General features: G+C 42.9%; 105 protein-coding genes (1 of these 105 running past the window's edge). 68 read left to right on the top strand and 37 right to left on the bottom strand.

Annotation, left to right across the window (positions count from 1 at the left end):
- On the top strand, window positions 1-851 hold the 3' portion of the coding sequence (locus AB9H30_RS13035; protein WP_371195128.1) for an FAD-dependent monooxygenase. Its footprint begins 382 nt before the window's first position; the window shows 851 of its 1,233 coding nt (coding positions 383-1,233); the start codon falls outside the window, past its left edge; it ends in the stop codon at window positions 849-851.
- A 22-nt stretch (window positions 852-873) separates the two neighbouring features.
- Here the strand turns inward: AB9H30_RS13035 and AB9H30_RS13030 are convergent, their stop codons facing one another.
- On the bottom strand, window positions 874-1,287 hold the full coding sequence (locus tag AB9H30_RS13030) for a disulfide bond formation protein B (RefSeq protein WP_371195127.1): 414 nt from the start codon (window positions 1,285-1,287) through the stop codon (window positions 874-876).
- Window positions 1,288-1,455: 168 nt separating this feature from the next.
- On the opposite strand from AB9H30_RS13030, the gene AB9H30_RS13025 reads away from it, so the two are divergent.
- Complete coding sequence (locus tag AB9H30_RS13025; RefSeq protein ID WP_371195126.1) at window positions 1,456-2,265, top strand: hypothetical protein; 810 nt, start codon at window positions 1,456-1,458, stop codon at window positions 2,263-2,265.
- Here AB9H30_RS13025 and AB9H30_RS13020 read toward each other — a convergent pair.
- Together AB9H30_RS13020 and AB9H30_RS13015 are read right to left on the bottom strand one after the other, a co-directional pair.
- A complete protein-coding gene (locus AB9H30_RS13020; protein ID WP_371195125.1) occupies window positions 2,240-3,766 on the bottom strand; it encodes an amidohydrolase family protein in 1,527 nt (508 codons plus the stop codon). The genes AB9H30_RS13025 and AB9H30_RS13020 overlap by 26 nt on opposite strands.
- Window positions 3,767-4,004: 238 nt before the next feature.
- Window positions 4,005-4,859 (bottom strand): LysR family transcriptional regulator, encoded by an 855-nt coding sequence (locus AB9H30_RS13015; protein ID WP_371195124.1) that lies wholly within the window; start codon window positions 4,857-4,859, stop codon window positions 4,005-4,007.
- A 172-nt stretch (window positions 4,860-5,031) separates the two neighbouring features.
- Here AB9H30_RS13015 and gcvT point away from each other — a divergent pair, with 172 nt between their 5' ends.
- From gcvT to AB9H30_RS12990, 5 genes are all read left to right on the top strand, one after another.
- Window positions 5,032-6,123 (top strand): glycine cleavage system aminomethyltransferase GcvT, encoded by a 1,092-nt coding sequence (gcvT, locus tag AB9H30_RS13010; protein WP_371195159.1) that lies wholly within the window; start codon window positions 5,032-5,034, stop codon window positions 6,121-6,123.
- A 77-nt stretch (window positions 6,124-6,200) separates the two neighbouring features.
- The gene (gcvH, locus tag AB9H30_RS13005; protein WP_371195123.1) at window positions 6,201-6,590 is read left to right on the top strand and encodes a glycine cleavage system protein GcvH; all 390 of its coding nucleotides are present in this window, start codon (window positions 6,201-6,203) and stop codon (window positions 6,588-6,590) included.
- A 144-nt stretch (window positions 6,591-6,734) separates the two neighbouring features.
- Window positions 6,735-9,677 (top strand): aminomethyl-transferring glycine dehydrogenase, encoded by a 2,943-nt coding sequence (gene gcvP / locus AB9H30_RS13000; RefSeq protein WP_371195122.1) that lies wholly within the window; start codon window positions 6,735-6,737, stop codon window positions 9,675-9,677.
- A 30-nt stretch (window positions 9,678-9,707) separates the two neighbouring features.
- On the top strand, window positions 9,708-10,121 hold the full coding sequence (locus AB9H30_RS12995) for a CBS domain-containing protein (protein WP_371195121.1): 414 nt from the start codon (window positions 9,708-9,710) through the stop codon (window positions 10,119-10,121).
- A gap of 21 nt (window positions 10,122-10,142) precedes the next feature.
- Window positions 10,143-11,705 carry a phage tail sheath family protein gene (locus tag AB9H30_RS12990; RefSeq protein ID WP_371195120.1) on the top strand — a complete coding sequence of 521 codons (1,563 nt, stop codon included), beginning with the start codon at window positions 10,143-10,145 and terminating at the stop codon, window positions 11,703-11,705.
- Between the two features lie 78 nt (window positions 11,706-11,783).
- Here the strand turns inward: AB9H30_RS12990 and AB9H30_RS12985 are convergent, their stop codons facing one another.
- Window positions 11,784-13,607, bottom strand: coding sequence for a choice-of-anchor I family protein (locus tag AB9H30_RS12985; RefSeq protein ID WP_371195119.1), 1,824 nt, complete (start codon window positions 13,605-13,607; stop codon window positions 11,784-11,786).
- A 103-nt stretch (window positions 13,608-13,710) separates the two neighbouring features.
- On the opposite strand from AB9H30_RS12985, the gene AB9H30_RS12980 reads away from it, so the two are divergent.
- The 3 genes from AB9H30_RS12980 (at window position 13,711) to AB9H30_RS12970 (ending at window position 15,426) form a co-directional block, all read left to right on the top strand.
- Window positions 13,711-14,928, top strand: a complete 1,218-nt coding sequence (locus AB9H30_RS12980; RefSeq protein WP_371195118.1) for a benzoate/H(+) symporter BenE family transporter — start codon at window positions 13,711-13,713, stop codon at window positions 14,926-14,928.
- A gap of 3 nt (window positions 14,929-14,931) precedes the next feature.
- The gene (locus tag AB9H30_RS12975) at window positions 14,932-15,111 is read left to right on the top strand and encodes a GntR family transcriptional regulator (protein ID WP_371195117.1); all 180 of its coding nucleotides are present in this window, start codon (window positions 14,932-14,934) and stop codon (window positions 15,109-15,111) included.
- Window positions 15,112-15,273: 162 nt separating this feature from the next.
- On the top strand, window positions 15,274-15,426 hold the full coding sequence (locus tag AB9H30_RS12970; RefSeq protein ID WP_371195116.1) for a hypothetical protein: 153 nt from the start codon (window positions 15,274-15,276) through the stop codon (window positions 15,424-15,426).
- Window positions 15,427-15,577: 151 nt separating this feature from the next.
- Here the strand turns inward: AB9H30_RS12970 and AB9H30_RS12965 are convergent, their stop codons facing one another.
- Entirely contained in the window at window positions 15,578-16,906 is a 1,329-nt protein-coding gene (locus AB9H30_RS12965) for a CsgG/HfaB family protein (RefSeq protein WP_371195115.1), read from the bottom strand.
- Between the two features lie 268 nt (window positions 16,907-17,174).
- Between AB9H30_RS12965 and AB9H30_RS12960 the strand changes: the two genes are divergently transcribed.
- Window positions 17,175-19,289: a tetratricopeptide repeat protein gene (locus tag AB9H30_RS12960; RefSeq protein WP_371195114.1), complete on the top strand. Its 2,115-nt coding sequence runs from the start codon at window positions 17,175-17,177 to the stop codon at window positions 19,287-19,289.
- A 94-nt stretch (window positions 19,290-19,383) separates the two neighbouring features.
- On the opposite strand, the gene AB9H30_RS12955 is transcribed toward AB9H30_RS12960, so the two are convergent.
- Together AB9H30_RS12955 and AB9H30_RS12950 are read right to left on the bottom strand one after the other, a co-directional pair.
- A complete protein-coding gene (locus AB9H30_RS12955) occupies window positions 19,384-20,118 on the bottom strand; it encodes a carbon-nitrogen hydrolase family protein (RefSeq protein ID WP_371195113.1) in 735 nt (244 codons plus the stop codon).
- Between the two features lie 92 nt (window positions 20,119-20,210).
- Window positions 20,211-22,268, bottom strand: coding sequence for an EAL domain-containing protein (locus AB9H30_RS12950; protein WP_371195112.1), 2,058 nt, complete (start codon window positions 22,266-22,268; stop codon window positions 20,211-20,213).
- 178 nt (window positions 22,269-22,446) lie between these two features.
- Here AB9H30_RS12950 and AB9H30_RS12945 point away from each other — a divergent pair, with 178 nt between their 5' ends.
- Window positions 22,447-23,328: a hypothetical protein gene (locus AB9H30_RS12945; RefSeq protein WP_371195111.1), complete on the top strand. Its 882-nt coding sequence runs from the start codon at window positions 22,447-22,449 to the stop codon at window positions 23,326-23,328.
- Window positions 23,329-23,438: 110 nt separating this feature from the next.
- Here the strand turns inward: AB9H30_RS12945 and pckA are convergent, their stop codons facing one another.
- The 3 genes from pckA to AB9H30_RS12930 all read right to left on the bottom strand — a co-directional run bounded on the left by pckA (window position 23,439) and on the right by AB9H30_RS12930 (window position 27,342).
- Window positions 23,439-25,049: a phosphoenolpyruvate carboxykinase (ATP) gene (gene pckA / locus AB9H30_RS12940; protein ID WP_371195110.1), complete on the bottom strand. Its 1,611-nt coding sequence runs from the start codon at window positions 25,047-25,049 to the stop codon at window positions 23,439-23,441.
- Window positions 25,050-25,255: 206 nt separating this feature from the next.
- Window positions 25,256-25,633 carry a diacylglycerol kinase gene (locus AB9H30_RS12935; protein ID WP_371195109.1) on the bottom strand — a complete coding sequence of 126 codons (378 nt, stop codon included), beginning with the start codon at window positions 25,631-25,633 and terminating at the stop codon, window positions 25,256-25,258.
- A complete protein-coding gene (locus AB9H30_RS12930; protein WP_371195108.1) occupies window positions 25,633-27,342 on the bottom strand; it encodes a phosphoethanolamine transferase in 1,710 nt (569 codons plus the stop codon). The genes AB9H30_RS12935 and AB9H30_RS12930 overlap by 1 nt, the downstream gene beginning before the upstream one ends.
- A 179-nt stretch (window positions 27,343-27,521) precedes the next feature.
- On the opposite strand from AB9H30_RS12930, the gene AB9H30_RS12925 reads away from it, so the two are divergent.
- From AB9H30_RS12925 to AB9H30_RS12915, 3 genes are read left to right on the top strand one after another with little or no spacing between them, the layout of a single operon-like run.
- A complete protein-coding gene (locus tag AB9H30_RS12925; protein ID WP_371195107.1) occupies window positions 27,522-28,268 on the top strand; it encodes a glycosyltransferase family 2 protein in 747 nt (248 codons plus the stop codon).
- On the top strand, window positions 28,258-28,977 hold the full coding sequence (locus tag AB9H30_RS12920; RefSeq protein ID WP_371195106.1) for a TVP38/TMEM64 family protein: 720 nt from the start codon (window positions 28,258-28,260) through the stop codon (window positions 28,975-28,977). The genes AB9H30_RS12925 and AB9H30_RS12920 overlap by 11 nt, the downstream gene beginning before the upstream one ends.
- A complete protein-coding gene (locus AB9H30_RS12915; protein WP_371195105.1) occupies window positions 28,974-30,707 on the top strand; it encodes an ArnT family glycosyltransferase in 1,734 nt (577 codons plus the stop codon). Before AB9H30_RS12920 ends, AB9H30_RS12915 begins: the two co-directional genes overlap by 4 nt.
- A gap of 75 nt (window positions 30,708-30,782) precedes the next feature.
- On the opposite strand, the gene AB9H30_RS12910 is transcribed toward AB9H30_RS12915, so the two are convergent.
- Window positions 30,783-31,595 (bottom strand): peptidylprolyl isomerase, encoded by an 813-nt coding sequence (locus AB9H30_RS12910; RefSeq protein WP_371195104.1) that lies wholly within the window; start codon window positions 31,593-31,595, stop codon window positions 30,783-30,785.
- A gap of 253 nt (window positions 31,596-31,848) precedes the next feature.
- On the opposite strand from AB9H30_RS12910, the gene AB9H30_RS12905 reads away from it, so the two are divergent.
- The 3 genes from AB9H30_RS12905 to AB9H30_RS12895 all read left to right on the top strand — a co-directional run bounded on the left by AB9H30_RS12905 (window position 31,849) and on the right by AB9H30_RS12895 (window position 36,879).
- A complete protein-coding gene (locus AB9H30_RS12905; protein WP_371195103.1) occupies window positions 31,849-32,679 on the top strand; it encodes a substrate-binding periplasmic protein in 831 nt (276 codons plus the stop codon).
- Between the two features lie 339 nt (window positions 32,680-33,018).
- A complete protein-coding gene (locus AB9H30_RS12900) occupies window positions 33,019-34,566 on the top strand; it encodes a methyl-accepting chemotaxis protein (RefSeq protein WP_371195102.1) in 1,548 nt (515 codons plus the stop codon).
- A gap of 225 nt (window positions 34,567-34,791) precedes the next feature.
- Window positions 34,792-36,879, top strand: coding sequence for a prolyl oligopeptidase family serine peptidase (locus AB9H30_RS12895; RefSeq protein ID WP_371195101.1), 2,088 nt, complete (start codon window positions 34,792-34,794; stop codon window positions 36,877-36,879).
- A gap of 133 nt (window positions 36,880-37,012) precedes the next feature.
- Here the strand turns inward: AB9H30_RS12895 and AB9H30_RS12890 are convergent, their stop codons facing one another.
- Both AB9H30_RS12890 and AB9H30_RS12885 read right to left on the bottom strand, forming a co-directional pair.
- A complete protein-coding gene (locus tag AB9H30_RS12890; RefSeq protein WP_371195100.1) occupies window positions 37,013-38,113 on the bottom strand; it encodes a bile acid:sodium symporter family protein in 1,101 nt (366 codons plus the stop codon).
- Between the two features lie 88 nt (window positions 38,114-38,201).
- On the bottom strand, window positions 38,202-38,387 hold the full coding sequence (locus tag AB9H30_RS12885; RefSeq protein ID WP_371195099.1) for a hypothetical protein: 186 nt from the start codon (window positions 38,385-38,387) through the stop codon (window positions 38,202-38,204).
- Window positions 38,388-38,807: 420 nt separating this feature from the next.
- Here AB9H30_RS12885 and AB9H30_RS12880 point away from each other — a divergent pair, with 420 nt between their 5' ends.
- Window positions 38,808-39,287 (top strand): hypothetical protein, encoded by a 480-nt coding sequence (locus AB9H30_RS12880; protein ID WP_371195098.1) that lies wholly within the window; start codon window positions 38,808-38,810, stop codon window positions 39,285-39,287.
- Window positions 39,288-39,419: 132 nt separating this feature from the next.
- Here AB9H30_RS12880 and cysD read toward each other — a convergent pair whose 3' ends face one another.
- The 4 genes from cysD to AB9H30_RS12860 form a co-directional block, all read right to left on the bottom strand.
- Entirely contained in the window at window positions 39,420-40,379 is a 960-nt protein-coding gene (gene cysD / locus AB9H30_RS12875; protein ID WP_371195158.1) for a sulfate adenylyltransferase subunit CysD, read from the bottom strand.
- Between the two features lie 80 nt (window positions 40,380-40,459).
- The gene (locus tag AB9H30_RS12870; RefSeq protein ID WP_371195097.1) at window positions 40,460-41,146 is read right to left on the bottom strand and encodes a hypothetical protein; all 687 of its coding nucleotides are present in this window, start codon (window positions 41,144-41,146) and stop codon (window positions 40,460-40,462) included.
- 81 nt (window positions 41,147-41,227) lie between these two features.
- The gene (locus AB9H30_RS12865; protein ID WP_371195096.1) at window positions 41,228-41,812 is read right to left on the bottom strand and encodes a hypothetical protein; all 585 of its coding nucleotides are present in this window, start codon (window positions 41,810-41,812) and stop codon (window positions 41,228-41,230) included.
- The gene (locus AB9H30_RS12860; RefSeq protein WP_371195095.1) at window positions 41,802-42,317 is read right to left on the bottom strand and encodes an RNA polymerase sigma factor; all 516 of its coding nucleotides are present in this window, start codon (window positions 42,315-42,317) and stop codon (window positions 41,802-41,804) included. Before AB9H30_RS12860 ends, AB9H30_RS12865 begins: the two co-directional genes overlap by 11 nt.
- A 386-nt stretch (window positions 42,318-42,703) precedes the next feature.
- Here AB9H30_RS12860 and AB9H30_RS12855 point away from each other — a divergent pair, with 386 nt between their 5' ends.
- The 4 genes from AB9H30_RS12855 to AB9H30_RS12840 all read left to right on the top strand — a co-directional run bounded on the left by AB9H30_RS12855 (window position 42,704) and on the right by AB9H30_RS12840 (window position 45,876).
- Window positions 42,704-42,979: a hypothetical protein gene (locus AB9H30_RS12855; RefSeq protein WP_371195094.1), complete on the top strand. Its 276-nt coding sequence runs from the start codon at window positions 42,704-42,706 to the stop codon at window positions 42,977-42,979.
- Between the two features lie 132 nt (window positions 42,980-43,111).
- Entirely contained in the window at window positions 43,112-43,654 is a 543-nt protein-coding gene (locus tag AB9H30_RS12850; RefSeq protein ID WP_371195093.1) for a hypothetical protein, read from the top strand.
- A gap of 476 nt (window positions 43,655-44,130) precedes the next feature.
- Window positions 44,131-44,610 carry a hypothetical protein gene (locus AB9H30_RS12845; RefSeq protein ID WP_371195092.1) on the top strand — a complete coding sequence of 160 codons (480 nt, stop codon included), beginning with the start codon at window positions 44,131-44,133 and terminating at the stop codon, window positions 44,608-44,610.
- A 237-nt stretch (window positions 44,611-44,847) separates the two neighbouring features.
- The gene (locus AB9H30_RS12840; protein WP_371195091.1) at window positions 44,848-45,876 is read left to right on the top strand and encodes a hypothetical protein; all 1,029 of its coding nucleotides are present in this window, start codon (window positions 44,848-44,850) and stop codon (window positions 45,874-45,876) included.
- A 68-nt stretch (window positions 45,877-45,944) separates the two neighbouring features.
- On the opposite strand, the gene AB9H30_RS12835 is transcribed toward AB9H30_RS12840, so the two are convergent.
- Window positions 45,945-46,394, bottom strand: a complete 450-nt coding sequence (locus AB9H30_RS12835) for a DUF3010 family protein (RefSeq protein ID WP_371195090.1) — start codon at window positions 46,392-46,394, stop codon at window positions 45,945-45,947.
- A 238-nt stretch (window positions 46,395-46,632) separates the two neighbouring features.
- Between AB9H30_RS12835 and ilvD the strand changes: the two genes are divergently transcribed.
- The 5 genes from ilvD (at window position 46,633) to AB9H30_RS12810 (ending at window position 52,660) form a co-directional block, all read left to right on the top strand.
- Entirely contained in the window at window positions 46,633-48,309 is a 1,677-nt protein-coding gene (ilvD, locus tag AB9H30_RS12830) for a dihydroxy-acid dehydratase (RefSeq protein WP_371195089.1), read from the top strand.
- Between the two features lie 95 nt (window positions 48,310-48,404).
- A complete protein-coding gene (locus tag AB9H30_RS12825; RefSeq protein ID WP_371195088.1) occupies window positions 48,405-49,427 on the top strand; it encodes a catalase family peroxidase in 1,023 nt (340 codons plus the stop codon).
- Window positions 49,428-49,466: 39 nt separating this feature from the next.
- Complete coding sequence (locus AB9H30_RS12820) at window positions 49,467-49,934, top strand: YchJ family protein (protein ID WP_371195087.1); 468 nt, start codon at window positions 49,467-49,469, stop codon at window positions 49,932-49,934.
- Between the two features lie 97 nt (window positions 49,935-50,031).
- Entirely contained in the window at window positions 50,032-51,213 is a 1,182-nt protein-coding gene (gene purT, locus AB9H30_RS12815) for a formate-dependent phosphoribosylglycinamide formyltransferase (RefSeq protein ID WP_371195086.1), read from the top strand.
- A gap of 76 nt (window positions 51,214-51,289) precedes the next feature.
- Window positions 51,290-52,660 (top strand): amidohydrolase family protein, encoded by a 1,371-nt coding sequence (locus AB9H30_RS12810; protein WP_371195085.1) that lies wholly within the window; start codon window positions 51,290-51,292, stop codon window positions 52,658-52,660.
- A 137-nt stretch (window positions 52,661-52,797) separates the two neighbouring features.
- Here the strand turns inward: AB9H30_RS12810 and AB9H30_RS12805 are convergent, their stop codons facing one another.
- Window positions 52,798-53,496, bottom strand: coding sequence for a hypothetical protein (locus AB9H30_RS12805; protein WP_371195084.1), 699 nt, complete (start codon window positions 53,494-53,496; stop codon window positions 52,798-52,800).
- Between the two features lie 519 nt (window positions 53,497-54,015).
- Here AB9H30_RS12805 and AB9H30_RS12800 point away from each other — a divergent pair.
- From AB9H30_RS12800 to AB9H30_RS12730, 15 genes are all read left to right on the top strand, one after another.
- Complete coding sequence (locus AB9H30_RS12800; RefSeq protein WP_371195083.1) at window positions 54,016-54,732, top strand: thermostable hemolysin; 717 nt, start codon at window positions 54,016-54,018, stop codon at window positions 54,730-54,732.
- Window positions 54,729-56,300: an AMP-binding protein gene (locus AB9H30_RS12795; protein ID WP_371195082.1), complete on the top strand. Its 1,572-nt coding sequence runs from the start codon at window positions 54,729-54,731 to the stop codon at window positions 56,298-56,300. The genes AB9H30_RS12800 and AB9H30_RS12795 overlap by 4 nt, the downstream gene beginning before the upstream one ends.
- Window positions 56,287-56,958 carry a TenA family transcriptional regulator gene (locus AB9H30_RS12790; RefSeq protein ID WP_371195081.1) on the top strand — a complete coding sequence of 224 codons (672 nt, stop codon included), beginning with the start codon at window positions 56,287-56,289 and terminating at the stop codon, window positions 56,956-56,958. The genes AB9H30_RS12795 and AB9H30_RS12790 overlap by 14 nt, the downstream gene beginning before the upstream one ends.
- A gap of 8 nt (window positions 56,959-56,966) precedes the next feature.
- The gene (locus tag AB9H30_RS12785; protein ID WP_371195080.1) at window positions 56,967-57,791 is read left to right on the top strand and encodes an SDR family oxidoreductase; all 825 of its coding nucleotides are present in this window, start codon (window positions 56,967-56,969) and stop codon (window positions 57,789-57,791) included.
- Window positions 57,788-58,447, top strand: a complete 660-nt coding sequence (locus AB9H30_RS12780; RefSeq protein WP_371195079.1) for a tetratricopeptide repeat protein — start codon at window positions 57,788-57,790, stop codon at window positions 58,445-58,447. Before AB9H30_RS12785 ends, AB9H30_RS12780 begins: the two co-directional genes overlap by 4 nt.
- Window positions 58,448-58,483: 36 nt before the next feature.
- A complete protein-coding gene (locus AB9H30_RS12775) occupies window positions 58,484-59,146 on the top strand; it encodes a response regulator transcription factor (protein ID WP_371195078.1) in 663 nt (220 codons plus the stop codon).
- 6 nt (window positions 59,147-59,152) lie between these two features.
- A complete protein-coding gene (locus AB9H30_RS12770) occupies window positions 59,153-60,544 on the top strand; it encodes an ATP-binding protein (protein WP_371195077.1) in 1,392 nt (463 codons plus the stop codon).
- Complete coding sequence (locus tag AB9H30_RS12765; RefSeq protein ID WP_371195076.1) at window positions 60,537-60,965, top strand: cupredoxin domain-containing protein; 429 nt, start codon at window positions 60,537-60,539, stop codon at window positions 60,963-60,965. The genes AB9H30_RS12770 and AB9H30_RS12765 overlap by 8 nt, the downstream gene beginning before the upstream one ends.
- Window positions 60,955-61,755 carry a hypothetical protein gene (locus AB9H30_RS12760; RefSeq protein WP_371195075.1) on the top strand — a complete coding sequence of 267 codons (801 nt, stop codon included), beginning with the start codon at window positions 60,955-60,957 and terminating at the stop codon, window positions 61,753-61,755. The genes AB9H30_RS12765 and AB9H30_RS12760 overlap by 11 nt, the downstream gene beginning before the upstream one ends.
- Window positions 61,752-62,468, top strand: coding sequence for a hypothetical protein (locus AB9H30_RS12755; protein WP_371195074.1), 717 nt, complete (start codon window positions 61,752-61,754; stop codon window positions 62,466-62,468). The genes AB9H30_RS12760 and AB9H30_RS12755 overlap by 4 nt, the downstream gene beginning before the upstream one ends.
- Window positions 62,469-62,730: 262 nt before the next feature.
- Window positions 62,731-63,261, top strand: a complete 531-nt coding sequence (locus tag AB9H30_RS12750) for a DUF2780 domain-containing protein (RefSeq protein ID WP_371195073.1) — start codon at window positions 62,731-62,733, stop codon at window positions 63,259-63,261.
- 55 nt (window positions 63,262-63,316) lie between these two features.
- Window positions 63,317-64,594 carry an MFS transporter gene (locus AB9H30_RS12745; RefSeq protein ID WP_371195072.1) on the top strand — a complete coding sequence of 426 codons (1,278 nt, stop codon included), beginning with the start codon at window positions 63,317-63,319 and terminating at the stop codon, window positions 64,592-64,594.
- Between the two features lie 63 nt (window positions 64,595-64,657).
- Window positions 64,658-65,554 (top strand): alpha/beta hydrolase, encoded by an 897-nt coding sequence (locus AB9H30_RS12740; protein ID WP_371195071.1) that lies wholly within the window; start codon window positions 64,658-64,660, stop codon window positions 65,552-65,554.
- An 18-nt stretch (window positions 65,555-65,572) separates the two neighbouring features.
- Window positions 65,573-66,841, top strand: a complete 1,269-nt coding sequence (gene kynU, locus AB9H30_RS12735; RefSeq protein ID WP_371195070.1) for a kynureninase — start codon at window positions 65,573-65,575, stop codon at window positions 66,839-66,841.
- Window positions 66,842-66,847: 6 nt separating this feature from the next.
- Window positions 66,848-67,189, top strand: a complete 342-nt coding sequence (locus AB9H30_RS12730) for an MGMT family protein (protein WP_371195069.1) — start codon at window positions 66,848-66,850, stop codon at window positions 67,187-67,189.
- Between the two features lie 126 nt (window positions 67,190-67,315).
- Here AB9H30_RS12730 and AB9H30_RS12725 read toward each other — a convergent pair whose 3' ends face one another.
- Entirely contained in the window at window positions 67,316-68,251 is a 936-nt protein-coding gene (locus AB9H30_RS12725; protein ID WP_371195068.1) for a hypothetical protein, read from the bottom strand.
- Window positions 68,252-68,412: 161 nt separating this feature from the next.
- Here AB9H30_RS12725 and AB9H30_RS12720 point away from each other — a divergent pair, with 161 nt between their 5' ends.
- The 5 genes from AB9H30_RS12720 (at window position 68,413) to AB9H30_RS12700 (ending at window position 71,553) form a co-directional block, all read left to right on the top strand.
- Window positions 68,413-68,898, top strand: a complete 486-nt coding sequence (locus AB9H30_RS12720) for a YHS domain-containing (seleno)protein (RefSeq protein WP_371195067.1) — start codon at window positions 68,413-68,415, stop codon at window positions 68,896-68,898.
- Between the two features lie 120 nt (window positions 68,899-69,018).
- Complete coding sequence (locus AB9H30_RS12715) at window positions 69,019-69,315, top strand: DUF2282 domain-containing protein (RefSeq protein ID WP_371195066.1); 297 nt, start codon at window positions 69,019-69,021, stop codon at window positions 69,313-69,315.
- A gap of 12 nt (window positions 69,316-69,327) precedes the next feature.
- Entirely contained in the window at window positions 69,328-70,221 is an 894-nt protein-coding gene (locus AB9H30_RS12710) for a DUF692 family multinuclear iron-containing protein (RefSeq protein WP_371195065.1), read from the top strand.
- 86 nt (window positions 70,222-70,307) lie between these two features.
- Window positions 70,308-71,081 carry a putative DNA-binding domain-containing protein gene (locus tag AB9H30_RS12705; RefSeq protein WP_371195064.1) on the top strand — a complete coding sequence of 258 codons (774 nt, stop codon included), beginning with the start codon at window positions 70,308-70,310 and terminating at the stop codon, window positions 71,079-71,081.
- A 40-nt stretch (window positions 71,082-71,121) separates the two neighbouring features.
- The gene (locus AB9H30_RS12700) at window positions 71,122-71,553 is read left to right on the top strand and encodes a DoxX family protein (RefSeq protein ID WP_371195063.1); all 432 of its coding nucleotides are present in this window, start codon (window positions 71,122-71,124) and stop codon (window positions 71,551-71,553) included.
- 70 nt (window positions 71,554-71,623) lie between these two features.
- On the opposite strand, the gene AB9H30_RS12695 is transcribed toward AB9H30_RS12700, so the two are convergent.
- From AB9H30_RS12695 to AB9H30_RS12665, 7 genes are all read right to left on the bottom strand, one after another.
- Window positions 71,624-72,901, bottom strand: coding sequence for a hypothetical protein (locus AB9H30_RS12695; protein ID WP_371195062.1), 1,278 nt, complete (start codon window positions 72,899-72,901; stop codon window positions 71,624-71,626).
- Between the two features lie 2 nt (window positions 72,902-72,903).
- Window positions 72,904-75,405 (bottom strand): PHP domain-containing protein, encoded by a 2,502-nt coding sequence (locus AB9H30_RS12690; protein WP_371195061.1) that lies wholly within the window; start codon window positions 75,403-75,405, stop codon window positions 72,904-72,906.
- The gene (locus AB9H30_RS12685; protein WP_371195060.1) at window positions 75,402-76,949 is read right to left on the bottom strand and encodes a serine hydrolase; all 1,548 of its coding nucleotides are present in this window, start codon (window positions 76,947-76,949) and stop codon (window positions 75,402-75,404) included. Before AB9H30_RS12685 ends, AB9H30_RS12690 begins: the two co-directional genes overlap by 4 nt.
- Window positions 76,950-77,061: 112 nt before the next feature.
- Window positions 77,062-77,931: a bile acid:sodium symporter family protein gene (locus AB9H30_RS12680; RefSeq protein WP_371195059.1), complete on the bottom strand. Its 870-nt coding sequence runs from the start codon at window positions 77,929-77,931 to the stop codon at window positions 77,062-77,064.
- Window positions 77,932-77,933: 2 nt separating this feature from the next.
- Complete coding sequence (locus tag AB9H30_RS12675) at window positions 77,934-78,680, bottom strand: SDR family oxidoreductase (protein WP_371195058.1); 747 nt, start codon at window positions 78,678-78,680, stop codon at window positions 77,934-77,936.
- A gap of 3 nt (window positions 78,681-78,683) precedes the next feature.
- Window positions 78,684-79,748: a phosphotransferase family protein gene (locus tag AB9H30_RS12670; protein WP_371195057.1), complete on the bottom strand. Its 1,065-nt coding sequence runs from the start codon at window positions 79,746-79,748 to the stop codon at window positions 78,684-78,686.
- 4 nt (window positions 79,749-79,752) lie between these two features.
- Window positions 79,753-80,973 (bottom strand): acyl-CoA dehydrogenase family protein, encoded by a 1,221-nt coding sequence (locus tag AB9H30_RS12665; RefSeq protein ID WP_371195056.1) that lies wholly within the window; start codon window positions 80,971-80,973, stop codon window positions 79,753-79,755.
- Between the two features lie 255 nt (window positions 80,974-81,228).
- Here AB9H30_RS12665 and AB9H30_RS12660 point away from each other — a divergent pair, with 255 nt between their 5' ends.
- Together AB9H30_RS12660 and AB9H30_RS12655 are read left to right on the top strand one after the other, a co-directional pair.
- Window positions 81,229-81,495, top strand: coding sequence for a hypothetical protein (locus tag AB9H30_RS12660; protein ID WP_371195055.1), 267 nt, complete (start codon window positions 81,229-81,231; stop codon window positions 81,493-81,495).
- A gap of 2 nt (window positions 81,496-81,497) precedes the next feature.
- Complete coding sequence (locus tag AB9H30_RS12655; RefSeq protein WP_371195054.1) at window positions 81,498-81,836, top strand: type II toxin-antitoxin system PemK/MazF family toxin; 339 nt, start codon at window positions 81,498-81,500, stop codon at window positions 81,834-81,836.
- A gap of 93 nt (window positions 81,837-81,929) precedes the next feature.
- Here the strand turns inward: AB9H30_RS12655 and AB9H30_RS12650 are convergent, their stop codons facing one another.
- A complete protein-coding gene (locus AB9H30_RS12650; RefSeq protein ID WP_371195053.1) occupies window positions 81,930-82,517 on the bottom strand; it encodes a thymidine kinase in 588 nt (195 codons plus the stop codon).
- A gap of 221 nt (window positions 82,518-82,738) precedes the next feature.
- On the bottom strand, window positions 82,739-84,982 hold the full coding sequence (locus tag AB9H30_RS12645; protein ID WP_371195052.1) for an acyl-CoA dehydrogenase: 2,244 nt from the start codon (window positions 84,980-84,982) through the stop codon (window positions 82,739-82,741).
- A 238-nt stretch (window positions 84,983-85,220) separates the two neighbouring features.
- Here AB9H30_RS12645 and AB9H30_RS12640 point away from each other — a divergent pair, with 238 nt between their 5' ends.
- The 6 genes from AB9H30_RS12640 to AB9H30_RS12615 all read left to right on the top strand — a co-directional run bounded on the left by AB9H30_RS12640 (window position 85,221) and on the right by AB9H30_RS12615 (window position 89,901).
- Complete coding sequence (locus AB9H30_RS12640; RefSeq protein WP_371195051.1) at window positions 85,221-86,009, top strand: outer membrane lipoprotein-sorting protein; 789 nt, start codon at window positions 85,221-85,223, stop codon at window positions 86,007-86,009.
- An 80-nt stretch (window positions 86,010-86,089) separates the two neighbouring features.
- A complete protein-coding gene (locus AB9H30_RS12635; protein WP_371195050.1) occupies window positions 86,090-87,274 on the top strand; it encodes a hypothetical protein in 1,185 nt (394 codons plus the stop codon).
- Between the two features lie 113 nt (window positions 87,275-87,387).
- Entirely contained in the window at window positions 87,388-87,960 is a 573-nt protein-coding gene (locus tag AB9H30_RS12630; protein WP_371195049.1) for an outer membrane beta-barrel protein, read from the top strand.
- A 70-nt stretch (window positions 87,961-88,030) separates the two neighbouring features.
- Window positions 88,031-88,288, top strand: coding sequence for a DUF3081 family protein (locus tag AB9H30_RS12625; protein WP_371195048.1), 258 nt, complete (start codon window positions 88,031-88,033; stop codon window positions 88,286-88,288).
- Window positions 88,289-88,363: 75 nt separating this feature from the next.
- Complete coding sequence (gene lpxL / locus AB9H30_RS12620; protein ID WP_371195047.1) at window positions 88,364-89,296, top strand: LpxL/LpxP family Kdo(2)-lipid IV(A) lauroyl/palmitoleoyl acyltransferase; 933 nt, start codon at window positions 88,364-88,366, stop codon at window positions 89,294-89,296.
- A 2-nt stretch (window positions 89,297-89,298) separates the two neighbouring features.
- Window positions 89,299-89,901: a TcpQ domain-containing protein gene (locus tag AB9H30_RS12615; RefSeq protein ID WP_371195046.1), complete on the top strand. Its 603-nt coding sequence runs from the start codon at window positions 89,299-89,301 to the stop codon at window positions 89,899-89,901.
- On the opposite strand, the gene glnE is transcribed toward AB9H30_RS12615, so the two are convergent.
- The gene (gene glnE, locus AB9H30_RS12610) at window positions 89,898-92,840 is read right to left on the bottom strand and encodes a bifunctional [glutamate--ammonia ligase]-adenylyl-L-tyrosine phosphorylase/[glutamate--ammonia-ligase] adenylyltransferase (RefSeq protein ID WP_371195045.1); all 2,943 of its coding nucleotides are present in this window, start codon (window positions 92,838-92,840) and stop codon (window positions 89,898-89,900) included. The genes AB9H30_RS12615 and glnE overlap by 4 nt on opposite strands.
- Before the next feature lie 101 nt (window positions 92,841-92,941).
- Between glnE and AB9H30_RS12605 the strand changes: the two genes are divergently transcribed.
- Window positions 92,942-93,850 carry a DUF350 domain-containing protein gene (locus AB9H30_RS12605; protein WP_371195044.1) on the top strand — a complete coding sequence of 303 codons (909 nt, stop codon included), beginning with the start codon at window positions 92,942-92,944 and terminating at the stop codon, window positions 93,848-93,850.
- On the opposite strand, the gene AB9H30_RS12600 is transcribed toward AB9H30_RS12605, so the two are convergent.
- Window positions 93,821-94,159, bottom strand: a complete 339-nt coding sequence (locus tag AB9H30_RS12600; RefSeq protein ID WP_371195043.1) for a GIY-YIG nuclease family protein — start codon at window positions 94,157-94,159, stop codon at window positions 93,821-93,823. The genes AB9H30_RS12605 and AB9H30_RS12600 overlap by 30 nt on opposite strands.
- 154 nt (window positions 94,160-94,313) lie before the next feature.
- Between AB9H30_RS12600 and AB9H30_RS12595 the strand changes: the two genes are divergently transcribed.
- Entirely contained in the window at window positions 94,314-95,405 is a 1,092-nt protein-coding gene (locus AB9H30_RS12595; protein ID WP_371195041.1) for an XrtA/PEP-CTERM system-associated ATPase, read from the top strand.
- 82 nt (window positions 95,406-95,487) lie between these two features.
- Here the strand turns inward: AB9H30_RS12595 and AB9H30_RS12590 are convergent, their stop codons facing one another.
- Genes AB9H30_RS12590 through AB9H30_RS12575 form a run of 4 tightly spaced genes read right to left on the bottom strand, consistent with a single transcriptional unit; the run spans window position 95,488 to window position 100,445 of the window.
- Window positions 95,488-97,164 (bottom strand): hypothetical protein, encoded by a 1,677-nt coding sequence (locus AB9H30_RS12590; protein WP_371195039.1) that lies wholly within the window; start codon window positions 97,162-97,164, stop codon window positions 95,488-95,490.
- Between the two features lie 26 nt (window positions 97,165-97,190).
- Window positions 97,191-98,222 carry an XrtA-associated tyrosine autokinase gene (locus AB9H30_RS12585; protein WP_371195037.1) on the bottom strand — a complete coding sequence of 344 codons (1,032 nt, stop codon included), beginning with the start codon at window positions 98,220-98,222 and terminating at the stop codon, window positions 97,191-97,193.
- Entirely contained in the window at window positions 98,219-99,793 is a 1,575-nt protein-coding gene (locus AB9H30_RS12580) for an XrtA system polysaccharide chain length determinant (RefSeq protein ID WP_371195036.1), read from the bottom strand. Before AB9H30_RS12580 ends, AB9H30_RS12585 begins: the two co-directional genes overlap by 4 nt.
- A gap of 16 nt (window positions 99,794-99,809) precedes the next feature.
- Window positions 99,810-100,445, bottom strand: coding sequence for an XrtA/PEP-CTERM system exopolysaccharide export protein (locus AB9H30_RS12575; RefSeq protein ID WP_371195035.1), 636 nt, complete (start codon window positions 100,443-100,445; stop codon window positions 99,810-99,812).
- Window positions 100,446-100,689: 244 nt separating this feature from the next.
- Between AB9H30_RS12575 and AB9H30_RS12570 the strand changes: the two genes are divergently transcribed.
- Genes AB9H30_RS12570 through AB9H30_RS12555 form a run of 4 tightly spaced genes read left to right on the top strand, consistent with a single transcriptional unit; the run spans window position 100,690 to window position 105,674 of the window.
- Complete coding sequence (locus AB9H30_RS12570; RefSeq protein WP_371195034.1) at window positions 100,690-102,099, top strand: TIGR03013 family XrtA/PEP-CTERM system glycosyltransferase; 1,410 nt, start codon at window positions 100,690-100,692, stop codon at window positions 102,097-102,099.
- Window positions 102,100-102,119: 20 nt separating this feature from the next.
- Window positions 102,120-102,959, top strand: coding sequence for an XrtA system polysaccharide deacetylase (locus tag AB9H30_RS12565; RefSeq protein WP_371195157.1), 840 nt, complete (start codon window positions 102,120-102,122; stop codon window positions 102,957-102,959).
- Window positions 102,956-104,497, top strand: coding sequence for an exosortase A (xrtA, locus tag AB9H30_RS12560; RefSeq protein ID WP_371195033.1), 1,542 nt, complete (start codon window positions 102,956-102,958; stop codon window positions 104,495-104,497). The genes AB9H30_RS12565 and xrtA overlap by 4 nt, the downstream gene beginning before the upstream one ends.
- A 4-nt stretch (window positions 104,498-104,501) precedes the next feature.
- Window positions 104,502-105,674 (top strand): glycosyltransferase family 4 protein, encoded by a 1,173-nt coding sequence (locus AB9H30_RS12555; RefSeq protein WP_371195032.1) that lies wholly within the window; start codon window positions 104,502-104,504, stop codon window positions 105,672-105,674.
- Between the two features lie 5 nt (window positions 105,675-105,679).
- On the opposite strand, the gene AB9H30_RS12550 is transcribed toward AB9H30_RS12555, so the two are convergent.
- Complete coding sequence (locus AB9H30_RS12550) at window positions 105,680-106,258, bottom strand: DapH/DapD/GlmU-related protein (protein ID WP_371195030.1); 579 nt, start codon at window positions 106,256-106,258, stop codon at window positions 105,680-105,682.
- Window positions 106,242-107,450, bottom strand: coding sequence for a TIGR03087 family PEP-CTERM/XrtA system glycosyltransferase (locus AB9H30_RS12545; RefSeq protein WP_371195029.1), 1,209 nt, complete (start codon window positions 107,448-107,450; stop codon window positions 106,242-106,244). The genes AB9H30_RS12550 and AB9H30_RS12545 overlap by 17 nt, the downstream gene beginning before the upstream one ends.
- 172 nt (window positions 107,451-107,622) lie before the next feature.
- Between AB9H30_RS12545 and AB9H30_RS12540 the strand changes: the two genes are divergently transcribed.
- The 6 genes from AB9H30_RS12540 to AB9H30_RS12515 all read left to right on the top strand — a co-directional run.
- The gene (locus AB9H30_RS12540; RefSeq protein WP_371195028.1) at window positions 107,623-108,441 is read left to right on the top strand and encodes a hypothetical protein; all 819 of its coding nucleotides are present in this window, start codon (window positions 107,623-107,625) and stop codon (window positions 108,439-108,441) included.
- Between the two features lie 102 nt (window positions 108,442-108,543).
- The gene (locus AB9H30_RS12535) at window positions 108,544-109,755 is read left to right on the top strand and encodes a right-handed parallel beta-helix repeat-containing protein (RefSeq protein WP_371195026.1); all 1,212 of its coding nucleotides are present in this window, start codon (window positions 108,544-108,546) and stop codon (window positions 109,753-109,755) included.
- Window positions 109,748-110,842 (top strand): glycosyltransferase, encoded by a 1,095-nt coding sequence (locus tag AB9H30_RS12530; RefSeq protein ID WP_371195025.1) that lies wholly within the window; start codon window positions 109,748-109,750, stop codon window positions 110,840-110,842. The genes AB9H30_RS12535 and AB9H30_RS12530 overlap by 8 nt, the downstream gene beginning before the upstream one ends.
- Window positions 110,839-111,909, top strand: coding sequence for a glycosyltransferase (locus AB9H30_RS12525; RefSeq protein ID WP_371195024.1), 1,071 nt, complete (start codon window positions 110,839-110,841; stop codon window positions 111,907-111,909). Before AB9H30_RS12530 ends, AB9H30_RS12525 begins: the two co-directional genes overlap by 4 nt.
- Entirely contained in the window at window positions 111,906-114,128 is a 2,223-nt protein-coding gene (locus AB9H30_RS12520; RefSeq protein ID WP_371195023.1) for an NAD-dependent epimerase/dehydratase family protein, read from the top strand. The genes AB9H30_RS12525 and AB9H30_RS12520 overlap by 4 nt, the downstream gene beginning before the upstream one ends.
- 71 nt (window positions 114,129-114,199) lie before the next feature.
- Window positions 114,200-115,343 (top strand): acyltransferase family protein (locus AB9H30_RS12515; protein ID WP_371195022.1); only part of this gene is annotated, 1,144 nt, incomplete at its 3' end.

Genomic DNA, 115,343 nt, shown 5'->3' with positions numbered 1-115,343 from the left:
ATGAACAGATTACGCAAGGTCTTTTTTACCAAGGAAAAACCCATAAGAATATTACTTACCTGCTTGGCAGCGCAATTGAGCAGATGGTTCATATTAATGGTGAATATCAACTCAAGCTTGAAGATTCTTCTGTAGTATCTACTAAGCTCTTAGTCGGGGCAGACGGTGCGAATTCGTTTGTCCGCCGGCAATTAGGCTTTAATCAAACCTTTTGGGATTATGACCATATTGCGATTGTCGCTAATGTGGCAACTGAGTGCCCGCACGAACTAAGCGCAAGACAAGCTTTCACGCCAACAGGACCCTTAGCGTTTTTGCCATTGGCTGACCCTTATCAATGCTCTATTGTGTGGTCTCAGGATACTCAAGCTGCCAAAGCGCTACTAGCCTTGCCAGAAGATGAGTTTTGCAAAGCCATGATGGTTGCCATTGATGTAAAGCTTGGTGCATGTAAGCTGAGTACTCAGCGTTTTAGTTATCCTTTACGAATGCGCTACGCCAAGCAATGGGTCGATGAATCGATAGCATTGATAGGCGATGCAGCACACACCATACATCCACTTGCTGGGCAGGGTGCTAATTTAGGGATTGCCGATGCAGTTGCTTTGGCAGACAATATTGCCCAAAGCATTGCGACAAACAAGCCTTTTAATAGCAAACAGCAGCTTCGCAAATACGAACGGTTTCGCAAAGCTGAAGCACAAAAAGTGATTGCCACCATGGAGGGCTTTAAACAACTGTTTAGCGGCTCCAACCCGGTTAAAAAATTGGTCCGCAATATCGGGTTAAGCGCTGCAAACAAGCTCAAGCCAGTAAAGCAGTTTTTTATTCAGCAGGCTGAGGGCAAGTGAATACAGCAAACATTAACCGACCCTAATTTACCTGTCGTTTTTCGGAATGAGAAGAGCTCCAAATAAGCATCAGTAAGCCGGATATCAGTAAAAGTGCACACCCTGACAGCAACCAAGGGTTAATATACCAGTGCTCACCCCATTCGAATTTACCAAACATGATGCGCTTCCAACCCTCGAAATGCTGATAGGCGCCTACAAAGAAGCCAAAGGCCGCAATAGTGCTGGCAAAGTATAGGCTTATCCAGTGGCGAGGATTAGGTAATAACAAAAATATACCAAGGATCCCAATGACGGTTCGCTGCATGCGGCAGTAAGGGCACACATACACCAAATCGGTGAGCTCTAACGCCCATGCGGCGACACAAATAATGATGGCAACGACGCCGAGCATTTTTTTATGACTGAGTAAGAAATGTAATAATGTTTTATCCATAAACGTTCACTTTTTGTTTTTAAGTCTTAGGGTGTTTAATCTGCTTTAGAATGCTATTGATTAGGTTTTTGTGCAACAATAAAAATTCACTGAAATAAAGCGTATTGAAGCGCTTAGGGATGCTCTTACTTATATTGAGCTCGGCATTTTCCTGTTTAGGCAAACTAGATGATAGACCATCATATACATTTTTGGAATGGCAATAAGACGTCCGTTAGGCGTGAATATGAGAAACAGCTTTTAAGCATTTGTTTGCAAGAAGCTGGCATGCTGGACGCTAATATCATAGTGGATGAAACCGACTATCCGAGAGCCGAAGACGAAGGTAATATTTTTTCAGGGCCTTGCGATGTGCTAGTCAGTGTTGCCGGTAATCAAAAGTTTGAAGGAAAGCCAGTCAGGGTGATAGAGCTTCCGCTGTGTCATGGCATACTTGGGCATCGTTTATTGATCATTTCTCAACAACAATCGCAACACTTTGCGACAATCAATACTGTTGATCAGCTACAAAGCTTAACAATTGGCATCCCCGCAACGTGGGCAGACGCAGATTTATTTAGGCACAATGGTTTTAAGGTTTTTGAAAAGGGAAGTTTAGAGGATATTTTCGAACGGCTGCTGAAGCAGGAGTGCGACTATGTTGCGTTAGGGGCGAACGAAATTGAGGCTATTTTCAATCAATACAAACTCGCTGACTTAGGACTAATGATTGAACCCCATATTTTAGTTTATTACCCCTTGCCCTTGGTATTTTACGTTCACCCTGAGCAAATACAGCTCGCTGCGGCGATTGAGAGTGGATTGAAAAAAATGATTTCAAGCGGCATGCTGAGATTGTTGTTTGAACGCTATCACCCTAATTTGGTGAATCGTTTAGCGCTAGGCAAACGTAACAAATTCACATTGCACAATCCCCACTTGCCGGCATCGCTCAAAGAATTTTGTCCTGAGCTTAATTTGCCGATTTTGCAGCGTTAACCATCATTTTTACATCTTCTAACAGGGCTTTTGCATCGTAGACGATACCGTCTTTGATTGTATATTTAACGCCGCCCACTCTTGTTGGCTGGTTGTTATCGTCAAGCCGATAATGTCCGGTGCCGTAGAGTACTTTAAAGTTTTGCAGGGGGTTTTCTTCAACAATTACCATGTCGGCTAGTTTGCCGATGGTAATTGAGCCAATGTCATCGTCCATGCCTAAGGCTTGTGCGCCATTTAAGGTTGCCGCTTGCACCACTTCATACGGGTTAAAGCCTGCCTCCTGCAATAACTCTAATTCGCTGATGTAACCAAAGCCATATATTTTGTATATGTAGCCAGAGTCAGAGCCCGTTGTGACACGACCGCCATGGTTTTTATAATCATTTAAAAACTGCATCCACAGCCTAAAATTCTCTTTCCATGAGATTTCTTCTGAGGTTGTCCAATCAAACCAGTATGAGCCATGAGCATAGCGACTGGGTTTGAAGAACTCCCAAAGCGTAGGTAAGGTGTAGTCGCTATGCCAGTCGGCGTTGCGTTCGCGCATTAAATCGCGGCTGGCTTGATAGATAGTCATTGTAGGGTTGAGAGTGAAGTCCAACTCAATAAGCTCGTCGCGCACACTGTTCCATTTTTCACTGCCCATGGGCGCGGCTTGTGCCCACAATTTACCTGCTTCACTGAAGCGGTCTTGCTCGTTGTTGTAATTGTAGCTAGCAGGATAGTCTTGAATGATTCGGTCGGTAAACATCGCTTCGGGAAGTCCGTACCAATGCTCCATCGTAGTGAGTCCGAGGCGAGCAGAATCTAAAACGTTCATACTCATTACGTTAAGCTGTGCATGATGCATCATGGTACCAAGGCCTTGTTGCTTTGCTTCATCTAAGGCGGCTTCCATGATTTTTGGGGTGGCGCCAAAAAACTTAATGCCCTTCGCGCCATCTTTGGCGGTTTGTTTTACCCATTTGCGAGCTTGTTCAGGCGTGAAGATGGGCGACTTTGCGCCCATCCCAAAACCTAGGTAGGGGATGATACGTGGCGCAACAATGGTGTTTTTTTCGCTGCGCTCGACATGGTCCATTACCCAATCCAAACCATTAAAACTGCCAGGCTCTCGAACGGTTGTAATACCATGGGCTAGCCACAGCTTGAAAACATATTCAGCAGGAATGTCGTCGGCCGAACCGCCAATGTGGCCATGCATATCAACAAAACCCGGCAGAACGTAGTGACCGCTTAAATCCATTTCTTTGTCGTTAACATTTGCGACCGGCCTACCAGCAGGCTTAATTGGCACACCAGGATGACCTACGCTAACGATATTAGTGATGCGGTTTTTCTCGATAACGATGTCGACCGGCCCGCGAATAGGGGCGCCATCACCGCTAATTAAATTAACCCCGCGTAAAATCAAGCGCTCGTAGGGGCCTTGGCCTTCGTCAGCAGCGCGACTAGGAGAGGGATCACCGGGCGCCGCGATGGCAAAAATGCCAAGCATAACGACGATCATGATAAATAGTGCGCAATAGCGCATTAAGCGAGATATGAGAATATAGTTTTGCTTATACATGGTTTTTATATTTTTATTTTTTTATTGGACACAGATATTACTATCTGCGGAGCAATTTGTTAACAAGTCTTTAGTAATTTGTTGTGATTGGTAACAAGATCTCTTTACAGGCACCCTCAGCGCTATCTTTTGGCCGGTTTGTGGTGATAAAAATAAACCGAAAAATTCATTTTATGCGCGCTCGAATATATTCAGATAAGGTCTTACTCACCTGCGGGTGCTGGGTGTCTTTGTTAAATAGGCAGATTTTAATTTTGCCTAAGGAAGGCAGGCGTGAGTCTTTCACAATATCAAGTTCAGCCGGCAAGCTGCTTTTTGCCAGTGCAGTAATCCCCAGGCCTTGCTTTATTGCTGCCATCAAACCGTATAAGTCGGCATTGGTGTAAGTGATTTTCCAGGCATGGGTTTGCTGTTTTAGCTGCTTGATCACGCGGCTACGATATACACAACCCTCCGGTGCCAATACCAATGGCAAGGTATTTTTATTTAGCTTGCGCGAATTATCACCTACCCAAACTAAGTCATCTTCGAGCAGAACTTCGGCATCTTTTTCGAAAGCTTCATCTGACAGTGCCAAGATTAAATCAAAGTCTTTGCGAAGAGACTTATCCAGCAGTTGCCTTGAAAGAGACGAAGTTACATCCAATGAAACATCGGGATAGCGCTGGGAAAATTCACCAATGATACTTGGCAGTAGTGTAGATGCGAATTCGCTTGGAATTCCGAGCCGAAGCCTGCCGCGCAGGGTTTGCTGAGTGCTCAGCGTAGTGAATATATCATCATTAATCGCGAGCATTTGTTTGGCTTGCTGATATAAATAGTCACCGTCTTTATTGCTTTGGTAACTTTGTCCGACTTTGCTGAAGAGTTTGCGGCCTAGCTGACCTTCCAGTTTTTTCATTTGTAAGCTAATGGCAGGCTGCGAACGGCCAAGGGCATCACCCGCCTTAACAAAGCTGCCTAATTCTATGATGTTTACAAAAGTACGCAGGTTGTCTAACGACAGTTGCTTAACGCTCATAATTAGCCCTCAGACCAAGTATTTCATTGCGTTGCATAATAAATGCTAATCAAAAGCTTGTAAAACATTAATAAACCTTATGTATAGATAAAAACTTTTAATTTGTTTGCTTTGCCAGCGCTTTCTATACTCAACTTAATAATTGCATCATCAAATAACCATTACAGAGAGCATCATGAATAAAACTCCTTTGCACGCTGCACACCTAGAATCGGGCGCAAAAATGGTCGACTTTTTTGGTTGGGATATGCCAATTAACTACGGGTCGCAAATTGAAGAGCACCATGCAGTAAGGCAAGATGCAGGAATGTTTGATGTGTCGCATATGACCATTGTGGACGTCACTGGGGCAGATGCAAAAGCCTACTTGCGCTATTTATTGGCTAACGATGTTGCAAAGCTAGAGCAAAAAGGCAAAGCGCTCTACAGCGGTATGATCAACGAAGCCGGTGGGGTAGTCGACGACCTTATTGTGTATCACTTTGACGAAACTAACTATCGTTTAGTGGTTAACTCTGCAACCAAAGAAAAAGACCTAAACTGGCTCAATAAAATCGCCGCTCCCTTTACCGTAAATGTCGTTGAACGCAAAGAGTTCGCAATGATTGCGGTTCAGGGGCCAAATGCAAAAGAAAAAGCCGGTAGCTTATTTTCAGCAGCACAGCAAGAAGCCGTTGCCGGTATGAAGCCATTTTTTGGCGTACAGGCAGAAGATTTATTTATTGCTACTACCGGTTACACCGGTGAAGCAGGTTATGAAATTATGGTCCCTATTGCACGCGCTCATGACTTTTGGAACGAGCTCTTAAACGCAGGTGTTAAACCATGCGGATTAGGTGCACGTGATACGCTTCGCTTAGAGGCCGGTATGAATCTATATGGTCAAGATATGGACGAAACCGTATCCCCGTTAGCCGCGAACATGGCTTGGACCATTTCATGGGAGCCAGCCGACAGAGACTTTATGGGTCGCACTGCACTTGAGCAACAAAAGGCACAGGGCACAGAAAAGCTGGTAGGCTTAGTATTCAAAGAAAAAGGAGTACTGAGAGCGGGTTTGGTAGTTAAAACGCCGCAAGGCGACGGCAAGATTACATCAGGAACATTTTCGCCTACATTGGGGCATAGTATTGCAATGGCTCGTATTCCAGCGGGTGATTCAGCCCAACCTGGCGCAGTTGTGCAGGTAGAAATGCGTAAAAATCCTGTAGATGTGCAAGTAGTAAAACCGAGCTTTGTACGCAATGGTAAGAGCGTTTTATAAGTATTTATGTAGCTGGCTGAGCAATGACTCGTCCATACCTTTAAGACTTCAACAATAACAAAATATTAGGATATTTTATGAGCACTATCCCAAAAGACCTACGATATGCCACTACCCATGAATGGATCCGCGCAGAAGGCGACGGTGTTTACACTGTCGGCATCACTGAGCACGCTCAAGACTTACTTGGCGATATGGTATTTGTTGATTTACCAGATGTAGGCGATGCAGTTACGCAGGCAGACGATTGCGCTGTGGCCGAATCGGTAAAAGCAGCATCTGATATTTATGCTCCGCTAACCGGTGAAATCGTAGAGATTAATGAACAGCTAGAAGACTCGCCAGAATTAGTAAACTCTGATCCCTACGGCGAAGGATGGCTATTTAAAGTGAAGGCAGAAGATGAAGGCGAAGTCGATTCTCTACTTGACGCCGAAGGTTACGAAAACTCTATAGACGACGAGTAAGCCTCTCGTGTGAAGGCAGTTTATCTGCCTTTAAGCATGTAGCGCACTAGCGTCATACATGCGGTGTTTGTTTGATAGAAGCGGTAAGCGAGGCTTACTGCTGTTTGTTATTGATGTCACTTTTTACTATACAGGTCACGTAGAATGAATGTTGCAACTAATCCTAATGTTACTTTGTCGTCAGCGAGTTTGAGCGAGTTAGAGAATCAAAACGAGTTTATTCGCCGTCATATTGGCCCTGGCAAGCAAGAAATAGCCGACATGCTCGCTGAAGTAGGAGCGACATCTTTAGACGATTTGATGCAGCAAACCGTGCCTAAAGGCATACGCTTGCCTGAAGCTTTAAACGTGGGTGAGGCCCAACGCGAAGTCGATGCCTTAAAAGAGCTGAAAACAGTTGCAGCAAAAAACGTGATCAATCGGTCATTTATCGGTATGGGCTACAGCAATACTCACACCCCGAACGTGATCTTGCGCAACGTACTTGAAAATCCGGGTTGGTATACAGCCTATACCCCGTATCAACCAGAGATAGCCCAAGGTCGTCTACAGGCAATATTGAATTTTCAGCAAGCGACAATTGATTTGACCGGCTTGCCATTAGCGTCATCGTCTTTGTTAGACGAAGCTACCGCAGCGGCAGAAGCAATGGCACTTGCCAAACGCGTTTCAAAAAACAAAAAATCCAATACCTTTTTTGTGGCTGACAACGTGCATCCGCAAACCTTTGATGTGTTAAAAACCCGCGCAGAAATGTTTGGTTTTGAGATTGTTCAAGGTCCAATGGCTGATGCAGCAGCACTCGATGTTTTCGGCGCGTTGTTGCAATACCCTGGCACTACCGGTGAGTTAGTCGACATTCGTGAGCTCATCGGCGCTATTCAAGATAAGAATGGTATTGTAGCGGTTGCCACTGACATGTTGGCGCTTACCATGCTTACCCCGCCAGGCGAGCTTGGTGCGGACGTTGCGCTAGGCAGTGCACAGCGCTTTGGTGTGCCAATGGGATATGGCGGTCCACATGCCGCATTTTTTGCTACCCGCGATTCTTACAAGCGTTCCCTTCCCGGTCGTATCATTGGTGTTAGTAAAGACACTCGCGGTCGCCCTGCATTGCGCATGGCGCTGCAAACTCGTGAACAACATATTCGCCGCGAAAAAGCCAACTCTAACATCTGCACCGCGCAAGTATTGTTGGCAAATATGGCAAGTTTTTACGCGGTGTATCATGGACCACAAGGTCTTGCAGCGATTGCCCACAGAGTGCATCGCTTTGCCGACATTTTAGCCGCTGGATTGCAGAGCAAAGGCATAACGCTTAAGCACAGTACATGGTTTGATACGCTAACTATCGAAGTGAGTGACAAAGCCAACGTCATTAACGCTGCCCTTGCAAAAGGAATGAACTTGCGCACCGACATTGACCAAGCTGTGGGTGTCTCGCTAGACGAAACCACCACACGCAAAGACGTGGCTGATTTATTCGATGTTATTTTGGGTGCAGGCCATGGTTTGGATGTTGCGGCTCTCGATACGCATATCATTGAAAACGGCAGCGAATCTATTCCAGCGGAGTTAGCGCGTACTACTGAATATTTAAGCCATGAGGTGTTTAACCGTTATCACAGCGAAACAGAAATGCTTCGCTATATTAAATCATTAGAAAATAAAGACTTAGCACTAAACCACTCGATGATTTCATTAGGCTCATGCACCATGAAGCTAAATGCTGTTGCTGAAATGATTCCGGTTACTTGGCCTGAATTTGGTCAGTTGCATCCTTTCGCGCCAATCAATCAAGCACTTGGTTATAAAGAGATGATTGATGAGCTGAGCGACTGGCTAATTAACATTACCGGTTACGATGCACTGTCGATGCAGCCTAACTCTGGCGCGCAGGGCGAATATACTGGTTTGTTAGCCATTCAGCGCTATCATCAAAGCCGCGGCGAAGGCCACAGAAACATTTGTTTAATACCGCAATCGGCACATGGTACTAACCCTGCGTCAGCGCAAATGGTCAGTATGAAGGTCGTAGTGGTAGATTGTGATGTTAAGGGTAACGTGGACTTAGAAGATTTACGTGCAAAAGCTGAAGAAGTAAAAGACAACTTGAGCTGCGCTATGATCACTTATCCATCGACTCATGGCGTATACGAAGAAACGGTTAGAGAGATTTGTGAAATCGTGCATGAATATGGTGGCCAAGTTTATATGGATGGCGCCAACATGAACGCGCAAGTAGGCGTAACCTCTCCGGGCTTTATTGGCTCCGATGTATCACATTTAAACCTGCATAAAACCTTTTGTATCCCGCACGGCGGCGGTGGCCCGGGTATGGGACCTATCGGCGTAAAAGCGCACTTAGCACCATTTTTACCTAGCCACACTGTGATTAATTTACACGCTGCCGGCACCGGTGAAGACCTAGGCTCAAACAGCGCAGTATCGGCTGCGCCTTGGGGCAGTGCGTCAATTTTGCCTATTAGCTACATGTACATCAAAATGATGGGTAGCGAGGGCCTGCGCAAAGCGACTGAAGTGGCTATGCTAAACGCTAACTATGTGGCTAAAAAGCTCGAAGGTCATTATCCGATTTTGTACAAAGGCATGAACGGTCGTATCGCTCACGAATGTATAATCGATTTACGCCCACTAAAAGAAGCCAGCGGCGTTACTGAGATGGACGTAGCTAAACGCTTAAACGACTATGGCTTCCACGCGCCAACCATGAGTTTCCCAGTAGCGGGTACCTTGATGATTGAGCCGACAGAGTCAGAGGCCAAAGTTGAGCTCGACCGCTTTATTGAAGCGATGATTTGTATTCGCCAAGAAATCGAAAAAGTACAGTCGGGCGAATGGGACGCGATTGATAATCCATTGCACAATGCCCCGCATACTTTAGCAGATATTATTGATGCAAACTGGACGCGCAGCTATAGTCGAGAGCTGGCCGCATACCCAGTAGCCGCAGTGGCAAGAGACAAATTTTGGCCAACGGTCAACCGTATCGATGACGTGTTTGGCGACAGAAACTTAATTTGTAGCTGTCCGGATTTGGATTCTTATCGGGATTTTGCGGAGTAATGTGAGGCAGCAATGATCATTGAAAAAATCATGAGCAAACCGATTGTTACGGTCGAGTTTGATGATTCATTAAAAATGCTCAAAGAAATATTTGAGAACGTCAAATTCCATCATTTATTAGTAGTTGATGAGGGAAAGCTTTACGGAGTCGTTTCCGATCGGGATTTATTAAAGTCAATCAGTCCGTTTATAGGGACGCCGAGCGAAAAACCGCAAGACCGGATGACCTTAAATCGTAAAACCCATCAAATTATGACGCGTAAACCTATTACCCTCGGACCCAAAGCGAACGTATACGACGCAATTAGCATTTTTAACCGCCATAAAATTTCGTGTATTCCCATCGTAAATGACAAATTTGAGCCAGTTGGCATAGTCAGTTGGCGAGATATTTTAAGAGTAATGGAAGAAAATCATAATAAAAAAATAAATAAGACGGGTTAACGTAAAGCTAGAGGATTACACGTGAGTAAACTGAAAACTCCAGGCGTATATATAGTTGAAAAAAATGCTTTTCCTAACTCTGTTGTAGAAGTTGCAACCGCGGTCCCTGCCTTTATCGGCTATACACAAAGAGCAGACAAGGGAAGCGAAACCCTTCTCAATAAGCCTTGGCGAATCACGTCAATGTCAGACTTTCATACTTACTATGGTGTTGCGCCACAGCCCTTATTTAACATTATAGATAGCGTTGCAACAAACCCGGCAGATTCCATTCCTCAAACGACTTTCACACACGCTGATAAAACGTACTCACTAAAACAGGCTAATACAAAATACTTGCTTTATTACAGCATGTTACTGTTCTTTCAAAATGGTGGGGGAGCTTGTTACATAGTCTCTGTTGGCAATTACGAAGACAGTATTGAGCCCGCAAAATTAAAAGCCGGTATCGACCTTTTATCAAAAGAGCAAGAGCCGACACTCGTTATTGTCCCTGAAGCCGTTTTGCTTAGTGAAGACGAGTGTATTGATGTTCAGCACGCATCAGTCGCTCACTGCGGGGGCAAAATGCGTAATCGAATGTCAATTCTTGATGTTTGGGGAGGTTTTAAAGCGCGGCAAGACCCCTCAGGAGATTGCATTGCCAATTTCCGTTCAAAATTAGGGAATCACTACCTAAATTATTCTGCTGCTTATTATCCTTGGTTGAATACGTCACTTGTGCAATCGAGTGATGTGAGTTTTGTAAATGTGGCAAACCTCGATGCTTTAGAAGGCATATTAATTAAAGAATTAGAGCTCGAGTTTGCTGATCTCATTGGTTTATCAGAACAAGAACTTAGCCGTCCGGGTAAGGCAGCTAGGTTGGTCAAACAGCAGTCACAGCTTGTAGTCATTTCTAGCCTGAAGCTTGAGCAACCCACAGAGCAAAAAGAACAAGTTCATGAAATGTTAACCTTAATAAGCAAGGTCTATCCAGAGATAGTAAAAGGCATTCAACAACAACTTAACTTGTTACCTCCCGCCGCCGCTATGGCAGGTGTGTACACCATGGTTGATAATTCTCGTGGTGTTTGGGCTGCACCTGCAAACGTGAGTCTTTTGAGCGTTGTTTCTCCAACAGTTAATGTTTCTCATGACCAGCAAGAAGACCTTAACCTAGGCTCAGAAGGTAAATCTATTAACGCTATAAGAGTTTTTACTGGTCAAGGCACACTTGTGTGGGGTGCTAGAACGCTTGACGGTAACAGCCTTGATTGGCGCTATATAAATGTGCGCCGAACTATGATTATGCTTGAGGAATCTATCAAATTAGCAACAAAAGCATACGTTTTTGAGCCGAACACGGAAAATACCTGGGTAACAATCGCAAGTATGATCAGGCACTTCCTAACCGGTGTTTGGAAGCAAGGTGGCTTGGCAGGCTCAACGCCAGAAGATGCCTTTAGTGTCAGCGTGGGTTTAGGCAATACCATGACAAACGTTGACATACTTGAAGGCATATTAAGAATTAGGGTCTTAGTGGCTATTGCGCGACCCGCTGAATTTATAGAGATTACGTTCCAACAACACATGCAAAATTAATTGCCGCTTGGGCAAATCATGCCAATGAAATAACAAAAAAGGCGCACTTTGCGCCTTTTTTTTAGTATGAATTTGGATTTATTCCGGAGTAACTTGATAAATTTGAACGCTGCCTGAGATTTCGTTACCAATAATTAACAACGGCTCTCCTGTTGGGCTGTCCTCAGCGCTAACAAATGACATACCTTCTGGCGCCAAATCACCCGTTATATCTGCACCTTCTGCAACCCCGCGGTTAGCGAAGTAGCTAACAAATTGCACGTTATATGGGTTGGTAATGTCGTAAGCCATTACGCCGCCCATACGCTCAAGACCAACAAATGCGTAATTGCGACCGTTAATTTTACCTAGTGCAAGTGCTTCAGGCTCTGGTCCTTTTGCATCTGAACGAGTGTCGCCTTCATTTTCGTCGTTGTTATTATTAAATAGTGGACCAAAAATTGAAGCGGTAATGCGTTCAAAATCATCGCCAGAATCATATACGACTAATCCGTTAGTATCCCAAATGGTGAAAGAACGCCCGCCATAGGTATACAGCTCTGCATAGGTTCCTGAGCCATCTGTACTGTCGTCAGTAGCGCCTTTAAAGGTCGTTACTAATAGACGACCAATATCGTTATCGTCGTTATTAACATAATCAAAATTTGCGTCTAGTGTAAGATCTTCAACGCGTATTTCATCGATAAATGCTAAACAGCCATCGTCTTCATCAAAGTCTAAACCACCAGCTGCAGCGCAGGCTGCTTCATCTGCTGTGTCAAAGAAGTACTCTCTGCCATCACCTTCATTTGCAGTCACAATGAAGTTAGCGCCATTCCAGCTATAGCTGTCGATAGTGTCAGGCTGATACATACCAAAAAGCCCTGGGTAGTTTTTAAAGTTTACGCCACCATCTCTGTCTGATGGATCAAGCAGTAAGCTTCCCCAATCTTTGAAGCCTAAGCCAATCACATTGCTCAGTGTATTTGTGGTTAAATCGACAATTGCTAATGCGTTATTTTCTTGAATGGCCACAAAAGCCAGAGTGTCGTCTTCCGATATAGCCACGTATTCTGGCTCTAAATCTTTAGCAACAGACGCGGTATACAGATTGCCATTAATTGTTCGACCATCGGGGTTTGCAAAAACTGCACCTTGCGCTTCAAGCTCTGCTTTCAAGCCGTTAAAGCCTTCAAACGTTAATTCAATGTCATCATCAGCGGGAACGCCATTGGTAAGTGTTATGATTGAAATAGAACCTTCAGGATCAACACTGTAATCACCTGCAGGCTCACCTTCATTGGCAACGATTGCTTTTCCGCCTTGGTGAGTAAACACCACATTATCAGGTAAAAAACCAACTTCTACTGTTTTTATAAATACTGGAGCAGCGCCTGTTACGTCGTAAAAAGCAACAACACCACGGGTGCCAGTTTCGGTAGCTACAGCAACGGCCAATACGTCGTTATTGTTATCAAACGCCAAGCTATTCGCTTCACCTGTTATGCCATCGGACGCAAGGTCCAACGTAATCGCTGAATCAACATTTGTGTTTGTAATAATACCTTCTGCGTCTGGCGTGAGTGCACCTGCATCCAAACTATTGATGTCAATAATTTCGACCACAGCCGGATCAACCGACGCATTAACAGCATATACCCAGCCTTTACTTGCTTGGAACGCGACGATTTCGGCACCGCCCTCTGGATCAGAGCTATTCAAAACTGCACGACCGATCAAAGTAGCATTAAGAGTAGTAGGGGCATTAGCGCCAGGTACTCCGTCGGCTCCAGTACTACCAGACGCGCCAGGCGCACCGGCAGGACCGGTAGCGCCGTCTTCACCGTCGAGACTACACGCAGATAAAGTCGTAATAATAGCAGTAGCTAATATTGCCTTAATAAATTGTTTTCTTGCTTTCATTGTTGGCATCCTTGAGTTTGAAGCTCATACACTAGTTAGGACGTGTTACAAAATCATGAAGTTTTCTTTTCGAGTAGATTACAATTTTTGAATAGACAAATTAATGCTATATTTTGTATACAATTTAAAATTTGAATACAAAATGAAATTAGGCACGTTTATTTCAGATATTAGCTTCTCAGCCCTCAGTGCTGGTTTTATCGCTGTACTAGTTGGTTACGCCAGTGCATGGGTAATTGTGTATCAAGCGGCAATTGCAGTGGGTGCTAGCCAAGACATGATTGATTCTTGGATTTGGGCCTTGGGTATGAGTATGGGCTTGGGCTGTTTAGGTTTATCTCTTTATTATAGACGCCCTATCATCATAGCGTGGTCGACTCCGGGGGCGGCATTGTTAGCCACTACACTCACAGGTAATAGTATTGGCGAAGCCATAGGTATCTTTGTGTTTGTTGGGGTGTTGACCTTGTTAACCGGCTTGTCTGGTTGGTTCGACGCTTTAACCAAACGTATCCCACTGCCTTTAGCCTCTGCTATGTTGGCTGGCATTTTAGTGCAGTTTGGCTTGAGTATTTTTACATTGCTACAAAGTGACCCACTAATAGTGGGTTTAATGTTAGTGGCGTTTCTATTTGCCAAACGATGGTTACCTCGTTATGCAATTGTTACCGTACTAATAGTCGGTTTTGTATGTGCCTATGGTTTTGACTTAATCAACCTTCAACAAGTTAGATGGTCGCTTTCTACACCTATTTGGACATGGCCAGAGCTCAATTTAAGTTTGTTGATTGGTGTAGGTTTACCTCTCTTTGTAGTCACCATGACGTCACAAAATGTTCCAGGCATAGCAATTTTACGTACTACTGGACATAACCAAACGCCAGTATCTCCAATATTAAGTTGGACTGGTGGATTAAACGTATTGTTCGCTCCTTTTGGTGCCTTTACCTTAAATTTGGCGGCAATTACCGCTGCTATATGTGCCAGCGAAGAAGCCCATCCTGAAGCCGAAAAACGTTATATTGCCGGAGTGTTCGCTGGTGTGTTTAACATTTTGGTCGGTATTTGTGGAGCGACGGTTGTAAGTTTGTTTGCGGCTTTTCCGGCCTCCATGATTTCCGCGTTAGCTGGCTTAGCCTTGTTAGGTATAATTAGTGCAAGTTTACAATCAACTTTCGAACAAGCTAAATATACAGATGCAGCCTTAATTACCTTTTTAGTAACAGCCTCGGGTGTGTCCTTTTTTAATATCGCCTCCGCATTTTGGGGTATTACCATTGGGCTTGGCACACTCGCTATCAGCCGAATTGCAAGAGCATGACTAATGACTGATAAACAACCAGCAGAAACTTTATATCATCAATTAAAACAAGATATCCGTGATAATAAGTTGCCCGTAGCGAGACCGCTTAAACAAGAGCAGCTTGCCGCAAAATATGGTGTCAGTCGTATTCCTATTCGAACTGGGCAAAGCCAAAGCCATATTGAAACAGCACATCAGTGAAGCCGGTGAAATATTAGTGGGCTATTTACATAAAAAAATGCGTATTTAGTTTTAAATCTGGCTCAAAAACTTGTGTTGATAGGACGAAATTTGAAGTGCTGCCATTTTCAAATACTCGTTTAGTGAGTAAGTAATTAATTACAAAAAGGTAGTGGCCTCGCAGTGCACGTAAATGTAGATAAAAACCCTTTTTCTCAACGTAACTGCGAAACCGGCAGAGATGTAATTGATGTGACTATTGCAGTGGCGAAAAATAATCTAGAGATAAACTGGCACAACGACAGCGTCATTAGAGTGCGAATATTTCAAAGCTAATTTGGCCACAAGCTTAATTGATAATTTTTGCATCCAAAACCTGTCAGGTACTGCTATTTGTCATAGCAAAGACTGTCTGTCAGCGACAATAACCAAGCTTAAATTAGATTCATTAACACAGTCCATCGCCCTTTCAGCACATCGTAACGCTTTAATTTACAAAATCAGCCTTACTCAATAGCGTGATACCCTCTAACATTGATGATATCTCGGGCGTTAATTTACCTGCCTCTACTGCTGCGTCACGACTTTTATAAAACATCTCTGTATAACGCTCTATGCGGCTGCCGAGCACGCGCCAGCCTTCAGCTTTCGCGTTTGATGGCCATGCTTCTAGTTCAATCGAGGCGCTTTCGATTTGATTACTGAAAATATTAACAGCGCTTCGCATAGCAGTTTTATAATCCATACCGCCTGGGCCAGTGGCGTCCATGCTGCCTATCTCGGCAAAGCCAGATAGTGTTTCTGCAGCATTTTTTAAATGGTCATAGTATTTTTGCATCGCGCGTTCGTCATAAGCGTTAATTCGCCCTTTAAAATCGCTGTTTGTGGTAATGCTGCTAGTATTTCTGGTCTCGACAACCACCGTTGGTCTATTTTGTGGGGCAGCAACAATGCTTGCGCCCTCGGTGGCTTGTCGCTGGCCATCCACGGTAAGTTGACCGCCCATGCCGAGGCCACCTTGTACTTGTTGTGGTTTATAGTTGCGAAGCGCCATCACCATTTGGTTGTAAGAATCCGCAAATGCTGCTGTTATAATTTTACCTTCGGGGGAGTTCGAAAACCCTTTTGCGCCGCCAGCGATCCCGGCAAAGAATCCACCAAATATATCAAAGTCGTAATTGCCGGCGCTACCTACGGCACTCGACACCTGAACACCAGAGCGGTTGTCAATTAAGAGTAAGGTGGTTGCGGCCTCGTTTTTACTTAAGCCGCCGCCAATAACTGAGCCGATGCTGCCAAATAAACCCCCTGCAACACCTTTTAAACCGCCGGTTCCCTTCGCTGAAAACTGTATGGAAGGACTTACGGTGTAATCTGCGGTGACCATTTGGCCGCCGCCAATATTACTGCCGGAACGCAACTGCCCCGACTGCATAAGTTCGCGCTCTCTGTTCATAGCATTCATGGCGGCACCGCGCTCGACCACCACAAAACAATTGGATTGTTGAATCATGGTACGAATAACCGGCTCGGTGCTGCCTAAATTTGGGTAGCGATTACGGTAGTCTCCCCACCATGGTAAAGAGCGGTCTTCAAACAGCGCTAAGGTGCCTAAAGGAGTATCGCATTGCTCTAAAGAATTATTTGCGTTTTCGGTATTGGCGCCAGCAGCACCGCCTGTAACGGTATTGCCACTGCTACCGCCTAGTGACGGGGTGGTCGACATACAGCCAGTTATCAATAAAGATGTCGCCAATGCTATCCCGAGCATCGTTTGTTTCGACTGCAGTTTCATCAATGAGTGTTTAATTTGCATGCGTTCATCCCTTAATGTGGTAAATCAGTGTGGTAAGTAAACGTGGAGCGATACAGTTAACTTAGGAATCTTAGATATACTTCGCTTCGGTAACCGACACAAACCATTATTCGCTCGTGGTCTGTCACTTAGCCCTTAAGTGTCGTTATCTGGCGTTAAGTATCTATTCGTATTTGTTTTTTAGAAAACTAATATCTAACAAAGCCGTGCATTAACTCATTGGTTTGTATAGTATAAAAAGCACGCATTATTTGCCGCCAAAGTTAATATGGATGCTAGAAAGCGAAAAAGAGGGATAAGGGCGTCTAGAGAAAAGCTAGAGGCCGCAATGCTAAACGCCGGTTTTGACACTCAAACCGATTTAGCAAAATACATCGCTATAAATGAAGGTATCGACAAACCCCCTAAAGACCTCGTCAATAAAGTATTCAGAGAGCAAGCAGTATCGACCCATAACCTCGCCCGGATTGCTAATGCCTTAGGAATATCTGCACATACCATTTATCTCGCTAGAGATGACAAAGAGTTTGAGGCAGTGGTACAGGTCCAGCAATCTCAATCGGCTGATGAAAACACGCAACATAATGTGGCTGAATCTAGGGCTATCGAGCACGATTCAGAGATTCAAACCGATAATCATAAGGCCTCAGAATGCCAAGAAACCGAGCCTACGCAGGCCAGTTTCAAACCCAAAGGGCTGATGCATGAATATCCTCATAAGAAGAGTTTCATTTATTTCGCTTTTGTATCGCTATTTGCATTTGCCGCTTATGGATTGTTGAGTTATCAATCGAGCACCTTCGAAAATACCTCTACTAAAATTGAATCGCCCTTAGGTGTGGTCAGACTTATTGTTCAGGCACCTAACAGTATGAAAGTAGCAGCAGATAAGCTGATGCAACTACTTAACACCCACGAAAATATTACTGCTGTGCTTGCCAGTTCACCAAACAGCTACGATATGGATGCTCAGGAAGCGCTTTTGAAGTGGCAAGCACATGCAGTGTTGAAACTTGCACAAACGCATTATGGAAATTACACACGCATTGAGGCAATGATTGACACCAGTCAAGATCACGCAGTTCTGCATCAATCTATTTTACATCAATCGGAAGTTGCATTAGGAGCAAGGCCTGCGAATGTTAAAATTGTGCAGCAAGTACTGAAGTTTATTAATGGACAAGCGACCGACACTATCGACTCTGTGTCTGCAGCGTCCCATACTTATTTTGCAAAGGGAAAAAACGCTCTATTTTTAAGTCACTCTGCAGATGCTTATCAAAATGCCATTACACTGTTTGAACGTGCCATTCTTGAAGATGAGAGCTATGCATTGGCGTATGCAGAATTATGTAGGGCCTTTGCAAGATATAGCTGGATACAGAATGAAAGTGAATCACTTGAAAAGGCGGCTGTGTATTGTAATAAGGCAGAGCAACTTTCGCCAGATGTGCCGTCGGTAGCGACTGCTAGAGCCGAATTGCTTATTCATACTGGCGAAGCTCTGAAAGCGGTAAACGCGATCGAAACTGTAATAATGCCAAACCTAGAAGACGCGGATTCATTATCGACTTGGGCTGGAGCATATTTAGCCTTGTACAATCAATCGTCAAACAGTAAAGATGCAGATAGAGCAGAGCAGCTTGCTTTAAAAGCTTTGCGTTTAGCTCCTCAACATTGGCATGCTATCAATACCCTAGGTAATTTATATTTTGCAAGAGGGGAAACCAGCAAAGCCAAAGAGCAGTTTGCGGCGGCATCTAAAGTGGTTAAGCACGAAATTATTTTAGCAAACCTTGGCACCTTACAGATGTGTTTTGGTGAGTTAGAAAATGCACTGCGAACATATCACGACGTCATTGATAATTTTCAGAATGACTACATCGGCTATGAGAACCTGGGGTCAGTTTATTTTTATCAAAAACGTTACGAACAAGCTGCCGAGCAAAAGTTATTCGCCATTCAAAAACAGCCAGAGATTGCTATTCATCAAGTATGGGGTAGCTTGGGCGAGGTATACTTACGGATGGGATCTTCAGAGGAAGCTTTACGCTATTATACAGAGGCGCTCGTGTTAACTGAGCGAGACCAACTGATTCAAGATGCGAGTGTCAGCATTGGTTTTTATAAGTTCTACTACCAAACCAAGATCAAACAAATCAACCATAGCTTGACGATCACCAATAATTTTGTAGACAAAGTAAACGGCTTTTTCAATCAAAAAAAGCATCTAGGTTTAAAGGAAAGAAGCCACCTAGCATGGTTAGCCTATAAAGCAGGCGAAGGTGAAAAAGGGCAAATCCTATGGCAGGAAATATCGCAGGTTTGCCCGATTTATAAGCGGTCGCCAGAGCTACTCGCACAACTCGCTCCGCCAACGTAGACGCGTTTGCTCTCTCAATTTTTAGGTGTTATTTAAATTAGCGCCTTTCCATAAAATGAAGTACTGTTGCTCTTTCGGGAAAATGCATTTTGTCTCAAACGAGGTATGATTGCTTTAAGACCGTTTCAGTTTCGGTGTCGTAAATTAACAATCCGCTAGATACATCATTGAGTTGCCCGATGACCTTTCCCTTGCTGTTCCAAACTGTACTTTGGCCGGCACTTAAAAAATTATCGCAGTATCCAATGGAGTTAGCCATCAGTATAGGAATGCTGCATTTTTTTGAGAATGATGCAAAAAGTGAATTGGCTTTATGAATCCCATTTTGGGGCTTAGCAACGCTCGCGATAAAAGCTTTTGCGCCCAAATTTACAGATTGAAGAAACCGTTCATTTTGCAGTGTTTCATAGCAAATACCGATCCCTAACTTTTGTCCTCTTACCTGAATGACCGGCTCGCTGTCACCGCATACAAAGTAGGGCAGTTCATCGCTATGCAAGATGGTTTTTGAATAAACTTGTCGATGCTTGCTCGGCTGAAAGATTAGCATGCTGATGTTCAAACCCGTATCAGATTGAGTGGGGATCCCAATGCCAATCGTTATCTCGTGTTCCTCAGCAAGCTCTTCAAAGCAGTCAAAACTTGCAGAATGTGGGTTTTGAACAAGTTGTTTGGCCAAGGCTGGCTCAAATCCTGTTATGGATAACTCTGGAAAGATAATTACGTCTATGCCTAATACGACAGCAGACCTAATGGCCGCTAAATGACTGTCGATGTTTGCGCTAACATTTCCTTTTTGAGGGCTTATTTGAACGATGCAAATTTTCATATTGTATATTTTTCTTTCGTTATAGTTTAAGCAGACGAATGCGGAGCGCGTTTGATACGAAAAATTCATAGCACCCCTTAACCATACTAAATTTAACGGGCTTGTTTTAAAAATAGTATAGCTTGTTTGACACTTATAGGGCGAGAGTGAAAATAACCTTGGAAATATTGACAGCCATAGTCGCTTAAAAGTGTTAGCTGTTCTTGCGTTTCTACTCCCTCAGCAACGATATCTAAGCCCATTTTTAATGCAAACGTAATCAGGCCGCTTACTAAATCACGATCCGCTGAATTGTGCTCGAGTTCAGCAACAAAGGTTTTATCAATTTTGATTTTGTTAACTTTAAAATCTCTCAGGTGAGATAAAGACGAAAACCCCGTGCCAAAGTCATCTAAAGCTACTTCGACACCAATCGCCTGAAATTCAGACAACACCTGAGCAACCAAATGAGATGAACGTCCGATTAAAGCAGTTTCGGTAATTTCTAAAATCACCATTGATGGAGCTAATGCATATTCGATAAGTAAACTGCTCACGCGATTAAAAAATTCTGGTTCTAAAAACTGTGGCGCCGCGATATTGACGGCAATCTTTCCTGGAATGAGCTGCAAATCTAGCATTTTGCGCATAGCGCTAAAAGCTTTCTGCATAACAATCGAACCGATGGGGTTAATCAAACCTAACTCTTCGGCAACTGGAATAAAAATATCAGGCGGAATACTTTGTTCTTTGTCAGAAAGTCTTACTAGTACTTCAAATCCAATATGCTTTCCTGTTTTAATCGAACAGATAGGTTGCAGCACAATATTGAAAAGGTCGTTTTCGATTGCTTCGATCAATAGAGCCTTTAAGTATTTTTGATAATCTACTTTTTGTCTCACCTCAATGTCGAAATATAGCCACTGGTTTCGTCCCGTCTTTTTTGCCTCATTAAGTGCCATATCTGCATTTATAATAAGTGTTTCAAGGTTGTCTCCATCGATTGGATAGCGAGCAACCCCCATTGAGCATGACGTTGTATAAGAGTTATCAAGTAGCCAAAATGTCTTGGAAGCAGTTTTATGTAACTTGTCTAAAAATTTTTGTATTTGAGACTTGTCGATGTTGTCGTTGTTTAAAAATAGCGAAAATTCGTCACCGCCCACTCTTGCAACAACCGCCTTATTATCACAGATTTCTGTGATTCTATTTGCCATTTCTTTGAGCAATAAATCACCATATTCATGTCCTAAACTGTCGTTTAGTTCTTTAAAATGGTCGAGGTCTATTTTTACTAGTAATATTTCTGAGGGTGGTGTTAAGAAGGTATTATTTTTTAGACTCGTCTTTAGCTCTTGGTTAAAACCAAATCGATTATGTAATCCTGTAAGTTGGTCATATGTCGCCGCACGTTCTAATTCGTATTCTACGGCTTTTCTTTCAGTAATATCATAGCGAGTAGAAACGTAACGTAAAATCTCTCCATCGACTCCATTTACAGGTACTATGGTCGTATCGACCCAGTACAAAGCGCCCGATTTTCCGCGATTACATACTTCGCCATGCCAAGTATTTCCTGCGCTAATTTGACGCCACATATCAGTGAAAAACGCCCTATTATGGAATCTAGAGTTAATGATTCGATGGTTTTTACCTATCAATTCGCCGCTTGAATAGCCACTTATTTTACAAAAGTTTTCATTAACGTAAGTAATCACCCCATTCGGATCGGCGACTGAAACTATAGCTTGTTCGTCAAGCGCTCTGCGATACGCCTTTAAATCAATACTTTCTTGAAAATGCGTACGCTCATTAGTAACGTCTTTTTGTAAAGCAACGAAGTATTCAATATCACCATTACTATCAAAAATAGGTGATAAATTGATTTCGGTTAAGTATTGAGATCCTGATTTTGTATAGTTGATTATATCTACTTTGCATGCACTATGATTTTTTATAGATGTGGATATCAATTCTATACTTTCAGGGTTTGATGAGGCACCTTGTAGCAAATAGCCAGGGCGCATTCCTAACATGTCATCTAAGCAATACCCAGTCATCTTGGTGAAAGCATCGTTGACCCACAAAACTAGGCCTTGAGTGTCGGTTAGTACGATTGCTTCACAAACATGCTGCAGTGCAATTTTGGCAAACAGTTCGTTATTGATCATGAATTTTGCCCGTTTATAACATTATTGCTTAAATGTGATAGGTTTAGGAGCTTTTATGTTTTAGCCCCTGTTATGATATAACGGAGTTGGAAAGGATTACATTAGCCTTATTTAGTCAAAAACCGTTTTTGTATATAAATATTTTAAATAATATAAAGAGTTTCTAAAGGATAATGGTATGAAATTATTGATAACATGCTTGTGCTTATTAATGTGTTATTTGAACTTTTCAAAGCTCGCTATTGGCAACGAGACCGACATAGTTGTTGGCAAACATCAATTTTCATTTTCGCAGTGGCCTGGGAGTGCGTTAGAGGTATGGGCGTATAAACCCAGTAACTATCGCGCCGACAGTAAAGTGCTGTTTGTAATGCATGGTGTGCAGCGAGATGCCGATCGCTATCGCGATGAATGGGCAGACTTAGCCGAGCAACATAACTTGCTGTTAATCGTCCCTCAGTTTACGCAAAAAGATTTTCCTCGCTCCACAGGATATAACTTAGGAGCGGTGTTTGTAGACAGTTATTATCAAAAGACTAATCCCCGTGAATTGTGGTCATATTCAGCTATTGAACCGCTTTTTGATTATGTAAAGTCTAAGTACGCAAACACGAGCACGCGCTATAACCTTTATGGCCATTCTGCCGGTTCGCAATTTGTGCATCGCTTTGTGTTTTTTGTGCCAGAGGCCAGAGTCTCAAAAATCGTCACTGCCAATGCGGGGTGGTATACCGCGCCCGATTTTGACATCGAGTTTCCTTATGGACTGAAAAATACGCCGGTTAGCCAAGATGATTTGCTTATGTCATTGCAAAAGCCGGTGGTTGTATTGTTAGGCGATGCCGACAACGACCCAAATCACCGTAGCTTAAGAAAAGCCGCGCCCGCAATGCTGCAAGGCAAACATCGATTTGCTCGTGGTATTTACTTTTTCAAGCAAGCCGCACTAGCGGCAGAAAAGTACGAGGTAAAATTCAATTGGCAGCTAGTGACGGTGCATGGCGTTGGCCATGAGAACGGTCTTATGGCCAAAGCTGCAATTGCTTATTTAGTTGATTAAGTCTTTACTCAATAGTTGAGTTTGGGTGCTCAAATAGAGTACCTGAATTGCAAAAAAAAAAGGAAGCGGTGAGCTTCCTTTTCTTGGTTAATACGCAACACTTTATATTGCTAAGAGGCGCCCACTTTAGGCCCTGCATCAACTAAACTGCGTCCATGTGCAGTATCGGTAAACTTTTCGAAGTTTTCGACAAATAAGCCCGCTAAATTTTCAGCTTTTTCATACCACTGCTCAGCATCAATATAGGTGCCTCTTGGATCCAGTATGCTTTGCTCAATATCACCCAGCTGCGTGGGAATGCTCAAGTTAAATATCGGCAACATTTGTGACTCAGCGGCATCTAAACTGCCATCTAAAATCGCGTCTATAATTGCGCGCGTGGCTTTTATTGAAATACGTTTACCGCTGCCGTTCCAACCAGTATTAACTAAGTACGCTTGGGCATTTGCCGCCTGCATACGCCTTTCTAAGACATTGGCGTATTGGGTGGGGTGCAGGGTTAAAAATGCCGCGCCAAAGCAGCTTGAAAACGCCGGAGTCGGCTCTGTTATCCCGCGCTCGGTTCCAGCAAGCTTCGCCGTAAAGCCCGAGAGTAAATAATATTGCGCTTGTGCAGGGGTCAGTTTGGCAACCGCGGGCAACACACCAAAGGCGTCAGCGGTTAAAAAGATGACTTTGTTAGCATGACCAGCTTTAGAAACGGGTTTTACGATATTATCAATATGATGGATTGGATAAGAAACGCGCGTGTTTTCGGTAATTGAATTATCAAAGTAGTCAATTTTGCCATGTTCATCAACACTCACGTTTTCGAGTAGCGCATCGCGCCGAATGGCTGCGTAAATATCGGGCTCATTCTCTTTACTTAAATTAATCGTTTTTGCGTAACAACCGCCTTCTAAGTTAAATACGCCGTTGTCGTCCCAGCCATGTTCATCATCACCGATGAGCTGTCTTTTAGGATCGGTTGAAAGGGTGGTTTTACCGGTACCCGATAAACCAAAAAAGATGGCAACATCGCCTTTTTTGCCCACATTTGCGCTGCAGTGCATCGAGGCAATACCCTGTAAAGGCAAATAATAGTTCATCATTGCGAACATGCCTTTTTTCATTTCGCCGCCATACCAGGTGCCGCCAATAAGCTGAATGCGCTCGCTCAGATTGAATGCCACAAAGTTTTCGGAGTTAAGGCCTTGGGCGTCCCAGTTTGGGTTAGAGGTTTTAGCACCGTTCATTACTACAAAGTCGGGTGTAAACCCGGGAAGCTCCTCAGCGCTTGGGGTAATAAACATGTTGGTCACAAAGTGCGCCTGCCAGGCTACTTCAGTGATAAAGCGAACCGACATACGAGTGTCTTTATTCGCTCCACAAAACGCGTCAACAACAAATAGGCGTTTATCGCTTAATTGAGTCGTAACCAGTGTTTTTAGTTGATCCCACGTGTCTTGGGTAATGGCTTTGTTGTCGTTTTTACCTTGATCTGACCACCACAAGGTATCTTTCGTCACGCTGTCTTTTACGATGTACTTATCTTTAGGCGAGCGGCCTGTAAATTTGCCGGTTTTCACGCAAACCGCACCCGATTCAGTCACATAGCCTTTTTCAAAACCGCTGAGTTCTGCTTTGGTTGTTTCGTGAAAGAGGATGTCATAGCTGGGGTTGTGTAAAATTTCAGAAGTGGTGCTTATATTGTAATCTTTCAATGAATCGATCAATTTCACCGAGCGCTCGCTAATTTTGTTTGTGGTTTTGCGCGATAGTCTACTGGTTTTCGGCCCTGTCCTCCACCTTTTATCTAGATACTCGCTATAAAAATGACGAATGTATTATTATTTTAAGAAGAAGGCATTTTTTGTCTCTAAAACCTGTAATACTTAATGTTGGCTTTCAATGCTATGATCGCTAATTTGTGATTTTGATGGACTTCTCATCCCCAGTTCGTAAACCCTGTAACCAGCCAAACTGCCGCGGCCATAGATATTCCTACCAGCACTAAAAGAGAGCCTAAGTCTTTGGCTAAGCCTGAAAGCGGATGAATGTCTAAGCCAATCCTATCGACCACTACTTCGATGGCGGTATTTACAATTTCTAGGAGTAAAATCAACACTACCGACAGTATCAACATTAAGCGCTCTAGTGCAGTCTGAGCAATCAGCGTGCTAAGTATTGCCGCAGCAATCAGCAATCCCACTTCTTGTTTGAACGCCGCTTCATTTTTAAATAGCCAATGCAAGGCATTAAGTGAGTTTTTGCCAGCCAAATAAATACGTTTTATACCTGTGTGTTTGTTTGTCGGATTAAACATTAATTTATCGCCTCACTAGCTTGTATATCAGTTTCGGTCTGTTCTCTTGCAGCAAGTCCGTCGGTTGCCCGGCAATTAGCAAAAGTATCCTGTTGCCGCTGATAAACCTTACTGTCCACTGCGGTAATGCCCATCACAATATCAAACACATTGTCGTGAGAAATAAATTCAGTGCTTAGCGCCTTTAAGCAATTCATATCTTCACTTGTCTTAGATTGCGCTTGCCAATACAGCATAGGGATATGGGTTTGTTCAGATGGCGCAAAGGCATAAGGCAGCCCGTGTAAATACATGCCCTTTTCACCCAATGATTCACCATGGTCAGACACGTAAAGCATGGCGGTTTGCGCATTCGCTTTTGTTTCTAGATGTTGCAAAGCGCCAATGATCTGGCTAAGCACAAAATCTGTGTAGGCGATAGTATTGTCGTAGGTATTAATCAGTTGCTCTTCGCTACAGTGCTGAATGTCGCTGCGCGGGCAGTCTGGGGTAAACACGGCTTTATCCTTTGGGTAGCGCTTGAAGTAAGTGGGTCCATGTGAGCCCATCATGTGCAATACAATAAGGGCATGTGGATGCGTAAGGTTATTCAGTTTCTCGTTTAAGGGCTGCAGCAAAGCCTCATCTAAGCAATATTCTGTATCGCACAGTGGATTGCTTGGCGTGGTTTCAATACTGATGGTGTTTACCCGGCTACACACGCCTTTGCAGCCTCCGTTATTATTGTCTATCCAGAGCACATCGGCTCCTGCTAAGCTGATAATATCGAGCAGGTTTTGTTGATAAGACGCTTCACGCTTTTCAAATTCAGCGCGATTCAGCCTAGAGAACATGCAGGGTAACGATACTGCGGTAGCGGTGCCGCATGAGGCCATATCGGTAAACGACAGCACATCGAGTTTGTCGGTATACAAGTTAGTTTGTTTTGCATATCCATTTAACGAAAAGCTTTGTGCTCTGGCGGTTTCGCCAATCACTAAAACCGTAACGACAGGTGCAGTCGTGGTGGTCTCTAAGCTTGGATAGCGGTCGAGCAGTTTAAAGGCTAAAGGCGCGGAGTAGTAGTTGCGATTAATATATTTCAGCGCTGAGTCTACAAATTTGTAAGGCGTTATATAGACCTGAAGCTCTGAGTTGTTTCTGCCTACGGCGGCATAGTTGGCGTAAAAGAAAACCGAGGTGATGCCAATAACTACCGTACTTATCGCTACTAAGCGAGCCCGCGCAATAAGCATATTTACAAAACCTTGTTCTGTTATCTTGATGTTGAAAACCAGCAGCGAAGGCATGACACCAAATAAAAAGATAAAGCCTACCGAGTACAAATTGATATACGAAAACGCTTCTGCGCCGTCGGTTTCAAAGCCATTTTGTACCATAGAATAATCAAACACAGTGCCATAAGTAGTGGTCGCATAAAAGATACATGACGACGCCATTAGCGTGATAATCAGCACCGGTTTAAGGGCTTTCCCGAGGCTTAAAATACTATTGATAAAAACAAATAGAGATGTCAGCAATACAGGTACGGTGAACATAAATAATAGGCTGTGCTCAGGCTCAATAAGCACCGCATTAAATACTCGTTTCAAAAATGGATAGTTAAGCACCACACTTAAATATACACAGGTGATAACAATCAATTGGTTACTTGAAATAGCAAAATTGGATGTATCGGCAGTTTGTGTTTTAACAGAGCTTGTTTTCATGTTGTGTACCACTTTTTAAAGTAGTGGTAGTATAAAAAACTAAGCTTAAGGGAAGCTGAGGGTAGACTGATAGTTTTCAAAGTTGGCTAATTTTCAGTAAAGCTTCAGTCAATCTTAAGGTTTGTGGCATAAGCTAAGATCAAATTTATGCAAGAGCGGTTGTTAAAACCACAAGTGATATGTCACAAATTCAATCAATAAGTGTCGTTATACCCGCTAAAAATGAAGCGGACAACATTCAGCCTTTAGTCAGCGAGATTTTTCTGTATCTTTCTGAGGCGTATGACTTTGAAATTATCTATGTGGATGACGGCAGTACCGACGATACGGCACACAAAGTAATGCAGTTGGTCAATGAGTTCCCTAATAAAATACGTTTATTACAGCATAAAAAATCAGTTGGCCAAAGTACCGCCATATATTCGGGCGTAGCAAATGCAAAAGGTGGAGTGATCATTACTCTAGATGCAGACGGTCAAAACAATCCTAAAGACATTCCGAAACTGCTAAAACGAGCGGCCAGCTTTAAACACGGCAGTGATTATTGCATTACAGGTTTTAGAAAGGCACGTAAAGACACTGCATGGAAACGTCTGCAATCTAGAGTAGCAAATAATGTGCGCGCTGCGCTGTTAAAAGACGATACCCCTGATACCGGTTGCGGCCTTAAAGTGTTTCCACGTGCAACGTTTTTGAAGTTGCCATACTTTGATCATATGCATCGATATTTGCCCGCCCTAATAAAGCGCTTAGGCGGCAGCATTGAGGTTGTGGAAGTAAGCCATCGAGACCGCCAGCACGGCGTGTCAAAGTATGGCATGTGGGGACGGCTGTTTGCTGGTTTAATCGATATGCTAGGGGTAATGTGGCTGCAGCGCCGAACTAAAATACCGCACATTCAGGAGCCTAAAATTGATGGCCAGTAAAGAAAGGTTTGTTTGGTACAAGCACGGTCTTGGCACAGTAGTGCTCTGTGTCCTAATTGCGTTTGTGCTGTCGTATACAGATGTGTTTAGCGCATTTAATGAAGGCTGGATTGATAGAGACGTTCGCGACCAAGGCATCCAGGGCGCAGTGTATTTCGTGGTGGTGGCAACCATGCTAACCGCCTGTGGCGCACCTAGGCAGGTTATGGCGTTTTTAGGCGGATATGCTTTTGGTTTTGTGAGCGGTGCGCTTTTAGCAACCTTGGCCACGGTGCTAGGCTGTATGCTCGCATTTTTTGCCTCCAAACTGTTAATTAGACCGTTTATTCGTAAACGATTTGCTCGCAAAGCCAAGCAAATCGATAGCTTTTTACATTACCATCCTTTTCGTAAAACCATCATTATTCGCCTGCTGCCGGTGGGCAGCAATATCATGACTAACCTTTTGGCTGGCACGACGTCGGTTAAAGCAAGTGCATTTTTTGTTGGCTCAGCATTGGGATATTTGCCGCAAATGGTGATTTTTGCGCTATTAGGAAAGGGCCTGTTTATTGGCTCAGAATGGAAGATTGCCGTTAGCATTTTGCTATTGCTGGTTTCTAGCTTTATGAGCGTGTCGTTATATAAAAAGTATCGTCGAGAGGAAGCATCATTGCCTAATGCCCCCATGGACGATTGTGCTAACACTGATAGTAAGAGTCGTGCATGAGAACCAGCACCGTTACCCCCGCTATTTATAAGCACACTAATAGGATTGCTGAACTTCTATTGTGCTCTTTTGGGCCGCTGTTTATTGTCGCAGGCATGTTAATTTTTACCGGTATGGGATTGCGCGATCCATGGCCGGCCGACGAGCCACGTTTTGCGTTAATTGCCAAAGAGATGGTAGAAACAGGGCAGTGGTTATTTCCTGCAAGAGCGCAAGAGCTATATCCCGACAAACCACCTATTTTTATGTGGACCATTGCAATATTTTATTGGCTTACCGGCTCTATTCGCGTGTCTTTTTTAATGCCTTCGGCTATCTCTGGGCTGCTCACCTTATTCTTAGTATACGATATTGGTAAACGCTTATGGTCCAAGGAAGTTGGATTAGTGGCAGGCTGGTTGTTACTGTTTAGTTTTCAATTTTTATTGCAGGCTAAAACTGCGCAAATTGACGCCACGGTTAGCGCTTGGATGATGATTGGCTGCTATGGTATTTTGCGCTACGCATTAGTCGACGGTAAGTACCGATGGTATGTATTGGCATGGTTTTTCATGGGTATTGGCGTGATCACCAAAGGCGTGGGCTTTTTACCGATGCTGATGCTGATCCCACTAGTGTTTTATCGCTATCAAGCCAAGGCTTCTCAAAGCCCCGTCAGCTATTCTCATTGGACTTGGTGGATGGGGCCCTTAATCATGCTAGGCGCCATTGGGCTTTGGGTAATCCCAATGCTGATTGTGGTGGCGCAGTCTGATAATACCGCCTTTGAAATGTATCGCGATAACATATTGTTTAAACAAACGGTTACCCGCTATGCCGACTCTTGGCACCATTTAAAACCAGCATATTATTATGTGACATCGGTGATTCCGGTTTTTTGGTTACCGCTTAGTTTGGCTATTCCTTTATTAATTAAGCCTTGGCTAAGCGCTTTTAAATCTCTTGATCCACGCATTATTTTGCCGCTGAGTTGGGTGGTGTTAGTGATTATTTTCTTTAGTATTAGCCCGGGTAAACGGGGGGTATACATATTGCCTGCTTTACCTATGCTGGTTTTATCAGTTGCTCCTTACTATCAACAACTCTTTAGCAAAAAGGGCTTAAAGCGGTTTTTATTTGTTTTGGTCGCATGTTTAAGTATGGCTTTGACAGTGTTTGGCATATTAGGATTACTAGATGTGGCAGCCGTAGCAAAACTGGCGGCAAAAATTGAAGTCACCCCTTGGTACTTCTTCTTATGCATAGGAGGACTCAGCACAGCAGGTTTGCTATATGCGTTTATCTACAATAAGTGGCTTGCTTGGCCAATATTTTTTGCAGTGCTGTGGACAACATATAGCACCTATGGCTATGTATTGAGAAATGAGGTGAGCACGCCGCGTGCTATTTACGAAACGGCCAAGCCCTTTCTCAGTGACAGCGCAGAGATCGCATTAGTAGATTACTCTGAGCAGTTTATTTTGCTTTCGCCCTATCCGATGTATCACTTTGGCTATAACACGCCGCTCAAATATCAATTAGAAGCGGCATATCATTGGCAATCGAAGGACAACCAATATTTGATAATTGAAGATAAGCTGATTGATCAGGCGTGTTTTGATATGGAGCAGAGCATCGATTTAGGTTTTGCGCATCGGCGGCATTGGATTTTACTGCCAAGCGCGGCAAAGAAAGCAGACTGCGGATATAAACAGTCTCAACACCCTGTGTATTTTTACCAACATAAATAACTAAAGCATGGAGCAAGCAGGCTAAGGCGTGTTTTTACGCGCGTATATTTTGCATGGCTTGCTCATCTTTAAACCTTATGGTTTTGCGGGTGCCAATCGATACCTGCGTCGGAAGCTCGCTATTGCTGCCAAACCCAACAACAAAAATACATTTAATGAACCACCGCCTCCAGATGATGACGGTGGTGCGCTTGGTGCATTAATCAGGGTGTTTGGAGCCGGATTTAAGTTGGGATTGGTGACAACGGCAGGATCAATTACTACGATATCGGTAATGATCACCAAATTACTTTCGTCCGGTATTACGCCATTTTGTTGATCGGCTGTTGTATAATCTCGTAATGGTATTTCCGGAAAAGAAGGTTGATCATTGCTAAAGCTAAAACTAAATATGCTCAATGCTGCTATTGCATCTACAACATCCATACCATCTCCTAGCACTTGACCGAACACAGTAAAACCACCATTTTGTAAATCTAAGTTGCTTGAATTATTACCCAAGTTCACAAAAAATTGTGACGTTGCACTATTAGGATTATTTGCTTGTTTAGCCATTGCCAAAGTGCCGCGCAGGTTGGATAAAACTGGTTCATTTCTCACTGGACTTAGAACATTAATGAGTTCAGGTGGGAATGCATTGTTATATTGAAAGCCACCCATCTGAATCACAAAATTTGATGAACTGCGGTGCACAGTGTTGTTTGCATAGGCCCTAGAATTAACATACTCCAAAAAGTTAGCGACAGTTTGCGGTGTTGCTTCGTCAAATAAATTTACCTGAAAATCACCCATTATTGTGCGTACTTCAACCACGGTTGCTTGGCTAGATGCTGAAAAGATGCTGGCCAATGAAAGCAATAAAGCTACGGTATATGTTTTAGTGTTCAAGCTTTTGTTCCTAAGCTAAAAATGTCATTGCCTGAAAGGATATAGCAGTACCAAATTGATTACTAGAGCTGTTGGGTTTTACGCCTTGTTTTTAACATGGTTTACACGCTTATTTATGAAGCTTGTTTAGTTGGTTATACGGTTAAAAAAAGCAATAAAGCAAAGTTGCTAAAAATATGTTAATTTAATGTTGCTAAAATAAAAAATATAGATTGTATCTTACACTCAGCTTACTGCTAAAGAGGCAATTACTATGAAAATCACTGCGTTATTTTTAACATTTCTTTTGTTTGCTTGTTCACCCCCACCCAAAACAGATGACACATCATTGCTCGTCGAACCATCTGAATCGACTGCTGTAGAAGAACAGATATCGTCTGTGGACGCATGTAGTTTGGTCTTAGGTTTTGATGCTTGGGAGCCCTATCAATATGTCGATGTTGGCGGCGTAATCACCGGATTAGATATTGAACTTATTTCAGGAGTTGCAGAGCAAATTGGCTGCGAAGTTTCCTATCAACAGGGCACATGGGTTGATTTACTTGCGGCTCTGCAATCGGGTGAAGTTGATATGCTATTAGGCGCCTCAAAAACCCCCGCTCGGCAGGAATTCGCCTATTTTAGTGACTCTTACCGAACGGAAGAGTTTTCTTTGTATATCCGCAAAGATGATGAAGTGCATGCTAATTATGCATCGCTCATGGAATTTGTGAACAACGGCAGTAAGATCGGCATCGTTGCAGATTACGTGTATGGCGAAGAGGTGGCTCAACTGCTAGATGATCCTGAACATTCTCAGCTGTTTGTGAATGCGATTATGGGGGAAATGAACGTTGCCAGATTGCTTGACGAAGATGTTGATGTATTTTTAGAAGACAGCTTTGTGGGTGCCACCATGCTTAGGCGCAAAGCGCTGTCGGAGTTTATTATGGAGCACGACCTGAAAATACAGACGGGTAATGCCTACGTAATGTTCAGTAAACAAGCAATGACCGAAGCGCAGCTTGCGACGTTTAACGCAGAGTTAAAAAGAATTAAGCAAAGCCCAGTTTATACTGAATTATTGAGTAAATATTCCTACTAAATTACGTTAAGTAAAAATAGAGCTCAATTGCACTGAGTTTTATCAAAAGGCTATTTGGTTTTGCACTCTTTTGAATCTGTCAGCAAATTATCTTTGTGGAGCTATTAGCCCTTTGATAATTTGCGCCATAAAAGCACTTAAAACGCACAAATTTATACTTATGTCCTATGCCTTTAGTATAGGTATTTGCCTTTTTTCATCTATTTCCGCGCTTATCCTAAATATATCTCAACCAATGTCTACTTTGACCGATATACAGCATACAAATTCTTATTTATTAGCAGGGCACTGCAATTCGCCCTTCTACATTTTATAGTATGAACCTATTTAGGAAGCAAAATGACTATCAAACACAAGCTAATCGTTTCATTAGCGCTATTGACTATCATTATTTCAATCATGGGCGCAAGCTCGCTTATGGGGCTTTCTAAGCTTAACAAACAAAACAACATATATAATTCAATATCCTCTGCCGATACCAGCCTTTATAAGGCCAGATTGGCGCAAGCAGATTATCTGTTGCTAAACCAGAATGAGCTCAAGACTCAAGTAAAAGAAGAGCTAGAAAATGCTATTACCTCATTGGAGCTCGCGAAATCTTTTATGCAAATCGAAAAAAATATTGCGGAGGTTGATCGTATCATAGATTTGAAAGGTGACTATCTATCCGCATTTGAATTGGTTGTGAATAGTAAAACAAGCAATTTAGCAACAACTCCCGATCAAATTGCACCTCTGCTGCTTGCTGCAAACAATGCATCTACGACCATTAAAGTCTTGTTAGAGGCTGAACGAGAAGTGGCTGAAAATGTACGCAGCAGTATTTCTGTTTACATCATGGTTGCGGTGATCGTGGCTGTTTTGTTGAGTATCGGTTTAGGATTTTGGCTAACTAACAGCATTATTCGAGGTCTAGAGATATGCATGACTGCAGCGCGACTTATCGCCACCGGTGATTTTTCAAGCCAAACTACAACATATCAAAAAGATGAATTTGGCGAGCTCCTTTCCACAATGAATGCTTCTACTTCACGTATCCGAGATGTATTGAGTAAGATTAACGTGGTGCTCGATAAGGTATCAAATAGTAATAGCGAAGTAGATCACGCAGTCGCTGATTCGACCTCATCAATGGCAAATCAAAAATCAGAAACCGAATCCCTTGCGTCTGCGATTGCTGAGCTGTCTGCTGCAAACCAACAAATTGCCAACAATGCGGTAATTGCTGCACAGACCAGTGAAAGTGCGGGAGAAGCTGCAATCACCGGTGACTTGATTGTTAAAGACGCGAGCTCAGCAATGACCTCGCTCTCTGCAGAGTTAGGACAAGCTTCTGTGGTTGTAGATAAACTCAATGAAGATTCTGACAACATTGCCAATATACTTGATGTAATTAGGAGCATTGCCGATCAAACTAACTTGCTCGCGCTCAACGCAGCCATTGAGGCCGCAAGAGCAGGTGAGCAGGGTCGAGGATTTGCGGTAGTGGCAGATGAAGTTAGAACATTGGCAGCGCGCACGCAAAATAGTATTACGCAAATTACCTCGATTATTGAACAAATCCAAAAAGGCGCGCGTGATGTTGTATCAGTAATGGCTACATCTAACACTAAAAGTGCATCGGTTATGCAACTGACCGAAGAGGCCTCTCAGGCATATGCTAATATAACGACAGCGATTAATCAGCTAGCCAATATAAATCAAGAAGTAGCATTAGGCGCACAAGAACAAACAAAAGTTACGCACGACACCAGCAAAAATGTTGAACATATTTTTAGACTTGCAGACACTAATGCTCAAAATCTAGCGAACATAGCAAAGCAGACGCATCATCAAACTGAAGACACTAACTCATTAAAAGATTTAATTGGTTTCTTCAAAATTTAAGTAACCAATCAGAAATGCCTATGCAGCTTGTAAAAGAGCTGCATTTTTTTGTCTGTTTATCAGCGCAACATAAAATTAATGCTCTTCAAATAGAGCATGCCAATTTTCAAGCAGATAACTTTGCTAGCCACTAGCCATTAATATAACCGTGAACGATAGCCTTGAATCGCCAAAGCTAACTGTCTATGCTTGAATGCTATTAATTTAAAAATGTGACTGATTAACATGACTCAAGCCTTTTATAAAAAACTCAATAACGTCGGTTTTTGTGGACTTTTATTGATAAGTTTTGCCCTCGCGCCTTCATTCGTCAGTGCCGAAGATACATCTGATCAAACCGAAACCAGTAAATTACATTTGTTCGAAGCACAGGACATTTTTGAACTAGAAGTGGCCACTGATCCTCAAGTTTCGCCAGACGGAAAAACCATTGTATACGTTCGTCGCTCCAACGATATTATGGCTGACAGCACTCGCTCCAGTATTTGGTCAGCGGATGCTAAAGGCTCAGATCATCGTCCACTGGTGTCTTCTAGCAAAAATGCGTATTCACCTAGATGGTCACCAAACGGTGAACGTTTAGCTTACTTGTCGAACAAGGATGGCAAAACCCAGCTTTATGTACGCTGGTTAGATACCGGACAAACCGCCCTGATTACTAATATTGCTTCGTCACCCTCCTCGGTGACTTGGGCGCCAGACGGAAAGCACATAGCCTTTACTATGAGTGTTAAATCAGACGAGAAACCCTTCACTGTAAAAATGCCCGCAAAGCCAGAGGGAGCGAATTGGTCGCCTGCTTTTCAGTATATTACTAAAGCTCGGTATCAAGCAGACGGGCGCGGTGTGCTAGATCCTGCTTACACTCAAATATTTATTGTTCCCTCCGATGGTGGCACGGCCCGTCAGTTAAGTTCAGGGCCTTATCATCACAGCGGCGCACTTTCTTGGGCTGGCGACAGCCGTAAAATTTATTTCTCAGCGAATAGAAGCGAAAACTGGGAATATGAACCAATGGAGTCTGATATTTTTTCGGTCGACCTAGACGGGCAGATCATGCAAGTTACTGATGCCCCAGGTATTGAAAGTTCTCCGCTTGTGTCGCCTAACGGCAAACTTATCGCTTATTCAAAAAGAGACGACAAAAAGCTCGCTTATCGCAATCGCTATTTGCATGTCATGAATGTGGATGGGTCTCAAGATAAGAATTTATCAGAGTCAGTGGATAATTCATTGGCTAATTTTCAGTGGAAAGGTAATGCTGGATTGTATTATCAGCAGATGGTAAGAGGTGTCACCCAAATAGATTATGTTTCACTGTCGGGCAAACATCAATCGATTACTAAAGGTTTAGGCGGCGAATCTATTGGGCGTCCATACACCAGCGGCGACTTTAGTTATGCCAACGATACCTTTGCTTTTACCAAAGGTCGCCACGACCGGCCCGCCGATATTTTCGTGCGCCAAGGCAGCAAAGAGCGTCAACTCACGCAGTTAAACGAAGACGTATTTGGGCACAAAACTTTGGGCGAAATTAAAGAGTTTGTTTACGCCTCTTCTATTGATCAGGAGCCAATACACGGTTGGTACATTCTGCCGCCAGGCTATGATGAAACCAAGCAATACCCACTAATTATTGAGATACACGGCGGCCCACACTTAGCGTATGGCCCACACTTTTCTGCTGAGCTACAGCGCATGGCAGCCGAGGGCTATATAGTGTTCTATAACAACCACCGGGGCAGCACTGGATACGGGGAGCGTTTTGCACTGCTGTTGCAAAACAAGTATTCATCAAAATATGATTTTGCAGATCATATGTCGGGTATCGACGCACTCATCGAAAAAGGTCTTGTGGATCCTGAGCAACTGTTCATCACTGGCGGTTCAGCCGGCGGCATTGCAACCGCATATGCTATTGGTCTTACCAATAGGTTTAAAGCCGCTGTGGTCGCAAAACCAGTGATCAATTGGTTGTCTAAAGTGCTGACGGCTGACAGCGGTATGTATCAAATTCCCTTTCAATTTCCGGGAATGCCGTGGGATCATGTCGAACATTATTGGGAGCGCTCGCCGCTGTCCTTGGTGGGCAATGTTACAACACCCACGCTCTTGATAACGGGCACCGAAGATAAGCGCACGCCTATGTCTGAAACTGAGCAGTACTACCAAGCGCTTAAACTATTGAAAGTCGACACCGTGCTGGTAAAAGTGCCTGGGGCTTCTCATGGGATTGCCTCTAAGCCTTCGCGTTTGGTGGGTAAAATAGAAAACATTATTGCTTGGTTTGATAAGTATCGAAGCCCTGAATAATCGGATGTAGGTCCTGCAAATAGGCTATGCAAGCCGAGTGCAAACATGCCTCATGTCAGAATGCATTGTCTAGTGCTTAAATACTCTAACGATTTAAGAGCCAGCTACCCTTAGCTGGCTTTTTGTTAGGCATTTACACTTTTTGTGATTGAGCCGAAGAATCTGCAGCGGTTTTTCCACGCCACCATACGGCTAAACTGGAGCCAGTAATATTCATTGTGGGCCCAAATACTGCTGGCGCCAAGCCCATTGTAGCAACCTTGCCCATTTCAACGGCAATACCTGATGCTAGTCCCGAATTTTGCATGCCGACTTCAAAGGCGATTGTGCGTGACGATGGCTCATCCATGCCCATGAACTTGGCGCTGGCGTATCCAAGTACATAGCCACTGAGGTTGTGAATCAGCACAAGTACAATCAGTAATAATCCTATGCTGAGCAAACTGTCTCTGCCTGCGGCGGTAATAATGGTAATAATCAAAGCAATGCCAAACATCGAAACCTTTGGCATTAGGCGGTCGATGTATGGAAACTTGCCATGTAAAAAGCGATTGAATAGCAGGCCCGCAATAATCGGTAAAATAACGATTTTAGTGATACTTAAAAACATCGCAGTAGCGTCAATAGGAATAAATTCATTTGCTAGAAACGACATGTAAAAAGGCGTAATAAAAGGCGCCATTAAGGTAGAAACTGCGGTAAGTGTCAGCGACAATGCAAGGTTTGCACCGGCAATATATGCCATGACATTTGAAGCTAAACCGCTGGGAGAGCAACCTACTAAAATAATGCCCGCTGCAATCTCTGGTGGCAAACCTGATACAAGCGCCAGTCCAAAACCAATAATAGGCATGATACTAAATTGCAGTACTAAGCCGATGATGACTCCCTTTGGCATCTTTGCAACGGCAACAAAATCTTTGGCGCTCATTGAGGTTCCCATGCCAAACATGATCAGCATGAGCAAGGGCACAATAAGTGATTTAGACTCAAAAGAGCCAAACCCTAAAAATAAGCCAGGGTAAAACAACGCTGCGCTCACTGCCGCTAAAATAATAACGGTGTAAGCAAATCCACTTAGGAGTTTGCTGGTTTTAAAATATAGCGCAACACACATAAAGAAACCGATAACAAATGGCCCTGCATTATCGACAGGGTAAAAACCGATTGTGATGATACTGGCGATAAGTAATACAACTGCTACTGCCCCCGCGAGGCGATGAATAAAATCCATTTACTGGCGCTCTTTTTTATGTTGTTTCATATTATCTACAAACAAGACTCAATGTCGAGTACTCGCTAAATAGCTCGAATTAATTGCTCTACAAATTGAGGCATAAGCTCACTAGCCGGTCCATAGCGATGTCATTTACACTCTGATTTTCCAATAGTCTATTGCTGTATCTAACGGTTGAAATACCCGATTCGTAAGAAATACCGGCGCCGCTTAGCACCACGACGTTAAAAAAAGGATTTTGCTGCAGATGCTGCAAAAGTTGTGGGTTCATTATTTATGTCTACAGTGAGTATCAATTCATTATTTGACCACTATAAAAAAACAAATTAGTTATAAATTAGTTTATTAAGTGTTTGAATAATATAAATAAAATATAATAATCAAAATAATAAGTGAAATAAATCGAAAATAAATGGAATTATTCTTAATAAAGTGGGGTCTATTAAATCGTGATACTTAGCATTGTTTAAAAGTAGTTAAGCATGCAGTTTGCTTCAACCAAATTAAAGTGTGTTTTGTGTGTCCTTCCCTAGAGTGTAATTTTTAGGCCTCAAATTTTGAGGCCTTTTTTTTAACTGAATTTTCAATTCTCGTCACTGTGCATTGCATCTATTCTTGGGGGTTGTTACTTTACTAATCCGCGCCTTTTTCAATATGAAAAGCGCTATCTTTTAGGAACACCAGACTTATTATGGCAAAACCTGTAAACACTTTATTTAAAGACTTGCCTGCAATCAGCATTCCTTTGTTTGTGTGTGGACTAGTGCTTGTCTTGCTCTGCCATAATCAGTTTATGTTGCTTATTGAAGGTAACAATCAGGCCTTCTTATTGGGCCTGATGATTTTTGGACCCGGCTGTTTATTTGTGGTGTCTTTTATTACGACCTTCTTCCCCGCTTTATGCCGCAGTCACTTGTTAGCCTATATTGCCTTAATTACCGGAGTAGAAATTGGTATAGCTTTGTACCTTGGATATTCAGCCACTCAGTGGTATGCAATACCTGACTTACCGCATATTGAGCCCACAGTGGTTAGCTTAACGCTGATTGTGGGCTGCTTGCAGTGGTCAAAGCGTAAGTGGGAAATGAGAGTAAGAGCATTATTAGAGAGTAAAACGGAAAACGAAAGCGCCATCGAGAGTGAAGATACAACAGGCAATCAAGGCAAATAGTTTAACAAGCGATAGGTTCTGAGTATTACTTTTATTCAATCAAGAAGCGCATAGTTGAAGGTTAAACCAGTGCCGGCAGAATAAAACGCCGGCACTGAATGACCAAAGGGTAGTTCTTTAAAATACGCGTACTTAAAAATAACCCTCGCGCTTTTTCTTCTCCATCGAGCCAGTCTGGTCTTTGTCTAGTAAGCGGCCTTCGCGCTCACTTGTTTTGCTTAACATCATCTCGGTTACAATGGCTTCACGGGTGGTTGCTTTGCTCAATACCGCGCCGGTTTGCGGGTAACAACCGAGTGTTCTAAAACGTATCCAGCGTTTCTGTAAGCTTTCTTTTTCTTTCTTGCTTAGGTAGGGCAGCATGCGTTCATCATCTAAGCCAAGTAACTGGCCACTGTCTTCATCTACCCAGCTCATGCGTTCGTCAGCAAAGTAAAGCGGCACAATATCTATTTGCTCTTGCAAAATATAGAGCCAAATGTCTAGTTCAGTCCAGTTAGATAGGGGGAATACGCGAACCGATTCGCCTTTGTTTATTTGCGTGTTGTATAGCGACCAAAGCTCTGGACGCTGTTGCTTAGGGTCCCACTGGTGGTCGGCATTACGAACGGAAAATACACGTTCTTTCGCACGTGATTTTTCTTCATCTCGGCGAGCCCCGCCTAAAGCCGCATCAAACTTATGAATATCTAAGGCTTGCTTAAGGGCAATGGTCTTCATGTTGTCATTGTATTTTACTGAGCCTGATTCGATCGGGTGAATACCTAAGTCGAGAGCCTCTTGGTTGATGTGTACAATGATATCAAGGTCGAGTTTGTCTCTTAGTTTATCTCTAAACGCGCCCATTTCATGAAATTCCCATGTAGTGTCCACATGCAATAATGTAAATGGGACTTTATCGGGATAAAAGGCCTTGCGCGCCAAATGCAGCATAACAGTTGAGTCTTTACCAATTGAATAGAACATGCAGGGTTTATCGAAACTTGCGGCGACTTCGCGCATGATATGGATTGCTTCTGCTTCTAACAATTTAAGATGATTAAAATGTGCCATCTGATTCCTATGCTGATTTAAGTGAGCTAACTGCGACAAAAATAAAGCATATGAGGCATAAGCGCAAATAAGCTCGAGCAAAAAACATCACTTTTCCGCTTTTTAGGTGGTTTATTTGATTAATTGGTATTGGGTGAGATTAAATTGATGAATACAGTAATGTCATTAGCCCAACCTTTAAAAAGGTGGCTAAACTTTGAGAAGTTGAGCGCTCGGTTGGTTTCAATAAGAGTCCCGCTTGATGTTGCAACGCTGCGACGGTCTTGAATTTGTAGGATGCTACGCTTATTGCCGCCTTTTAAATCAAACTCAATGTGAGAAAAACCAAACTCTGTGATCAGTGAATGCTGCGTGCCAATCTGTTGGGGGCCAGATATATGTATATTGCTTAGTACAGCACTTGCAACTAAGACTCCATCATAAGGAGCATTGACTACTTCCCATCCGGCACTATTTAATTCTTCAATTAAATGCGTCCGAAAAGAATCTGCATACTGTTGTAAGGTGGTATTGCGGTAATTTCGACTGGTTTTAGATGTGAATTTAGTGAGCCAATCTTTAGAGAAACTAGCATCGACCTTTTCAATATAGATTTTCTTTGATGCCGAAATAGCCGCATTGTCAGCTACCTTGAAAGAATCGAAAGGAGTGCCAGCCATTGATTGAAGGAGGTTTTGTTCATTTTTGTCACTCGAAAAAGCGACGTTCGAAAAAAACATTAAACAAGCAAGCAACATAAACAAGCTATGCATACGCCATATTTTAAACGTGTTAATTACATGTGCAGTCTGTGATAGATATATCATTTGTAGAGCATTGCCTCACTTTTAGAAACTCAAGGGCCTTTAAAGCTTGACTATTATAGATTGAAAAAGTGCTGGATAAGTTCAATCTGTTATTCTTTCAAGCTCTTTGGCTTTTTCTTCAAAACGCATTTGTCGACGGTGGGCCCAAATTATCCAAGCAACAATCACTATGCTACCCACTCCCAAAATAAGCGTAATTTCTGCCCAGTTAATTGGCGTAGCTTTAGGATATAGATATTCGTTGATGGCAACACCGCAAATTGCCACGAGCAATGCTAGCCATGCAGAATGCTTATTTATGTAGGCAATTTTTGCATTGTTTTTTAGTTGTTGTAAAAGTGTACGGGTGTAGCGCTCAGTCGTTTTACCTTGGCCAAAAGCCGCTACCCATCTGAGCTTGGCAATATGAATAAGCATCAATGCCAATGCAAGCATATTCAATGCGATAAACCACTTTAAAAAGGGTGTGAGCTCGATATCGCCTGCTAACAAGATAAAAACCGGTAAAACTCCCAGGACATCAAGTGCCATATATAAGCGTTGCTTGACGCGCTGCTGCTTAGCTTGCTTAACAATTTGCGCGGTGTTGACCTTAAGCGTTGGCTGTTTTTGCCAAAGCTGATTAAAGTCTGATTCAGCACGCTTGTCTGTGGAGTCATTGTTCATAGTGCATCTGCCTATTTAAATCGCTTTTAATGCGCTTGATCATCACGCCAACATTGTTAGCCGAAAGCCCGCTGACCTCTGCTATCTCGTGATAAGAGAGTCCTTCAAGCGATAGTGAAATGACCTGCCGCGCGGGTAACTTTAACTGTCGAATAAGTGAAAGTAGCTTAGTGAGCTGCTGCATTTGGGCGACCTCATGCTCAACTTTGATTTGAGAGTTCGACATATAGACCTCGTGTGCAGGCGACTGCTCTGATTCTTGCCAGTCGACTGTTTTAATACTATTGATTTGTTTGCTCACGTGCGTAATGCATCGGTTGTGGGCAACCCTTAAAATATAGGTTTTTATGCTGGCGTCGCCCTTAAACCTTTGCAAAGATTGCCAAACCGCCACGCAAATCTCTTGAAACAGTTCCTGCTTTAGGCTTTCATTTGCCTCATAGGTGCTCGCCACTCGAGAGAGAAGCGGCCCATACTCCTTTATGATGTGTTCAAATTCATTCAAAAGTTGCTTTAATCCGTTATTTTTCTGCGGTACTGCAATAGATAGTCTCAGTCTTTGGCAAATTATTACAAAAAATATATAACCTGAACTCTGGATAAGAAACAGCGCTAAGTAGCCCTATTGGCGCGAATTGCTTCGTTGCAAAAGTAAGCAATAGAATAACTATTACGTGACTTTTGCGCCTTGCACTTCACGCCAATAGAGCTTCTGAGTGTAACAGCATGAAATCTATGGTGTTATTAAAGTCTTGCACTATTTCTTATCCAGAGTTCAGGTTAAATAGAAATAATTGTAATAATTTCGTGCAAGCAAAGACTAGTAGGTATGAAAGCTGCAGTAAATGCTGCCATTTTTTATACATCGTGAATGATTAAGGAGAATTTATAATGACCACGGTTCAAATTTCTTTACTGATTGGTGCATCACTATCGCTTTGGGTTGTAATGTGCTGGTTAGATGTGAAATACCAGCTTCGGTTTGTTGATTGGATGAACGGTTCGTGCAGTAACCCCTTTCAAAGGTGTAAAGCAGTCAAGCAAACGAATATCCATGCGCTGTCAAAAGACGACGAAATTGCACAGCTTAAAGCTCGTATTCAAGTACTCGAAAAAGTGGTAACCGAGCCGGCTTATGAATTAAACAAAAAGCTCAATGCACTTTAATACTTCGTTATTTGCTATTCAAAAGCTCGTAATACTAAGGCCTACTTCTCAGTTTTTTTCAGATGGTATTGTTGGCCTTGTAGAGTGCACAATACAGTATCGAAAGTTATGCCTTAAGGCCTTTTTACAAACATGATTACATTGTTCTCTAAATTATCCGTCATTGCCCTCGCCATTTTATTTCTGTCTGGCTGTGCGGGTTATCATTATGCAAGTCAAGTTGAGTTAAACAAACCGCTAATATCGGCCAGCGGTGAGGCCTTAGATGGCACACCCGTAACTATACCTGATGACCTACTTGGCCAACCGGCGCTGTTGATATTCGGCTATGTGCATAAATCACAGTTTGATATCGACCGCTGGTTGATTGGTTTGGATATGACCAAGGTCGAAATACCGATTTACGAACTTCCGGCTATTAAAAACCCATTTGCTGGGTGGTTTAGTGACAGAATCGACCAGTCTATGCGCGACGGTATTCCAAGAGAGCTATGGCGCGACGTGATCACCATTTATGACGACGGTGACAAAGTTCAGCGATACACCGGTAACCTTACCCCCAAAAACGGCAGAATTGTGCTAATTGATGCTCAAGGCAATGTTGTGCATTTCTATGACCGCGGTTTTTCAGTGGCTGCGCTAAATGAGCTAAACGATAAAATAGCGACACTTTAGGTAGAAGTCGCAAACATTTCATCCACACCCCCAAGATTGCTGGCATGAAAAGGCATGATGCTTTGCTGACCGTTCAACATAAATAAGAAAGACCCGCCGTAAATCGGGTCTTTCCTTATGAACTTTGATCCTTATCTGCACACACCTTTTGAGCATTAAACCTAAGTTTGCTTATATCCGGCCCATATTAAGCTTGTAATTACCTATGACTGAGTTGGGTAATGCGTCATTTGAAGCCCCAAAAAAGTGTAAAAATTTTGATCATCCGTTAAGCAATTGTATAAGTTGTAAATAGGCCATTCACTCTTTGTAATTAAATTACATAAAAAGTGTGTTTTGTATGAATATTTTATTAAAAATGAAATTAAATTACATAAAAGCCTTTAAAAACCCTTTTAAATGACGATAATCAGTAAGGTACACGCAACAAATCTAGCTTTATTACAAAATGAATATCTAAATATTAGGGGAACATAATGAAATTAATTAAAACTATTTTAGCACTTTCAGTAATTTTACCAGCTACCACTTTTGCGTCAGCAGCTCAGACTAGCAATATAGTGTTAAAGCCGGTAAATGATAATGTTGAAACACAAGCATGCTATATCGCCGCAACCAATGGTCTCGACGCTGCTAAAAAATATATAGAATCAAACGACTATTCGTTTGTTGTGTTTAATAGCGCGCTCACTTGCAACGGCATCAGCATTAAAGACTTTGCACAAAAATTTGCAGATAAAAAAAATGCGCTTGCTGACCCACTCGAAAAGAGTCCCAGCAATGTCAAGTTAGTCGCCGTCGATAACAATATCTCTCAGCTATGTGTCGACGCTGTAATACTCGGTGAAAAGGAAGCCAGAGTAAAACATGACGTGCTGCACGAGGTGGTGTATTGCAACAGTAAAACACTAAGCAGGTTTGCTCGCACATTTCAGAACAAAAACGTAATTTTGTAAGTGTGGCTTAATAACAAAGAAGGCGGGATGTATGAGCATTTCCGCCTTTTTTAATTTATGGATGTTGGCTCATTTTACATCGGCACGTAACCAGCACTGAGGGAAGCCCTTTCGTATGAATCAAAGTGACTGCATATTGATGTTCATGCCAAAGTTTTAAGCAATTTGTCTAGCTCGCTTCATGCCACGCAAGTCTGTAAACTATGTTATCTTAAACAAAAACGTGTGATATACAGAATGCTAGCCTACCTTAAAAACATCACTTCGACACTTTCTGTTGGTTTGCACAAGCTTTATGAAGTGATAGCTAGTATCGGCCTAAACCTCAAGACAAAGCTTCAAGCATTTTTTCAAAGGACTAAACTTTCAAACTTATTCGAGTGGGCTAAACAGTTTACGCCCTCTCAATTATGCTATTTCATAGCATCGCTACTACTGATCCCCTGCATTATTTTTGATGGCTTCGAAATCATTTGGGTCGCTTTAATCGCCTTTGCGGGCCTACTGAGAGAGGTGCTAAATGTATTCCACAAAGTATGGGAAAGCACCATTGGTAAAAGCCTAGTCGTTGTGCTTTATGCCAGCACCGCAAATCTTGCGTTAGCCTTTGCGGCATTGAAAATCAATGCCATTACTAGCATAGAGCCAGCACCTTTCATTTTTACCTTAGGTTTTACCACCTTAATGCTTATGCCGTTTTGGATTGCACTATCGAGCATCGTGATATTTTTATTGGTGTTAGTGCTTGCGAACGTTTGGCTGTTAATATCGTTATTACTGAGACTTGTTGGTTTCAATATTAAGATTCATTGGGAAGATAAGAAACGTGCAGTCCTTACTATGATACTCAGAATAGTATTGATCCCCATTGTGCTAGCGCATTTAGTAAACGTTATGCTTCCCTTTGCAAACACTGATTTGTTAGATGGCCCAATGCATTTAACTTTTAATACTGAGCAAGCTGATTTTGATGCAAACAAAGAATTACCCCAAGTCGAAACAGAGGCTTTAGAGGAGGCGTTAAACGGCGATAATTCTGAACAGGAATTGCGCAATAACCAATTGTTCATTGAAAATATCATCGCTAACTTTATTTTTTATTTTGAAAGCTACCCAAGTAGTGCTTGTATTAAATCTGATTTACAAAGATCTGTGATGATCAACGAAGATTTGGTTTTGCTAATAAGTCGGAACGAGCAAGCAATTCATGGGTATGACTATGAAGTAAGAGAGTGCTTACCGCGCCTAAATACTATAGCCGAGTGAAAATGAATTCACTGCCAAAAAACCGCCAATGCCGAGCGCATCAGCCGTTTCGTTTGAGTTTGACTATATCAGTCCTGTGCTTGAACAGGGTAGGCGTCGTTCATATGCGACGAGTAGGCAACTTCAAAGGCTGCTTGTTGAAAAATCTTTAGGCCGGTTTCAGAGAATTCTACCGATACTGGATTGCGCTTCAAGCTAGCTTTAAGTGCTTGAAGGGTGATGGTTTGTACTTCGATGTTCTTGATTAATTGAATAGCCGCTTCCATTTTGAAACCAAGTCCACCGCCTGAAAATTTACCAGTAAGTGGACGCTCTTTGATCACCACCCGGTCAACTTTATAATCTTCCATTAATTTGGCAAACGAGCTTTGAAAATAGCTTAAATCGGCAGTGCGATTACGTTTGCTAAATTCCACTTTGCGCGCACGGCAGTCGGGTATGGTAAAAAGTCCATCGCGATAGTCCAAAATACTGATTACCGCTTCAGTGCCTTTAATTTCTACGCCACAAACTCGCATGCTTTACCTCGGTTTTTTAGTTGAACAATGATGTTTTCGAATAAGTTGATTATGATAGCGCAATTGCTCAGTAATTTGACTATTTATATCACTTAACACGAGCGTGTTTTTTGCAGGCGCAAATAGTCTAAACTAATACAAACGAATTCATTAACTTAGATTGTGTTACGCGCAATACAATTCTATAGTTATAGACCTATCCGAAAATTCTAAATTTAAAACATAGATAAGGCCCGTAATGAGCAGCAATAACCCACGTAAACATTCCCAAAAAATCGTTGATGGCACCGCGCAAGCGCCAAGCCGCTCTATGCTAAGAGCCGTTGGTTTTGGTGATGAAGACTTTAAAAAGTCGCAAGTTGGCATCGCGTCCACTTGGAGCATGGTGACGCCATGTAACATGCACATTAATGATTTAGCTGTTGAAGTTGGTAAAGGCGTGGACAGTGCAGGCGCAAAAAGCGTTATTTATAATACCATCACCATTTCAGACGGTATATCGATGGGCACCGAAGGCATGAAGTATTCGTTGGTATCGCGCGAAGTTATCGCCGATTCAATTGAAGCAGTATCGGCCTGTATGGGGCACGACGGTATTATTGCCATTGGCGGCTGTGATAAAAACATGCCTGGCTGCATTATGGGACTTGCGCGTTTAAATCGTCCGTCGATATTTGTTTATGGCGGCACCATTTTACCCGGCGAAAACCATACCGACATCGTCTCAGTATTTGAGGCTGTTGGTGGGCATGCTGCAGGCGACATACCAATAACGCAGTTAGAGCATATAGAAAAAACCGCTATCCCGGGGCCGGGCTCTTGCGGCGGCATGTATACAGCAAACACCATGGCCTCAGCCATCGAAGCATTAGGTATGAGTTTGCCTAATAGCTCTGCACAAAACGCAGTTTCTGAGAGCAAAAAGTTAGACTGTATCAATGCTGGAAAAGCCATTACTTATTTGCTTGAGCATGACATTAAACCTTCAGACATCATGACAAAGAAAGCCTTTGAAAATGCGATCACCTTGATTATTACCTTAGGTGGTTCAACCAATGCAGTCCTGCACTTAATTGGTATGGCCGACACGATTGGCGTTGAGCTTACACTGGATGATTTTGTGCGTATCGGTGAAAAAACCCCAGTGATCGCCGATCTTCGTCCCAGTGGTCGTTATTTGATGTCAGAACTGATTGAAATTGGCGGCATTCAGCCTTTAATGAAACGCTTGTTAGACGCAGGTATGCTGCACGGTGACTGCATGACAGTAACTGGCAAAACTATGGCTGAAAACCTTGCTGATGTACAAGATTATCCTGAAGCGCAAGACATTATTCTGCCCTTTGACAAACCTATTAAGAAAGACAGTCACTTAGTTATCATGACCGGTAATTTGGCACCTGAAGGCGCAGTATCAAAAATTACTGGCAAAGAGGGTTTGAGCTTTACCGGCACCGCGAAAGTCTATGATTCAGAAGAGCAGGCCTTTGCTGCTATTATCGACGGCGCCGTTGTAGCCGGTGATGTTGTCGTTATTCGCTATGAAGGGCCGCGTGGCGGACCGGGTATGCGTGAAATGCTCAGCCCAACCTCAGCTATAATGGGCAAAGGCCTAGGCAGTGATGTCGCTTTGATTACTGATGGTCGTTTTTCAGGCGGCAGCCGAGGCTTTGTTGTGGGCCACGTAACCCCCGAAGCATATGAAGGTGGCACCATTGCACTGGTCGAAGATGGCGACAGTATTACTATCGACGCGCAAACTAAGCAAATGAGCTTAAATGTTGATGAGCAAGAAATTGCTAAACGAAGAGCCAACTGGCGTCAGCCCAAACCGCGCTATACTCGTGGTCTGTTAGCCAAATTTGCAAGAACGGTAAGTTCGGCATCAACCGGTGCAGTAACCGATAAACCCTAAATAAATGATAAGCTTATGCGCTGAATACTCTCGCTAAGCAGTTTTAAGGTGCTGACTATAAAAGCACTTAAATGAAATACCCAAAAGGTAATGAAATGAACATAGTTTTTCAAAAGAAATATCAAGGCTCATCTTTGGCTTGTGCCAGTGTCTTAGCGTTAGGATTGGTGTCGATGTCGGGCAGTGCTCTGGCGCAACAAGCGCCCGAGAGCGTTAGCGCCAATGATTTTATTCAACTGTTTGCGAAACTAGGCGGCGAGCATGCTGGTATGCGTAAGGCTCACGCGAGAGGCGTCTGTGCCGTTGGTAGTTTTGCGCCCGCTAGCGACGCTGCGCAGTACTCATCATCTGCACTTTTTACTTTGGATGAAGTACCTGCACAAATTCGATTTTCTTTAGGTGGCCCAAATCCTGTTGCCGATGAGCGAGAGCCAGGGACGCGCGGCGTGGGTATTCAACTGAGCTTACCCGATGGCGGTAAATATCATATTACGGGCAACAATACCCCAGTGTTTACCGGTAAAGATCCTGAAACGTTTTTTGGCTTTTTAGAAACACTGTTGCCTGACGAGAACGGGAAGCCTAACCCAGCTAAAACCGGCGCGTATATTGCGGCTAACCCCAGTGTTATGCCGGCTCTTGCCTATGCACGCAGTAACCCTGCACCTGCATCGTTTTCTCGCTCAGACTACTTTGGCATTCACACCTTCTTTTTTGAAAATGCTCAGGGTGAGCAAACAAAGTTCAGATGGCATCTTGTGCCCGATGCTGGGCCTTTAGGCTTGACTGCACAAGAGAGTGCATCAATGCCGTCAGAGTTTTTAGAGCAACGCTTGAAAGACGAGATTGCAGATGGCAGCGTCAGTTTTACCTTAATGGCAGCAATTGGTAATGAAACTGATTCGGTAATAGATCCATCGCAGCAGTGGCCGGCAGAACGTCCAAGCATTGCTATGGGCAAACTTACGGTCACCGAGGCCGGTGGGCAAGCTTGTAATCCTACTAACTTTGATCCGAACATTGTGCCAAGTGGGATTAAAACCAGCGATGATCCGGTGTTAAAAATGCGCTCTCCAGCATATGGCATTTCTTTTGGAAAGCGCTTGAGCAATCAATAAAACAGTTTGTAAGACTGACGTTTTCACAAGACTATCCAGTTGAACCAACCACAAAACTGTCCATGTGGCTCGCAGCAAACATTTAAGCTTTGCTGCGAGCCTTTTATCTGCGGCCTGCAAGTTCCTGCTACAGCTGAGCAACTGATGCGCTCGCGATACAGCGCTTATGCTACTTTAGCCTATCAATACATTGCAGATACCTATGCTGAATTGCCTCGCGCGACCCTTGATGCAAACACGCTTGCTGCTCACGATAAAGCTACCCAATGGAAGGCTTTAGAGGTATTGCAAGCACAGGGTGATACGGTAAGCTTTAAGGCATATTACTTGGCAGATGGTCAATATTATTGTATGCACGAAATATCCCAGTTTGTTAAAGAAAATGGGCAATGGCGATATTTGAAAGGCGAGATGCAAAACGGCGCCGGTAAACTGGATATTGGCAGAAACTCGGCATGCCCCTGTAACAGTGGCAAAAAATTTAAACGTTGTTGCGCTAGTGCTTAAGTCATTTATATTTAAGGATGCAAAAGCATCCAAAAATAATATTCAAAGTTAGCTGAGTAGGCATTTACGAAATTTTATTCACTATTAAGGACACAATATGACCACCATTGGTACACCGTTTTCAGAGACGGCAACAAAAGTGATGCTTTGCGGCGGCGGCGAGCTCGGTAAAGAGGTGGTGATTGAGTTAAAACGATTGGGCTGTGAAGTCATTGTGCTTGACCGCTATGAAAATGCGCCGGCCATGCAGGTGGCGGACCGCAGCCACTGCATTTCGATGCTCGACGAGCAGGCACTTAGAGATATTGCGATTAAAGAGCAGCCGGACTTTATTGTGCCAGAAATAGAAGCCATCGCCACCAGTGCGCTTATTGCCCTAGAGCAGCGAGGATTTAAAGTTGTGCCTAGCGCAAAGGCGGCGCATTTAACCATGAACCGTGAAGGCATTCGCTGCTTAGTAGCAGAAGACCTCGGTTTGCCCACTTCGAATTATGTGTTTGCAGAGGAATGGGAAGAGTTTGAAGACGCAGCAAGAGAGATTGGTTTCCCGTGTATTGTAAAGCCCATTATGAGTTCATCGGGTAAAGGGCAATCGATGCTGAAAAGCGAAGATGATTTAGAACGAGCTTGGCAGTATGCACAAGAGGGCGGTCGGGCAGGCAAGGGCAAAGTGATAGTCGAGTCAGTTATTGAGTTTGACTATGAAATCACTTTGCTAACCATTCGACACAAAGGCGGCACGTCTTTTTGTGAGCCAATTGGTCATCGCCAAGAAGACGGCGACTATCGCGAATCTTGGCAACCTCAGAAAATGAGTGAACACGCTTTACATACCGCAAAAGATATCGCGACAAAGGTTACCGAGGCTCTTGGTGGCTTCGGCTTGTTTGGCGTTGAGTTTTTTATTAAAGGTGACGAAGTGTATTTTAGCGAAGTCTCCCCCCGTCCCCATGATACCGGTATGGTGACCCTTATTTCTCAGCACCTTTCTGAATTTGCCTTACATGCCAGAGCGTTTTTGGGATTACCCATTCCAAATATCACATTTTATGGACCTTCTGCCTCAACTGCATTGCTGGTTGAGGGTGAGTCAACAAAAGTAAGTTTTAGCAATTTGCCGGAGGCCTTGAGCAAATCCAATACCGATTTAAAGCTCTTTGGTAAACCTGAAGTAAAAGGCCGTCGGCGCATGGGCGTTGCTTTAGCTAGGGCTGAAACAGTCGAAGATGCTGTGGCACTCTCTAATGAAGTTGCTGCAGCGGTTAATATAACCCTGTAGTTCGTTTAACAATTTTATTGTCTATCTTTGTTATTTTGCACTATGGTCATTACATACACTTAAAGTGAGCACCTTTATGCATTTACGCATTCTTAGCATTTCAATTGTCTTATTTTCGTTTTTTAGCAATCTAGCTTTTGCAGATACGGCTCTGGTGGGCGGCAGGCTGATTGATGGCTTTGGTCATCAGCCAATCGCCAATAGCGTCATATTAATCAAAGATGGCCTTATCGAAAAAGTGGGCAGTGTTGACACCCTGCAGGTTCCACAAGGCTATAAAGTGGTCTCAACTGAGGGCATGGATGTTTTGCCAGGTTTATGGGAGAGTCACGCGCACCTAATGATCAATGGTCACGCCGATTATGAACATTGGGACAAAACCTATCCTGAGCGATTTGCCGATGAAATCATGCCCTCAAGCGCTGTGCAGTTGCTTCTCGCCGGTGTGACAAGCGCGCGAGATTTAGGCGCTCCACTGGAAGCCTCTATTAGCGTGAAGTCGAGAATTGAAAGCGGAGAAATACCTGGGCCAAGACTTTTTGTATCAGGGCCGTTTATTCAAGCTGAGCCTTATCCGGGCACTGAAATATTTCGCTGGGGTGTTAAAAACAAGCGCGAAGCTGAGAATAAAGTGAACGAACTGGCGGATGCTGGCGTTGATATTATCAAGCTGATTGACCATGACAAAATGACATTAGAAACCGCACAAGCTGTGGTTGATCAAGCACATAAGCGCGGTTTAATTGTGGTTGCACATTCCCATCGCCCTGATGAAATACGCCGTGGCATTGCCATTGGTGTAGACAACTTTGAACACACTGGGCTGACCACAGCACCTGAATATCCTGAGGATATTATGACACTGCTTAAAGAGCGCACGGCTAAAGGTCGCGTCGCAGGCGGGCCTCTGTTTTGGACACCAACCGTGGAAGGTCTATGGAATTATGAAAGCACCGTAGCTAACCCAGAAAAGCTTGATACCACTTGCTGGCACAGAGGCTTAAAACAAGACATCATCGACGATATTGCCGCGTCTATACAGAATGTGGGGCAGTTAGATTATATGCAGTTGACTCCGCTCAGAAAGCCAACGTTAAAACGCAAGATTCAACAGTTAAAAGAAGCGGGCTTGGTACTATTGATAGGCACCGATTCGGGTATACCGGCTAAGTTTCACTGTCAGAGCACATGGAACGAGATGGCAATTTGGGTAGAGCAAATGAACATGACACCGATGGATACGATACGCGCGGCGACGTATTGGCCATCTGTTCTGATGAAGGTAAACGATAAAGTAGGAACCGTTAGCGAAGGTAAATATGCCGATATCATTGCAGTTAAGGGGGATGTTTTACGCTACATTAATCTACTGCAAAATGTCGATTTGGTGATGAAGAACGGTGTGGTGTATAAACAAAACGGGCAAGTAATAGAATCTGCCCTTTAATTTATTTCGGCTATTACAATATAAGATTAGAATAAAGCAAAACCTGCAATACATATAAACACTGTTTTGTGCAAAAGATGGTTTCAATTCCAATAGACATGCAAAAAACATGTAAGTTTTTAACCTATATCTGACCATTAAACACAGCTGACCGTCATTGATGCTTTGCGAAATAGAAAAAGCCCGGAAAGCAAAATCAAGAAAGAGCTTATCGGTTCGTTTACAACTTGTGGCTTTGGTTCTAGTACCAAAAAACTACTCGTTATGTCCGGTATAGCAAATGGTGATTCAATCCTAGTCTCGAATCTAGACCTTGCCGCACCAGGGGTAAAATTAACGACGTAACTAGAAGGGATATCCGCTGTAAGTGAAATACTGTCAAACCAGAAATCTGCACCGGCGCTGACATCCCATGTGGACGTAAAGGCTAATCTATCGCCACCAGGGCCGGTGCCAGTGAATGAAGCTCTCGGTGCGGATAACGCTGAACCACCAAAACCACCAAAAACCGTCATTACAGGCTCATTTAGACGCCCACCACCATCATTCCGGCCTCCCTGTCCATACGCTACGTTGAATTCACCATCGGCTATAAAATTCATCCTAAAACGCATATTCTCTGGGGCTTTGTACATAACGGTAAGTGCTGTGTCTCCGAGTAATGAGAAATTTACATTAAATGCAGGGTGCGTTTCCTCAAAGGTCGATAAATAAACCCACTTGCCCCTAGAACTTGATTTAAATTCGCTCGGGCCATCCATTGTTACCGTTTTTACGATCGCTGCGTTCGCTGCATCAGATATGATGGTAAGTAAAGATAATAGACCTATAAACACGGTTGCACCCACTACCTTTTTTGATATAAAAAATTGCATCATCTAGCCTCTCAAAAATTAAACAGCGTTGAACGAAAACAGTTACCGATCAGCAAATATAATGCCAAAATAAAATATTTGGATTTATATAAATAATACAGCAACTTAAATATATACAAGTAAATTGTATTTGAAAGAGTGTAAAAATTGCTGACAATTAATTTAAAATTACAATGTTCGTTTTTTTAACCTAATCATCAATATTTCATTCAAAAAGCGTAATAAGTTAACTAATTAGCAAGGCCAGCTTTATGTTAGAAACATACAAAATAACTAAAGTTACCAAACGTTATTGTACATAAATAAGAGGGGCTTCCAAGTAATACGTATTTTTGGTTGTTCGTTAGTTAAAACATAAATCCAACCCTAGATTGCAAATAGCCTTTATTTCAAGATCAAGCAAATTTTAAAGCAATCTTAAGATTATTTTAAGGTTGCTTTATTATATTAAGGTCATGAAATCCGTAATAAGGCATCATGATGTTAGATACCAATTGCAATAGCAGTAGTAATACCAACGAAACTTATCCATTTCAGCTGTATATCGCAAAAAAGCCAGTCAATCCTGCTACAAGCATGCGGGTGCAAGTGCTCCGCGAGAATCACCCTGATAGAAAAACGGCAAACACATTTATTCAAGCTGGATTTAAAAAAAGCTATGGAGCGGATGTGACCGTTAGCATGCCCATCGTAATCGGTTTGGAAAAAGCCGGTTTTAAGGCGGCATTAGGCATGCGAAGTGCATCTGATAGATTGTTTATTGAACAATATTTAGCGATACCCATTGAGCAAGCTCTTGGCGCTCAAGGTTATTTAAGCAAACGTCAGCACATCGCTGAGATTGGCCATTTATATTCAAATTCGAGCAACTTTACTCTGTCATTACTCATCGTTACTGCGCTGCTTTTGCATAAACAGGGCTTTACAGCAATGGTATTTACCGCCACCGCACAATTATCCAATTTGTTCGCAAAATTTGGGCTGACGCCCAGATTTATCGCTGATGCTGATCCTTCTAAACTGGTAATTTCTGATCAGTACTGGGGGACTTATTATGAAACGCAGCCAAAAGTTATGTCATTGCAGTTGCAAGATGTTAAGGACCTTATCGCAGCGAATCGATTGTTTAGGGTGATGTCAGAGCAGTTGATGCCGCAAATCGATGCCTTAGTCAGCAACGCGAAAGTAGCAGCGTGAATATCACCGACTTATTCGATAAACATAGCCATGATTTAGCTATTTGTGCACACGATACTAATCTAAGTCATGCACAACTGTTTGCAGAAGTGACACGCATTGCAGGGAAACTGCAAGGTGCAGGTATGCAACGCGTAGGACTGTATGCAGACAACAGCGCAGCATGGATTTGCATAGACTTAGCGTGCATGCTGGCCAACATAATATTGGTGCCCATACCGCTATTTTTTTCCAGTGAACAAATAACCCATCTTCTTGATACTGCAGACCTAGACGTAATATTCACAGACAGAACTCTGCCACGTGATATATCATTACGCGCAATCGAACAAACTAAAATTGAACACGAGTTTGTGCTTGGCCTGAAAGGCTTTACTGTAAAGAGCACAAATACTAAGGCAGCTTCTTTAGCCAGTAACAGCGTTACGAAACAAAAGCACCCAATGCCTAACAAGACCGCTAAGGTCACTTTTACATCAGGCTCAACGGGCCAGCCAAAAGGAGTGTGCTTAAGCGCATCACACCAATTGCTAGTTGCAAAGTCGCTAGTAAGTAGAGTCGGCGTCAAACAACCAAGACATTTAGTCGCACTGCCACTGTCAACTTTATTAGAAAACATTGCTGGGGTATATGCACCCTTGTTGGCGCGCGGAACGCTTGTTGTTCCCAATGAAAACCAGCGCGGGTTTAGTGGCAGTCAATTAAGCAATGTGCAGGCGTTTTTAAAGTGCATTAGCGAATCTCAAGCAAACACGCTCATTACTGTACCAGAACTATTAAAAGTTATGGTAGCCGCAAGCAGTCAAGGTTGGCAGCCACCATCAAGCTTCACGTTTATTGCGGTTGGCGGTGCCAAGGTTGCTAGAGCCTTAGTACAAAGCTCGCGTCAATTGGGTTTACCGGTTTATCAGGGCTATGGCTTATCTGAGTGTGCGTCTGTTGTCAGCCTAGCCGGCCCGAGCGATCCACCGGATAGCTGCGGAAAACCTTTAGAACACGTCAAGTGTGCACTTATTAACAATGAACTGCTGGTCAAGGAGCATGTATTTTTGGGTTACCTAGGCGAGCAAGACAGTTGGTATTCTAAACAGGTCAATACTGGCGATATTGTGCGCTGTCAAGATGAACAGCTTTTTATTGAAGGGCGTCGCAAGTTACAAATCATCAACTCGATGGGGCGCAATATTTCACCTGAATGGGCCGAGTCATTAATTTTAGCTAACCCGGCGGTTCATCAAGCCTGCATTATCGGTGAGGCGCGTCCTTACTGCATAGCCATTATTAGTCTGCATGGCAACGCTATGAGTCTTGCAGAGCTTGCTCAATACTTAATCGGTATCAATCGGCAATTGCCCGACTATGCAAAGGTGCGCAAAGTCATTTTGCTTGGCACGCCTATGTCACTTCAGCAAAACTTGATCACCGCTAATGGCCGCATAAAACGCGATGCAGCCACGACTTATTTTTCTCAACAAATCGACTTAGCTTATCAGTCTGTAGGTGCAGATTCTGTTTACCCAGACCTTAAGTATTTAGTTGAACAGGAGTTTATTCATGACACTATTTGAACGCTTGCACGCTGAAACCACCGATGCAAAAAATTACTTACTTACCGCTCCCTTAATTGAACGCTGCTTTGCCAAGCAGGTAAATAAAGAAGACTATGTGGCCTTTTTAGCGCAGGCGTTTCATCATGTAAAACATACCGTGCCACTTTTAATGGCGGTGGGTACACGTCTGACTGATGACCAAGAGTGGCTGCGCGAAGCCGTTGCAGAATATATAGAGGAAGAGATTGGTCATCAAGAGTGGATCTTAAACGACATTGCCGCATGTGGTTATGACAAAGAAGCGGTGCGCAGCAGCGAACCCGCATTTGCAACGGAGCTAATGGTCGCTTATGCCTATGACGCGATTAATCGAAAAAACCCGCTGAGTTTTTTCGGCATGGTACATGTGCTTGAAGGAACCAGTATCGCCTTAGCCGATCATGCTGCTGACTCTATACTATCTGCTACAGGCGTTCCAAAGAGCGCATTTAGCTATCTGCGCTCACACGGCGCCATCGATATAGAGCACGTGAAGTTTTTTGAGCAGTTGATGAATAAGATTACTGACCCTGTGCAACAACAGGTGATTATTGACAGTGCAAATAAGTTTTATCGTTTATATGCAGATATTTTTCGCAGTATTCCTGATCACCTGGCTCTAGCCAAGGTTGCCTAGGATAGATTATGAGCGATACCAAAACCATTACTAACACACAAAAAGCTATTGTCACCGGTGCCTCTGGTGGCATTGGACAGGCGATTGCAAGGGAGCTAGATAAAGCCGGCTACACGCTATATTTACATGGGCGAAATAAATTGGCCCTCGAATGCCTAAAGGATAGTTTAGAGGGGCAACACCATTTATTAGTGGGTGATTTAAACGATAACAACATCCAAAAACGACTCTTAGCCACAGCTTTTGAGTTAGGGCCCATCGACTTGTTAGTGAATAATGCGGGTGTTTCTGGCTTTGGCGAATTGGCAGATTGTGGCAGTGACATGCTAGCCAATCAGGTTCAAACGAATCTGATTGCCCCTATGCTTTTCACGCAAAAATTTGTGCAGCACTCACTTGCGCTTCGTCAACACGACTGCAAAATCGTCAATGTTGGCTCTGCTTTTGGCGCAATAGGTTTTGCTGGTTTTAGCGGATATTGTGCCAGTAAGTTTGGCTTGCGAGGCTTTACCGAAGCGCTTTCTCGGGAGCTAGCAGACACCGCCATTAAAGTCTGTTACTTCGCGCCGCGTGCTACGCAGACCTCACTAAACTCAGATGCAGTAACGCAATTAAATATATCACTGGGTAACGCGGTAGATTCTGTTGACGAGGTTGCCGAGCAGTTCATGGTGTTTTTAAACAGTAATAAAACGCGCAAAACCTTAGGTTGGCCTGAAAAGCTATTTGTTAGACTCAACGGCTGTCTGCCAGAAGTTGTCGATATGGCGCTGCGCAAAAAGCTATCCACTATTCGTACTTTTACTCACAAAGTCACACAGGAATCATTATGAAGATACTCACATTTTTACTCTCGATAAGCTTAGCTACGGTATTGTTTTGTAGCTCAGTAAATGCACAAGACAATGAAGCGAGTTTACTGGATATTCAACACCAATGGGCAAAGATCAACTATCAGCTTACCGGTGATGAACAAGACCAATCATTTCAAGCGCTCTTAATTAATATCGAAACCCTAAGTGATGCCAGTCCTGACAGCGCAGATTTGCTAATTTGGAAGGGTATTATTCAATCGAGCTATGCGGGCGTAAAGGGCGGGCTTGGCGCACTGTCGCTGGCAAAGAAGGCGAAAAAGTCTCTCGAAAAGGCCCTAGCAATCAATCCTGATGCCCTATCAGGTTCCGCTTATACAAGTTTGGGCACGCTCTATCATAAAGTGCCAGGTTGGCCTTTGGCTTTTGGCGATGATAAAAAAGCCAAAAAACTACTAGAAAAAGCTTTGGCAATTAACCCAAACGGTATTGATCCCAACTATTTTTACGGGGAATTCTTGTTCGATGAGCGGCAATATTCATTAGCCAAACAAGTGCTTGAAACTGCACTTGCTGCGCCGCAAAGAGAGCAAAGGCAAGATGCCGACGAAGCTAGACGAGCAGAAGTATTGGCGTTAATGCAAAAAGTCGATGCAAAGCTAAGCGCGAAGGGGTAAGCTTTTTGTATACTGCTCGAACATGAGATTGAAAGTGTGAAGATATTGCTAGTTGAAGATGACGCCCCGCTTGCGCGGGCGCTGAAAGAGTCATTGGTCAATCAGCAGCATAGCGTTACTTGGGTAGCGTCAGGCGAGCTTGCTCTGAATTCGTTTCGAGAGCACAGCTTCGAGCTAGTGATTCTCGACTTGGGTTTACCTGATATGGACGGTATGCAGGTTTTAAAGGTTATAAAAACCATCAACGCTAAGATACCGGTGCTTATCTTAACCGCCCGTGACGGCACAGAGCATAAAGTAGAAGGTCTAGATTTGGGTGCGGATGACTATTTATCGAAACCCTTTGATATGCCTGAGCTATTAGCTCGTCTTCGAGTGATTGAAAGGCGCTTTGGTACTGCGGTTTCAGCAGTCATCACTATTGCAAATGTCTCTATAGACACCGCGGCATCGAGTATTGAGGTGGATGGACAAAGTGTTGCGCTGTCGCGAAGAGAGTGGATGATTATCAAACTTTTGATGGAGTCTGCAGGGCGTGTCTTATCTAAAGACACTATCGAAGCGCGTCTCTATGATTGGGGCGAGGAAATTGCCTCGAATACGATTGAGGTGCACATCAGCAATTTACGCAAAAAACTTCCTACTGACTTTATACAAACACTGCGTGGCGTTGGCTATGTGGTGAAAAAACCGGCATAAAAGAAGGTGTCGATTCAACGTCAGCTTTTGATGCTATCCCTGTCGGTATTTACCTTAGCAACGTTTTTTGCTGCTCTGCATGGCTATCGAAACAGCCAGCAACAGGTAGATGCTTTGTTTGATAAAGACTTGGTCAATATGGCCACCTTCATCGCTAATATTCAAACTGACACCTTAAGCAAGGCCACCGACACTTGGCACTCAGAATTGGCAGGCCCTGCCCAGAATCTTAATCGGCCACTTGATAACAAGTACATTATTAATGTCGATATGATGTATCAGATTTTATCTAACGGTAATGTGCTTCAACGCAGTCAAATCGCACCTAGCACCGCGATGGGGATAAACGAAGCCGGATTTAAAGACATCACCTTTTTTGGAAAGCGATGGCGAACCTACAGTTTGCAAATATCTGAACAGCTTTTTGTCGTGGTGGCCCAGCCCACAGATTATAGGCGTGATAGCACCGAATCTATTTTGTTAACCACAGTCGCTCCGATAATTTATGCCATGCCGGTCATCGGTATTTTATTGTTTTACGTGATCCGCAAAAGTTTAGGCTCATTGGTGTCACTTAGCACTGAACTCAAGGGCAAGAGCAGTGACGACCTAGCACAAATAGATATTGGGACGCCACCAAAAGAATTACAGCCAGTGGTGACACGATTAAACCTGCTGTTGCATAAGCTGTCTTTGGCATTTGATCGAGAGCGGACGCTTTCAGCTAATGCCGCCCACGAATTGCGCACACCGGTAAGTGTGCTTCGCCTAACGGCGCATAACTTGCGAGAGGCCCATGACCAAAAAGGGATCACGCATAGCCAGTTTGACGAGCTCGATGCAAATGTGAATAGAATGGCCCATGTCATTGAGCAAATAATTGCGCTATATCGATACTCACCGGAACACTTTACTGAACAAATGCGTGAAGTCTCGCTTGATCATCTGTTGCGCGAGGTCATTGCAGAAAACTACAGCGGCATTGAGCAGCAAAACCAGGAGATCACGCTAGAGGCGATTCCTGCGGTGATTAGTGGTGAGCCGTTTGCCTTACAAATTTTGTTTGAAAATGTCCTTAAAAACGCGATTAAATACAGTGGGGAAGGCAGCCACATCGTGATTTCAATGACCGCCAAAAACAAGCAGGTTGAGGTGTGCATTGAAGATTCCGGTCATGTTGACCCTGATGAAATAGCGCGTCTTACCGACACATTTTATCGCGCTAAAAGCGTTGCGCAAACGGGTGTTAAGGGTTCAGGTTTAGGTCTGTCGATTGTGCAATATATTGCACACATCCATGGCGCAGAGCTGTCACTTTCTCAGTCAAAACTGGGCGGGTTAGCGGTGAGTGTGCATTTTAATACCTTGCCTATGGTAAATGGTAAGCCCAATGTTTAGTCAAATGCAGCAAGGCCTTAGTCAAGTATGGTGGCATCGTCGCCAGGCGCTCAGCAGTTTAGTATTGCTCAGCATCTTACTTATTAGCCCAAGAAGTTTTACTCAGCAGCCAGTATTTACCATTACCCTTAGCAATCATACTTTTTCACCTGATGAAATCGTCATTCCAGCACACACCAAAGTGCAGTTAATTATTGAAAATAATGATGACCAGCCCGAAGAGTTCGATTCTTTTGACCTAAATCGGGAAAAAGTTATTTTTCCAAATCGCAAAGTGCGTTTGTTTATTGGCCCTTTGTTACCCGGTGAATATGAATATTTTGGAGAATTTCACCCAGATACCGCTCGCGGTCGCGTAATTGTGCGTGAGCCTAAGTTAGATAAAAAAACGCTAAAAACAGGAGAGCCGAGTGTTAATTAATACCGTGATCTTACTGCTACGCGAACTGATGCCTTTGTGCATTTTGTTTTCTTTTATGTTGGTGTTGCGTCCCACGTTATTCGCTGATCGCGCGTTCACAGTCTGGTTTTGGATAACGTGTTTAGTCGTGCCTTTTGTGTCCTTTAGTGTTGCCGAGGTGGTCAGCGACGCTTTCAGCTCAAAGGGTGCTGAAATCATGGGGATCACATTACTGCTAGCGCACTTTGTGTGTTTATTGTCGGCGACCATGTTAAGTCTATCTAAAAATAACACAGCGTGGTTAATGGCGATTGGTGCGATCGCGTTGATTACCTACAAAGGCAGTAGTTTAATTTTGTATCTAGATATATATGCGAATCAGCTCGCGTTTTGGCAGCCTTTGATAGTTGGTATTTTTATAGGACTAGGTATTTGTATGAGCCTGTTGGTGCTGTTTCGTTTTCTGCTAAGCGAGTTACAAGGTCATCATCGAAACGCTTGGGTCATGGCATTTTGGGTCTTGTATTTGGCCGGCAATACCGCTGAAATTTCTAATCTGTTACTACAAATTAATGCAGTTGAATGGGGCGCAAAGACATTTTTTGATGTGTCTGCCTATGTGCAGGATGCCTCGGAATATGGACATTTACTAAAAGCATTAATAGGCTTTGATGCATCACCTACCGTGTTGTTTATGGCCATATATATTGCCTGCATGGGCGTTGCAACTCTCATGCTCTTGGCAAATCGAATAAATACGAACGCAGTTCAACAAAGGTCTGTGCGAACAGGCACTGAGGTTCAGGTATGAGAATTGGCGTAAAAACAACGCCGCTGGTGTTGTTTCCCTTTATATTATTGTTGCTTTTCGCTGCACAATGCCATGCTGACGGCATAATAGTAGATAAGGTTTATCATCCTTATGTGGTTGCTAACGAAAAAGAGTTCGAATGGCGCTTGAGTTCTTCTCAAGCTGATACTAATAATCGATTGGCGCAACAGTTCGGCTATGGTTATTCAGCCTTTGAAAATGTCGCATTTGAGGTATACATCATCGCTGAACGAGACGAAACCGGTGATTTTAATATTAGTGGCTACGAAGGCGAGCTTAGGTGGATGCTAACTGAACAGGGTCAATATTGGGCAGATTGGGGAGCTTTGTTTGAGTTTGAAATAGAAGATGATCGAGACCGCTACGAATTTACCTCCGGATTATTGTTTGAAAAAGAATTTACAAAAACCAGTTTAACCATGAATGCATTGGTGCATTATGAATGGGGGCAAGGCGACGCCGAAACGGAAGCCGAATTTAGATTGAAGTACCGCTATCGTTATTTGCCAGCGCTTCAGCCTGCAATAGAGCTGTATATGGGAGAAGACTTTGTTGGAATTGGTCCTGCGCTAATGGGTGTCTATCGTTTTGATGGACAAAAACAACTGAAGTGGGAAGCGGGCTTTATTACAGAGATTTCCCAACCAGGTAAAGACCATACGTTTCGCCTTTCTTTAGAGTATGAGTTTTAAGCATAGCCAAGCTCTACTGGCCTATAGACCTTGCTTTTGACAACAAATTTCAACTTCATAGCAAGCTTTGGTGAATGCCAATAAAGCGATTTAACGCAGTACATCGCATATCAGATCTTGTATACTGCGGTTGAAGTTTTAGCTACGCAAGTTAAGACATCATCTACACACTTTGTTTCAATGCCCTTTTTAAGGTTGGTGCCGCAAACATGTTAAGAATTTGCGGACTTAGGTGATGCTCTTACCAATAAGGAAATAAGTAATGAAAAAACTAATTAGTCTGGGCATTGCCCTTTTATTTACCGTATCAGTTAATGCTCAGCAAAATATGTTGGGTGATTTAATGGGCAAAGCAAAAGATTCAGATGCCGTAAGCGAGATAGTTTCTGGACCCAATATTGCGGGTTTGTTAGGCAGCCTTACTGAAAGTTTAGGTGTGAGCGACGAACAAGCACAAGGTGGCGTAGCGAGTATCATGAACTACGCAAAACAAAACCTTTCAGGTGATGATTTTTCTGCACTAGCAAAACAAATTCCAGGCACTGACAGCATTTTAAAGCAAATTCCTGACCTAGGCGGCATGGGTGAGAGTTCTGGTATGGGTGGATTACTTAGCAGAGCAGCAGATAAGCTCGGCGGAACTGCCTTACTGGCCCAGCAATTTGAGTCCCTTGGTTTGGACCCAGAAATGATGATGGGTTTTGTCACTCAAATTCAAAGTTACCTAAGCACACCAGAGGGTGAGCAAGCCAAAATGTTATTAATGGATAGCCTCAGCGGTTTAACTGGCTAGGTGACAAGTAGTATTTATGAAGCCCACTGTTTTGACTGAATTTTAAGTTGATGTAATGAAACACTCTTTGTTCCCAATTTCTTCTTTATTGTTGTCAAATGCTCTGTTGTTACTTGGTCATGGCCTGTTGCTTACGCTGTTGCCCATTGTGGCAAGTCAACTGGGTTTTACCTCATTAGAAATTGCGTTAACGGGTTCAGCGTACTTTTTGGGCTTTGTTTCTGGGTGTTTATTGACGCCCCATATTTTGCGCCGTGTCGGACATATACGCAGTTTTGCGGTATTGGCCGTTATTTATTTAGTCTTGATTTTGCTATTAAGTTATTTAGAAGGTTTTGCGGTATGGCTGTTAGCGCGATTTATTATTGGCGCGGCCATATCTGGTTTATATATGATCATCGAAAGTTGGTTGAATGAACGAGCCGATGCGAGCAATCGCGGCGCGATCTTATCCTTTTACTCAATGCTTAGCTTGTTGATGATCATGCTTTCTCAGCAGCTATTTACCCTAGGCAACAACGAGTACGATATATTGTTTGTGGGCGCTGCTATATTGGTGGCACTTTCGATTATTCCCGTCTCACTAACCTTGTCTTTGGCTCCCGCACCCGTCGAAGATACAAAGGTGAGTTTCAGTAAGGTGTGGAAACATTCGCAAATTGCGATGGTTGGCGTCATTATTATCGGTTTTGTGACCGGTGCGTTTTGGTCGCTTGCACCGGTATTTGCATCTCAAAGCAATTTTACTGATGGGCAACTGGCAATGTTTATGTCGGCCTCCGTGCTAGGCGGTGCCTGTTGTCAGATACCTATCGGCAAGTTCTCAGATCGTTTTGATCGACGCATCGTTTTGTTTTATTTAGCCTTTATTGGTGCATTAGTCTCAGCTGCTATGGTTGCAGCAGCGCACTACTTACCTAACTTTGCGGTTTGGCCAGCAAGTGTTCTCGCCTTTTTTTGGGGGGGAACCTGCATGACGATGTACGCCATTTGCTTAGCGCATGCAAATGACAATGCGCAAGCGAAAGATTTTGTTCCTATTGGCAGTGGTATGTTGATCACCTTCGGCATCAGTTCAGCAATTGGCGGCCCAATTGCGTCTGGGGTGATGAGCTATGTTGGCGCACTTGGATTATACGCATATATGGCGGTATTTTTGGCTTTGTTTGCGCTAATCATTATGGTCAGACGCACCACTCATGAGCTACCAGATAAGGTAGCCGACCACGATACATTTCAGCCCAGTGCAGGCATGACCACGCCGATGGCCTTTTCGCTCGATCCTCGAACCGAGCATCTTGAAGACGAATTAAAAGCTTCAAAAGAAGTTTGAGCAACTTGACCTTGGCGCTATGAAGTGTCATTTTGCCGATTCGTCTGATGTTAAGCAGGATACTTGCGGTTGTTTCATATTCTTAGATTTTCACTCAAACAGTTGTCGAATCGTGTAAAAACAGTCTCTTGTCTGTTTTTGCTGGTGTGGCTAAACGCTTGTGCTGTGTATTCTCAGCAAGCGGAGCCGGCATTGTTAAATGATATTGCCTACTCTAGCGTCCTTGAATTACCAATCGTTGCACCTACAGAAGTGATCGTTTACGGCAGTGCCGACACACAAGAAGTTTGGTACTACCAAGCTAATCCAAACGCTTATTTTAAAGGCGTAGTTGTGTTAATTCACGGTGGTTGTTGGTTGTCTCAGTTTACCATTGAGCATACTCAAGCCTTAAGCAATGCTTTGTCTGAACAAGGCTATGCAATATGGAATATTGAGTATCGCAGCACCGGCAATGGCGGCGAGTGGCCAGTTGCCTTAGATGATATTCGTGCGGGCATTGCCCAGCTTGCCGTTCAAAAAAGTAATACGCTCGATTTGTCTAAAATCAATTTAGTCGGGCACAGCGCCGGTGGCCATTTGGCTATGTTGGCCGCTGCAAATCCTGAAGGTTTAGGCTTGCCGCCAATCAGTAAGCTCACAACCATTGCCTTAGCGCCAATTGTCGATATACAAGCATATTCACTGGGCACAAACTCTTGTCAAAGTGCAACTGCTAAATTTATGCAGGGAAGTGCCGACGAGCGCGCAGCAGAATATCAACAGGCGTCAGTACTTAATTACCAATTTGAAAATTCTTCGACCTATGTGCTGGTGGGCGGCAATGACAAAATTGTGGCAAGTGAGTATTCGATGCATCCTGACGCTCAGCATATTATAGTGGCTGATGCAGGGCATTTTGATTGGATCCATCCGGGCACTGCTGCGTTTAAACAACTGAGCCTGGTATTGGCTAAATAAACCTTAAATAAGAGATACATGATCTTACAGAATCTTAGCAAGCGGGCCGAGAGCCTTGACACCATTGATGCCTTAAGCCACTTAGTTGACGATTTTTGCCTGCCCGCAGACTGCATCTATCTTGACGGTAATTCCCTAGGGCCTTTGCCGCTGTCAGCAAAACAGCGGGCTCGCGAAGTGGTAGAGCTTCAGTGGGGTGACGATTTGATCACCAGTTGGAATAAGCATGCGTGGATAAGTCTGCCTCAGCGTGTAGGTGCGAAAATTGCGCCATTGTTGGGCAGTCTGCCTGAGCAAGTGATTGCTTGCGATTCTATTTCAGTAAACTTAAGCAAAGTGCTGTGCGCTGCCCTGAATATTCAGCAGCATAGTTCTACTCAACGAAATGTTGTGATTTCTCAGCAAGACAACTTTCCTACAGACTTGTATATGGTGCAGGGCTTAAGTGAATTAGTCGGGCCACAGCGATGCTCGCTAATAAGCGTGCCTGAAAACAAAATATTATCTGCTATTGAAGAATATGCAGATACCGCCGCAGTGTTAATGCTTACGCATGTGAATTTTCGTTCAGGGCGTATTCACGATATGCAAGCGATTACCAAAGCGGCTCACGCAAAGGGTATATTGGTAATATGGGATTTAGCTCACAGCGCCGGTGTATTAGACCTCGAGTTAGATAAATGCGAGGTAGACTTTGCAGTAGGCTGCACATATAAATACCTAAACGGCGGGCCAGGTGCACCGGCGTTCATTTATGCTGCAAAGCGTCATTGGGACGACATCAAGCAGCCCCTGTCAGGTTGGATGGGGCACAAAAAGCCTTTCGATTTCGCCCACGACTATAGTGTTGCTGACGGTATGACGCGTTTTTTGGTGGGCACACCGCCAGTGGTCTCTATGAGTATATTAGATGCTGCGCTTGATACCTTTGATGGCATCAGTACTAAACAAATTCGCGCTAAGTCTGTTAGTTTAACGCAGTTTTTTCAAGACGCTTTTAATGCTTTAATTGAAGATAAACGTTTCACCTTAATCACACCCAACGAGCATGCGCTCAGAGGTAGTCAATTGGCCTTTTCTCACCCTCAGGCATATGCGATTTGTCAGGCATTGATTGCGCACAAGGTCATTGCCGATTTTAGAGCGCCGGATATTTTAAGGATTGGATTTTCACCTCTTTTTTTGACTCACAAGCAGCTTCTAGATGCAGTATTGAGGCTGAAAGAGGTGCTCGATACCGAGCAGTATTTACTCGCTGAATTTCAAACCAAACAAGCGGTCACTTAAAGATAAATGAGCGACACTAAGTACCTTGCCATATTCAAAGTTGTCAACCTGATCCCTGAAGGTAAGGTAGCTAGCTATGGACAAGTTGCTGACTTAGCTGGTTTGCCAGGTAGAGCAAGGTTAACAGGCAAAGCCTTGGGTCATGTGCCTAAAGATATGCAGGTTAATTGGCACCGGGTGCTGCGCTCAAACGGTCAGATCGCCTTTGCAAAAGGCAGTGCACAAGCAAATTTGCAGACTGGCAAGCTCCAGCAAGAAAATGTCGCGGTATTTAACAACCGAGTGAAGATGAAAGACTTTCAATGGCAGCCCGATGTTTATACCTTACTGCATGAATTGTCGTTCTAGTTCGTGATTGCTCACTCAATCAAGGGCCATCGAGTGAGTAGGCCTACTAAAGAAAGATATATTCGTTTTAGCAACGGCGTCATGCTTGTTCTGGATACAGTGAATACCTCAAGTGTATTGAGGTGTTTAATCTTCTCTATTGACAGTGGCTTTATTTATTGCCGCAATTACTATCTTCGATTCGCTGTCGCTAATGTTCAAGGTGTTTGCCTGAATAAACTCTGAAGACTCGTATAGCGCAGAGATTGCTTTGTCTACCTTGAGCAATAATTCTATTGATGCTTGATTTTTGTTGCACATCAAATGGCCCGTAGAAACTGCACCGACTCCAGCAATTGGGTAGGATAGTAAATCTAAAGGGTAAAACTCCTTTTCAAAATCGGCAATTTCAGTTGGATACAAGATGGCATAGTCGGTTCTGCCACGGTCAATCATCTTAACTAAACTGCCGTGCGAACTCTCGACTTGAATAAAATCTTTGTTGCTATCTGGGATTTCGTTTAAGCCTTTATCTACGGTTTCGCCATAGCTGATCTGTTCCCAAAGCATAATTTTTTGTGTTGAGCTGGGTCCAAAAATAGCCGCTAAGCTTATTACTTCGCCCTCGTCGTTCAGTAGGTTTGGAGATAAGGCCGGTAAACCGCGTCGTAAAAATAAGCGATTGTTCGATAGGAAGCTAATTGGAAGTGAAAAATAATAGTCCTTCTCACGTGCCGAGGTTTGCAGTTTAAATAGTGAGCATACCGCTTGATTGTTCGGCGTGTCTAACTCTGTCAACAAACGCATAGTGGGCAAAAATCTCACATCCACCAAATTTGAAATCTCATTTAACAGTAATAAATTTGAAGCGGCTACCGAATTTGCTGGGGTCTGAGTACGGTAAGCATCAGAAAAGGGACGGTAATCATAATATACCTGTGCCTTGAATTCGGGTTTTGCTTGGTTCTCGTAGCTAACAAAAATGGATAGTAAGCAGGCGCTTAATACCATACATTTCTTGAGGTAATGCTTAGCGGAGTGTTGATAATTAATAAATTTTCCTTGACCAAAACCGAGTGTCATTTAATAGCGACACTTCAGTATAGGCAAAGAACCAAACAATAGCCATTAGTCAAACGACTAAGTTTTTTGTTTTTAATGAAATAATATCCAAAGTGCTCAGGTCTTATTTGTGACTGATACATAATCATACTTTTAATACTAAGATAAACGGAGCAAACCTCATGTCGTCAAAAATATTTACTGCCTTTGCTATTGTAATAGCATTCACATTAAGTTCTTGTGGGCTCATTCCCAGCCAAGCTAATTCCGCCATAGAAGCCGTAAACGTAGATGAAAATCGCGTGGCAATAAAGGGTTACGACCCAGTCGCGTATTTTACTGAAGCGAAACCGGTACAAGGACAAACTCAATTCACTTCTGAGTATAATGGTGCGATATATCAGTTTGCTAGCATCGAGCACAAGGCCTTATTTGATGGTGAGCCTGCAAAATATGCACCGCAGTTTGGTGGGTATTGCGCTTTTGGGGTGACTCAAGAGAAAAAATATGATGTTGATCCGACTGCTTGGGCAGTGGTAGACGGCAAACTATATTTGAATTTGAATGCAGGTGCTCAGCGGGTGTGGGATAGAGATCGTATCGGTAATATTGCATCAGGCGACTCAATCTGGTTAGATATTGAAAACAAGTCGGTATCTGAACTATAAGCTCCAGAGTATAAAATTAACAAATAGGTGAAAGTTAATATCACTTTCACCGGTTTAATAAGATAATCCAACGATACTGAGTATCATTAATTTAAAAGAACTATCCAAAAGGAAACGAATATGAAAACAAATATCGCTGTTGCGGCTGCCCTTGCTACTGTTATGACCTTAGGTGTATCTAACGCTGTTGAAGCTGCTAGTAAAAAGAAGGAAAAGTGTTATGGAATTTCGCCTGCAGGTCAAAACGACTGTGGAAACCTAGCCGGTACCCATAGTTGCGCTGGTCAATCTACGGTTGATAACGATATCGGTGAATGGCGTTTAGTACCAGGCGGCACCTGCAAAGACCTTGGCGGCTATAACCGTAAAGAAGCGAAAGAAATGTTTGAAAAAATGCAGGCTAAAAAAAGCAACTAGGTTAAACACCCTTTGCACAAGCACAAAACATTGCCAAAGCCCGAGCCCTGTATAGGACTCGGGCTTCGTCATTTGCACTACGACCAAGCGCTCAATCATCAAGTGGAAGACGCGCCAATCGATTTTGTCGAAATACACGCTGAAAACTTTTTTGCAAAAGGCGGCATTACCCGCGCGCTGCTGGACGATGTGCAAAATAAGTACTCGCTTAGCGTACACGGCACCTCACTGGGCCTTGGTTCTCAGATGGCCTTGCCGCAAGATACTTTGGCTCAGTTTGTCGAATTGGTAAATAGAACTCAGCCGATGTTGGTATCTGAGCACCTTTGCTTTAATAGAGCTATGGTAGGTAATAAAATATACCATTCGGGTGACTTACTGCCGATTGCTTACAACGATGCATCTCTTATGCAAATCGTTGGAAATATTCAGCAATTGCAAGATGCCATTAAGCGCCCTATATTGATTGAAAACCTTTCTGCTTATATGCTGCCATCTGATATCGACGAGTCAAGCGCCGACACCATGCAGGAATTTGAATTTTTAGTGAGTATGTGTGAGCAAGCCGGTTGCGGGTTGCTGCTTGATCTAAACAATTTGTTGGTAAATGCGCTCAATCAAAAAAGCCCTGAGGTGCTCGATAGTGCATTCGCAAAGATTAAAACCTTACCAGCCCATCTTGTAGGCGAAATACACTTAGCGGGCTTTAGCGAGCGCCAGGTGGCTGGTTTTATTATTGACGACCATGGCCAAGCGGTATCAGAACAATGTTGGCAACTGTATGCTCAAGTGGTGAAGCATTTGGGCCACGTCCCAACACTTGTGGAATGGGACACTAATCTGCCCGAATGGCAGGTGCTGGTCAAGCAAACGCAAATAGCGCGGAGTATCGCGATTGGTGCTTAACTAAAAAGCGGCGCTGTTCTATTAATGCTTAATAGTGTGCACTACCACATCGTTAAAATTGGCTGCATACGCCCTAGGAAACATACTTGGCATATCAAACAGATCTTATCGAAGCAATATTTAAGGCCGGCTCAGGCAATCACCAACAAGCGGGTGTGCAGGTTTACCATAACAACTTTATTGAAAATGGTATTCGTGCGCTGTCAATTAGTTTTCCGACCGTCGCATTTTTTGTAGAAGAGACTGACTTTAGAGCATTGGCCCGCGAGTATTTATTGGCGCAGCCCAAAACCCAATTTGATTGGGCCGATTATGGTGAGAGCTTTGCTGATTTTATCATGGCTCATCCTAATTTGGTGGAGCTTCCGTTTTTGTCTGAGCTTGCCGAACTCGATTGGCTTATTGCACAGGTTCAGCGCAGCGAGGATAAGATATTTGAGGGAGAGTCCTTCGTCTTACTTAATGAGCAAGCCTTAGACAGGCTTGTTTTTGAGCCCGCTCCTGGGTTTATTATTGCGAAGTTTTTCTTTCCCGTATCGCAATTATATCAATTGGCAAACGACGCAGAGCTTGCGGTAGAGGGCCTTCAGCGAAGTGCGTTTATGCAAACCTTAAATAAATCCATGTCTGATGCAATAAATCTTGATACTCCTCGGTCTATTCTGTTGTGGCGTCCTGACTACCAAGCTCAAATCTTGAGTTTAGACGATAGCGAGACAGCATTATTTACACAACTACAAAACGCAGAGAGTATCGACCATATATTTTCACACTTTGCTGATACGCCAGAGCACATTTCTACCTGGCTTAGCGAGCAAATCGTGCAAAAACGAATTTATGGAGTGCTCCTAAAAAATTAAATACGGTGGCTTAAATCCACCCAAAAACGGAGCAAACAAAATGGGTAAGTTAATTGGGTTGTACAATAAAGTGTTTGGTATTTTGCATCATCTAGATGTGCCCGCTTTGTTAGCCGCTAGACTCTACGTCGGATGGGTATTTTTTAAGTCAGGTTTGACTAAAATAAATAATTGGGAAAATACCATTTTGCTGTTTGAATATGAATATGCTGTGCCGGTGCTTGACCATGTCACTGCTGCATATTTGGCCACCGCTGGAGAGCTTATTTTACCGGTGTTGCTAGCCCTAGGGTTATTTACCCGGAAAGCGGCAATCGGCCTGTTTATTGTCAACTACGTTGCGATTATCAGCTTAGAAGATATTCCGGCAGCCGCGCTTAACCTGCATTATATTTGGGGGCTGATGTTGCTTGCCAATATCATTTGGGGCGCTGGAAAACTAAGTGCTGACCACTTTGCCAAGATAAAATAACTGTATTGCTTGTTGTTTAGCGCACATCTAGGGTGTGTTGCTAAGGCTGCAAAGCGCAATCAACAAATGCTTACTGAACAGGATAGCTGGCTTTAATAACCACCGGAGCATGTTTATCTCTAATTCGGCTGTCTCTACCAACAATATATAAATTACCGTCATTATCGATGGTATGAGAGCCGTAAAGGAGGAAGTTGTCTTTGGGAATAGACTCTATTGGGTAGTTTACTGATACTTGTGTGTTGAGCTCTCTAATATACCAATAATAGCCTTGGGTACCTTTGTTTCTTCCCAATCCGACGAGCAGCGACGTACCATCTGGTGAGAACATGCTGGCGATATAGCTATTTTCAAATTGAGGTTCAAACTTGCCTAGGTAGTTCACTTTATATCGACCGCTTGATGATTCTGTAATGTGATAAAGCCCGCCAGTTGCGACCGTAAAATACACATCGCCATTCATCATAAGCGTATATGAAACAATGCCGTGGTCGCCAAAACTCCCCCGATTTGTATAGTCTTCAAGAGGATGAATGTCGGTTATCGCAAGCGAGGAATTGATTTCGACTAATACGGCAGTAGTTTCACCGTCGTCGGTTTTTTCGACTCTAGGAACAAAGGCATAGCCATCGCTATTGACCACAAAATTTCTAGATATATGACCGTCAATGGAACCTACGGTAATACGGTTTGCCACTTGTGATACGGTATCATATTGATATAGAACGTGGTCCCAGTAGCCCAAGGCGTATACAAATCTGCCGCGAACGTTTACCGCAATTAATGCTTCGTCAGTGGCCAGCAAATGTTCCCAGTTTTCAGATTCAGGTAGTTTTCGCCAGAGGTTACCGCCGTAAACTGGATTCCTAGATCCGGTCTCTCCGGTTTCATCAAAGCTTGAAAAATAAAGATAGCCATCGTCAGCCATTAAAAATTTGCTGTGCAGTTTGTTTTGTCCTAAATCTCTAAAATACAACTTTGCCTTTTTTAATTGGCTTACCGTGTCCGACTGATTGACCGTTGTGCCGGTCTTTGGATCGTACTGCACCAAGTAGGAAGTATCGTCAATCCCCGTGTATGTCGACAAACCGAAATAAAGTTTACCTGCATTATCTCTGCCTGTGGCCCCCCAAATAGCCGCGCCGGGAACGTCAGTCTGTAATTTGATTTGTTCAAAAACGGGTGGTTTAAAATGTCGGTTGGTCAATACTTGAAAACTAGCATCTATTGGTTGCGATATATTGGCGGTAAATGCAGTGTCGTCGATTTTCGCATTGTCTGAACAAGACCAAATAATCATCGGTAGGGCTGCTAATAAGCCTAGTTTCAAAATCGTCGAAAACCGCATATTTACTTCTCCGTGAAAAATATTGGGTTGCTCATAAACTGATAATGATGAAGCCCAGGTTGAATGCTTCTACCTTGCAGTCTGAATGCCCTGACATTTGAGCCAATATCGAAAGGTAAACGAATACTCATTTTACCGTTGTTATTTTGTACTTGTGACAGCAGTGGCACAGCTCTGATATTGCGGTCTTCGATGATCACTAAATTCAATTCATCGAGACTGGTAGCAAAGCCCTGCCAATCTGTAGGGTTTAATTGAATGTCAATATTGATTGTTGCTGAGACGGTATCGTCAACTATTAGTTTAGCCCCCGGCCGGGTATTGCCTTCGTTGGTACTAACAAAAAACTCAAGACTTCTAATGAAGTTTCCGTGTTGCGCCCAAGTATTGCCAGCGCGCAGGGCTTCGAGAATATCGTTGGTGCGATTAGAGCGGCTAAATACATGAGTGCTCGAAAATTGACATGGCCAATAATCCATTTTGATATTGTGGAAATCAGAGTCAGCGCGTGCGCCAAGCACTCGATAACCTTTGCTTAGCAGTTCATCCCAGATACCACCAATTTCACTGGCGACTGGGTCCCAGCCGTGAGCGGTGCGCAAGTAGTTTGTGTAAGAGCCGTTGTCTTCTCCGCGTTTTCCCTGATGACCAGGTGCACCCGACAGACCGATCACGGTATCGCTGATTCGCATCCAGTTCGACAGGTCAAAAAGGTTTTCGTCTACCGAGCTATCTTTACGGCTCGGGTGATTATATATAACGACGGGCGGTGTCTCAGCGCTCTGCACGTATTCATTTAACCAACTTAAAGCGGGCTCTATACTCAAATGCCGAGCGGCCTTTTCATTGTAGTGATCAAACTGTTTTCTAAACCGAGCTAATGCAGAATTACTGCCATTTTCATTAGCAAATAAAACGGTTGCGTGCTCACGGCCATTGAATGGGGGGATGTTCCACTCAAAGCCAGGAATGACGGTCATATTGTTGTAACGTCGATTGGCCGCTGCCACATCGGCAAAGTAAGCTTGTGATAAGACGCCTGAAAGGTTGCGGTCACCATGATCAGTGATGGCAATAGCCTCACAGCCATAGCTCGCCGCTTGCTTAGCGATTGCGTCTATGCTTTGATTGCCATCTGAGTATTTTGTGTGAATATGCGTATCAACCTTATGCCACGTTCCGTTGCTTATTGTGGCAACGTCCGGAAAATTTGGGGCGTCTAATTCTTGCTCTGGACTGTAAAGAGCAACCATGTTTATACGCGCATCAATAAGCGACTCTAAGGCTTGGTATTGCAGACTGTTTACATCGCCAAAGACTCGAGCAAACTGCGACTCGGTGAAGCCTTCAGGTAAATCATGAGAAAACGGATAAAAATCTCTTTCTGATTGTGCGTTTGCCAAACGCTGCTGGGCATCGATGGCATTTGCATTAGATGAGGTTAGATGCGCGGCAAAGGCGATCCCAGTTTTGTCGGCCATTAGATCCACAAAGCTAAAACCACTGCCGCCGGCGCCGCTATCGAGCACCTCTTTGAGTTCTCCGATATTAAACGACAGGTTCTCGTTACCGACCTGTTGGAGTATCGCTGAATATAAAAAGTGGAGCGCTAAATCGTCACGCTTGCGAATATTTACGCCTAAGTCAGTTTGTGCATCCTCAACATTGGCTAATCTAGCGAAGCGCTGGCTGCCAAAACGTATGGCCAGAGCCCATATCATGGCGGCATTTTCTTGGGTAGCAGAGTTGTCTAATGATCTTACGCTGGCTAATTGCGCAAGTTGTTGCATGGGCACTAACAAGGATTGGCCATTAAAATCAGTTTGATAGAGCACGTCGAGATAAATATTAATTAAGTCTGGCGGCGGTGTATCGTTGGTCATCGCAACCTTTGCTACGCTGGCAGCATTGCTCAAAGACTGACTAACTCGCTGTCGTAAATCGGCGCTTTTGTTTGCTGATAGTACTAAATTACGATCCTCATAGCGCAGACCTGCAAGCATGTTGTTAAATGATCGTTTTACTTCGCCATCAAATATTAACCAAACCCCAAGGTTGATGAAAGGCTTAACCATCCAGCCAGGCACAGGTAAGTCCCCAAGCCGGCAGTAATCGAGATAGCTATGTGTATTGCTAAGCGCAATTTCACAGCTCGTATTGATATACACGGAGCCCAAACCAAGATTAAGGCTTGTTGATGCACCCATTTGCACAAAGCTTGGGTTATAGCCAAGGGCAACGTTGGTATTGTCGAATAAATGCGAGGTGGCTGCACTAATGGCAACGACATCTTGCTCTGTAAACACTAGATCAATAAATGAGCGCGAAGAGGCAAGCCCGTCGGCAAGGGCCTTTGCATTATCCCGAGCCGTTTTAGCGACCTGCCCAGTAATAGGGGGCTTTTGCGCAATTAGCGGCGATGTTTCTACGAGCAAAAAGAGGGTTAGTAGCGGAATGCCAATAAACCAAAATTTTTTTGCCTTGAGCACGCGAGTAACATTCATTCTTCGGTTTCTTTAACAAAATGCATGTCTCGCCATTCGTGATTGTTATATTGGTCTACTACAAAGGGATGCAGGCGCGCGGATAATACCTTGCGCTTAATGTCGACCTCAAAGTGCATAAATGCGTTGCTGGCGGCGTTTTGATTATCCCAAATGATTTTGTATGTCATATCTTGAAAAGGTACGACTTTCCCTTTTAAGTTAATCATGCGTGAAGATTCTATACGAATATCTTTACCCGATTTACTTAACACCAAGTCGCCAAACCATGAGTCTGAATAACGTCCGATAATACTTTCGGCCTCAAGACTTATTTTAGCACTGGCTTTAGGGGCTTCAAAATTGGCTAGATATCGCTGTTCACGTTCATCTTGCTGGTCAATATAGTTTTGCACCCAGTCTTGGGTTTCGGGTTTGGTAAACATTTCCATGATGGTCAACATGACCGCGCCGCGTGCGCCAGAATTAGAGCCATTGTTTAACACCACGGCGCCGAGATTCAGTTCAGGCAACAGCGCTACAAAAGCTTGATAACCAGACAAGGTACCGGTGTGAGAAATATGCTGATATGCGCCAAAGTTGGTTAAACGCCAGCCTAGTCCGTAATTTTCAAAGTGTGAACCTTGCCATTCACGCTCTGTTTTTGACACGCTCATGATAGTGTGTGCTTGCCACATTTTGCTTAATTGAACTTGTGAAAACGGTAAGTTTTCTGGTGCGAGTAGGGCACTTATCCATTTTGCCATATCAGAAGCGTTGCATACCATTCCGCCAGCGGCCGCCGACATTAATGGCTCACCAAAAATAGCATTGCGAGATACCGGATAGATGCCTTTGCTGTCATTGTGCCCATATCCCATTGCGCTGGCATTGACAGCTTTTTCGGGCATGCTGCCCGCATAACACTGCATTTCTAGGGGTTTAAAAATGTATTGATCAACGAAGTCTTCAAAGACTTTTCCAGATACAGCCTCGACCAGTTCGCCAGCGGTAATATACATTACGTTGCTATAAGCATAGGACTGTCGAAACTGAAAGTCGGGTGTAAGGTAGCGTAAATTTGCAATAACTTCTTCGCGCGTAAATCCACTAGGCTCAGGCCAAATCATGCTGTCGCCTGCACCGCCTGCTAAGCCGCTTTTATGGGTGAGCAGGTCTTCTACTGTGAAATGCATCGTTGCATAACTATCTTGAAGACGAAATGCAGGTAAGTAGTCGATGACCAGATCGTCCCACTGCAGTTTTTCTTGGTCGACTAGAATAGCCAGCGCAGCAGCGGTAAAGGCTTTACTTGTGGAGGCGATGCGAAAATACGTGTTCGCCGTGACGGCTTGTTTTTGTTCTAGGTTAGCAGAGCCAAAACCTTTCTCATAAATTACTTGGTTGTTGTGCACGATGGCCACACTCATACCGGGCGTATGAAACTCCTCCAGCGCGCGTTCTATAGTCTTGTCTAGAGCCTCAGGATCCCACTGCGCAAAAGCAAAATTGCTGAACATGCATAAAATAGAAAATGAAATTGCTAGGATGGCGCGGATAGACATGAATCGTCCCTTAAATAGTTAAGCGCTTTAGTGTGCTTTTTTTATGCTTAAAATTCAATCTTTAAGATTACAAAGTCTGCTCAGAAATGCACAGCGATGAAGAGACTAGTGCCTAGTGATGTGTGCTAGTAAGGCTGCTTTGTTTTAGCATTATCAGAATAAACGCTCCTAAATACATGATTACCCCATAAACCCCAGCCGCTATTGCAAATGCCGGTTGCTGAATAAAGCTGACCGCGATCAGGATCGCCAATGACGCATTTTGAGTGCCAATTTCAATGCCTAGGGTTACGCCGTCTTTGCCTGATAAACCACCTAGATTTGCCATCCCAAGGCCAATCATGGTGGCGCCTAAGTTAAGTCCCATGGCTAATAAAAACACATCGGGGAACGCTGCGATTATCATGTCTTGTTCTTGATAGCTGATAATAATAATCAGCAGGAGCATGAAAACGGTCGATAAAACCCTAAATTTGGGTTCGGCTCGCCTGGCAAATTTTGAATACCGTGCTCTGATCAGCATGCCTGCAATTACCGGTAATATTGAAATAAGCAACAGGCCAAAAGAAGTATTGAGCAATGAAAATTCGTTAGCTTGCTGCACTGAAAAGAAACCAATGCTGTATTTGATCACGAGCGGAGTTGTTATAACACATACGATAGTTGTGAGTGCGGTTAGGCTGACCGAGAGCGCTAAGTTCGCTTTAGCAATATGGCTAATAAGATTAGAACTTGTGCCACCCGGACATGCAGCCAATATCATCAGGCCAATGGCGATTTCAGGCGGTGCATTAAATGCTAAGGCAATACTAAAAGCAAAAAGTGGCAGCACCAATAATTGTCCAAACAAACCTACAAATACAGGCTTTGGTGTACTCATTAGTCGTGTGAAGTCTACTTTACTGAGACTTAAACCCATACCAAACATGATCAACGCAAGCACGCCAGGCAAAACAAACTGGGTAAAAATAGTGGCCTGCAAAGCTAACTCATTTTCTTAAGCCAAGACAGCGGAGAAACCCTTAAAACACATTGTAAAAAAGCCCAAGGACATGTAGGTACGTAACTATTTGCGCCTTCTTTTTCAATAGCTTTGACCATTGCTTTACACCCGGTTTCAGTGTCGACCATAAACGGTACGTTTTTAACTTTTTCGTTAATTTCACTTTTGATAAAACCCGGATGCAATGTTGAGACAACGATGGGGGTATCGATTAAATCTAAACGCAAGCCTTCGCTTAAAGAGCTAATTGCCGCCTTAGTTGCTGCGTATACAGTTAAGGCTCTTCGAAAGCCACGGACGGCGCTTATTGATGATATAGTAACTAAATGTCCTGCGTTTTGTGCCCTAAATATTTCAACTGCTGCTTCGCACTGTGCTAAGGCCGATACAAAATTAGTGATTGCCGTTTGCTTATTGGCATGAAAATAACCTGTGCCAATAGACGCGCCTTTGCCCATACCAGCATTTACAATTACTCGGTCAAGCTGTCCAAATTCTTGTTTAAATTCATTAAAAACCGCAAATACCGCGTCATGATCATCTACATCGAGTGATTTAATGATCACATTTATGTTTGGGTTTATGGCCAATAACTCTTGCTGCAAGGTTTCTAAACGCTCTACGCGTCTTGCGCACAGGGCTAAGTTACGCCCCATTTTCGCAAACTCAATGGCCATGCCGCGGCCTAAGCCAGAACTTGCGCCGGTAATTACGATGTTTTGTCGCACCTATTAGCCTCTTTTAATGATTTTGTTGCAGCGATACATTAGATAATGCACAAAAATCCACATGGTTTTATATGCCGGATTACGGGTTTGCTTGTGATGATAGCGATAATAGATTTGCTGCACGATACCAGCGAGTCTAAACAAACCATAGACTTCATAAAAATCGAAGGCTTTTGGCTCCAAACCTTGTTTTGTGCAGTAATAGTTGATGACTTCTTGTCTGGTCATCATACCCGGAATGTCGGTAGGCTGACGCTGGGTGCTCTTTGCTAAGAAGTCATCGCCCGCCTCAACCCAGTAAGCTAGACTATTGCCCAAATCCATCAAGGGGTCACCCAAGGTGGCCAATTCCCAATCGAGTACGCCAATAATTTGCGTAGGGTCGTCTTTCGACAGCACTAAATTATCAAAGCGATAGTCATTATGGGTAATACAAATGGTTTCTTTTTCAGGTAAGTTGGCTTCTAGCCAGTTCATGACTTTTTTACCGCTAGGAACGTTCCACGTTTTGGCTTTGTTATAGCGGGTGATCCAGCCGGTAATTTGTCGTTGAGTATACCCTTCGCCTTTGCCAATATGCTCTAAGTTAGCGCTTTTGTAGTCGACGTTATGCAGGCTTATAAGGTCGTCGAGGGCAACTTCACATAGTTTTCTGGCCTGAGCTTCAGAAATTTCAACGCCGCGAGGAAAGTGTTTTCTGGGAATAATCCCTTCAAATTTTTCCATCACGTAAAACTCAGCACCGATGATTGACTCATCATCAGTATAACCGAGCATGTTGGGCACTTTGTTGTAGACCGGCTTTAAAGCATTTTGCAGGCGATACTCACGGCCCATATCGTGAGCGCCCCTTGCTTTCGTGCCCTTTGGCGGACGCCGTAAAATAATCGAACGATTGTCGAATGCCAAACAGTAGGTCCAGTTAGATGCACCGCCAGAATACTGGGTAATGTGCATCTCGCCTTGTAAGTCGCCGATATTTTCGTCTAGCCACTTTCTGAGAGGCTCGATGGGTAACTCTTCGCCTTCACGAACGCTGCCAGCAGTATCTACAATTGATTTAGTCATAAGCTTATTTGTACTTTCTAAGTTCTAAGCGAGAAACCATGGCCATATGCACTTCATCTGGACCATCAGCTAGTCTTAGTGAACGTGCTCCAGCAGCTAATTTAGCGAGCGGATAATCATTACTCATACCGCCGCCACCGTGAATTTGCACTGCCATATCGACCACGCTCTCGAGCATATTGGGCACAACGACCTTAATGGCTGAAATATCGACCATGGCGTTTTTCACGCCTAAGTTATCAATTTTCCAAGCGGCCTGCAGAGTCAGCAATCTTGCTTGTTCAATGGCCATTCTGGCATGAGCGATACGCTCTTTGTTACCGCCTAATTCAATCAGTGGGCGTCCAAATGCAACCCGGCTGTTACCCCGTTTAATGGCGAGTGCTAAAGCCTTCTCAGCCATACCAATGGCGCGCATGCAGTGATGAATACGACCCGGACCTAAGCGTCCTTGGGCAATGGCAAAGCCTTTACCCATGCCAACCAATAAATTTGTTTTTGGCACGCGCACATCGTTTAAATGAATCTCACCGTGGCCAAAAGGCGCGTCGTAATCGCCATAGGCCGTTAGCATGCGTTTAATGGTAATACCCGGAGTATCGAGGGGAAGAATGACCATGCTGTGCTGACTGTGCTTGTCGTTTTCTGGATTAGATAAGCCCATGAAGATCATGACTTTAGCGTTAGGGTGTCCTAAACCAGTAGACCACCATTTTTTGCCGTTCAGCACTAACTCATCGCCGTCTTCAATAATAGTAGCTGCCATATTAGTGGCATCAGACGATGCAACATCTGGTTCAGTCATGCCAAATACCGAGCGAATTTTTCCTTGCAGCAAGGGTGTTAACCACTGTGCTTTTTGAGCATCATTGCCAAAGTGGTAAAGCACTTCCATATTGCCGGTGTCGGGGGCGTTGCAGTTAAATATTTCAGGAGAGAATAAAATTTTACCGGTTTCTTCTGCAAGCGGCGCGTATTCGCTGCACGTTAGGCCTTGACCTAGCTCTGCATCAGGTAAAAATAAATTCCAAAGACCAGCATCTCTGGCTTTTTGCTTAAGCCCTTCCATTGCTGGATGAACTTTCCATGCTTTGTGGTCACCAGTAGGGTTGAGTTCGTGTATTTCTTGGTAAACCTTATCTTCAATAGGTTCGACATGCTCAGCCATAAAGGCTTTAATTCTGGTTAGGTAATCTTGCGTTTTGGTATTGTAAGAAAAATCCATATCGACACTCTCAAGTAGCTTGATGTTAAAACTGTGTTACTGATATTAAAGGATTCTAGCTATAAGATAAATTGGTTTAATGATGCTTTAAGTATCATTAAAACTGATAATTGAACTATGGGCTACAACGTGAATTTTCTGACTTTTGGTTCAGTTATCTTTTTCTTTAGCAGTTGATACACTTACATTATTGAAATATGTTCTAACATGTTATAACTTTGTGCAGGTTAATGCGCATGATTTATAGGCTACGAAATGTTTTCCACAGCGAGAAAAATAGGTAACTCCACCGGTTTCATTATCAATGCACGAGATCTTAAAGCGATTGGTATCAAACAAGGAGATGACATTGAATACACCATTGAATCGGGAAAGTTAGTGATTCAAAAGGCGGTTCGCGAAAAACAAAAACCTTACAAAATCGATGATTTGATAGCCAATACCGATTTTGACGCTTTGAGTCGAGATCCTGATTTGCTTGAATGGGAAGCAATGCCCCCTGCAGGAAAAGAGATCTTATAAAGGTGAAGTCTAATTTTAAAAGAGGCGATATTGTTCACCTTAACTTTGACCCCCAAAGCGGTCGCGAAATGAAAGGTAAACACTATGCTCTAGTCATTTCTAATGATACTTTTAATCGTTCCGGACTGGCGATGGTATGCCCAATCACACAAGGAATTCATCATCGTGAAGGCGGTTTTACCACCACACTTATGGGGACCGGCCTTGATACCCTGGGAGTCGTCGTATCCTCTCAAGTAAAGACCTTAGATTTGCATAGCCGCCGTGCAAGCTTAAAAGAGCACTGTGATAGATATGTTGTTGACGAGGTACTTGCCAAGGTGATGGCGATCCTTGATTGATTTCGCTATTTTGCCTGTGTGATTAATGCAAATCCTATAAACTTATGCAAGTCCTATAAACGCCTTGATCAGTTTACCCACACTTTCGACGCTTTAGCGCAGGTTAAACCCTGTTTTTTCAGTGAAGTGTTTTCTACATAGCGAGACGTAGCGCTCGTTTCCACCAATTTCAATTTGTTCGCCGCTTGCTATTACTTCGCCTTCGGCGCTTAAACGGGCGACGAAATTTGCTTTGCGTCCACAGTGGCATACGGTTTTAAGCTCTGAAAGCTTATCTGCCCATGCCAGTAAATAGTGGCTGCCTTCAAAGGTTTCTCCCTGAAAATCTGTTCGTAAGCCATATGCCAAAATAGGCACGTTCAATTGGTCGACCACTTGTAAACATTCTCTGACTTGCTGCTTTGATAAGAATTGGGCCTCGTCGATAAACACACAGCCTAGAGGAGTAGCTGCATGCAAAGCGGATATTTCATCAAATAACTGCGTACTGTGATTAAACAAATTAGCAGGCGACGACAAACCAATGCGAGAGGCTATTTTGCCAGCACCAAAACGATCATCAAACGAAACTGTGTAAAGAGCCACTTCCATTCCACGCTCTTTATAATTATAAGCCGACTGTAAGAGGGATGTAGATTTACCTGCATTCATCGCAGAATAATAAAAATAAAGTTGAGCCATAGTCTCAGCCGCGTTCCTTGTTTAGTCACTATAGATAGATGGTAACCTCTGAGTGTGCATGCTCAAAGTGAAATTATTAATTGAAGCTGCGTAACGCAATTGAAAATGAGCGTTAACTAGGACATAAAAAAAGCACCTAATAAATAAGTGCTTTTCAAATGACTACAATAATTAGCGAATTGAAGCAGTATAAAGCACTGCTTCAATATTTGCCTTAATGATTAAGCCGCATTCGCCTCTGAAGAATGTCCAGTTTCAAGATCATTTACATCCACCATATCAAAGGTGAACTCATCGACCCTAACGGCCAGCTTGCGCTTTTCATTGTACTCAAGCAGAGTGTTGGTTTCGGCTTGCGTTAAATCGCCTGCTGCTAGTAATTTGTTCACCGCGTTTTCAAACGAAATAAACGGAATTACTGGCGTGTTGCGCAAGGCTTTTTGCACTTTTGACAACAAGGGCATAGCGGCATGTTTTGCTTTAAATGCTTGCTCGTTGATATCGTTGCCGTCACCCGGAATCGACACTACCAAGTGGCTTAGCTGCGCCTTAATGCTAGTGTCTTGCATAGCTGCAGTCGAAAGCTCCCTAACTAAATCGTCACTAATACCGCTTACCGATGATGTATAGGTATTGGTTAAAAAGCGCATCAAATAGCGAGTGGGCGCGTTCGGAAAGTTATTCACGAAGTTCACAATTGCTTGCTCACCCTGCTGCAGTGACCATTCCATCGCATATTGAAAGTACGGAAGGGCTTGCTTACGATCTTCAACGCGCTGCTCATAAAAACGAATGGCTGCCATCGCTGCATAAACATAACTAATCACATCGCCTAAGCGAGCAGATAATAGCTCTGCCTTTTTCAAATCACCGCCTAAAACCAGTAACGAAAAATCTGCCAAGGGTGCAAGTTTCGCAGATAGCGCATTTAAGCGTTTTTCATAGGGGCGCACTGCTGGCAAGCTAGAGCCGGCGTTACGCAAAAACGGTGCATAGCTATTTACCGTGCTGCGAAATGCGTTCTTCACACTAAATTTAACGGTTTTTGCTAGTACTTTATTAAATGCTGAATCAGCGCTGCTGTCATTGCTATGGATTAAATCTACCATTTCTTTAAGATGCGGGTGACAGCGCATGGCGCCCTGACCAAAAATCATCAGGTTGCGGGTTAAAATGTTTGCACCTTCAACCGTAATCGCAATGGGTAATGCACTGTAGCCATTTGCAAGTGTATTTTGCTTTCCGCGCTGTATCGCTTTACCTGCTTGCACGTCCATTGCTGAATTCATAACATCACGACCTAATTCGGTCATATGGTATTTAGCAATCGCGGTCACGACCGACGGCTTAATGCCTTCGCCTAGGCCTTCGGTGGTGAGTACACGCATAGCTTCTAGCAAAAAGGTTTTTCCGGCAATATCAGCCATCTTTTCTTGAATGCCTTCAAAGCGACCAATTGGCACGCCAAACTGCTCGCGCACGAACGAATATTCAGCGGTCGATTTAAATGCAGATTGTGCGGTGGCTACGCCCATTGCTGGAAGTGAAATGCCCCGACCAGCACCTAAGCAGGCTACTAGCATCTGCCAGCCTTTACCGATGTTCTTCTGGCCACCAATGATGAAGTCCATTGGAATAAACACGTCATTGCCGCGGGTGGTGCCGTTGTAAAAACTCATCCCCATTGGGTCATGGCGATTGCCAAGCTCTACGCCAGGGTGTGATTTAGGCAGAAGGGCACAGGTGATCCCTAATTCTAAGGTGTTACCTAAAAGCTGCTCAGGGTCAAACACTTTAAACGCTAAGCCAAGTACGGTAGCGATAGGTGCTAAGGTAATATATCGTTTGTCCCAAGTGACACTTAAGCCAACGACTTCTTCGCCTTCCCACATGCCTTTGGTCACGATCGCTGCATCTGGAATTGAACCTGCGTCTGAGCCAGCCTCTGGGCTGGTAAGGGCAAAACAGGGAATGTCTTGACCTATCGATAAACGCGGCAACCAATAATTTTGCTGAGCTTCGGTGCCAAAGTGCATTAATAGCTCGCCTGGACCTAAACTGTTTGGCACCATCACGGTTACGGCGATGGATCCGCTTTTAGCCGCGATAGTGGCAACAATGGTAGAGTTTGCATAAGGTGTAAACTCTAAGCCACCAAATTTCTTCGGAATGATCATAGAGAAAAACTTCTCTTTGCCCAAGAAATCTAAAACCTCTTTAGGAATATGCTTTGCATTCTGCAGCTCAAAGTCATCGATCATTTCAAGCAGAGTTTGCACTGGGCCATCTAAAAAGGCCTGTTCATCAGCACTCAGGGTAGATTGGGGAAGCTGACGCAATGCATGCATGTCAGGCTTGCCCTGATAAATCGACGATTCAATCCAAACGTCGCCTGCGTCGAGTGCTTCCTGCTCTGTAATTGAAATAGGAGGTAATACTTTTTTAAGGCTTGTTCTTATACTCATGATTATCTTGTCCGCTCATCTGACCAGTTGGATTTACGCATTAAACTACAAATCCTGACAAAGGTCAAAAATTTGTGATGATTAAAAATTAGCCATTGAAAGTAACCTTTACATTTCAGTTTGGGGTATAACCTTCTATACTTGTGTATTACTTGATTGAGACAAAGCGACTATCAAAGTGGCAGTCATTTTGCATAATAGAACTTTTGCAGTGTTTATGTTTACAAGAGGGTTATTTATGTCATTAAACCGACGGTTTTTATGCTGGCTCACAGTATTTTTGACGATTTGTTCGCTTAATGCTTTGGCGAGTCCAGAAAAAGGTCTCGAAATTGCCAAAGAGATGAAAAAGCGTGATGAGGGCTGGATTGATACCAGAGCAGACATGCAAATGATTTTGCGAAGCCCTGATGGCAGAGAATCGGTGCGCGAAATCCGAATTAAAACTCTCGAAATAGAAGACAACGGCGACAAAGCCCTGACCATTTTTGACGAGCCCAGAGACATTGCGGGAACTGCTTTTTTAAGTTTTTCGAATATTGTTGGCCCAGATGATCAGTGGATATTTTTACCCGCAGTTAAGCGAGTAAAGCGCATTGCCACAAGAAACAAATCAGGTCCATTTATGGGCAGTGAGTTTGCCTTTGAAGATATGACCTCTTTTGAGGTTGAAAAATTTGAGTTTAACTATTTACGTGATGAAACTTATAAAGGTATGGATTCATATGTTGTCGAGCAACGGCCTACTGACGAATACTCAGGCTATACTAGGCAAGTCGTATGGGTAGATAAAGAACATTACCGAGCCCATAAAATAGAGTTTTTTGATCGTAAAGATGCCTTATTAAAAATCTTGACGATGGACGATTATCAGCAGTATGAAGGCAAATACTGGCGCGCAGGTCGCTCAGATATGGATAACTTTCAAACGGGTAAAAGTACTACCTTGTTAGTAAAAGATATTGGCTTTAAAGAAGGCTTGGATGAAAAAGACTTTGATAAAAATGCCTTACGTCGTGCTAAATAAAAAAAGTAGAGGAGTTGCAATCACTTGCAGCATAGACCTCTGCAATAGCGTTAACCACAATAGGAATGAAAGGACAAAGAATGCGTAAACCGATTTCTCTAGCGCTCATGTATTTCGCCTTTAGTAGCTCTGCATATGCAGAGTTTTCTGGGAATATAAGTTTACAACAGCGTGTGTTCTTAGAAGATGCAGCCTATGCCCATCAAACCAATAGCCAAGCTTCTATCGCGTTTGAACCGCGCTTTGAAAGCTCCCTTGGCGATAATGGCTTTTTTGCTATTGAAGGCTTTGCTCGCGCCGACCAGCGTGATGACGAGCGCACTCATTTTGATATTCGCGAAGCCATATACGCGCATTATTTCGATAGCTGGGAAATTCGCGCTGGGATTGGCAAGGTATTTTGGGGGCAAACAGAGTCTCTGCATTTAGTCGACATTATCAATCAGACCGATTTTATTGAGTCCATTGATGGCGAAGATAAGCTTGGTCAACCCATGCTCGACGTGCGCTACCTTCTAGACACCGGCACCATCACTCTGTATGTCATGCCTTATTTCAGAGAACGAACCTTTCCCGGTCAAGACGGCCGTTTGCGCGGAGTGTTGCCAATTGATGTTGATAACGCGGTTTACGAGTCTGATAACGAAGATACCAATGTCGATTTTGCCCTGCGCTGGCAGCAAACATTAGGGAATTTGGAGCTAGGCGTCGCGTATTTTGACGGCACATCACGCTTGCCTGAAGTTGTCGTTAATATAGATGAGCAAGGGCAGGTGTCTTTGTTGCCAAAATATAACCTACTGCAGCAAGGCAGTATTGACGCTTTGTATGTGCATGGCTCATGGCTATTAAAACTTGAAGCTATTCACGGCAGTACGCTTGTCGAAGATTTTACAGCCTATGTTGCTGGTTTCGAGCATACCTTGGTTAATTTTGCACAAAGCGGCTATGATTTGGGTGTGTTGATGGAATACCAATTTGATGAACGCGACACCGATCCGCTAGTATTTGGTCAAAACGATTTAATGGTAGGGGCTCGTTTGCAGTTAAATGATTTCTCGGGCTCGGAGTTCTTATTTGGCTTCGTACAGGATTTAGATGAATCGAGCAGCTATTCAGCGTTTATTGAAGCTTCAACACGACTTAATCAACAGTGGCGATTAGAGGTCAATGCGTATTTCTTTTCTAGTGATGATCCAATGGATTCAAACTTTGCGATTCGTCGTGACGATCACGTGAGTTTACAACTAGAATATTTCTTTTAGGCCTTTATTGGTTAGCCTTGGGTCTGGGCCTTAATCACAATGTTTAGTTCTGTTACACTTACCAATATTTGTAGTAAGCATCTACTGCAAATTTAACAACAAAGAGATAATACATGAATCGTCAGTTTGCCATCGTTATATTGTGTTTACTTAGTTTTTCAGCCCATGCAGAGCGGAATTTTTACGGTATTTTATCTGCAGGCTACGTACAAAACGAAGTGCAAGATTTTGAGTTAGATAAAGCCAGTTACAAATTAGGAATTGGCTACGAGCTTACTCCGCAATGGTACCTTGAGGCAGGATTTCAAGGACTTGGTGAGCTAAATGCTAGCGATCAGTTTGCGACTGCTGACTCTGATGTTGCTGAGTTTTCAGGCCTATATTTGGCGGCCTTGGGTAAAGCAAGAGGCCAATATGGCGAACTGTTTTATCGGCTTGGCATGATGAGAGTCGATGCCAATGTACAAAGTATTAGCAATCTTACTTGCCCAGGCGACCCTGCAGTTGCGTCTGTCGGCCCGGCAATTTGCAGCGTTGACAACAGCCTGCTTGCGGGTGTTTTTGGTGTCGGTTTTGATTTCTATATTCATCACTCTACTATGTTGCGTTTTGAAGTTGAATACATCAAAGGCGAACAGGATTATACTGCCACGGCAGCCTATGTGGGTGTCAGGCTTAACTTCTAAACACAGTTGACTGGCGAGTGTCGAATGCGCTAATGCTTGTTTTCTAACAAATAAAGTGTCGGGAGCTTCTTTGAAAAACGAACTAGACAGTAAATTTTTGTTACGGATTTTTGAAAAAATACGCCAACACGGAAAAAAAGAAAATGATGAATATTTTCTTGAGGGAATCAAAGCTTTTACAGACTTTGATGGCTACACCTTGTATATCGAAGATGCCTTGGTAAAACTTCGTTTTGGCTTTCATAATCAGTATACTTTTGACTATGAATCGAACAGCCATTACGAGGCATTCGAAAAAAAGCTCAAACACATCGACCAAAGCTATTAGGCATTGATTGCTTGCAGGTACATCACTTGATGGTAAACTTGCAAGCACATTCAACCTACATTTCAAGCGAATACCTTGTCTAAACACTCCATTGTAGCGCCCGTATTTAAAGCCAAATTTTTGATGCCCAACTATTGGGGCATATGGTTGGGTGCTGCTATTTTGTATTTGATCACGTGGCTACCTTTTAGACTGATCTTGATGCTCGGCAAAGGCTTTGGACGTTTGCTATCGCGCATCGCACCAAAACGTGTGGCTATTGCTAGAAAAAACCTCAAGTTAACTTTCCCTGACTGGTCAGACGCTGAAATTGAACGAGTGTTTAACGCCAATGTTGAACGCACCGGCATGGCTTTATTTGAAACCGCGATGGGTTGGTGGTGGCCTGATTGGCGCATAAAAAAGCACCTTACTATTGAAGGCTATGAGCATATTGAAGCGATTCTTAAACAAGGCAAAGGCGCATTTGGCTTGGCCTTGCATAATGTTAATTTAGAATTTGCCTGCAGAGGCATCGGTTATTTTCACCCAAGCATCGCGTTTTACCGAAAGCACAACAATCCACTGATGGATTATTTTCAATACCACGGACGCAATCGAGCCAATAAGTACATGATCCATAAACGGAATGCAAAGGCGCTTATTGAAGCACTCAACAGTGCTGAGTTATGTTTGTATTTGCCCGACCAAGACTATGGTGCATCGCAAAGCATTTTCGTGCCTTTTGGTGGCGTAGAGCAAACGGCTACTACTTCGGCGACCCTTATGTTTGCCCAGCGTGGCAATTGCTTACCATTTTTAATATCGTCTCAATACACCGCAACAGGGTATAAAATTAAATGCTATCCAGTAATTGAGTATTTGGCCGATAAAAGTCCTGAGCGTGCATTAACAAAGTTAAACCAAGATCTATTGGATATTATTAAAGAACAACCGGAAAGTTACCTGTGGATGCACAAAAGGTTTAAAACGCGACCTAAATCGTCGCCGCAATCATTATATGAGTAAATATGAGCTTTTGGTTAAAACGTATTATAGTCATGTTGTTGGTGATTATTGCAGCTGCCGCTTTTATCATTTTTATGCCGCAGCAAGCTGCCTTTGATGACCAAGGAAATCCAGTAGAGAAAAAGTCCATTCAATCGAATATGGCCGACTTCTATGAAGAATTCAGCTTAGTGTCTAGTGATAAAATTGAAGAAAAATACGGCGATTTTGTTATTCCTCTCGAGCCACCAAGTGCGCCTTTATCAGAGCAGTTAAGCGCCCTAAACCGCCCACCCATGAACGACAACGAAGACTTTAACTGGGAAGGTAGCTACAAGGCACGCTCCTTTGCGAAAGAAAGCACCTTAATGACCAATGCAGATAGCTACGTTTCGGCAGAAGGAATGCAGCTTATTTGGAACCTAAACCAAGACTTTATTGTTCGCCATCGCTTTTCATCTGAAAACACCGTCAGCGGCATGTTAAAAGAACTGGCCGGTGCAATCGACGCCAACTTTGTGAATACCGTTGAAGTTTATTATTGCGACAAACAGCGTGTGTTGGTATTAACTGACCAAAACGACGAGGTCTTGCAAAATACCTGCATGATTGTTAGCCAGTACTAGGGCTTGTTTTCACTCGCGCCCGCAGCAAATATACTCTTATATAAGTAACTCACTAATTGCCGCGTTTCGTCTAATTTTTCTGATGGTTGAGCCAATAGGCGGCCAGAAAGCTGAAGACGATGAGCTAGATGACGCAGCCATAAATAATGCTCCTGCAGAGCCTTTGCGCTTTTAGTGTCAATCACATTAATATCGGCGCAAACGTCAAGTATTCGCAAATTATCAGACCACCGAGCCAATCCTGGATAGTCTGAGGCAAAATTCAACACCCAAAACTGCACCATAAATTCAATATCTACGATGCCGCCCTCACACTGTTTAATGTCGATTTGAGCGTCGTTGCTGGCGTTAAGATGTGCCCGCATTTTCTCTCGCATTTGCGATACGTCTTCGAGCAGCTTGTTCGAATCGCGAGCTAAGCAAAGCGTCTGGACCCTTATCTTTTCGAATGCTTCAGCAAAACTCTGGGTACCTATCACTAAACGTCCGCGCACCAATGCTTGGTGTTCCCAGGTCCAAGCAGTGCTTAATTCGTAATCGGCGAAAGAGTTAATATGCGTAATTAAAAGACCAGAATTGCCCGAAGGACGCAGGCGTAAATCGATATCGTACAGCTCACCATGATAGGTTTTGGTGATGCAGTAATGAATGATTTTTTGGACTAATTTAATATAAAATTCTTGGTGGCTAATAGGGTCTCTTGCGCCGCTAGAGTCGGTGTGGCCATCTTTTGTGGCGTCATATAAACACACAATATCGAGATCAGAGCCATAGCTCAATTCGATGCCGCCAAACTTGCCGTAGCCAACAATACCAAAGCCTTTATCCACATGAGACTTATCTTGTGGAACACCATGTTTTAATGTGACTTGTCGCCATGCTTGTTCTACGACTTCAGCTAAAATAACTTCACCAAGCAGGGTCAATTTATCGCTTACCTGGTTGATGGCGATTGTGCCAGATATGTCTGCTGCCGCAATGCGCAGTTGGTAGGCATTCTTGAACTGCCTTAAGGTGTCCATTACTGCTTCGATGTCATCAGGCTCTACTCTGAGCATGTATTGTTTTAGTTCTTCAGCACAAAGTGATTTCCACTGAGCTAGGGACAGGCCATCTGCTTTCAGATATACCGGATGCAAGAGTTCATCGAGCAGCATTGGGTGTTGTGAAATTTCTTGGGCCACCCATAAACTTTTCCGACAAAGTGAGTTTAAACGTTGGCGAACGCTAGGGTTTTCAAGCAGTAAATCAATATAGGTGATGCGACCGGTAATGGTCAGCAAAATGCCAAATATGCCTTCGATTTGACGCTGATCGAGTGTCATATCCTTCATATGTAACTCGCTAAGGAGCAATGGCATCAATCGATTAATCGAGCGCATGCCACGCTCACTCACCGAGGCACTCTGTAGTTTTTGCTTAAAGCTCTGTAAATGTTTAAATAAGATGCTGCTGTGTGGCGCTGAAAGTTTGTTGCTTAACAGGCTTGCCACTTCTTGTTCATCAAGGTTTAAATTCCACACGTCAGCGTAAGTCGAGAGTTCTTCAGACTGCGCGCTATCGTCTTCATCTGCTTGGTTTGCATCTTTTACAATGGTGCGAAAATGCATGTTAATTTTAGCCATGCAGGCATCGATTGATACTAAACATTGCGGATAAGAATCAAAGCCTAAAAGGCTGGTGAGTCGTGTTTGGTTCAGGGGATCTTGGGGCAATATTTGGGTTTGCTCATCGTCAAATATTTGCAGGTAGTGTTCGATTTTTCGTAAATACAAATAGCTGTCTTTTAAATCATCATAGACACTTTGGCTAATAAACTCATAAGCATGTAAAGCGTCTAATGCTTTAAGCGTACTGACTTGTTTGCAGCGCGGCTCTCTGCCAGCGTGGATTAACTGCAGGGCTTGCACAAAAAATTCTACCTCACGGATACCGCCTTGCCCTAGTTTAATGTTTTGCGAAAGTTGGCGGCGATGCACTTCCTTTTCAATCAGCACTTTCATCTCACGAATCGCATCTAAGGTCGTAAAGTCGATGTACTTTCGATATACAAATGGCTTGATCAGTTTATACAAAGCATGGGTGTCGCTGTTGACATTGATGATACGCATTTTTTGCATCGCGTAGCGTTCCCATGCGCGGCCCTGCTCTTGGTAATAGCTCTCAATGGCGTTGTAAGGCATGACCAATGGCCCAGAGTCACCCATCGGGCGCAAGCGCATATCCACGCGGTAGCAGCGCCCATGTTCGGTAATAAAGTCTAAGGCATGAATAAGCTTTTGTGCCGCTTTGGTAAAGAAGGCTTGATGCTCGATGGTTCTTTTAGCGCCGCGAGTCTCACCGCTTGTTGGATACGCGAATATCATATCGATATCAGATGAAAAGTTAAGCTCGCCGCCACCGAGCTTGCCCATTGCCATAATTTGCATGTGCTGATGACGTTCGGGAGTGCCGTATTTAATGCATTGTTGGTCGTAAATCCATAAATATGCCAGTTCGATAATAGCGTCAGCAATCGCTGAAACACTCGCCATTGAGGCTTTTATTGCTTGTATTTTTAGTAAATCGAAAACCGCGACGCAAGCCATTTCAACTTGTCGAAAACTGCGCAGCACTCTATGAAAATCATGCTCGTTGCTGCAGCCGTCGAGGGCTTGACTCAGTTCATTGTGATAATCTTTTAATTTAGGCAAGGATATATCGTGCGTAATCTTCACAAACAGTTCATACATGGGATGGGGAAACTGCTGGATGACGCGGCACACGAAATCACTCAATGGCAGCACACGCTCGAGCAAGAGCAGTAATTCAGCGGGCAGGCTTGGCATGGTCAATTCCGTTTTATCTGAGCTGTCAGCGATAATTTGGGAATAGACTTTGATGAGTGCGTCTTTTGCAAGCTCAGCTTCAGATGTTGTTGCCAAATGCGTTGATGTCATGAAAGGGTCATGCCTGTTGCCTTAGTCTTTGCGTAATTGTTGTGCACAACATATTATAGGTAGTATGCCCAGTTCGTAAACTGATGTTTTAAAAGGTGGATATGGAACAGCTTGTTAATGTAATACCCTTGTCTTCAGAATTGCCCATTTATATCGCTATTGATTTAAGTATCGCCATTGCCCTGTTATTCGCCATTAGGTGGCTTTCGGGCGTATTAAATAAAGTAGATGTTAATCATGAGTTAGGTGAGCGCGACAACTTTGCATTTGGCGTGAGTGTCGCAGGGCGGATGATTGCTCTGACTATTGTGCTCTCGGCTGTGGTGGGTAGACACGTTGGCTTAGGTTATGATGTGGCAGCACTAAGCATGCTGACCTTTGGCGCTTTGGGCATTGTGTTGGTGCGAATTGGTCGCTTTGCGCATGACAAGCTAGTGTTAAATCAGCTTGATAAAGACGAAATGATAGGCGAAAAAAACGTCTCAGTAGGCTTGGTAGATGCTGCAAGTGCAATTGCTTCGGCAATTATTACCAAAAGTATTATCGAGTGGGCAGACGGCAATGACCTGCATGCCTTTGTCGCCATTGTGACCGGCGCCATCGTCGTATTGGCGGTATTGCTAATTGCTACTCGTATTTATGAGTACCGCTTTGCCGAAAAAAACCAAAACAGCTCGTTTCAAAAAACCTTATGTAAAGGGCAAATTGCCTTGGCCATCCAGCACAGCGGGAATTTAATTGGTATTGCGATTGCCGTATCGGCCACCAGTAAAGTGCTCGCCTATGAACCCGAAGCTTATGTAACTAATGTAACCGGCTGGCTGTTTGTGGGCATATGCATGGCGATTGTGCTAATGATGCTTACGTCTATATGCAAGCGCGTAGTGTTAGCTGGCGTGCAGTGGCGCTCCGAAGTTTCTTTGCAACACAATATCGGCATTGCCAGTATTGAGGCGGTGTTAGCGATTGGTATTGCCTTGTTATTCAGTAATATCTTTGTGTTCGGGTAGAGGTAAGGTAATACGCTTGTGCTCAAAAGGTAAGGGCTGTTCATCGCCTATCATTTTTAGCTTATTTGCGCGGCTTTGCTTTTTTATCCATAGTTCAGCTTTGAGGGCATCGCTGTGGCTAGTAAGCTGCACGCAGTACGCGAGGGAAAACGGGCCCTTGCCGCGCAAGGCTTTAGCGGTTTTGGTGGATTGTGAGCTGTGTTCTTCAAAGCGGCGCAGCACATCGACAGTAATACCGGTATAAAGTGAGCCACTGGCGGTTTTTATGATGTACAAATACCAAGGTATTACTGCAGTTTGTGCGCTCAATGCTATATTTAACCCTGTTGTATTTGAATCAACAGTATAATACCAAGGCAATCCAAAAATATCAGAATTTACCCTTTGTTTGTGCAAATCATGTATAGTTACGGGTAGCAAGTTAATGGAAAAACGCGCAGTTCGCATCTAGTGGAAATATATCATGTACGAAAGTTACTACGGGCTTAATTCAAAGCCATTTCAGCTCACTCCTGACCCTGAATTTTTCTTTGCAAGTAAATTGCACAAACGGGCCATGTCTTATTTGCAATATGGACTCTCACAGGCTGAGGGTTTTATTGTGATCACCGGCGACATCGGTACCGGCAAAACAACCATTGCGAATAGTCTTTTAAATAATATCGAAGAAGACATTTACGCAGCGCAAATTGTAACTCCTAAGCTCTCGCCCGACGAGCTTGTTAAAATGGTTGCGTCTAAATTCAACCTTCCTGCGGAAGGGCGCTCAAAATCTGATTTGCTTGAAAGTATTCAAACCTTTTTGCAGCAGCTAAATGCTAGTGGCAGACGTGCTTTGCTATTAGTTGATGAAGCACAAAACTTGCCATTAGAGACTATAGAAGAGCTTAGAATGCTTTCTAACTTTCAACTTAACGGAAAGCCATTGTTGCAAAGCTTTTTACTAGGGCAAGCCGAATTGCAGCCAATATTACGCGCTCCCAACATGGAGCAGTTCAGACAGCGTATTGTGGCATCATGCCACTTAACGCCGCTAAGTTCAGATGAAATGCGTGAATATATTGAGCACAGACTGCACCATGCAGGTTACGACAAAGAGTCACTTATTTCTTCCGAAGCATACGATGCTATTTATCAGTTTACTAACGGCGTGCCTCGCAAGGTAAATACCTTAATGGACCGCATTTTACTATATGGATATCTAGAGGAGCTTGAAAACTTTGAGCTCGAAGCAGCAAGTCAAGTCATTGAAGAAGTTAGGGCTGAGATGTTTGAGTCTAAACCTGAGTTTGTAGAGCAACCAGAGCCCACTCAAGAGCCAGTGCAGCACGTGGTTAATCCAAGCCCACTGCCAAGCTCGAATAAGCCAGAGACTGAATTTTTAACACCTAACGGCAATAAAATTCAAGATGCGACCTATTATAAAGAGATGCTGGGTGAGCTGGTAGACGCATTAGACGACGCTATAAAACATAAGATTAAGCTGACACAATACATCGATAAAATGTTGAAGCAGAAATATCAGGCTTATGTAAGATTAAAGGATAAGGATTAGGTTTTATTAAACCCAAAATTAAAAGCCCCGGAAGCTGGTTGGCTTTCGGGGTTTTTTGTTGGTGTTTTTTTTCGGTATAGCGTTAACGATTACTGTCGTACTCGTAGCGTATTTGTAAGGTAATTCTATTGTCGGTAAGTGGCCCATTTATTCCAGCCACTCCGCCAGTTTGAATATTGTCACCAGCTCTGTCTAGATAATTATAGCCAATAGACCCAAATAAGCGGCGAGTAAATCGGCGTTCTAGCTCAAGGTTAGCCTGCTTAACGACAGACGCTTCTATATTGCCTTCAAACATACGTTCTATATCCGAATATGAAATTGAAGCAGAAAGAGTAGACCTAGAGCTTAATCGTAAAGCAGCCCCGATTCTGCCTGCAAGCGTTTCTATAGTTCTTGCTATTTCAACTTCTTCATTCGTGCTGTGGGACAACGAAGCGCTTAAGGTTGTGCGACGCATATCTACAGACGATTGTGCAGTAATTGCTTTACGTAATATAACTCGGTCATTTAGTTCAAATCCATCTGTAACAAATGGAACGAGGACTTCACCCGGACCAAGGTTTGATTGGTCAAGTCCGTCTGAAAGTCTACAGTCAGCTAACTCAGTGCTACCATTAGCGCATATAAGTAAACCATCTTCTTGGCTGAGCAGCAATTGAGAATTAGTGGCTAAATTTTCAGAATAAGAAATACTGTTTCGCCAGTTACGTAAATTATGTGAAAATCGCAAACTACCTGATTCCCCAAAGAATCTTCGAGAGTAGTTTGCGTTAAAACTGGTACGAGATGAAAAACTCCATTGCATGTCTAGACTCAAGTAATCATCTTCTACATCATCTTCACCAGCGCGTCCTACAGTAGTTGAACGATTTAGTCCCACCTCAATAAAGCGACTGTTAGATGGTTGCCAAGCGAGGCCGATGCCATAGGAATAAAACTCACGAAGTGTATCATTTTGTCTGTCAGACCCGATTACATCGTTGGTGATGTCATTATTTTCGTAATAGCCCAATAGACGTATACTTGTGTTTGAACTGATAGTGCTACCTAGCATTAGATCTAATATTTGACTTTCGAAATCTTGTTGATTTTCTCTATCGGTAACTCTAAATGAAGCATCAACATCATATATGAATGGCCGCAAATCTCTACCACCTTCGATTCGAACAGTGCCATTATAACTATTGGATACGAAGTTTTGTTCGTCAATATCTAATGACTGTAATATCACTTCATTTTCAGAAACTATTTTGTTTGCAGCGACCTGCGCATTTATGCCAAAGAGTCTTCCTGTAGGAAGATTTAAGTTTAGTGCAGCACCATTAATTGTGTTTTTTCTAAGGTTATCAGCATTTAATAAAAAGTTATCGACCAAAAAAGAATTCGCTGCTTGAGAACGAAAGTTTTGAGAGCCATTTACAGATGCACTCAGCAGATTACGAACAACTTGGTATCTCGCAAAATAATTATAATCAGTATAGTTATTAACCACTTCCTCTGATTCTAGAGAGCGTCTGACGTTGTTATGAGTAGCTGTTGCTAGTATACCCAAGTCCCTCGACTCATATGAAAAAGCGACAAACGGTCTTAAAATAAGATTATTTGAATCAAGCTCAGTATTTTGTGTCTTGTCATCAATAGCTTGCAGTGTATATTCTAGTGCTACTCCGCCGCTTATATTAACCTCACCAGATATACCTCTTGAAGACATTACTAACAAAAGAGTCAGTAAGCTTATGTTTAAAAACGCCCTCATGCCGATTTCCTTGGCTGCTTCATTACCTAATCATCTCTTTCTGAACCATAGTAGCTATAACCATAATAACCACCCGTTTCTGAGTTTGCGATCGACTTATTAACCAAAAAGCCAATAGCCATATCAGGATTTAATCTTTCGACCGACTGTTGTATATCATGAAGCTTAGATTTACCTTCTTCAACCACTATTACTGCTTGTCCGGCAAAGCTAGCAAGAATTGCCGATTCATTAATGCCGATAATGGGAGGTGTATCGATAATAACTACACGGTCTTTATAGCGGGTAGAAAACTCGTTAACGGTCTCGTTCATTATGCCGCTGGCTAACAACTCTGTGGATAGGTGATGCGAGCTACCAGCAGGGATGATGCGCAGTTTTGGTACATTTGTTCGATAAATGACATTACTTATATTATCAGTCTCTCCCAATAGGTAATCCATTAGTCCTTGTCTTGCGTCAACATCCAAAGTTCTGAGTACATTTGGCTTTAGAACATCGGCGTCAACTAGTAAAACTGTTTTGTCTTGTTCGGCGGCGATACTAAGAGCCAGGTTCACTGCACTGAATGTTTTACCTTCAGATGGCCTCGCACTGCTAACCATAATTATATTAGCGTTAGGAAGAGTTTTAGACAATGGACCAAAAGCATTTTGAATTAACTTACGCTTAATTTCACGATATTCTTCGTTAATTTGCCTGCGAGCGTTAGTTAATGTTACAAAACCTAACTTTTCGAGTCTCTCTAAATCGATTTCGATATATCTTGCAGGGTCGTCTTCGGCGTCACTTTTTACAGAACTAGGGACTTCTGTAGAGGAGGCCAGGATTTCTATTGGTTCATCCGTAATTTTATGTTGTTTATCTGCTCCGGCTGATACGACCTCGTCATTTTTCTTCTTCTCAGTAGCTCTTTCTAATGAGTTATGTCCCGCATCATCAGGGATTTCCGCACCTTCATCAGTTGTACTGGTATGCTTTTTAACTTCGGCGTCGGCTAATTTTGCAGCCTCAGCTTCTTTTTGTCGCTGTAAGGCTTTTTCTATTGTGCTCTTCATGACATCACCTTACTTAGTACATTAATATTCATGATGTCGGCCACCACTAAAACACTATACATAAATAAAATTGCACCACTTGATGCTATAAACACTAACATTCTGATCCGGTTACGCTTTTTAATAGCATCTAGCTGCAAGTGGGTAACCGCGCCTAATATCGGGAAGCCCGTCATAGTAGTTAGCTGCTGGCCGCGCACTAGCACTGGGGTGACTTGACTTAGTATAAATGCAATAGCAATCCCAGCACCAAATCCAGCAATAAGAATTCCCGTATAAAAAACAAACCTATTTGGGCCTGTTGGGCTAGGGGGCGCTAATGGCGGTTGAATAATTCTAAACTGTAAGTCTTCAGATGACACTTCAGCTCGTTTGGTAATATCAGCCGATTCTTTTCGTGCCAGCAGTTCTTCGTACTTTTGCTTTACGATGTCGTAGTTTCTGTTTTTCGACATGCCTTCGGCTTCAATTTGAGGAACAAGGTCAATCTTGTTTTGCAAATCACCTATTTTGCTGACGAAATCCGCCTCACGCACGCGTAACGATGCGACTTGACCTTCGAGTTTACTTATTTCAAGTGTGATCTCTTGATTCAGCGGATTAAGCTGTACCTCACCAGTGTCTTCTTGGTTCAAGAACGCTTGTATTTCTTTGTCACGAGATTCTTGTAAAGATGCCAATAAGGTGCCAGTCTCAATGACGTCTGGATGCTTATCAGTAAATCGAAGTTGCAGTTCGTCTAGTTTCTCTTCAAGCCCCCTAATTCGGGCGTCGTAGCGTGTAGTGATGACAGGCGCATTCTCATTGTCTCTAACTGAAAAACTATCAGAAGAGGTTCGTTGACTAGTTAAACGAGCTTTCAAAGAATTGGCTTGCTGCTGCGCCTCTCTTATCGCTAAGCGCGTTTGACCAAGTTGCTCGTTCATGCTTTGCAGATTGCTATGAAAAGTTCCTTGCAATGGCAATATCGCAGCGTGTTCTCGCTGAAAATCAGCACGTTGTTGCTCCGCTTCTGACAAACGCGATTCGTACTCAGCAATCTGCTCATCCAAAAATCTAGTTGCTGTGTCTGAATCTCGGCGATTATTGCCTAGCGAGCCTTCAACAAACAGGTCAAGTGTTTCTTGAACCACCGTACGAGCAAGTTCTGGACGTCTTGCGGCATAAGAAATAGTGAAAATGTTATCTCTGCCAGTCGAACGAAGTTTGATGGAACTTGTTAAACCCGCTATTAATTCTTCGTACTGCGCATCGGTTGTCACCGTGATGTCTAAGTCAGACTCGCGAGCAATTTCTTCAACATTGGTGCGACTCAACAGCGTTTTTGCCATCATCTGCACTTCTTGCTCAGGATTGGTATATATCGAAATACCAACCAGCAATGGCGCAAGCATCGAGCGCGTGTCAACAAAGACTTGAGCTCGAGATTCGTATACATCGGGAAGATTTGCCACATAGGCAAAACCAATCGGGCAAATAAGCCAAGAACTAATAATAAGATACCGCTTACGTATCCAAATCCCTCGGATATAATCCAGCACGAGCTGGATTGTTTGTTGTAAATCTTGCATTTAAATTCTCAGTTGTTTAAAACCAGGCTTCAGGAATAATGACCACGTCACCAGGTAATATATCGACATTTTTTGAAATATCTCCATCTGTAATTAAATCATCAATGGCGATTTCGAAAGTGCGATGTTTTCCATCAACCACTCTGACCAGTTTTGCGTTATTGCCATTCGCAAACTCGGTTAGGCCGCCGACTTCTATCATTAGGTCAAGCAATGTCATGTGTTGGGTATAATTAATGGCTCTCGGATTGGTTGCTTCGCCAATTACTCTGACTTGCTCACTAAACGGACCGACAAAACCTGAGACCGAAACTGTTACACGCGGATTGTTAATATATGTCGATAATTGTTCTTCTAACTGGCGGGCGAGCATGGTTGGTGTGCGCCCGGCTACTTCGACGTCTTCAACCAGAGAGGTAGTGACTTTGCCGTCCGGTCGTACTCTAAACGAACCAGAAATTTCAGGGTTGCGCCAAACAAATATCGAAAGTTGATCACCAGGGCCTATTAAATAATTGTAGTCGTTAACGTCGGTCGTTAATGAGGCTCGGGAGGTTGCGCTGGGGAGATCGCTGTTGCTTGAGCATCCGCTTACCAGCAAAGCGCCAAACAGCACGCTTAAAGCGATGAAAAATTGTGACGAGTATTTCATGTTATTTTCCTTAATGTCTACGCTTTGTGTTGCGCGCAAGCACACAACCTTTGTTGTTTTTCGATATTAACTTTAAAATTATGCACTAATTGAAGATGAATTTCACTACTTACGTACTGAAATTGAGTATTTACCATCTTGCTCATTTGTCTATAATGCATGCAATCCTAATGTAATGCCGCTAAACTGCACGCGCAACCTTTTAATTAAGCGGTTATGATTTATAAAGGAATATTAAAAATATATGGCTTCAGCTAAACAGTCACCCAGTCGGCGTTCGGCAAAACTCGTAATATGTGAAGCAGCCATTATTGCCTACGTCGCCTATTTTGCGGCGCTTGGTTTAAAATGGTTAGACATTATTTACTCAGTGCATACATTTTCCACAATATTTAATGTGGCGATTTTTACCGTCGCGGTGGTCGTCATAAATTTATCGGTCGGCTTGTACGAACCGAGACTAAGAGAACCGTTTAGGGGTATTATTAGACGAATATTCGTAAGCGTTATCTTAAGTTTCTTTGCTGTTACGATTATTTCTAACGTTATATTCACCCAATTTTCAACAAATTCTTTGTATGCACCTACCGCTGTTCCCTTAATTATTTTAGCGCTCGTTATCTTTCGCTACTTTATTCACAACACCGACACCTTTTACAGTCGCCCTAAGCTTCTAGTGCTGGGCGCAGGTGTAAGAGCCTCTGTTATCGAAAAGCGTATGAGGAGAGATGTGGATCGCGCTGATTTTGATCTTGTGGGTTTTATTCCTGTTGCGGGTGACGACAAACAAGAAGGCATTAAAAACGAAAAGCGTATCGATATTGACTTAGAAAGTGATCTGACAGAGTTTCTTATCGAAAATGAAGTGGCCGAAATTGTTGTTGCCTGCGACCAACGTCGCGGCACGCTGCCCATCAAACTATTGTTTGATGCCCGACTCAAAGGCATTAAAGTATCTGACCTGCTCGATTTTATGGAGCGGGAGACTGGCCAAATTGTGGTTGATTTAATGTATCCAAGCTGGGTGATTTATTCAAATGGCTTTCAATCGCAAAACTATTTCAGAGAGCTTGTAGACTACTGGATTAATGTAACCTTGGCGGCTATCTTGCTGTTCTTTACCTGGCCTATTATGTTGATCACAGCGTTGATAATTTATATTGATGATGGTCGCCGAACAGGAGCCTCTGTGTTTTACAAGCAAGAGCGCGTTGGCTTAAACGATAAACCATTTAATATCTTAAAGTTTCGAAGCATGCGCCCCGACGCTGAAAAAGACGGCGCACAGTGGGCAAACAAAGACGATAATCGCGTTACATCTATTGGTGCATTTATCCGCAAATACCGAATCGACGAGCTCCCACAGCTAATTAACGTGATTTGCGGTGATATGTCATTTATCGGCCCGCGCCCAGAGCGCCCAGAGTTTGTTGAGCAGTTGATTAAAGAAGTACCATATTACGCGCAACGCCATAACGTTAAGCCTGGTTTAGCAGGGTGGGCGCAATTAAACTACCCTTACGGGGCAAGCGTAAACGATTCTCTTGAAAAACTTAAATTCGACTTATATTACGTAAAGCACCAGAGCTTATTGCTAGATTTATTGATTTTGATAAGAACTGTAGAAATCATTTTGTTTGGTAAAGGAAGATAATAGTGAGTAAAGCTAAACAAATGAGCCAGCGTGTTCACGCCATGACAGTTGACGTTGAGGATTACTTTCACGTCTCTGCTTTCGAGTCAGTTATTACACCCGATGATTGGTCGAGTATCACTCCAAGAGTTGGAGATAATACGCACAGGCTTATCGACCTGTTCAACGAAAATAACGTCAAAGCGACATTTTTTACCTTAGGCTGGGTTGCTAAACATTGCCCCGACGTTATCAAGCGTATTGTCGATGAAGGACACGAACTGGCTAGCCATGGCACTAATCACCGTCGCAATACCATGATGACTGAAAGCGAAGTGCGTCAAGATGTATTAGAAAGTAAAGACATATTAGAACAAACATCGGGTCAGCCCATCATCGGCTACCGTGCGCCTAGTTTTTCGATTAACAAAGACAACCAATGGGTATTTGATATTTTGGTCGATTTAGGCTTTAAATATTCTTCTAGCACCTATCCCATCGAACATGATTTGTATGGTGTGCCAGATTGGCCAAGGTTTGTGCACAAACGAAAAGAAGGCATTATAGAAATTCCAGTGCCTACCATTGCACAAAAATCGGGTAATAAAGGCATTGGTGGTGGTGGCTACTTCAGGTTATATCCATATTGGTTATCAAAAAGACGTATCGATGGATATTTAAGAGAAACCGACCAGCCTTATAACTTTTATTTCCACCCGTGGGAAATCGACAGCGAACAACCACGCGTCCAAAATGCACCGTTTAAATCTAAACTTCGTCACTATGTGAATTTGCATGTCATGGAGAAAAAGCTAACCAAACTGATGCAGGACTATCAGTGGTCGAGCATGGCAGATGTATACAAGGACCATATCGTTTGACAGATACAAACATTCAGGTAAATAGAAGGCCGGTATTTTTAGTTAGCGCAATACTCATCACTGTTTTATGGGCCTTACTAGTGTATGAAGCGCTTTACAGCGCAGCTGTCATTTGGATTGGTAATGAGATATTTAACCATTGTGCCCTAGTTATCCCCGCAAGTATTTATCTGATTTGGGAGCGCCGAAAAGAAATAGACTGGGCGAGCGCGAGCAGTTCAAATTTAGCGTTATTCTTCTTGTTTGGGCAACTACTACTGTTTTTACTAGGGGTTGCTGGCGATATTCAGTTGTTTCAGCACGTCGCTATCTTTGCCATGTTGCCCACTTTGTTTTGGTGTTTTGTCGGTAATAAAGTAGCGTGGCAACTAAAATTCCCGCTTTTATTCGTTTTGTTTGCGGTTCCGGTAGGCGAAGAACTCGTACCTTTTTTACAAGAAATTACCGCTGATATTTCGGTATATATGCTGCAGTTAAGCGGTATTCCACTATTTCGTTCTGGCCTATTTATTGAAATCCCCCAAGGAAAGTTTTTAGTTGCAGAAGCCTGTTCAGGCGTTAGCTTTTTAATTGCATCAATCGTAATTGGTAATCTATATGCCTATATGAATTTGAAAACCATGCGCCGACGTGTTTTCTTTGTACTGCTGTCGGTAGCCGTCCCTATTTTAGCCAATGCGGTGAGAGTGTATGGCATTATTTTGGTGGGATATTGGTCAGATATGGAGCATGCAGTGGGTGCTGATCATCTTATATACGGTTGGTTCTTTTTTGCATTCGTCATTGTTTTATTGCTGGCTATTGGTGAATGGATTCGCTCGAGAGAGAACAAATCCCTGAAAGCGAAAGCTGCAGGCCAAACCGACGACGCTAACAGCCAAGAAGATGCGGCTTCATATGAAAGTGAATCTTCAGCAGTAAGTGCATTCCCAGAAGTCTCTAAGGCGACCATAGGAGTACTAGCGGTTCTTGTAGTACTTAGCTTATATCAAGCGTATCGTATGAGTAATTTGGCCCCCGCTGTAAATGTTTATCCGACCTTTGCGCTCAATGCAACTGAACCCGATAACGTACTTCCTAGCTTAGAATGGACACCTATTTTTAATCGCTCTACCGTCCAGTCTAAACAAACTTATCAAGTCAATGGTGAAAACTTTGACGTATTTTATGCCAACTTTGATGGCAGCGGTGAAGGTGAGTTGGTGTCGTCCTTACATCGACTGTATCAACAAGACCGATGGACGCTGACACAGCGCGAGCGCACCCTTGTAAACGGCAAACCGATGCTGTTAGACAATGTCACATCGTCGATTGGAATCAAGCGCAGTATTTATTATTTTTATGTGGTTGACGGTAAATGGATGACCTCACGTCAAACAGCAAAACTTCAAAAAGTGATACAAACACTTCAAGGTCAACAGAGTCAGGGAGCAATAGTGGCGGTCTCGTTTATAGAGTACGATAATCAGAAAGTAGACCCAATGCCGGCTTTAGAGTTAGTTGAAGCATATATTTCCGAATCGTTTTTAGGCAATTAATAGCATGGAGGCTAATAGTTTAAATAAACGAATACTGGTGTTAACCGAAAACTTCCCGCCAATTTCAGGAGGCAGCGGAAGGTGGTTTTGGGAGCTGTATTCGCGATTGCCTGCCCAAAATATTGTGGTGGTGACTAATCTTCATGATGATGCATCTGAATTTGATAGTCATGCCCCTATGCTTATTGAACGAATACCCTTAAGTTGCCCCCAGTGGGGATTTAAGAGCTTGTCTGGCCTGAAATTCTATTACCGCACCGTAATGCACTTGCGGCGCCTTGTTAAACTACACAATATTGATGAAATACATTGTGGCCGAGTAATTCATGAGGGAGTGAGTGCATGGCTATTTAGTTTGATGAGCAAAGTGCCCTACATTTGTTACGTGCACGGCGAAGATGTTGAAACCGCAGCGACCAGCGGTGAACACAATTTAATGGTTAAGCAAGTTTGTAAACGCGCACAGTATATTATTTGTAATAGTCACAATAGCGCAGACATTGTTAAGCGTTTGAATTATGCGAATGACGACAAACTCCATATCTTGCATCCTGGCGTAGATGCGCAAAAATTTGTGCCGGCAGAGCCTGACCCCGTATTTAGACAAAAAATGGGATGGACAGATAAATTTGTCATCATAACCGTGGGCCGTTTGCAACAGCGTAAAGGGCAAGACAAAATGATTGAGGCGATGCCTCTTATTTTGGAAAAGCACCCTGAGGCAGTTTATGTAGTAATAGGAAACGGGGAATGCAAAGACGAGTTACAAGCTTCAATCACTGAGCTTGGTTTGGAGGCGAGCGTAAGCTTACTCAGCGAAATATCAGATGCAGATATGATTGCTTGCTATCAACAATGTGACTTATTTATTTTACCCAATAGAACCATCGACAACGATATTGAGGGATTTGGGATGGTGCTGGTAGAGGCTCAAGCATGCGGAAAGCCAGTGATAGCGGGTGATTCTGGTGGGACAAAAGAGACGATGGTGGTTGGTGAGTCTGGATGGGTAATTGATTGCCGACAAGCCAATCATATTGCAATTCAACTAAATGAGCTGATTGCTCAGCAAAGATTGTTAAGAACATCCGGAATTAGAGGTCGAGCGCATGTGTTAGCCCATTTAGATTGGCAAGCACACGTTAACAAAGCTGTAAGTCACTTTACGAAGCGATAAAAAACCTAAATATCTTTAATTTTTTTTGCCGGGTTACCTCCTACAATTGTATTTGAAACGGTTTTACTCGTCACTACCGCTCCAGCAGCTATAACGCATCTTTTTTCTATGCTCGCCATTATTAATGAGCCATTTCCTAACCAGCAGTTGTCACCAATACTAATTTTTTCAAATTCGCCACCTTGGTCTTTTATGGCGACATTTGGATTATCAAAATTATGTTGGCCCTTACCACTCATGATATGCACGCCGCTGCCAAGTAATGTATCTGTGCCAATAGAGCACAGACCAATATTACATTGAGGTCCAATATAAACCCCAGATTCTATTTCAGTATCAGCTTGTGAAAAGATAGTGCCAAACCCAATGACTGCACTTGGATCACATTTTTTTAAAGCAAAACGGTAAAACCCCGCCCGCAAATAACTGCCAACTTTTCCGGGTAGCAATGACAAAAGCTGGCTTAATGTAGATATAGCCTCATCTTTTCCTGCTGCAAAACCCAATAGAAAAAATAGTAACGTGAAAGGAAGCATAATAAACACAGCTATCCATTGAGCAAAAATTTTAAGTGCCGTTTTCATGATCTTTCCTATTGGTCTCAATAGCGTATTTAAGAGGTTTTAAAACACTGGGCCATGAATATTTCTCAGTGATTGTGTTATACGCTTTACTGCCGATTTTCTTTCTAGTTTCCTCATCGTTTGCCAAGAATAAACACGCTTCAGTAAAGCTATTATGTGTATCTGCAATAACCATATTTGTGTTCTGTTCACTTATTATGCCTTCGGCACCTAAAGTCGTTGTTACTACAGGAATGCCGCATGACATAGCTTGTAAAACTTTGTTTTGAACTCCTCGAGCTATTTGGAAGGGGGCGATAAACACGTCAGCCCGATTAAAAAATGGCATGATGTCATCCACAAATCCAGTTACCTCGATGGCATTGTCGTTGGTTAATGCCCTTATTCTTTGGTCAGGGTTCATCCCGGCTATAGTCAGTCTAGCGTTTGGTACTTTTTCTTTTATCGTGCTCCAACATTCATTTACAAACCAAAGCACTGCATCCACATTGGGCTTATAGTCCATAACACCGGTAAACAAAAAATCGATAAACTCAGTTTTAACATGAGCAGGTTTGAATTCATTTTGATCTATGCCGTTGCCAAGTATCTGCAAATTATCACAATGCAAAACTTTTGACTGAAACAAATCAAATTCCGCCTGCGCAATAACGAAGGCAGTGTCAAAATGTGCCATCACTTTTTGTTCTAATCTCTTTATCAGTTTATGCTCTCGTTTGTAAACAACGTTCATTGGCCAATTGCTGTTATCTGCATATTGTAGCCATTTGTCTGAGTCGACATCCATGAAATCCATTAACAAAAGTGGCTTGTTAATTACTCTGAGACTAAATACATACCTAGCCAATGATGAGGCGGAGCACAATATAACATCAGCTTCCTTAGCGAAGGTGTCAACGTCATTCATCAGTTTAGACGTAAAAAAATTAGATTCGCTCAGCGAACGCCCTTTTAATATTCCGAGTAGAAATCTAAATACTTTGCTTTTTAGCGGTTTTGTAATGACTTTTATATTTAATTTATTAGCTAAATCATTTGCGTTTGTAAACTCATTTACCGTGTCGATCGGCGATAGCACAGTAAGTGAATGGCCCAAATTATGCAGATACTCAAGTTGATGGTACGTGCGTAGCTTTTCACCTTTGTTGGGCGGATAAGGAACTCGTTGAGTAATAACTAAAATGCTTGCCAAAAAATTTATTCCTAGTCTTCTTTAATTACGCTAATGACGCTAGATTACACAATTGCGTAACTGAATTCATCGTTAAAAACAATCTAATTCATTTGCATGTGAATAAACGCATTATTTCATGTAGACTTCAGTGGGTTTGGTCACTAATTTTCTTTTAAGGGCTATTATATTAATGCAATCAGTTCTTCGCTCAGTGTATTGGATCTGCATCTTAATTGGATGCTCGTTACTTCTCATCAATTTATATGGGTTAACTCAAACGATGCGCCCGCCTGTTTTCTTCTCCGATCAACTTAGGTTTGGTGCTAGTGATATTAGTTTGTCTTTGCATGAGTATCAGCAAGCTGTTAAGAGGCGGCCCGAAGAAACTGATGAAGAGTATGCTAAGCGTCTTACCAAAGTTATTTCCCAAGGTACAGCTCATATACATTGGGAACGATATGACCCGGTCAAATTTAACCAAATGGTACCATTATGGGAGAATTGGATTTTGCACTTAATGGGACGTTTTTCAGGTATTGCTGAGTATGAGAGATATCATTTTGTTGATCCAGATAAAAGTATAGAGCGTGGCATTGGCATTTGTGGTGAAGTTTCTATGCTGATGACAACATTGCTTGAGCAGAATGGCATTGAGGCGAGAATGATAACTGTGCCAGGCCATGTCGTTGTTACGGCCGAAATAGACGGACGCGCTAAAATATTCGATCCAGATTTTGGGGTGGTTTTACCGTTTGCTGCTAGTGAATTAAAAGACAACGCAGAAGTTGCAAGTCAATTGTATGTCGATGCAGGTTATAAGCCGCATGATAAAGCTTTTTTTCTAAATGCCTACACCAAACCCTACCGTATATGGGAAGGGCCAGAGCACTTTATAACTACTAAATTTTACTTTGAAAAAGTTTCATACTGGCTGATTTGGTTGGTGCCGCTTTGCTCAATTGCGTTCGCTTGGCTTATTAGTTTGCTCATAAAAAACAAAAAGGCTTAAGAGTCCTTGTTCAATGGTGATTTTAAATCGGCACTAAAAGGACTAATTTTTAGTGCTTTTTTCTGTTGCCTTCTAATTGCAGCTGCTAACGCTACTTATTGGATGTTTAGTGACCCATCAAGCACTATGTTGCAGAAGTTTAGTAAAGTACTAATTGGCTCTAATTTAGGCACTGAGAACACCCAAAATATTCACCCTAAAACAATCGTGAAAGAGTTCTCATCATTCCAGACTAAAGTTCCAGATGGTTTTGTAATCGATGTTGTGAATACAAATCAAGAACTGAAAAGGGCGATTGCAAGGGCTAATAAAAATAATGGTCAAACCGCTATATACCTGCAAGACGGCAATTACAATTTAGGGAAAACGATCCGAATTGTTGCAAACGATATCATGTTTTTATCTGTGTCTGGGAATCCCTACAAAACCTCTATCAGTGGCTTAGGGATGAAACAAACGAAAGGTGTGCACAATATTTTTGAGGTGCGCGCAGATGGTTTTGTACTTGACGGTATTTTATTAACGGATGCGCCTAACCATTTAATACAAATTGCTGCTGAAGATAACGCCAGTCGACCGATTATTCGTAACTGCATTTTGCAAGACAGCTATGAACAAATGCTCAAAGTCAGTTACGACCAGGCATCACGGCCTAAAAACATTTCTTATGATGGCGTTGTTGAACAATGTATATTTCAGTATACCCATGGTATTGCGCCCTACTATTATACTGGAGGAATAGATGCTTTAGGTGCAAAGGGCTGGCGAGTTGAAAATAATATCTTTAAAGATATTGCAAGCCCAAGCAAGCACATAGCACAACATGCAGTGCACTTTTGGGTAAATGCCTCTGATAATATAGTAAGTCATAATATTTTTATTGATAATGACCGTTCGATAGGTTTTGGTATGAAGCAGAGCAGGCGCCAAGTTGAAAGCCTGGATTATTTTAGTCAGGGCGGTATTATTAGTAAGAATGTCATATATCACTCAGACAATGGTGACCCCTTCGCTGATACTGGCATTATTTTAGAAGCAAGTTTAGACACAATAGTCAAAGATAATTATATTTACATGCAGCACGGCTATCCGCGAGCCATCGAATATCGATTTAAAGAAACACGTAACGCGATTATCGAAAACAATAATACTAATAGACTTATCAGTTCTCGGGATGGCGGAACAGCAAAGCTCTCAGGGAACAAAAATAACCTAAACTCGCTGACTTTTTTTTATAAACTAGAAAGCGCATTAACAACGCAAAATATTTTGCATCTAGCTCAGCCAGTTAATGGTGAATCAAAAAATGATTAATATCGCATTTCTGCATAGCGTAGCTAAAATAGGTGGCGCTGAACGAGTCTCTCAAATGCTTATGTTAGGTTTGAATAAACAAGAGTTCACATCAACACTAGTATGTCCGGAGAAGGGGGATTTAAGCGAATGGGCAGATACAAATGGCATTGCATTTAGTCTATTACCGATTGCCCAACCAGGCTTATCAAATGCTTTAAGTTCGATAAAACAAATTACCCAATGGGTAGCATGGCTAAAAACAAATAAAATTGATGTTATCCATACTGCTGATCCATATTGCACAAGAGCGATAGCGATACCTGCTAAATTAAGCGGAACAAAAGTACTGTCGCATTTTCATTTTCCTTTTGCAGCAACTCAGTTGCAGTGGCTATTTAATAATTTACCAAAGCCAAACGTATGTGTTTTTTGTAGTGAAGACCTGCAGCGCGAAGTAGGCAAGCACTTGAAAAGCATCGCGCCTAGCTCGAAGCTTCTTTCGATCCATAATGGTGTGGATGTTACTCGTTTTAAACCGACAGACAATGTATTAGCCAATAGAATACATATTGGAATTGTTGCGAACCTTCAAATGCGTAAAGGCCACGATGAATTCATTCAAATGGCATCACGGCTTGTAGAGCGATACGATAACTTACATTTTGACATAATTGGTGGCGATATTTTAGAAGAACCTCGTGAAGCAAAGCTCAAAGCTATGAGTGTTGAGCTAGGTCTCAAAGACATTATATCTTTCCATGGCCAGGTGCCAGACGTTCTTTCACGACTAGACAAGCTAAATATAGTAGTGTGTGCGTCACATCAAGAAGCTTTTCCAATTGCGATTTTAGAGGCAATGGCGATGCAAAAACCGATTGTGAGCACTGATGTCAACGGTATTCCTGAGGCGCTAGAACATGAAGAATCTGGCCTTTTAGTGCAACCTCACAATGCAGAGCAGTTGGCATTCGCAGTTTCAAGGTTATTAGATGACCCAGACATGCAGCGGCGCTTAGCTAAAAATGCCAGAGCAAGGGTAGTCGAGCATTTTAACGTTTCAATTTTTGTAGACAGATTCGAACATCTTTATAGGGATATGATGTGAGCACAGAAAGCTTTGAAGCGAAGGTTATTACTGAGAGTGGAAATGAAAGTACTAACGAAGTATTGGTCAGTATCATTATGCCCATTTTTAATCGAGCAAGGTTTTTAGCTGATGCAATTGCATCGATAAAAGCACAGCAATATCAAAACTGGGAGCTTTTTATTGTAGATGATGGCAGCTCCGATAATTCTATTGAAATCCTGTCTAAATTAATAATAGGCGTTACACAATCTATTACTATCATACAGCAACCCAATCAGGGACCAGCAGCGGCGCGTAACTGCGGCATAAAGAAGTCAAAAGGCGATTTTGTTGCGTTTTTTGATAGCGATGACCTATGGCTACCTCACCATCTAAAAAACTGTATTGCTGCTTTTAGCGCACACCCTGAGCTAAGTTGGGTTTATTCAGCATGCGAGCGAATAGAATACGATACAGGCCAATGTTTACAAGCCAGTACTTTTTATAGTGATGGTCAGCCCAACAAGTTATTTGATATTTCTAGGAAATGTGCTGATGGCACCTATCTACTAGACACTCAGAAAGCCATTTTGCTGCAGCTTAACCAAGGTTTAGACAATGGTCTGCAAAATTCAGTGCTCAAAAAAGAAATTTTAAATAAGCATCTCATCCCCAATTACAGAGTGGGTGAAGACAGGTTGTTTATCATTATGGCCCTTAAGAGCGGTTTCAAGATGGGGTTTATTGATGCAATTCATGTCAGATACCACGTACACGATGAAAACATCTCAGATACAAACAAGAATGAGCCAAACTATAGTAAGCGGATAGAGTCTTTAAAAAGACTAATTCATGCCAAGCAAGAATTACCAAAGTTAGTTAGACTCAACCCCTCTGAGTTAAGGGTGTTTAAAGAGCAGCTTTCAAAAGAAGTGTTCTGGGAGCTTGGGTATTCTTTGTATCAAGCTTCAGGCGATTATAAAAACGCACTGAATTGCTACCTTAAGGGAATTGCACTCGGGCCCAGTGATTTCAGCTATTACAAAACGCTTATCATTAGTCTATTTAAATATTTATTAGCAACAATTCAAGGCAATAAGAAATGACAGTAACAGATAGTACTCCCTTAAAAACAGTTGTTATTGGCGCTGGCGCAATTTCTCAGGAATGGCATTTACCTATTTTATTAGGTAGATCGGATTTTACTGTTGTGGCAGTCGTAGACAGGTCTCCCAAGACCCAAGCATTACTTTCAAAGGCCTATCCGAATTTAGCAGTTTACTCTGACATTTCTGAAATAGAAGATTCAATCTATGATGCTGCAATTGTTGCAACGCCCGTTGCATTTCACTTTGAAATAAGCAAACAACTCTTAAATACCGGTAAACATGTCTTAGTTGAAAAACCGATAGCTTTAAACTCTGTGCAAGCTTCTGAGCTTGTGGCTGTTGCGGAGAAAAATAATCTTGTGCTAGGCGTTTCATTATATCGAAGACTATACCCAAGTGTTGTACTGTTAAAAACATTAATACATGAGAAGGTTTGGGGTGATGTAAAGGGCTTTACATTCAATTGGGGAGATCTTTATAGTTGGTCTGCCAGCTCACTTGGAAATATGACCAAAGAGCTAGCTGGTGGCGGAGTTTTAATGGATCTTGGCCCCCATGCACTAGATTGGTTATCTGAACTGTTTGGTCATGATGTCGAACTGCTCTCATATGCAGACGATGCAGTAACAGGTATCGAAACTGATTGCTGTTTAAAGCTAAAGTTTAATTTCGCTAATAAACCATTGGAGGGCACACTTGCACTTTCTAGAATTAGAAAGTTAGGGGGCGAAATAGTAGTTGAATGTACAGATGCTAATTTAATGCTCAGTGTTGGGGAAAGGTTTAATGTTACTGTTTTACCAAAAATACATGAAAGTGAGAACGTTAAAAATAATCTCGTATATGAGTGCTCAGATACTAGTCAAGATAGTGAACAGTGGTTTGAAACATTTGCGCGAGAGCATGATGATTTTATAGGGGCAATAAAACATAAAGAACATCAAAAACTATCTGGTTTAAGTGTACTTTCGGCAGCAAGAATAATAGATGCTTGTTATGCCAACAAACTAGATTTAAGATTTGATTGGAATGATACTAAGAACCTGAAGATTCCAGATCTATCCGGAGTGAAGTCTATTTTTATTACTGGTGCTTCGGGATTTGTCGGTGGTCGGTTAGTCGAGATTTTGGCTGAGCGAACTGATATTGAAATATTTGCAGGTATAAACAATCCAAACAAGGCAACGAGACTATCTAGATATAATATTAATATGGTGCAGTTTGACTTAAACGACCTCTCTAGTATTGGTGAAATACTAAAGAGGTGTGACACAGTTGTGCATTGTGCTATTGGAACAGCGTATGGAGATGATGCCGCTGTTTACAAAACAACAGTTGATGGAACTACTAACTTATTAAACGCCGCTGAGCAAAATGGTATCAAAAAGTTCATACACATGAGCAGCTTAGCGGCAATTGATATGAACTCGCCACAGTCTAAGATAACTGAAAATAACTGCGTCGAATCTCCCGAGAAAAGTATTTATTCATTATCCAAATTAGATGCAGAAAAAAGTGTAAGTGCACACGCTACTCAATCTGCTATGCAAATTACTATTTTGCGGCCAACCACAATATACGGGCCTCACTCCCCACTTTTCATGATAGGTGCGGGTAGCCAAGCAATAGCCAATGGTATTTGTTTAACAGAAGCAGCTGCATTAAGCCCTTCTAATAGCGTTTATATTGATAATTTAATTACTAGTATTTTATTCCGGTTAGACAGCGAAACATCCCAATTTGAAGTGTATTTTGTAAATGACGACGACACATTCACATATTCTGATTTTTATTCATTTTTCACTGATAATTTTGGAAAAAAACTAACTATTGGACCTGTGTCAGTAAAAAATAGCAGAGACAAGGAGCGAGGAACAGTGTCTCTAATTTTGGATGAGATAAAACAAATTGCAAAGTCTAACGAGCTGAGAAAGTTGGCGTTGAAACTTTTTAACTCGGATAAGCTTGGCACCCCTGCAAGATGGATGGTAGCGAAATTTCCTATAATTGAGTCTAAACTTCGTGATGAATCAGGCCCTGTCTATACTCAGCGTAAAAACATTGAGAATAACCAACCAATAGAATCATCAACAAAGGCCTTAGTTTCTATGCAAAAGTTCAAAGAAGAACTACCGGCTTATCACCCGATAGACAGGCAGCGTGCATTAAGATTAACGGAAAGTTGGTTGAGATTTTGTTTTAACAAGACGCTTTGAGTAATAATTAGCGATATTAGGGGAGCATTAAACTAACCTAGCCTAACAAAATAAACCAAGGATTGCTTTACATGGTAGTTATATTAGAGATACTTCGAGGGCTTGCAGCACTTTGGGTTTTTGTTTTTCACGTTAAAGACAGCATTTTTCTTTTAGATAGCACTTCCATATTTTACCGGTTTTTAGATATGGGTTACCTTGGAGTGCCTATGTTTTTTGTGATATCTGGATATGTTATAACGTTTTCAGCGGAGTCACATATTTCAAGCAACAAATCTCCTCTAGTATTCATAAAGAAACGCCTTTGGCGCGTTTATCCTACTCTTTGCTTCTCGATTTTCCTAATCGTTTTGTTACCCGTAATTTTTGAATTCTTGAGTTTGATTAAAACGGGTAACTTCTCGTCTCCTTTAGTTACCATTAATGAGAATTTACAAAAATACTCACTCTTTGAATGGGCGAACGTATTTTTACTTACGAAAATATTTTGGCAGCAATATGACTCGCTTGCGGGAGAATTTGCGGGCGTAAATACTGTTTATTGGTCGCTCGCAATAGAGGTTCAGTTTTATTTTGTTGTGGCTTTAATGATGTGTTTTAAACAGCACTTCAAGAAGCTAGTTTTTTGTGTTTCTATTCTGTCCTTAGCTTCTGTATTGTTTCCCATTCCGCTTAATGATGGGTTCTTTTTGAAGTTTTGGTTACCATTTAGTTTTGGTATAGTGGTGGCTTATCTAGTAAAAGCAGAGCGGGTACCATTCTCATCTGGAGTTACGCCTTTATATTTAATGGTTTGCGTTGGCTACACAATGATTTGCATTGTGTTTTTCTACAAATTCTCTCCAAATGATATGACTCTTGGCGTAGATCTGGGGAATCTACTATTTTCACTGCTATTTGGTGTTGGTCTGGTACTTTTATATCCTATCGAAGTTTCATTAGTGACTTTTAACAAAACTAGAGTCGGGCTTTTTCTGCTCCGTCCTTTTTTGATACTGGGTTCAATGTCCTACTCAGTTTATCTTTTGCACACTAAGCTTTATGTTATTGCAACATCATTTACAAATAAAATATTTGAAACGAAAACAATAGAGTTTGGGATGGTTACAATTCTATTGACCTTAATTCTTTGTTACCCAGTGTACTATTTTATTGAGAAAAAATTTATGAGCTCTAATTTGAAAAGTATCGGTGTTTGTCAAACTAGTTGTCGCG

The organism is Glaciecola sp. SC05, assembly GCF_041380235.1.
Classification (GTDB): domain Bacteria; phylum Pseudomonadota; class Gammaproteobacteria; order Enterobacterales; family Alteromonadaceae; genus Glaciecola.
The sequence above is the reverse complement of the archived record's forward strand: the minus strand, read 5'-3'. Positions and strand labels throughout refer to the sequence as shown.

Coding starts and splice junctions, on each gene's coding strand:
- AB9H30_RS12595 (WP_371195041.1), top strand. CDS start 94,314: ATGTACGAAAGTTACTACGGGCTTAATTCAAAGCCATTTCAGCTCACT.
- AB9H30_RS12915 (WP_371195105.1), top strand. CDS start 28,974: ATGAGAACCAGCACCGTTACCCCCGCTATTTATAAGCACACTAATAGG.
- AB9H30_RS12885 (WP_371195099.1), bottom strand. CDS start 38,387: ATGAACCCACAACTTTTGCAGCATCTGCAGCAAAATCCTTTTTTTAAC.
- AB9H30_RS12955 (WP_371195113.1), bottom strand. CDS start 20,118: ATGAAAATTTGCATCGTTCAAATAAGCCCTCAAAAAGGAAATGTTAGC.
- AB9H30_RS12785 (WP_371195080.1), top strand. CDS start 56,967: ATGAGCGATACCAAAACCATTACTAACACACAAAAAGCTATTGTCACC.
- purT (WP_371195086.1), top strand. CDS start 50,032: ATGACCACCATTGGTACACCGTTTTCAGAGACGGCAACAAAAGTGATG.
- gcvP (WP_371195122.1), top strand. CDS start 6,735: ATGAATGTTGCAACTAATCCTAATGTTACTTTGTCGTCAGCGAGTTTG.
- AB9H30_RS12840 (WP_371195091.1), top strand. CDS start 44,848: ATGCTAGCCTACCTTAAAAACATCACTTCGACACTTTCTGTTGGTTTG.
- AB9H30_RS12570 (WP_371195034.1), top strand. CDS start 100,690: ATGGCTTCAGCTAAACAGTCACCCAGTCGGCGTTCGGCAAAACTCGTA.
- AB9H30_RS12950 (WP_371195112.1), bottom strand. CDS start 22,268: ATGATCAATAACGAACTGTTTGCCAAAATTGCACTGCAGCATGTTTGT.
- AB9H30_RS12700 (WP_371195063.1), top strand. CDS start 71,122: ATGGGTAAGTTAATTGGGTTGTACAATAAAGTGTTTGGTATTTTGCAT.
- AB9H30_RS12825 (WP_371195088.1), top strand. CDS start 48,405: ATGAACATAGTTTTTCAAAAGAAATATCAAGGCTCATCTTTGGCTTGT.
- AB9H30_RS12585 (WP_371195037.1), bottom strand. CDS start 98,222: ATGAAGAGCACAATAGAAAAAGCCTTACAGCGACAAAAAGAAGCTGAG.
- AB9H30_RS12715 (WP_371195066.1), top strand. CDS start 69,019: ATGAAAACAAATATCGCTGTTGCGGCTGCCCTTGCTACTGTTATGACC.
- AB9H30_RS12530 (WP_371195025.1), top strand. CDS start 109,748: ATGATTAATATCGCATTTCTGCATAGCGTAGCTAAAATAGGTGGCGCT.
- AB9H30_RS12670 (WP_371195057.1), bottom strand. CDS start 79,748: ATGACTAAATCAATTGTAGATACTGCTGGCAGCGTTCGTGAAGGCGAA.
- AB9H30_RS12855 (WP_371195094.1), top strand. CDS start 42,704: ATGACCACGGTTCAAATTTCTTTACTGATTGGTGCATCACTATCGCTT.
- AB9H30_RS13020 (WP_371195125.1), bottom strand. CDS start 3,766: ATGCTTGGCATTTTTGCCATCGCGGCGCCCGGTGATCCCTCTCCTAGT.
- AB9H30_RS12535 (WP_371195026.1), top strand. CDS start 108,544: ATGTTTAGTGACCCATCAAGCACTATGTTGCAGAAGTTTAGTAAAGTA.
- AB9H30_RS12635 (WP_371195050.1), top strand. CDS start 86,090: ATGCGTAAACCGATTTCTCTAGCGCTCATGTATTTCGCCTTTAGTAGC.
- AB9H30_RS13030 (WP_371195127.1), bottom strand. CDS start 1,287: ATGGATAAAACATTATTACATTTCTTACTCAGTCATAAAAAAATGCTC.
- AB9H30_RS12550 (WP_371195030.1), bottom strand. CDS start 106,258: ATGAAAACGGCACTTAAAATTTTTGCTCAATGGATAGCTGTGTTTATT.
- AB9H30_RS12605 (WP_371195044.1), top strand. CDS start 92,942: ATGGAACAGCTTGTTAATGTAATACCCTTGTCTTCAGAATTGCCCATT.
- AB9H30_RS12695 (WP_371195062.1), bottom strand. CDS start 72,901: ATGCGGTTTTCGACGATTTTGAAACTAGGCTTATTAGCAGCCCTACCG.
- glnE (WP_371195045.1), bottom strand. CDS start 92,840: ATGACATCAACGCATTTGGCAACAACATCTGAAGCTGAGCTTGCAAAA.
- ilvD (WP_371195089.1), top strand. CDS start 46,633: ATGAGCAGCAATAACCCACGTAAACATTCCCAAAAAATCGTTGATGGC.
- AB9H30_RS12845 (WP_371195092.1), top strand. CDS start 44,131: ATGAAATTAATTAAAACTATTTTAGCACTTTCAGTAATTTTACCAGCT.
- AB9H30_RS12540 (WP_371195028.1), top strand. CDS start 107,623: ATGCAATCAGTTCTTCGCTCAGTGTATTGGATCTGCATCTTAATTGGA.
- AB9H30_RS12790 (WP_371195081.1), top strand. CDS start 56,287: ATGACACTATTTGAACGCTTGCACGCTGAAACCACCGATGCAAAAAAT.
- AB9H30_RS12865 (WP_371195096.1), bottom strand. CDS start 41,812: ATGAACAATGACTCCACAGACAAGCGTGCTGAATCAGACTTTAATCAG.
- AB9H30_RS12590 (WP_371195039.1), bottom strand. CDS start 97,164: ATGAGGGCGTTTTTAAACATAAGCTTACTGACTCTTTTGTTAGTAATG.
- AB9H30_RS12765 (WP_371195076.1), top strand. CDS start 60,537: ATGTTTAGTCAAATGCAGCAAGGCCTTAGTCAAGTATGGTGGCATCGT.
- AB9H30_RS12900 (WP_371195102.1), top strand. CDS start 33,019: ATGACTATCAAACACAAGCTAATCGTTTCATTAGCGCTATTGACTATC.
- AB9H30_RS12730 (WP_371195069.1), top strand. CDS start 66,848: ATGAGCGACACTAAGTACCTTGCCATATTCAAAGTTGTCAACCTGATC.
- AB9H30_RS12850 (WP_371195093.1), top strand. CDS start 43,112: ATGATTACATTGTTCTCTAAATTATCCGTCATTGCCCTCGCCATTTTA.
- AB9H30_RS12835 (WP_371195090.1), bottom strand. CDS start 46,394: ATGCGAGTTTGTGGCGTAGAAATTAAAGGCACTGAAGCGGTAATCAGT.
- gcvH (WP_371195123.1), top strand. CDS start 6,201: ATGAGCACTATCCCAAAAGACCTACGATATGCCACTACCCATGAATGG.
- AB9H30_RS12650 (WP_371195053.1), bottom strand. CDS start 82,517: ATGGCTCAACTTTATTTTTATTATTCTGCGATGAATGCAGGTAAATCT.
- AB9H30_RS12580 (WP_371195036.1), bottom strand. CDS start 99,793: ATGCAAGATTTACAACAAACAATCCAGCTCGTGCTGGATTATATCCGA.
- AB9H30_RS12995 (WP_371195121.1), top strand. CDS start 9,708: ATGAGCAAACCGATTGTTACGGTCGAGTTTGATGATTCATTAAAAATG.
- AB9H30_RS12925 (WP_371195107.1), top strand. CDS start 27,522: ATGTCACAAATTCAATCAATAAGTGTCGTTATACCCGCTAAAAATGAA.
- AB9H30_RS12905 (WP_371195103.1), top strand. CDS start 31,849: ATGAAAATCACTGCGTTATTTTTAACATTTCTTTTGTTTGCTTGTTCA.
- AB9H30_RS12965 (WP_371195115.1), bottom strand. CDS start 16,906: ATGCAAATTAAACACTCATTGATGAAACTGCAGTCGAAACAAACGATG.
- AB9H30_RS12665 (WP_371195056.1), bottom strand. CDS start 80,973: ATGGATTTTTCTTACAATACCAAAACGCAAGATTACCTAACCAGAATT.
- AB9H30_RS12920 (WP_371195106.1), top strand. CDS start 28,258: ATGGCCAGTAAAGAAAGGTTTGTTTGGTACAAGCACGGTCTTGGCACA.
- AB9H30_RS12615 (WP_371195046.1), top strand. CDS start 89,299: ATGAGCTTTTGGTTAAAACGTATTATAGTCATGTTGTTGGTGATTATT.
- AB9H30_RS12800 (WP_371195083.1), top strand. CDS start 54,016: ATGTTAGATACCAATTGCAATAGCAGTAGTAATACCAACGAAACTTAT.
- AB9H30_RS12935 (WP_371195109.1), bottom strand. CDS start 25,633: ATGTTTAATCCGACAAACAAACACACAGGTATAAAACGTATTTATTTG.
- AB9H30_RS13015 (WP_371195124.1), bottom strand. CDS start 4,859: ATGAGCGTTAAGCAACTGTCGTTAGACAACCTGCGTACTTTTGTAAAC.
- AB9H30_RS12690 (WP_371195061.1), bottom strand. CDS start 75,405: ATGAATGTTACTCGCGTGCTCAAGGCAAAAAAATTTTGGTTTATTGGC.
- AB9H30_RS12930 (WP_371195108.1), bottom strand. CDS start 27,342: ATGAAAACAAGCTCTGTTAAAACACAAACTGCCGATACATCCAATTTT.
- AB9H30_RS12870 (WP_371195097.1), bottom strand. CDS start 41,146: ATGATATATCTATCACAGACTGCACATGTAATTAACACGTTTAAAATA.
- AB9H30_RS12890 (WP_371195100.1), bottom strand. CDS start 38,113: ATGGATTTTATTCATCGCCTCGCGGGGGCAGTAGCAGTTGTATTACTT.
- AB9H30_RS12880 (WP_371195098.1), top strand. CDS start 38,808: ATGGCAAAACCTGTAAACACTTTATTTAAAGACTTGCCTGCAATCAGC.
- AB9H30_RS12745 (WP_371195072.1), top strand. CDS start 63,317: ATGAAACACTCTTTGTTCCCAATTTCTTCTTTATTGTTGTCAAATGCT.
- AB9H30_RS12975 (WP_371195117.1), top strand. CDS start 14,932: ATGACTGATAAACAACCAGCAGAAACTTTATATCATCAATTAAAACAA.
- AB9H30_RS12750 (WP_371195073.1), top strand. CDS start 62,731: ATGAAAAAACTAATTAGTCTGGGCATTGCCCTTTTATTTACCGTATCA.
- AB9H30_RS12980 (WP_371195118.1), top strand. CDS start 13,711: ATGCTATATTTTGTATACAATTTAAAATTTGAATACAAAATGAAATTA.
- AB9H30_RS12725 (WP_371195068.1), bottom strand. CDS start 68,251: ATGACACTCGGTTTTGGTCAAGGAAAATTTATTAATTATCAACACTCC.
- AB9H30_RS12960 (WP_371195114.1), top strand. CDS start 17,175: ATGGATGCTAGAAAGCGAAAAAGAGGGATAAGGGCGTCTAGAGAAAAG.
- AB9H30_RS12780 (WP_371195079.1), top strand. CDS start 57,788: ATGAAGATACTCACATTTTTACTCTCGATAAGCTTAGCTACGGTATTG.
- AB9H30_RS12520 (WP_371195023.1), top strand. CDS start 111,906: ATGACAGTAACAGATAGTACTCCCTTAAAAACAGTTGTTATTGGCGCT.
- AB9H30_RS12660 (WP_371195055.1), top strand. CDS start 81,229: ATGTTTTCCACAGCGAGAAAAATAGGTAACTCCACCGGTTTCATTATC.
- AB9H30_RS12895 (WP_371195101.1), top strand. CDS start 34,792: ATGACTCAAGCCTTTTATAAAAAACTCAATAACGTCGGTTTTTGTGGA.
- AB9H30_RS12565 (WP_371195157.1), top strand. CDS start 102,120: ATGAGCCAGCGTGTTCACGCCATGACAGTTGACGTTGAGGATTACTTT.
- AB9H30_RS12645 (WP_371195052.1), bottom strand. CDS start 84,982: ATGAGTATAAGAACAAGCCTTAAAAAAGTATTACCTCCTATTTCAATT.
- AB9H30_RS12720 (WP_371195067.1), top strand. CDS start 68,413: ATGTCGTCAAAAATATTTACTGCCTTTGCTATTGTAATAGCATTCACA.
- AB9H30_RS12575 (WP_371195035.1), bottom strand. CDS start 100,445: ATGAAATACTCGTCACAATTTTTCATCGCTTTAAGCGTGCTGTTTGGC.
- AB9H30_RS12685 (WP_371195060.1), bottom strand. CDS start 76,949: ATGTCTATCCGCGCCATCCTAGCAATTTCATTTTCTATTTTATGCATG.
- kynU (WP_371195070.1), top strand. CDS start 65,573: ATGATCTTACAGAATCTTAGCAAGCGGGCCGAGAGCCTTGACACCATT.
- AB9H30_RS13025 (WP_371195126.1), top strand. CDS start 1,456: ATGATAGACCATCATATACATTTTTGGAATGGCAATAAGACGTCCGTT.
- AB9H30_RS12755 (WP_371195074.1), top strand. CDS start 61,752: ATGAGAATTGGCGTAAAAACAACGCCGCTGGTGTTGTTTCCCTTTATA.
- AB9H30_RS12810 (WP_371195085.1), top strand. CDS start 51,290: ATGCATTTACGCATTCTTAGCATTTCAATTGTCTTATTTTCGTTTTTT.
- AB9H30_RS12555 (WP_371195032.1), top strand. CDS start 104,502: ATGGAGGCTAATAGTTTAAATAAACGAATACTGGTGTTAACCGAAAAC.
- AB9H30_RS12630 (WP_371195049.1), top strand. CDS start 87,388: ATGAATCGTCAGTTTGCCATCGTTATATTGTGTTTACTTAGTTTTTCA.
- AB9H30_RS12945 (WP_371195111.1), top strand. CDS start 22,447: ATGAAATTATTGATAACATGCTTGTGCTTATTAATGTGTTATTTGAAC.
- AB9H30_RS12985 (WP_371195119.1), bottom strand. CDS start 13,607: ATGAAAGCAAGAAAACAATTTATTAAGGCAATATTAGCTACTGCTATT.
- AB9H30_RS12640 (WP_371195051.1), top strand. CDS start 85,221: ATGTCATTAAACCGACGGTTTTTATGCTGGCTCACAGTATTTTTGACG.